Annotated in this window: 112 protein-coding genes, 1 tRNA gene and 2 pseudogenes (1 of these 115 running past the window's edge); 61 read left to right on the forward strand and 54 right to left on the reverse strand. The window is 63.1% G+C overall.

What is annotated here, in order from left to right; all coding sequences use genetic code 11:
• Nucleotides 1-118 precede the first annotated feature (118 nt).
• Nucleotides 119-1,378: an ABC transporter substrate-binding protein gene (locus NKJ35_RS15975; protein ID WP_352648349.1), complete on the reverse strand. Its 1,260-nt coding sequence runs from the start codon at nt 1,376-1,378 to the stop codon at nt 119-121.
• Nucleotides 1,379-1,380: 2 nt separating this feature from the next.
• Nucleotides 1,381-2,340, reverse strand: coding sequence for an N-acetylmuramic acid 6-phosphate etherase (locus NKJ35_RS15980; protein ID WP_352648351.1), 960 nt, complete (start codon nt 2,338-2,340; stop codon nt 1,381-1,383).
• A gap of 199 nt (nt 2,341-2,539) precedes the next feature.
• Between NKJ35_RS15980 and NKJ35_RS15985 the strand changes: the two genes are divergently transcribed.
• The 4 genes from NKJ35_RS15985 to nagA are packed head-to-tail and all read left to right on the forward strand — an operon-like array spanning nt 2,540 to nt 6,403.
• Complete coding sequence (locus tag NKJ35_RS15985; RefSeq protein ID WP_352476905.1) at nt 2,540-3,421, forward strand: glucosamine kinase nucleotide-binding domain-containing protein; 882 nt, start codon at nt 2,540-2,542, stop codon at nt 3,419-3,421.
• Nucleotides 3,418-4,200: a GntR family transcriptional regulator gene (locus NKJ35_RS15990; RefSeq protein ID WP_352507073.1), complete on the forward strand. Its 783-nt coding sequence runs from the start codon at nt 3,418-3,420 to the stop codon at nt 4,198-4,200. The genes NKJ35_RS15985 and NKJ35_RS15990 overlap by 4 nt, the downstream gene beginning before the upstream one ends.
• Nucleotides 4,197-5,228 carry an SIS domain-containing protein gene (locus tag NKJ35_RS15995; RefSeq protein ID WP_352648353.1) on the forward strand — a complete coding sequence of 344 codons (1,032 nt, stop codon included), beginning with the start codon at nt 4,197-4,199 and terminating at the stop codon, nt 5,226-5,228. Before NKJ35_RS15990 ends, NKJ35_RS15995 begins: the two co-directional genes overlap by 4 nt.
• Complete coding sequence (gene nagA, locus NKJ35_RS16000) at nt 5,225-6,403, forward strand: N-acetylglucosamine-6-phosphate deacetylase (protein ID WP_352648356.1); 1,179 nt, start codon at nt 5,225-5,227, stop codon at nt 6,401-6,403. Before NKJ35_RS15995 ends, nagA begins: the two co-directional genes overlap by 4 nt.
• Here the strand turns inward: nagA and NKJ35_RS16005 are convergent.
• From NKJ35_RS16005 to NKJ35_RS16015, 3 genes are all read right to left on the reverse strand, one after another.
• Nucleotides 6,400-7,923 (reverse strand): malonate--CoA ligase, encoded by a 1,524-nt coding sequence (locus tag NKJ35_RS16005; protein WP_352648357.1) that lies wholly within the window; start codon nt 7,921-7,923, stop codon nt 6,400-6,402. The genes nagA and NKJ35_RS16005 overlap by 4 nt on opposite strands.
• Nucleotides 7,924-7,963: 40 nt before the next feature.
• On the reverse strand, nt 7,964-8,641 hold the full coding sequence (gene rpe / locus NKJ35_RS16010) for a ribulose-phosphate 3-epimerase (protein WP_352648358.1): 678 nt from the start codon (nt 8,639-8,641) through the stop codon (nt 7,964-7,966).
• 180 nt (nt 8,642-8,821) lie between these two features.
• Complete coding sequence (locus NKJ35_RS16015; protein ID WP_352648360.1) at nt 8,822-9,013, reverse strand: hypothetical protein; 192 nt, start codon at nt 9,011-9,013, stop codon at nt 8,822-8,824.
• Between the two features lie 410 nt (nt 9,014-9,423).
• Here NKJ35_RS16015 and dnaK point away from each other — a divergent pair, with 410 nt between their 5' ends.
• The 3 genes from dnaK (at nt 9,424) to pmtA (ending at nt 13,400) form a co-directional block, all read left to right on the forward strand.
• Complete coding sequence (dnaK, locus tag NKJ35_RS16020) at nt 9,424-11,340, forward strand: molecular chaperone DnaK (protein ID WP_023679851.1); 1,917 nt, start codon at nt 9,424-9,426, stop codon at nt 11,338-11,340.
• A gap of 212 nt (nt 11,341-11,552) precedes the next feature.
• On the forward strand, nt 11,553-12,689 hold the full coding sequence (dnaJ, locus tag NKJ35_RS16025; RefSeq protein ID WP_254815727.1) for a molecular chaperone DnaJ: 1,137 nt from the start codon (nt 11,553-11,555) through the stop codon (nt 12,687-12,689).
• A gap of 111 nt (nt 12,690-12,800) precedes the next feature.
• The gene (gene pmtA / locus NKJ35_RS16030) at nt 12,801-13,400 is read left to right on the forward strand and encodes a phospholipid N-methyltransferase PmtA (RefSeq protein ID WP_254815726.1); all 600 of its coding nucleotides are present in this window, start codon (nt 12,801-12,803) and stop codon (nt 13,398-13,400) included.
• A 29-nt stretch (nt 13,401-13,429) separates the two neighbouring features.
• Here the strand turns inward: pmtA and NKJ35_RS16035 are convergent, their stop codons facing one another.
• On the reverse strand, nt 13,430-14,422 hold the full coding sequence (locus NKJ35_RS16035) for an alpha/beta hydrolase (protein WP_352648364.1): 993 nt from the start codon (nt 14,420-14,422) through the stop codon (nt 13,430-13,432).
• 129 nt (nt 14,423-14,551) lie between these two features.
• On the opposite strand from NKJ35_RS16035, the gene NKJ35_RS16040 reads away from it, so the two are divergent.
• From NKJ35_RS16040 to NKJ35_RS16050, 3 genes are read left to right on the forward strand one after another with little or no spacing between them, the layout of a single operon-like run.
• Nucleotides 14,552-15,148, forward strand: coding sequence for an NADPH-dependent FMN reductase (locus tag NKJ35_RS16040; protein WP_254815724.1), 597 nt, complete (start codon nt 14,552-14,554; stop codon nt 15,146-15,148).
• Nucleotides 15,145-15,858, forward strand: coding sequence for an orotidine-5'-phosphate decarboxylase (gene pyrF / locus NKJ35_RS16045; RefSeq protein WP_254815723.1), 714 nt, complete (start codon nt 15,145-15,147; stop codon nt 15,856-15,858). Before NKJ35_RS16040 ends, pyrF begins: the two co-directional genes overlap by 4 nt.
• A gap of 27 nt (nt 15,859-15,885) precedes the next feature.
• Nucleotides 15,886-16,173 (forward strand): DUF1330 domain-containing protein, encoded by a 288-nt coding sequence (locus NKJ35_RS16050; RefSeq protein WP_254815722.1) that lies wholly within the window; start codon nt 15,886-15,888, stop codon nt 16,171-16,173.
• Here NKJ35_RS16050 and NKJ35_RS16055 read toward each other — a convergent pair.
• The 6 genes from NKJ35_RS16055 to NKJ35_RS16080 form a co-directional block, all read right to left on the reverse strand.
• Nucleotides 16,170-17,228 (reverse strand): D-alanine--D-alanine ligase family protein, encoded by a 1,059-nt coding sequence (locus NKJ35_RS16055; RefSeq protein ID WP_352648367.1) that lies wholly within the window; start codon nt 17,226-17,228, stop codon nt 16,170-16,172. The two genes, NKJ35_RS16050 and NKJ35_RS16055, sit on opposite strands and share 4 nt — an antisense overlap.
• 206 nt (nt 17,229-17,434) lie before the next feature.
• Entirely contained in the window at nt 17,435-18,316 is an 882-nt protein-coding gene (locus NKJ35_RS16060; protein WP_352476893.1) for an SMP-30/gluconolactonase/LRE family protein, read from the reverse strand.
• Entirely contained in the window at nt 18,316-18,954 is a 639-nt protein-coding gene (locus tag NKJ35_RS16065; RefSeq protein WP_352476892.1) for a 2-dehydro-3-deoxy-6-phosphogalactonate aldolase, read from the reverse strand. The genes NKJ35_RS16060 and NKJ35_RS16065 overlap by 1 nt, the downstream gene beginning before the upstream one ends.
• On the reverse strand, nt 18,951-19,901 hold the full coding sequence (locus NKJ35_RS16070) for a 2-dehydro-3-deoxygalactonokinase (protein ID WP_352648601.1): 951 nt from the start codon (nt 19,899-19,901) through the stop codon (nt 18,951-18,953). The genes NKJ35_RS16065 and NKJ35_RS16070 overlap by 4 nt, the downstream gene beginning before the upstream one ends.
• On the reverse strand, nt 19,901-20,668 hold the full coding sequence (locus tag NKJ35_RS16075) for an SDR family NAD(P)-dependent oxidoreductase (protein WP_352648370.1): 768 nt from the start codon (nt 20,666-20,668) through the stop codon (nt 19,901-19,903). The genes NKJ35_RS16070 and NKJ35_RS16075 overlap by 1 nt, the downstream gene beginning before the upstream one ends.
• A gap of 132 nt (nt 20,669-20,800) precedes the next feature.
• Nucleotides 20,801-22,603, reverse strand: coding sequence for a GtrA family protein (locus NKJ35_RS16080; protein ID WP_352648372.1), 1,803 nt, complete (start codon nt 22,601-22,603; stop codon nt 20,801-20,803).
• A gap of 129 nt (nt 22,604-22,732) precedes the next feature.
• Here NKJ35_RS16080 and NKJ35_RS16085 point away from each other — a divergent pair, with 129 nt between their 5' ends.
• The 4 genes from NKJ35_RS16085 (at nt 22,733) to NKJ35_RS16100 (ending at nt 26,980) form a co-directional block, all read left to right on the forward strand.
• Nucleotides 22,733-23,740: a glycosyltransferase gene (locus NKJ35_RS16085; RefSeq protein WP_352648374.1), complete on the forward strand. Its 1,008-nt coding sequence runs from the start codon at nt 22,733-22,735 to the stop codon at nt 23,738-23,740.
• A gap of 8 nt (nt 23,741-23,748) precedes the next feature.
• Nucleotides 23,749-24,123 (forward strand): GtrA family protein, encoded by a 375-nt coding sequence (locus NKJ35_RS16090; RefSeq protein WP_352648375.1) that lies wholly within the window; start codon nt 23,749-23,751, stop codon nt 24,121-24,123.
• Between the two features lie 220 nt (nt 24,124-24,343).
• Complete coding sequence (gene gshB, locus NKJ35_RS16095) at nt 24,344-25,285, forward strand: glutathione synthase (RefSeq protein ID WP_352476888.1); 942 nt, start codon at nt 24,344-24,346, stop codon at nt 25,283-25,285.
• 162 nt (nt 25,286-25,447) lie between these two features.
• Nucleotides 25,448-26,980, forward strand: a complete 1,533-nt coding sequence (locus NKJ35_RS16100) for a YifB family Mg chelatase-like AAA ATPase (protein WP_352648603.1) — start codon at nt 25,448-25,450, stop codon at nt 26,978-26,980.
• 41 nt (nt 26,981-27,021) lie between these two features.
• On the opposite strand, the gene NKJ35_RS16105 is transcribed toward NKJ35_RS16100, so the two are convergent.
• From NKJ35_RS16105 to NKJ35_RS16140, 8 genes are all read right to left on the reverse strand, one after another.
• The gene (locus NKJ35_RS16105) at nt 27,022-28,116 is read right to left on the reverse strand and encodes a hypothetical protein (RefSeq protein ID WP_352648377.1); all 1,095 of its coding nucleotides are present in this window, start codon (nt 28,114-28,116) and stop codon (nt 27,022-27,024) included.
• Between the two features lie 157 nt (nt 28,117-28,273).
• A complete protein-coding gene (locus NKJ35_RS16110; RefSeq protein WP_352648379.1) occupies nt 28,274-30,448 on the reverse strand; it encodes a malate synthase G in 2,175 nt (724 codons plus the stop codon).
• Between the two features lie 254 nt (nt 30,449-30,702).
• Complete coding sequence (locus tag NKJ35_RS16115) at nt 30,703-32,730, reverse strand: hydantoinase/oxoprolinase N-terminal domain-containing protein (RefSeq protein WP_352648381.1); 2,028 nt, start codon at nt 32,728-32,730, stop codon at nt 30,703-30,705.
• Between the two features lie 160 nt (nt 32,731-32,890).
• Entirely contained in the window at nt 32,891-33,601 is a 711-nt protein-coding gene (locus NKJ35_RS16120) for a hypothetical protein (RefSeq protein ID WP_352648384.1), read from the reverse strand.
• 292 nt (nt 33,602-33,893) lie between these two features.
• Nucleotides 33,894-34,517, reverse strand: a complete 624-nt coding sequence (locus NKJ35_RS16125) for a CDGSH iron-sulfur domain-containing protein (RefSeq protein WP_352648386.1) — start codon at nt 34,515-34,517, stop codon at nt 33,894-33,896.
• Nucleotides 34,518-34,758: 241 nt separating this feature from the next.
• On the reverse strand, nt 34,759-35,130 hold the full coding sequence (locus NKJ35_RS16130; protein ID WP_352648388.1) for a hypothetical protein: 372 nt from the start codon (nt 35,128-35,130) through the stop codon (nt 34,759-34,761).
• Nucleotides 35,131-35,408: 278 nt separating this feature from the next.
• Nucleotides 35,409-35,921 (reverse strand): hypothetical protein, encoded by a 513-nt coding sequence (locus tag NKJ35_RS16135; protein ID WP_352648391.1) that lies wholly within the window; start codon nt 35,919-35,921, stop codon nt 35,409-35,411.
• A 170-nt stretch (nt 35,922-36,091) separates the two neighbouring features.
• Nucleotides 36,092-36,334, reverse strand: a complete 243-nt coding sequence (locus NKJ35_RS16140; protein WP_352648393.1) for a hypothetical protein — start codon at nt 36,332-36,334, stop codon at nt 36,092-36,094.
• 284 nt (nt 36,335-36,618) lie between these two features.
• On the opposite strand from NKJ35_RS16140, the gene NKJ35_RS16145 reads away from it, so the two are divergent.
• Together NKJ35_RS16145 and NKJ35_RS16150 are read left to right on the forward strand one after the other, a co-directional pair.
• A complete protein-coding gene (locus NKJ35_RS16145; RefSeq protein ID WP_352648395.1) occupies nt 36,619-37,089 on the forward strand; it encodes a hypothetical protein in 471 nt (156 codons plus the stop codon).
• Nucleotides 37,089-39,818 (forward strand): KGGVGR-motif variant AAA ATPase, encoded by a 2,730-nt coding sequence (locus tag NKJ35_RS16150; RefSeq protein WP_352648397.1) that lies wholly within the window; start codon nt 37,089-37,091, stop codon nt 39,816-39,818. The genes NKJ35_RS16145 and NKJ35_RS16150 overlap by 1 nt, the downstream gene beginning before the upstream one ends.
• A gap of 38 nt (nt 39,819-39,856) precedes the next feature.
• On the opposite strand, the gene lepA is transcribed toward NKJ35_RS16150, so the two are convergent.
• A complete protein-coding gene (gene lepA, locus NKJ35_RS16155; RefSeq protein ID WP_352648399.1) occupies nt 39,857-41,662 on the reverse strand; it encodes a translation elongation factor 4 in 1,806 nt (601 codons plus the stop codon).
• 158 nt (nt 41,663-41,820) lie between these two features.
• Here lepA and NKJ35_RS16160 point away from each other — a divergent pair, with 158 nt between their 5' ends.
• From NKJ35_RS16160 to msrA, 4 genes are all read left to right on the forward strand, one after another.
• A complete protein-coding gene (locus tag NKJ35_RS16160) occupies nt 41,821-42,885 on the forward strand; it encodes a TadE/TadG family type IV pilus assembly protein (RefSeq protein ID WP_352648402.1) in 1,065 nt (354 codons plus the stop codon).
• A 342-nt stretch (nt 42,886-43,227) separates the two neighbouring features.
• The gene (locus NKJ35_RS16165; protein WP_352648404.1) at nt 43,228-43,938 is read left to right on the forward strand and encodes a DUF1223 domain-containing protein; all 711 of its coding nucleotides are present in this window, start codon (nt 43,228-43,230) and stop codon (nt 43,936-43,938) included.
• A gap of 77 nt (nt 43,939-44,015) precedes the next feature.
• Nucleotides 44,016-44,351: a hypothetical protein gene (locus NKJ35_RS16170; RefSeq protein WP_254818045.1), complete on the forward strand. Its 336-nt coding sequence runs from the start codon at nt 44,016-44,018 to the stop codon at nt 44,349-44,351.
• 76 nt (nt 44,352-44,427) lie between these two features.
• Complete coding sequence (gene msrA, locus NKJ35_RS16175) at nt 44,428-45,156, forward strand: peptide-methionine (S)-S-oxide reductase MsrA (RefSeq protein ID WP_352648407.1); 729 nt, start codon at nt 44,428-44,430, stop codon at nt 45,154-45,156.
• A 228-nt stretch (nt 45,157-45,384) separates the two neighbouring features.
• On the opposite strand, the gene NKJ35_RS16180 is transcribed toward msrA, so the two are convergent.
• The 4 genes from NKJ35_RS16180 to NKJ35_RS16195 form a co-directional block, all read right to left on the reverse strand.
• The gene (locus NKJ35_RS16180; RefSeq protein WP_352648409.1) at nt 45,385-46,383 is read right to left on the reverse strand and encodes a mechanosensitive ion channel family protein; all 999 of its coding nucleotides are present in this window, start codon (nt 46,381-46,383) and stop codon (nt 45,385-45,387) included.
• A gap of 9 nt (nt 46,384-46,392) precedes the next feature.
• The gene (locus NKJ35_RS16185) at nt 46,393-47,934 is read right to left on the reverse strand and encodes a hypothetical protein (protein WP_352648412.1); all 1,542 of its coding nucleotides are present in this window, start codon (nt 47,932-47,934) and stop codon (nt 46,393-46,395) included.
• A gap of 102 nt (nt 47,935-48,036) precedes the next feature.
• On the reverse strand, nt 48,037-49,041 hold the full coding sequence (locus NKJ35_RS16190) for a cytochrome d ubiquinol oxidase subunit II (RefSeq protein WP_352648414.1): 1,005 nt from the start codon (nt 49,039-49,041) through the stop codon (nt 48,037-48,039).
• Complete coding sequence (locus NKJ35_RS16195) at nt 49,038-50,411, reverse strand: cytochrome ubiquinol oxidase subunit I (RefSeq protein ID WP_352648416.1); 1,374 nt, start codon at nt 50,409-50,411, stop codon at nt 49,038-49,040. Before NKJ35_RS16195 ends, NKJ35_RS16190 begins: the two co-directional genes overlap by 4 nt.
• A 263-nt stretch (nt 50,412-50,674) precedes the next feature.
• On the opposite strand from NKJ35_RS16195, the gene NKJ35_RS16200 reads away from it, so the two are divergent.
• From NKJ35_RS16200 to NKJ35_RS16215, 4 genes are all read left to right on the forward strand, one after another.
• The gene (locus tag NKJ35_RS16200) at nt 50,675-51,601 is read left to right on the forward strand and encodes an ABC transporter ATP-binding protein (protein ID WP_352648419.1); all 927 of its coding nucleotides are present in this window, start codon (nt 50,675-50,677) and stop codon (nt 51,599-51,601) included.
• Nucleotides 51,602-51,615: 14 nt separating this feature from the next.
• Nucleotides 51,616-52,377, forward strand: a complete 762-nt coding sequence (locus NKJ35_RS16205) for an ABC transporter permease (RefSeq protein WP_254818082.1) — start codon at nt 51,616-51,618, stop codon at nt 52,375-52,377.
• Nucleotides 52,378-52,513: 136 nt separating this feature from the next.
• On the forward strand, nt 52,514-53,002 hold the full coding sequence (locus NKJ35_RS16210; RefSeq protein WP_352648422.1) for a MarR family winged helix-turn-helix transcriptional regulator: 489 nt from the start codon (nt 52,514-52,516) through the stop codon (nt 53,000-53,002).
• Nucleotides 53,002-53,685 carry a GNAT family N-acetyltransferase gene (locus NKJ35_RS16215; protein ID WP_352648423.1) on the forward strand — a complete coding sequence of 228 codons (684 nt, stop codon included), beginning with the start codon at nt 53,002-53,004 and terminating at the stop codon, nt 53,683-53,685. The genes NKJ35_RS16210 and NKJ35_RS16215 overlap by 1 nt, the downstream gene beginning before the upstream one ends.
• Nucleotides 53,686-53,785: 100 nt before the next feature.
• Here the strand turns inward: NKJ35_RS16215 and NKJ35_RS16220 are convergent, their stop codons facing one another.
• Nucleotides 53,786-55,792: a PhoX family protein gene (locus NKJ35_RS16220; protein ID WP_352648425.1), complete on the reverse strand. Its 2,007-nt coding sequence runs from the start codon at nt 55,790-55,792 to the stop codon at nt 53,786-53,788.
• Nucleotides 55,793-55,994: 202 nt separating this feature from the next.
• Between NKJ35_RS16220 and NKJ35_RS16225 the strand changes: the two genes are divergently transcribed.
• The 4 genes from NKJ35_RS16225 (at nt 55,995) to NKJ35_RS16240 (ending at nt 59,526) form a co-directional block, all read left to right on the forward strand.
• A complete protein-coding gene (locus tag NKJ35_RS16225; protein WP_023679017.1) occupies nt 55,995-56,333 on the forward strand; it encodes a hypothetical protein in 339 nt (112 codons plus the stop codon).
• A gap of 14 nt (nt 56,334-56,347) precedes the next feature.
• Complete coding sequence (locus tag NKJ35_RS16230; protein WP_352476869.1) at nt 56,348-57,049, forward strand: phosphatase PAP2 family protein; 702 nt, start codon at nt 56,348-56,350, stop codon at nt 57,047-57,049.
• A 314-nt stretch (nt 57,050-57,363) separates the two neighbouring features.
• Nucleotides 57,364-57,633, forward strand: coding sequence for a helix-turn-helix domain-containing protein (locus tag NKJ35_RS16235; RefSeq protein ID WP_292656925.1), 270 nt, complete (start codon nt 57,364-57,366; stop codon nt 57,631-57,633).
• 180 nt (nt 57,634-57,813) lie between these two features.
• Entirely contained in the window at nt 57,814-59,526 is a 1,713-nt protein-coding gene (locus NKJ35_RS16240) for a SulP family inorganic anion transporter (protein ID WP_352648428.1), read from the forward strand.
• Between the two features lie 16 nt (nt 59,527-59,542).
• Here NKJ35_RS16240 and NKJ35_RS16245 read toward each other — a convergent pair whose 3' ends face one another.
• Entirely contained in the window at nt 59,543-60,403 is an 861-nt protein-coding gene (locus NKJ35_RS16245) for an SMP-30/gluconolactonase/LRE family protein (RefSeq protein WP_352648430.1), read from the reverse strand.
• A 115-nt stretch (nt 60,404-60,518) separates the two neighbouring features.
• On the opposite strand from NKJ35_RS16245, the gene NKJ35_RS16250 reads away from it, so the two are divergent.
• Nucleotides 60,519-61,319 (forward strand): helix-turn-helix domain-containing protein, encoded by an 801-nt coding sequence (locus NKJ35_RS16250; protein WP_352648432.1) that lies wholly within the window; start codon nt 60,519-60,521, stop codon nt 61,317-61,319.
• On the opposite strand, the pseudogene NKJ35_RS16255 reads toward NKJ35_RS16250, so the two are convergent.
• From NKJ35_RS16255 to NKJ35_RS16265, 3 genes and pseudogenes are all read right to left on the reverse strand, one after another.
• Nucleotides 61,316-61,501: pseudogene (locus NKJ35_RS16255) on the reverse strand (lipo-like protein); the annotation flags it as partial. The gene NKJ35_RS16250 and the pseudogene NKJ35_RS16255 overlap by 4 nt on opposite strands.
• Nucleotides 61,502-61,643: 142 nt before the next feature.
• A complete protein-coding gene (locus NKJ35_RS16260; protein WP_352648434.1) occupies nt 61,644-62,564 on the reverse strand; it encodes a CHAD domain-containing protein in 921 nt (306 codons plus the stop codon).
• Nucleotides 62,565-62,583: 19 nt separating this feature from the next.
• Nucleotides 62,584-63,057, reverse strand: a complete 474-nt coding sequence (locus tag NKJ35_RS16265; protein ID WP_254818029.1) for a CYTH domain-containing protein — start codon at nt 63,055-63,057, stop codon at nt 62,584-62,586.
• An 88-nt stretch (nt 63,058-63,145) separates the two neighbouring features.
• Between NKJ35_RS16265 and NKJ35_RS16270 the strand changes: the two genes are divergently transcribed.
• The 4 genes from NKJ35_RS16270 to NKJ35_RS16285 are packed head-to-tail and all read left to right on the forward strand — an operon-like array spanning nt 63,146 to nt 66,874.
• On the forward strand, nt 63,146-63,862 hold the full coding sequence (locus NKJ35_RS16270) for a CerR family C-terminal domain-containing protein (protein WP_352648605.1): 717 nt from the start codon (nt 63,146-63,148) through the stop codon (nt 63,860-63,862).
• The gene (locus NKJ35_RS16275; RefSeq protein ID WP_352648437.1) at nt 63,859-64,812 is read left to right on the forward strand and encodes an HlyD family secretion protein; all 954 of its coding nucleotides are present in this window, start codon (nt 63,859-63,861) and stop codon (nt 64,810-64,812) included. The genes NKJ35_RS16270 and NKJ35_RS16275 overlap by 4 nt, the downstream gene beginning before the upstream one ends.
• Nucleotides 64,809-65,729 carry an ABC transporter ATP-binding protein gene (locus tag NKJ35_RS16280; protein WP_352648439.1) on the forward strand — a complete coding sequence of 307 codons (921 nt, stop codon included), beginning with the start codon at nt 64,809-64,811 and terminating at the stop codon, nt 65,727-65,729. The genes NKJ35_RS16275 and NKJ35_RS16280 overlap by 4 nt, the downstream gene beginning before the upstream one ends.
• A gap of 8 nt (nt 65,730-65,737) precedes the next feature.
• Complete coding sequence (locus NKJ35_RS16285; protein ID WP_352648607.1) at nt 65,738-66,874, forward strand: ABC transporter permease; 1,137 nt, start codon at nt 65,738-65,740, stop codon at nt 66,872-66,874.
• A gap of 35 nt (nt 66,875-66,909) precedes the next feature.
• On the opposite strand, the gene NKJ35_RS16290 is transcribed toward NKJ35_RS16285, so the two are convergent.
• The 3 genes from NKJ35_RS16290 to NKJ35_RS16300 all read right to left on the reverse strand — a co-directional run bounded on the left by NKJ35_RS16290 (nt 66,910) and on the right by NKJ35_RS16300 (nt 69,153).
• A complete protein-coding gene (locus NKJ35_RS16290) occupies nt 66,910-67,563 on the reverse strand; it encodes a glutathione S-transferase family protein (RefSeq protein ID WP_254818026.1) in 654 nt (217 codons plus the stop codon).
• Nucleotides 67,564-67,655: 92 nt separating this feature from the next.
• On the reverse strand, nt 67,656-68,633 hold the full coding sequence (locus NKJ35_RS16295; RefSeq protein WP_352648443.1) for a threonine/serine dehydratase family protein: 978 nt from the start codon (nt 68,631-68,633) through the stop codon (nt 67,656-67,658).
• Nucleotides 68,634-68,835: 202 nt separating this feature from the next.
• Entirely contained in the window at nt 68,836-69,153 is a 318-nt protein-coding gene (locus NKJ35_RS16300) for a hypothetical protein (RefSeq protein ID WP_254818024.1), read from the reverse strand.
• 180 nt (nt 69,154-69,333) lie between these two features.
• Between NKJ35_RS16300 and mbfA the strand changes: the two genes are divergently transcribed.
• A complete protein-coding gene (mbfA, locus tag NKJ35_RS16305; RefSeq protein ID WP_352476817.1) occupies nt 69,334-70,317 on the forward strand; it encodes an iron exporter MbfA in 984 nt (327 codons plus the stop codon).
• 6 nt (nt 70,318-70,323) lie between these two features.
• On the opposite strand, the gene NKJ35_RS16310 is transcribed toward mbfA, so the two are convergent.
• The 3 genes from NKJ35_RS16310 to NKJ35_RS16320 form a co-directional block, all read right to left on the reverse strand.
• Nucleotides 70,324-70,668 (reverse strand): antibiotic biosynthesis monooxygenase family protein, encoded by a 345-nt coding sequence (locus tag NKJ35_RS16310; protein WP_254818022.1) that lies wholly within the window; start codon nt 70,666-70,668, stop codon nt 70,324-70,326.
• Complete coding sequence (locus tag NKJ35_RS16315) at nt 70,665-70,997, reverse strand: NIPSNAP family protein (RefSeq protein ID WP_352476818.1); 333 nt, start codon at nt 70,995-70,997, stop codon at nt 70,665-70,667. The genes NKJ35_RS16310 and NKJ35_RS16315 overlap by 4 nt, the downstream gene beginning before the upstream one ends.
• A gap of 97 nt (nt 70,998-71,094) precedes the next feature.
• Nucleotides 71,095-71,313, reverse strand: coding sequence for a DUF1127 domain-containing protein (locus NKJ35_RS16320; protein WP_352648446.1), 219 nt, complete (start codon nt 71,311-71,313; stop codon nt 71,095-71,097).
• A 68-nt stretch (nt 71,314-71,381) separates the two neighbouring features.
• Between NKJ35_RS16320 and NKJ35_RS16325 the strand changes: the two genes are divergently transcribed.
• On the forward strand, nt 71,382-72,056 hold the full coding sequence (locus NKJ35_RS16325; RefSeq protein WP_352476820.1) for an ArsR/SmtB family transcription factor: 675 nt from the start codon (nt 71,382-71,384) through the stop codon (nt 72,054-72,056).
• Nucleotides 72,057-72,180: 124 nt separating this feature from the next.
• Here NKJ35_RS16325 and ligD read toward each other — a convergent pair whose 3' ends face one another.
• The 3 genes from ligD to NKJ35_RS16340 all read right to left on the reverse strand — a co-directional run bounded on the left by ligD (nt 72,181) and on the right by NKJ35_RS16340 (nt 76,193).
• The gene (gene ligD / locus NKJ35_RS16330; protein ID WP_352648449.1) at nt 72,181-74,682 is read right to left on the reverse strand and encodes a DNA ligase D; all 2,502 of its coding nucleotides are present in this window, start codon (nt 74,680-74,682) and stop codon (nt 72,181-72,183) included.
• A 9-nt stretch (nt 74,683-74,691) separates the two neighbouring features.
• Nucleotides 74,692-75,543: a non-homologous end joining protein Ku gene (gene ku, locus NKJ35_RS16335; protein WP_352648451.1), complete on the reverse strand. Its 852-nt coding sequence runs from the start codon at nt 75,541-75,543 to the stop codon at nt 74,692-74,694.
• A gap of 143 nt (nt 75,544-75,686) precedes the next feature.
• Nucleotides 75,687-76,193, reverse strand: coding sequence for a YciE/YciF ferroxidase family protein (locus NKJ35_RS16340; RefSeq protein WP_254818016.1), 507 nt, complete (start codon nt 76,191-76,193; stop codon nt 75,687-75,689).
• A gap of 408 nt (nt 76,194-76,601) precedes the next feature.
• On the opposite strand from NKJ35_RS16340, the gene NKJ35_RS16345 reads away from it, so the two are divergent.
• The 3 genes and pseudogenes from NKJ35_RS16345 to NKJ35_RS16355 all read left to right on the forward strand — a co-directional run.
• A complete protein-coding gene (locus NKJ35_RS16345) occupies nt 76,602-76,748 on the forward strand; it encodes a hypothetical protein (RefSeq protein ID WP_254818015.1) in 147 nt (48 codons plus the stop codon).
• Between the two features lie 194 nt (nt 76,749-76,942).
• Nucleotides 76,943-77,386 carry a thiol-disulfide oxidoreductase DCC family protein gene (locus NKJ35_RS16350; protein WP_352648455.1) on the forward strand — a complete coding sequence of 148 codons (444 nt, stop codon included), beginning with the start codon at nt 76,943-76,945 and terminating at the stop codon, nt 77,384-77,386.
• A gap of 50 nt (nt 77,387-77,436) precedes the next feature.
• Nucleotides 77,437-79,032 (forward strand): annotated as a pseudogene (locus NKJ35_RS16355) (saccharopine dehydrogenase family protein); the annotation flags it as partial.
• A gap of 44 nt (nt 79,033-79,076) precedes the next feature.
• On the opposite strand, the gene NKJ35_RS16360 reads toward NKJ35_RS16355, so the two are convergent.
• The 3 genes from NKJ35_RS16360 to NKJ35_RS16370 all read right to left on the reverse strand — a co-directional run bounded on the left by NKJ35_RS16360 (nt 79,077) and on the right by NKJ35_RS16370 (nt 82,576).
• Nucleotides 79,077-79,460, reverse strand: a complete 384-nt coding sequence (locus NKJ35_RS16360; protein WP_352648457.1) for a DUF1850 domain-containing protein — start codon at nt 79,458-79,460, stop codon at nt 79,077-79,079.
• Nucleotides 79,457-81,553, reverse strand: coding sequence for a TRAP transporter permease (locus tag NKJ35_RS16365; RefSeq protein WP_352648459.1), 2,097 nt, complete (start codon nt 81,551-81,553; stop codon nt 79,457-79,459). The genes NKJ35_RS16360 and NKJ35_RS16365 overlap by 4 nt, the downstream gene beginning before the upstream one ends.
• 63 nt (nt 81,554-81,616) lie before the next feature.
• Nucleotides 81,617-82,576 (reverse strand): TAXI family TRAP transporter solute-binding subunit, encoded by a 960-nt coding sequence (locus NKJ35_RS16370; protein ID WP_254818012.1) that lies wholly within the window; start codon nt 82,574-82,576, stop codon nt 81,617-81,619.
• A gap of 237 nt (nt 82,577-82,813) precedes the next feature.
• On the opposite strand from NKJ35_RS16370, the gene NKJ35_RS16375 reads away from it, so the two are divergent.
• Nucleotides 82,814-83,182: a YciI family protein gene (locus NKJ35_RS16375; protein WP_352648462.1), complete on the forward strand. Its 369-nt coding sequence runs from the start codon at nt 82,814-82,816 to the stop codon at nt 83,180-83,182.
• A gap of 7 nt (nt 83,183-83,189) precedes the next feature.
• Complete coding sequence (locus NKJ35_RS16380; protein WP_352648464.1) at nt 83,190-84,446, forward strand: RNA polymerase sigma factor; 1,257 nt, start codon at nt 83,190-83,192, stop codon at nt 84,444-84,446.
• A gap of 15 nt (nt 84,447-84,461) precedes the next feature.
• On the opposite strand, the gene NKJ35_RS16385 is transcribed toward NKJ35_RS16380, so the two are convergent.
• The 6 genes from NKJ35_RS16385 to hrcA all read right to left on the reverse strand — a co-directional run bounded on the left by NKJ35_RS16385 (nt 84,462) and on the right by hrcA (nt 89,917).
• Nucleotides 84,462-85,085 (reverse strand): glutathione S-transferase family protein, encoded by a 624-nt coding sequence (locus NKJ35_RS16385; protein ID WP_352648466.1) that lies wholly within the window; start codon nt 85,083-85,085, stop codon nt 84,462-84,464.
• Between the two features lie 184 nt (nt 85,086-85,269).
• Entirely contained in the window at nt 85,270-86,250 is a 981-nt protein-coding gene (cysK, locus tag NKJ35_RS16390; RefSeq protein WP_352648468.1) for a cysteine synthase A, read from the reverse strand.
• A gap of 162 nt (nt 86,251-86,412) precedes the next feature.
• Nucleotides 86,413-87,030, reverse strand: coding sequence for a LysE family translocator (locus tag NKJ35_RS16395; protein ID WP_352648469.1), 618 nt, complete (start codon nt 87,028-87,030; stop codon nt 86,413-86,415).
• A gap of 87 nt (nt 87,031-87,117) precedes the next feature.
• The gene (locus NKJ35_RS16400) at nt 87,118-88,473 is read right to left on the reverse strand and encodes a PQQ-dependent sugar dehydrogenase (protein ID WP_352648471.1); all 1,356 of its coding nucleotides are present in this window, start codon (nt 88,471-88,473) and stop codon (nt 87,118-87,120) included.
• A 100-nt stretch (nt 88,474-88,573) separates the two neighbouring features.
• A complete protein-coding gene (locus NKJ35_RS16405; RefSeq protein WP_352648472.1) occupies nt 88,574-88,771 on the reverse strand; it encodes a hypothetical protein in 198 nt (65 codons plus the stop codon).
• Nucleotides 88,772-88,804: 33 nt separating this feature from the next.
• Nucleotides 88,805-89,917 carry a heat-inducible transcriptional repressor HrcA gene (gene hrcA / locus NKJ35_RS16410; protein WP_352648474.1) on the reverse strand — a complete coding sequence of 371 codons (1,113 nt, stop codon included), beginning with the start codon at nt 89,915-89,917 and terminating at the stop codon, nt 88,805-88,807.
• Between the two features lie 145 nt (nt 89,918-90,062).
• Here hrcA and rph point away from each other — a divergent pair, with 145 nt between their 5' ends.
• The 5 genes from rph to NKJ35_RS16435 are packed head-to-tail and all read left to right on the forward strand — an operon-like array spanning nt 90,063 to nt 93,387.
• Nucleotides 90,063-90,779, forward strand: coding sequence for a ribonuclease PH (gene rph, locus NKJ35_RS16415; protein WP_254818003.1), 717 nt, complete (start codon nt 90,063-90,065; stop codon nt 90,777-90,779).
• Between the two features lie 32 nt (nt 90,780-90,811).
• On the forward strand, nt 90,812-91,222 hold the full coding sequence (locus NKJ35_RS16420; protein WP_254818002.1) for a VOC family protein: 411 nt from the start codon (nt 90,812-90,814) through the stop codon (nt 91,220-91,222).
• Nucleotides 91,223-91,251: 29 nt separating this feature from the next.
• Nucleotides 91,252-91,899 carry an RdgB/HAM1 family non-canonical purine NTP pyrophosphatase gene (gene rdgB, locus NKJ35_RS16425; protein WP_352509499.1) on the forward strand — a complete coding sequence of 216 codons (648 nt, stop codon included), beginning with the start codon at nt 91,252-91,254 and terminating at the stop codon, nt 91,897-91,899.
• On the forward strand, nt 91,896-93,059 hold the full coding sequence (gene hemW / locus NKJ35_RS16430; RefSeq protein ID WP_352509494.1) for a radical SAM family heme chaperone HemW: 1,164 nt from the start codon (nt 91,896-91,898) through the stop codon (nt 93,057-93,059). Before rdgB ends, hemW begins: the two co-directional genes overlap by 4 nt.
• Nucleotides 93,060-93,063: 4 nt before the next feature.
• Nucleotides 93,064-93,387 carry a low molecular weight protein tyrosine phosphatase family protein gene (locus NKJ35_RS16435; protein WP_023678977.1) on the forward strand — a complete coding sequence of 108 codons (324 nt, stop codon included), beginning with the start codon at nt 93,064-93,066 and terminating at the stop codon, nt 93,385-93,387.
• A 70-nt stretch (nt 93,388-93,457) separates the two neighbouring features.
• Here NKJ35_RS16435 and NKJ35_RS16440 read toward each other — a convergent pair whose 3' ends face one another.
• On the reverse strand, nt 93,458-93,643 hold the full coding sequence (locus NKJ35_RS16440; RefSeq protein ID WP_023678976.1) for a hypothetical protein: 186 nt from the start codon (nt 93,641-93,643) through the stop codon (nt 93,458-93,460).
• Nucleotides 93,644-93,650: 7 nt separating this feature from the next.
• Nucleotides 93,651-93,836: a hypothetical protein gene (locus tag NKJ35_RS16445; protein ID WP_352509495.1), complete on the reverse strand. Its 186-nt coding sequence runs from the start codon at nt 93,834-93,836 to the stop codon at nt 93,651-93,653.
• A gap of 176 nt (nt 93,837-94,012) precedes the next feature.
• On the opposite strand from NKJ35_RS16445, the gene rsmI reads away from it, so the two are divergent.
• The 4 genes from rsmI to NKJ35_RS16465 all read left to right on the forward strand — a co-directional run bounded on the left by rsmI (nt 94,013) and on the right by NKJ35_RS16465 (nt 96,793).
• Nucleotides 94,013-94,939 (forward strand): 16S rRNA (cytidine(1402)-2'-O)-methyltransferase, encoded by a 927-nt coding sequence (gene rsmI, locus NKJ35_RS16450; protein WP_352648478.1) that lies wholly within the window; start codon nt 94,013-94,015, stop codon nt 94,937-94,939.
• Nucleotides 94,932-95,309, forward strand: a complete 378-nt coding sequence (locus NKJ35_RS16455) for a YraN family protein (RefSeq protein WP_352509712.1) — start codon at nt 94,932-94,934, stop codon at nt 95,307-95,309. The genes rsmI and NKJ35_RS16455 overlap by 8 nt, the downstream gene beginning before the upstream one ends.
• Before the next feature lie 192 nt (nt 95,310-95,501).
• Nucleotides 95,502-96,473: a complex I NDUFA9 subunit family protein gene (locus NKJ35_RS16460; protein ID WP_352509713.1), complete on the forward strand. Its 972-nt coding sequence runs from the start codon at nt 95,502-95,504 to the stop codon at nt 96,471-96,473.
• Nucleotides 96,474-96,556: 83 nt separating this feature from the next.
• A complete protein-coding gene (locus tag NKJ35_RS16465; protein WP_254817997.1) occupies nt 96,557-96,793 on the forward strand; it encodes a metallothionein in 237 nt (78 codons plus the stop codon).
• 138 nt (nt 96,794-96,931) lie between these two features.
• Here NKJ35_RS16465 and NKJ35_RS16470 read toward each other — a convergent pair whose 3' ends face one another.
• Nucleotides 96,932-97,537: an NAD(P)/FAD-dependent oxidoreductase gene (locus NKJ35_RS16470; protein WP_352509714.1), complete on the reverse strand. Its 606-nt coding sequence runs from the start codon at nt 97,535-97,537 to the stop codon at nt 96,932-96,934.
• 95 nt (nt 97,538-97,632) lie between these two features.
• The gene (locus tag NKJ35_RS16475) at nt 97,633-98,439 is read right to left on the reverse strand and encodes an undecaprenyl-diphosphate phosphatase (RefSeq protein ID WP_352648481.1); all 807 of its coding nucleotides are present in this window, start codon (nt 98,437-98,439) and stop codon (nt 97,633-97,635) included.
• Between the two features lie 161 nt (nt 98,440-98,600).
• Here NKJ35_RS16475 and NKJ35_RS16480 point away from each other — a divergent pair, with 161 nt between their 5' ends.
• The 10 genes from NKJ35_RS16480 (at nt 98,601) to NKJ35_RS16525 (ending at nt 109,085) form a co-directional block, all read left to right on the forward strand.
• Nucleotides 98,601-99,293, forward strand: a complete 693-nt coding sequence (locus NKJ35_RS16480; RefSeq protein ID WP_254817994.1) for a glutathione S-transferase family protein — start codon at nt 98,601-98,603, stop codon at nt 99,291-99,293.
• Nucleotides 99,274-100,434, forward strand: a complete 1,161-nt coding sequence (gene queG, locus NKJ35_RS16485) for a tRNA epoxyqueuosine(34) reductase QueG (protein ID WP_352509717.1) — start codon at nt 99,274-99,276, stop codon at nt 100,432-100,434. Before NKJ35_RS16480 ends, queG begins: the two co-directional genes overlap by 20 nt.
• Nucleotides 100,431-101,339, forward strand: a complete 909-nt coding sequence (locus tag NKJ35_RS16490) for an SDR family oxidoreductase (protein ID WP_352648482.1) — start codon at nt 100,431-100,433, stop codon at nt 101,337-101,339. Before queG ends, NKJ35_RS16490 begins: the two co-directional genes overlap by 4 nt.
• Before the next feature lie 65 nt (nt 101,340-101,404).
• Entirely contained in the window at nt 101,405-102,490 is a 1,086-nt protein-coding gene (mepA, locus tag NKJ35_RS16495) for a penicillin-insensitive murein endopeptidase (protein WP_352648484.1), read from the forward strand.
• Nucleotides 102,491-102,611: 121 nt separating this feature from the next.
• Nucleotides 102,612-103,637: a glucokinase gene (locus NKJ35_RS16500; RefSeq protein WP_352648486.1), complete on the forward strand. Its 1,026-nt coding sequence runs from the start codon at nt 102,612-102,614 to the stop codon at nt 103,635-103,637.
• A 119-nt stretch (nt 103,638-103,756) separates the two neighbouring features.
• Nucleotides 103,757-105,616: an ABC transporter ATP-binding protein gene (locus NKJ35_RS16505; RefSeq protein WP_352648489.1), complete on the forward strand. Its 1,860-nt coding sequence runs from the start codon at nt 103,757-103,759 to the stop codon at nt 105,614-105,616.
• A gap of 20 nt (nt 105,617-105,636) precedes the next feature.
• Nucleotides 105,637-106,461 carry a 4-hydroxy-tetrahydrodipicolinate reductase gene (dapB, locus tag NKJ35_RS16510; protein WP_352648610.1) on the forward strand — a complete coding sequence of 275 codons (825 nt, stop codon included), beginning with the start codon at nt 105,637-105,639 and terminating at the stop codon, nt 106,459-106,461.
• 75 nt (nt 106,462-106,536) lie between these two features.
• The gene (locus tag NKJ35_RS16515) at nt 106,537-107,157 is read left to right on the forward strand and encodes a 2,3-bisphosphoglycerate-dependent phosphoglycerate mutase (protein WP_352648491.1); all 621 of its coding nucleotides are present in this window, start codon (nt 106,537-106,539) and stop codon (nt 107,155-107,157) included.
• Between the two features lie 73 nt (nt 107,158-107,230).
• Nucleotides 107,231-107,315 (forward strand) — tRNA-Leu (locus tag NKJ35_RS16520).
• 75 nt (nt 107,316-107,390) lie between these two features.
• On the forward strand, nt 107,391-109,085 hold the full coding sequence (locus tag NKJ35_RS16525) for a site-specific integrase (RefSeq protein ID WP_352648493.1): 1,695 nt from the start codon (nt 107,391-107,393) through the stop codon (nt 109,083-109,085).
• A 126-nt stretch (nt 109,086-109,211) separates the two neighbouring features.
• Here the strand turns inward: NKJ35_RS16525 and NKJ35_RS16530 are convergent, their stop codons facing one another.
• Both NKJ35_RS16530 and NKJ35_RS16535 read right to left on the reverse strand, forming a co-directional pair.
• Nucleotides 109,212-110,063, reverse strand: a complete 852-nt coding sequence (locus NKJ35_RS16530) for an SDH family Clp fold serine proteinase (RefSeq protein ID WP_352648496.1) — start codon at nt 110,061-110,063, stop codon at nt 109,212-109,214.
• A 586-nt stretch (nt 110,064-110,649) separates the two neighbouring features.
• A complete protein-coding gene (locus NKJ35_RS16535; RefSeq protein WP_352648498.1) occupies nt 110,650-110,871 on the reverse strand; it encodes a DUF6471 domain-containing protein in 222 nt (73 codons plus the stop codon).
• Nucleotides 110,872-111,034: 163 nt separating this feature from the next.
• Between NKJ35_RS16535 and NKJ35_RS16540 the strand changes: the two genes are divergently transcribed.
• Together NKJ35_RS16540 and NKJ35_RS16545 are read left to right on the forward strand one after the other, a co-directional pair.
• Nucleotides 111,035-111,259: a hypothetical protein gene (locus tag NKJ35_RS16540; RefSeq protein ID WP_352648500.1), complete on the forward strand. Its 225-nt coding sequence runs from the start codon at nt 111,035-111,037 to the stop codon at nt 111,257-111,259.
• Between the two features lie 93 nt (nt 111,260-111,352).
• Nucleotides 111,353-111,377 carry the beginning of a hypothetical protein gene (locus tag NKJ35_RS16545; RefSeq protein ID WP_352648502.1) on the forward strand. Its footprint extends 695 nt past the window's final position, so only the first 25 of its 720 coding nucleotides appear in the window; the start codon lies at nt 111,353-111,355; its stop codon lies beyond the right edge, outside the window.

Consider the following 111,377-nt stretch of genomic DNA (forward strand, 5'->3'; position numbering starts at 1 on the left):
AGTCGCTCCTTCGCTCAACTGCCTCTCCAAAGAATCCTTTCTCAGCCTAAACTCAACCCCAAAATCGCCATATGCGATTCCCCTGCCCTCGAGGGGGAGACAACGCTTCGCCGCGCTCTTATTTCGCCGGCTTATACCAGCTGTCGAGGCCGTCCTGCAGCTTCTTGGCGGCAGCTTCCGGCGTGTCGGTGCCGTTGATGACGTTGGCCGATTCAACCCACGTCTCGTTTTCCAGGTTCGGCGTGCCGCGCGACAGGATCTGGTAGGTCGAGCGGATCGTCGACTTGCACTTGCCGCGCCAGGAGACGAATTCCTGGGCCAGCGGGTCTTCCATCTTCACCGGGGTGTTGTTCAGGCTGAAGAAGCCCGGCAGCGCGTTGGCGTAGATGGTGGCGAAATCCGGCGAGGCCACCCAGGACAGGAAGGTCTTGGCCGCATCCGCGTTCTTCGAGGCCGCATTGAGGCCCATGCCGATGTCGGTGTGGTCGGAGATGTAGCAGGTGTCGCCGGCCTTCTGCACCGGCGGCGGGAAGGCGCCCATCTTGAACTGCGCCTGCGTGTTGAACAGGCCGATCTCCCACGAGCCGGCCGGGTAGATGGCGGCGCGGCCGAGCGTGAACAGGTTCTGGCTGTCCGGATATGTCTGCGCCTCGAAGCCGTCGCCGAGATAGTCCTTCCACCTGGCCAGTTCCTTGAAGGGCTCGACCCATTGCGGATCGGTCAGCTTCTGCTCGCCCTTGATCAGCGCCAGGCGGCCTTCCTCGCCCTTCCAGTAGTTCGGGCCGATGTTCTGGTAGCCCATGGTCGCCGCTTCCCAGAGGTCCTTGGTGCCCATCGCCATCGGGATGTAGGTGCCGTCGGCCTTGATCTTGTCGAGCGCGGCGAAGAATTCGTCGCGCGTCTCCGGCACCTTGATGCCGAGCTTGTCGAAGGCGTCCTTGTTGTAGATGAAGCCATGGATGACGGAGGCCATCGGCACGCAGAAACTCGACTTGCCGTCGTCGGTCTGCCAGGCGGCCTTGGCGACGTCGGAGAAGTTCTCCATGCCGGGCAGGGTCGAGATGTCGGCGAGATTGCCCTTCTTGAAGAGCTCCAGCGACTTGTCGAACGGGCGGCAGGTGATCAGGTCGCCGGCCGAGCCGGCGGCGAGCTTGGCGCCGAGGGCGGCGTCATATTCGGTTGGCGCCGACGGCGCGAAGACCACCTTGATGCCCGGGTTCTTGGCTTCGAAGGCCGGGATCAGCTTGTCCTTCCAGATGGCAAGGTCGTCGCCGCGCCAGCTTTCGATGTTGAGCGTTACGTCGTCGGCATAAGCCACCCCGGCGGAGCCGAGAATGCCGGTGCCGAGAAGAAGTGCCGTCAGTAGCTTCGTTGTCATGCTCAGTCTCCCTGTTGACCTTTTTCAGGTTCGGTTTTGATGAGAACAGAGGCATGGCGCCCCTTGCTCCCCTCGATCGCGGAAAGGGCTGGCCGCAGCTTGTGGCCGGTCCCTTCCAGTATCTTCTCGGCCGCGTCGGCGCTGGTGGCGCCGGCGGCGAGCAGAATGGCGGTCTTGACGACGCCGCCGCTCTTTTCGAGCAGGCGCGCCGCCTCGTCCTTGTCGCGCCCGCTGACGGCGGCGACGATGCGTGCGGCGCGGTCGCGCAGCTTGATGTTGTCGGCCATGAGGTTGACCATGTAGCCGTCATGGACATGGCCGAGATGGATGGCGGCCAGCGTCGACAGCATGTTGAGCGCGATCTTCTGGGCGGTGCCGGCGCCCATGCGCGTCGAGCCGGCAATCAGCTCCGGCGGCGTTTCGAGCAGGATGGCGATGTCGGCCAGCCGCAGCAGCGGCGCATCCCGGTTGTTGGCGATGGCAATCGTCGCCGCACCGCGGCGCCTGGCTTCCTCGATCGCGCGGACAGCGTAAGGTGTCGAGCCGCTGGCCGAGACGGCGATCAGGCAATCGCTATTGCCGATGCCGGCGGCGGCGACCGCAGCCGAAGCTTCGTCAACGTCATCCTCAGGCCCGCCGGCCAGTGCCCTGAAAGCTTCGTCGCCGCCGGCGATCAGGATGGCGATGCGGTCGCGCTGGATACCGAAAGTGCCCGGCAGTTCCAGCGCATCGGCCAATGCCATCAGGCCCGAGCTGCCGGCGGCCGCATAGGCGAGCTTGCCGCCGCTTTTCAGTCTGCTTGCGATAATTTCGGCTGCCGCGGCAATGGCAGGAATGGCGCCGTGCACGGCCTTGGCGGCCTCGATCTGTGCGTTGGCCAAAGAGGAAAGGATGGCGTCCGGGGCCTGGATGTCCAGTCCCTCGGCATTGTGGTGAAGCGCTTCGGTGCGCGTTTCGGCCATCCGCTTTCCTCCAATCCAGAAAACAATACCAAAAAAATACCACTTGTCCACACGCATTAATGAAATCCCTACGTCGGGATGGGACCGCAGACGAAATCCGCTGATTTCTCAACAAACTAGGCCTTAACTTTTTTGAAATGGAAATTAACCCTTGGCTATTGGTATTTTATTGGTATTATCCGCCCCGAGGAGAAATCGCGTGAAATTCGTGCTCGGCATCGATGGCGGCGGCACCAGCTGCAGGGCGGCCCTTGCAACGGCCGACGGCAGCGTCCTCGGCCGCGCCAAAAGCGGCGCCGCCAACATCCGCACCGATCTCACCGGCGCCAGGACGAACATCGTCGACGCGGCGCAGCAGGCCTTTGTCGCCGCGGGCAGGGATCCCGCACTGATCCCGCAAACGCCGGCCGTTCTCGGCCTGGCCGGCGCCAATGTCGGCACCTATAGGCAGCAGCTCGAAGCGATCCTGCCGTTCCGCATCAGCCGTGTCGAGACCGACGCCGAAATCGCGCTGGAAGGTGCGGTCGGCTCCGGCGACGGCGCCATGGCCATCCTCGGCACCGGCACCGCCTATATGGCGCGCAGACAAGGCAAGTCGCGCGCCATCGGCGGCTGGGGGTTTCAGGTCGGCGACCAGGGCAGCGGCGCCCGCATCGGCCGCGACCTGCTCGAGCAGACGCTGCTCGCCTATGACGGCATCCGCGAAGGCTCGCCGCTGACGCAGGCCATGCTCGCCATCTTCCGCAACAATCCCGAGGATGTGGTCGAATTCACCACCAACGCCAAGCCCGGCGATTTCGGCGGCTTCGCGCCCAAGGTGTTCGAACACGCCGAAAAAGGCGACGTCGTCGCTATCTGGATCCTCGACAAGGCGGTCGCCGATGTCGAGGCAGCGCTTGGCGTGCTCGACCTGGGCGGCGACGATCCGCTCTGCCTGCTCGGCGGGCTAGCGCCGCTTTACGCGCCGCGCCTGTCGGCCCGCTACCGGGCGCTGCTGAAACCGCCGCTCGACGACGCGCTGGGCGGCGCGGTGCAGATGGCGGTTCGGATTTTCGCAAACACGGCGGAGACAGCGCGATGAGCGAGGCCGCCGACCAGATATTCACGGCGCTGAAACAATCGTCGCAGAGCGGCGCGCCGCTCTATCTGCAGCTGAGGAAGAGCATCGAGGATGCGGTCAAACGCGGGCTGATCGGACCGGGCGATGCGCTGCCTTCCGAGCGCGACATCGCCAGCAAGGCCGACATCTCGCGCGTCACCGTGCGCAAGGCGGTGCAGGACTTGGTCAAGGGCGGCATCCTCGTCCAGCGCCATGGTTCCGGCACCTTCGTAGCGCCGCGCATGGAGCGCGTCGAGCAGTCGCTGTCGATGCTGACCTCGTTTACCGAAGACATGGCGCGGCGCGGCATGGCGGTGCGTTCAGCCTGGCTCGACCGCGGCCTCTATCCGCCGTCGCCCGACGAGATGATGGTGCTCGGCCTGGCGTCGAACGAATTGGTGGCGCGCGTGGCGCGCCTGCGCATTGCCAACGACACGCCGCTGGCGATCGAGCGCGCCTCGCTATCGACAAGCGTGCTGCCCGATCCGGCGGCGATCGGTTCGTCGCTCTACGCGGCGCTGGAACAGACCGGCAACAGACCGGTGCGGGCGGTGCAGCGCATTTCCGCCACCAATCTCGGCGATGGCGATGCGCATCTGCTCGAAGTGCCGCCAGGCATTGCCGGGCTGCATATCGAGCGTATCTCCTATCTGGCGAGCGGCAAGGTGATCGAGTTCACCCGCTCCATCTACAGAGGCGACGCCTATGATTTTGTCGCCGAACTCCGGCTAAGCGGGCCGGGCGAAGAGGGCCGGTCATGAGCGCAACAATTACCCATATGCGGCGCGAGATCGACGAGATCCCGGAGGCCACCGCGCGCCTGCTCGACGGCTCGGCCGCGGTGCTGACCGAGGCCGGGCGCGGCATTCGCGAGCGCGACCCGAATTTCGTCGTCACCGTGGCGCGCGGTTCGTCCGACCATGCCGCGACCTTCATGAAATATGCCGTGGAGCTGACCGCCGGGCTGGCGGTTGCATCGGTCGGCCCGTCGATCGCCTCGATCTATGGCGCCAAGCTGAAGCTGGGCGGCTCGGCCTGCCTGGCGATCTCGCAGTCCGGCAAGAGCCCGGACATCGTTGCGATGGCGCAAGCAGCGAGGGCCGGCGGCTCGCTGACCGTCGCCATCACCAACACCGCCGATTCGCCGCTCGCGCGAGCCTCGGATTACGCCATCGACATCCTGGCCGGACCGGAGCTCAGCGTCGCGGCGACCAAGACCTTCGTCAATTCGGCGGTCGCCGGCCTCGCTTTGATGGCGCACAGCACCGGCGACGACAAATTGCTCGCCGCACTCGCCCGCCTGCCGGAGCATTTTCGCAAGGCGATCGCGTGCGACTGGATGGCGCTGGCTGCGGCACTCGAGACGCCGAAATCGCTGTTCATCCTTGGCCGTGGCCCGTCGGCGGCGATCGCCAACGAGGCGGCGCTGAAATTCAAGGAAACCTGCGCCATGCACGCGGAAGCCTATAGTGCCGCCGAGGTCATGCACGGCCCGCTGGCGCTGGTCGGCCCCGGCTTCCCGGTGCTGGCTCTGGCTGCTCGCGATGCGTCCGAACCGTCGGTGGCCGATGCCGCCGACAGCCTGGCCGGCAAGGGCGCCGCCGTCTTTGTGACGTCGAACAAGGCAAAGAGCGCACAGCCGCTGCCGCATGTCGCAACCGGTCATCCGCTGACCGATCCACTGACGCTGATCGTGTCGTTCTATGGTTTCGTCGAGGCTTTTGCCCGCCATCGCGGCCTCGACCCCGACACGCCGCCCAATCTGCGCAAGGTGACGGAAACGCTATGAGCGACCGTTTCGCCCTGACTGGCGCCCGGATTTTCGATGGCGACCACTGGCACGACAATGCGGCGCTTGTCGTGCGCGATGGCCTCGTCGAGGCCATCGTTGCCGCCGGCGCGATTCCATCAAATGTTGCGCGTATCGAGACCGGCGGCGGCATGCTGGCGCCTGGCTTCGTCGATCTGCAGGTCAATGGCGGCGGCGGCGTCATGCTCAACGACCATCCCGACGTTGCCTCGATCGAGACCATCTGCCGGGCGCACGCACCCTTCGGCACGACGGCGCTGTTGCCGACGCTGATCACCGACACGTCCGAGATCACCGCCGCGGCGGTTGCGGCCGGATCCGAGGCGGCACAACGGAAGGTGCCGGGGTTCCTGGGCCTGCATCTCGAAGGGCCGCATCTGTCGATCGCCCGCAAGGGCGCGCATGACCCGGCTTTGATCCGGCCGATGCTGGACTCCGACCAGGCGATGCTGATCGCCGCACGGAAAAACCTGCCCGTGCTGCTGACGACGGTGGCGCCCGAATCGGTCGAGCCCGGCCAGGTGTCGGCGCTCAGCAGGGCCAGCATTGTCGTCAGCATCGGCCATTCCGATACCGGCTATGCCACGGCCCGCGCCTTTGCCGAGGCCGGCGCAACGGTGGTCACCCATCTGTTCAACGCAATGAGCCAGATCGGCAATCGCGAGCCGGGGCTGGCGGGCGCGGCAATCGATGCCGGCACATTCTATGCCGGCATCATCGCCGACGGTATCCATGTCGATCCGGCCACCATGGCCATCGCCTTGCGTGCCAAGCAGGGGCCGGGCAAGATCCTGCTCGTCACCGACGCGATGGCGACGATCGGTACCGACATGACCTCGTTTACGCTGAACGGCCGCACCATCCACCGTAAGGATGGCAGGCTGACACTTGCCGACGGCACGCTGGCGGGCGCCGATCTCGACATGATTTCCGCGGTGCGCTTCGTGCACCGCGTCGTCGGTCTCGACCTCGACGAAGCCTTGCGCATGGCCTCGCTCTATCCGGCGCAAGTGATCGGCCAGTCGTGCCGGCTCGGGCGTTTCGCCAAAGGCACCGCCGCCAACATCGTTTCGCTGTCGGACGATCTGGACATTAAAAGCGTCTGGATCGACGGCGCCAAAGTTTTTGCAGCTAACGCTATCCCTCCGGCTTAGCCGGTTTTGGACGTATAGAGGTCCTTATAGGTCTCGCGCAGCAGGTTCTTCTGCACCTTGCCCATCGTGTTGCGCGGCAGTTCGTCGACGAAGATCACCCGTTTCGGATGCTTGTACCTGGCAAGGCGCCCAGCGATAGCCTCGATGATCCCCACGGCGCTGATGGTCGAGCCCGGCGCCCGCACCACGACCGCGGTGACGCCTTCGCCGAAATCCGGATGGGCAACGCCGATGACAGCGCTTTCGGCAACACCAGGCAGCGCGTCGATCTCGCTCTCGACTTCCTTCGGATAGATATTGTAGCCGCCCGAAATGATCAGGTCTTTGCCGCGACCGACGATGTGGACATAGCCGTCGGCATCGATCAGCCCGAGATCGCCGGTGATGAAGAAACCATCGTCACGGAATTCGGCCCTGGTCTTTTCCGGCATGCGCCAGTAGCCGCAAAAGACGTTCGGGCCCTTGACCTCGATCATGCCGACCTCGCCCCGGGCAAGTGTTTCGCCGCCGTCGGGATCGGCGATGCGCAGGGAGACGCCGGGCAAGGGGAAGCCAACCGTGCCGGCTCGCCGCTCGCCCTCATACGGGTTCGACGTGTTCATGTTGGTCTCGGTCATGCCGTAGCGCTCGAGAATGGCGTGGCCGGTGCGCTCTCGCCAGGCTCTGTGCGTCTCGGCCAAAAGCGGCGCCGAGCCAGAAATGAACAGGCGGATGATTTTCGCCGCCTGCCGGTTCAAACCGTCCTGCTGCAGCAGGCGGACGTAGAAGGTCGGCACGCCCATCAGGACGGTGGCGCGCGGCAGCAGCGAGACGATGCGGGCCGGGTCGAATTTGGTTTCGAACAGCATCGAGGCGCCGGCCATCAGGACGACGTTGGTGGCGACGAAAAGGCCGTGCGTGTGGAAAACCGGCAGCGCGTGAACCAGCACGTCTGCGGCAGTGAAGCGCCAGAGGTCGACGAGCACCCGCGCATTCGAGGCGAGGTTTTCGTGGCTGAGCATGGCGCCCTTCGAACGGCCGGTTGTGCCGGACGTGTAGAGGATCGCAGCAAGGTCGTCCGGTCCGCGCGCCACATCGTGGAAGTCCACGGCCGCCTCAGAGGCGCGATCGGTCAACGAACCCTCGCCCTTGCTGCCGAGTGTCGCGACCGCAGCGCCCGAGGCCCGCGCCAAGGCGCCGATTTCGCTCGCTCGCGCCGGGTCGCAGACGACCAGCCGCGGCTCGGCATCCCTGAAGAAATAGTCGAGCTCGGTCAGCGTGTAGGCGGTGTTGAGCGGCAGGAAGATCGCGCCGGCACGCAGGCAGGCGAGATAAAGGAAAATGGCCTCCGGGCTCTTCTCGACCTGAACGGCGACGCGGTCGCCTGCTTCGACGCCGAGCCGCGACAGCGCATGTGCCAGTTGAGCGGAGCGCGCCAGCATTTCGCCATAGCTGATCGAGCGCCCGTCCTCTGCCTCCATCAAAAGGCGTCCGGGCGCGGGCATCCGGGCACGGAAAGCATCGAACAGATGGTTGCTCATGAGTCCCCCCGAGCGGCTGACTCCGGCCGGACGGCGGCGGTCAGCCGGCCGCCTTGTCCGCCGCCGTCCTGATTGCCTCGATGTTTGCCCGGTAGGTTTCGACGCTGCCGCCCTTGAAGATGGCCGCACCGGCGACCAGCACGCTGGCGCCGGCGGCAGTGACCAGGGGCGCAGTTTCGGGCGAGATGCCGCCGTCGATCTCGATCCTGATCGGCCTGCCGCCGATCAGCGCCTTCACCCGCTTCACCTTGTCGACGATCGCCGGAATGAAGGCCTGGCCGCCGAACCCCGGATTGACCGTCATGATCAGGATCAGATCAAGCCGGTCAAGCACGTATTCGATCATCGTCTCCGGTGTCGCGGGGTTGAGTGACACACCGGCCTTCTTGCCAAGGTTTTTGACCGTTTGCAGCGACCGGTCGAGATGTGGTCCGGCTTCGGCGTGCACCGTGATGCCGTCGCAGCCGGCGTCGGCGAAGGCGGCCAGATAAGGATCGGCCGGGGCGATCATCAGATGGCAGTCGAAGAAGGCCTTGGTGCGGTTGCGGATCGCTTTGATCACCGGCGGCCCAAACGTGATGTTCGGGACGAAATGCCCGTCCATGACGTCGAGGTGGATCCAGTCGGCGCCGGCGGCGGCCGCCGCCTCGACCTCGTCGCCGAGCTTCGAGAAATCGGAAGCCAGCACCGATGGCGCGATCAGGGTTTTTTGAGCCATGTCCGCTTCCCGTTGTTGAGCCCGCCTTCGCCCTAATCGTCTCAACGCCGCTTGTCGACAGGAATCCGGCGTCGATATCGCATCTGCGCAGAAGGAGAGAAGCGGTGGCGAGCCACTTCTCTCCTGTGCAGACGTTTCCTCTCCTCCAGTGCAAGGACTTTCCAGAGCAAGGCCTGGATTTCAGTTCGGATGAAGCCGCGGTCTGGCCGTCCATGACAGGAAGAGCTTGCCGTTGCCTGGTTTCACCTTCTGCAGATCGGGCTTCTTCAGCCCAGCGGCGAGCGCCAAGATCGACAATCCGCTGGCAGCCTGGATGGCGCGGCGCAAACAGCCGCCACGAGAGCGCACGAACGCCCCGTGGTCGCAAGACATGGATCTCCCCCCACAGGTCATGGGAAGGCGAAGGTCGCGCTGAGCTCCTGCTGTTCCCTGAGACCATGGAGCCTCTGGATCTGTGGTCATGGGGCTTTCCTTCCGGGGCCGCACCGCGCGGCACCTGAGCGTCTGTCGCGGGGCGAGGCGGAAAGGTTCATGGGCCAGGGGCCGGCCGGCTGGATCACCGCCGGAAAATACGGGCCTGCCGGTCCCGGATCCGATCAACCGCGATGAATGGTGAACGCCTTGCGCAGAATGCTTGCGCGCCACGCAGCCTGTTCTTATATACGCGCCAAGCCGTCCAGCGCCGAATGCCGGTTGCCGGAGCGGAATTTCTTGTGAACAGGGGCTTTCATCGGAACGCCTGTACGGGTCCTGAGAGCCTGCTTAGCGGAGAGATTAGAACAATGGCAAAAGTAATCGGTATCGATCTGGGAACAACCAACTCCTGTGTCGCCATCATGGATGGCAAGGAATCCAAGGTCATCGAGAATGCGGAAGGCGCCCGCACGACCCCTTCCATCGTCGCCATCAACAGCGACGGCGAGCGCCTCGTCGGCCAGCCGGCCAAGCGCCAGGCGGTCACCAATCCTGAAAACACCATTTTCGCGGTCAAGCGCCTGATCGGCCGCCGCTACGACGATCCGGTGACGGAGAAGGACAAGAAGCTTGTCCCCTACAAGATCGTCAAGGGCGACAATGGCGACGCCTGGGTCGAGGCCGGCGGCAAGAAGCAGTCGCCCAGCCAGATCTCGGCGATGATCCTGCAGAAGATGAAGGAAACGGCGGAGGCCTATCTCGGCGAGAAGGTCGAGAAGGCGGTCATCACCGTTCCGGCCTATTTCAACGACGCCCAGCGCCAGGCGACCAAGGATGCCGGCAAGATCGCCGGCCTCGAAGTGCTGCGCATCATCAACGAGCCGACGGCGGCCGCACTTGCCTATGGACTGGACAAGAAGGAAGGCAAGACGATTGCCGTCTATGACCTTGGCGGCGGCACGTTCGACATTTCGGTGCTCGAAATCGGCGACGGCGTGTTCGAGGTGAAGTCGACCAATGGCGACACCTTCCTCGGCGGCGAGGATTTCGACATGCGCCTGGTCGAATATCTGGCGGCCGAGTTCAAGAAGGAACAGGGCATCGACCTGCGGAACGACAAGCTCGCCCTGCAGCGCCTCAAGGAAGCGGCTGAAAAGGCCAAGATCGAGCTGTCCTCCACCACGCAGACCGAAATCAACCTGCCCTTCATCACCGCCGATGCCACCGGCCCCAAGCACCTGACGCTGAAGCTGACGCGGGCGAAGTTCGAGAGCCTGGTCGAGGATCTCGTCCAGCGCACGATCGATCCCTGCAAGGCGGCGCTCAAGGATGCCGGCCTGAAGGCCGGCGAAATCGACGAAGTCGTCCTGGTCGGCGGCATGACCCGCATGCCCAAGATCCAGGAGATCGTGAAGCAGTTCTTCGGCAAGGAGCCGCACAAGGGCGTCAACCCGGATGAAGTCGTCGCATTGGGCGCCGCCATCCAGGCCGGCGTGCTGCAGGGCGACGTCAAGGACGTGCTGTTGCTCGACGTGACGCCGCTGTCGCTCGGCATCGAGACGCTGGGCGGCGTGTTCACGCGGCTGATCGAACGCAACACGACGATCCCGACGAAGAAGAGCCAGGTGTTCTCCACGGCCGAGGATTCACAGTCGGCGGTAACCATCCGCGTCTTCCAGGGCGAGCGTGAAATGGCCGCCGACAACAAGGCGCTCGGCCAGTTCGATCTGGTCGGCATCCCGCCTGCGCCGCGCGGCGTGCCGCAGATCGAGGTCACCTTCGACATCGACGCCAACGGCATCGTCAACGTCTCGGCCAAGGACAAGGGCACCGGCAAGGAGCACCAGATACGCATCCAGGCGTCTGGCGGCCTTTCGGACGCCGACATCGAGAAGATGGTCAAGGACGCCGAGGCCAATGCCGAAGCGGACAAGAAGCGGCGCGCGCTGGTCGAGGCCCGCAACCAGGCCGAGGCGCTGGTGCATTCCTCGGAGAAGTCGCTGAAGGAATATGGCGAGAAGGTTTCCGAGGCCGACCGCACGGCGATTGCCGATGCGATCGCGGCGCTGAAGACCGCTGCCGAAGGCGACGATGTGACCGAGATCGAGGCCAAGACGCAGACGCTCGCCGAAGTCTCGATGAAACTCGGCCAGGCCATGTACGAGGCTTCGCAGAAGGAAGCCGCCGAGGCCGACGCCAAGGCTGACGCCGCCAAGGACAGCGACGTCGTCGATGCCGATTTCGAGGAAATCGACGAGGACGACGAGAAGAAGAAGTCGGCCTGAACCGCCTGACGGTACAGGTAAGCAAAAAGCCCGGCGCGCAGCCGGGCTTTTTTGCAACCCTTTGCCAGAAAAACGCGGAGCTCCCCGAAAAAATGCGGACAAAGCCTCGTAGACACTGGCATCGCGGCTCCATCACACCTAAATCGGAACAGCGTGCCGGCAAACGACGCAACGATGCTTCAAGACGTTGACTATCCGGACTGCGGGAAAACATGAAAGCTGATTTTTACGAAACGCTGGGCGTGCAAAAGGGCGCCGACGAGAAGGAGCTCAAGAGCGCTTTCCGCAAGTTGGCCATGCAGTTCCATCCCGACCGCAACCCAGGCGACCATGCCTGCGAGCACAAGTTCAAGGAAATCAACGAAGCCTACGAAACGCTGAAGGACCCGCAAAAGCGTGCCGCCTATGATCGCTTCGGCCACGCGGCCTTCGAGCACGGCGGCATGAATGGCGGGGCGCAGGGCTTTGGCGCCGGCGGCTTCGCCGACATTTTCGAAGACATTTTCGGCGACATGATGGGCGGGCGCCAGCGCCGCTCGTCCGGCGGCCGCGAGCGCGGCGCCGACCTGCGCTATAATATGGAAATCACGCTGGAGGAGGCATTTTCCGGCAAGACCGCGCAGATTCGCGTGCCGGCCTCGATCTCCTGCTCGGAATGCTCCGGCAGCGGCGCCAAGCCCGGCACCCAGCCCGTCACCTGTTCGATGTGCAACGGCCACGGCAAGGTGCGCGCCACGCAAGGCTTCTTCTCGATCGAGCGCACCTGCCCGCAATGCCAGGGGCGCGGCCAGACCATCAAGGATCCGTGCCCGAAATGCGCCGGCCAGGGCCGTGTCACCGAGGAGCGCTCGCTGTCGGTAAACATCCCTGCCGGCATCGAGGACGGCACCCGCATCCGGCTGGCCAATGAGGGTGAGGCCGGCCTACGCGGCGGCCCGTCCGGCGATCTCTACATCTTCCTCGCGGTCAAGCCGCACGAATTCTTCCAGCGCGACGGCGCCGATCTTTATTGCAAGGTGCCGATCTCGATGACAACGGCAGCGCTTGGCGGCTCGTTCGAAGTGACGACACTGGACGGTACCCAGACGAAGGTGAAGGTGCCGGAAGGCACCCAGAACGGTCGCCAGTTCCGCCTCAAGGGCAAGGGCATGCCGGTGCTGCGCCAGCCCAATATTGGCGACCTCTACATCCAGACCGTGGTTGAGACGCCGCAGAACCTTTCGCGCCGCCAGCGCGAATTGCTGGAAGAATTCGAGCAGCTTTCCTCAAAGGACAATTCGCCTCAGTCGAGCGGATTTTTCGCCCGCATGAAGGACTTTTTCGAAACGTTCGGCGAGCACCGAAGCTGATCCCTGGAAAACGCTTCCCGAGCGTCATCAACACCTTATCCTGGGATTCGCCTTGTCTTGCACCTCGTAGCTGTTAAGTAGCATGCGAGGGAGCGTTGAGGAGGACTTTCGATGACGCGTAGTCCCGGACTGCGAAAGACGCTGGCGGAAAAGTTCGACGACGAGTTGAAGTTCTTCAAGGGCTGGATCGACAAGCCGAAGGCGGTCGGTTCGATCGTCCCGACCAGTTCCGTCACCGCGCGCAAGATGGCCTCGATCGTCGATCCGACATCCGGCCTGCCGGTGCTTGAGGTCGGACCCGGTACAGGCGTCATCACACGCGCCATTCTCGCCCAGGGCATAAAGCCTGAAAATCTCTATGCGGTCGAATATTCCACTGATTTCGTGCGCCATCTGCGCCAGCTTTATCCAGGCGTCAACGTCATCGAGGGCGACGCCTTCAATCTCGACGCAACGCTCGGCGACAGGCGCGACCTGATCTTCGATTCTGTGATATCGGGCGTGCCGCTGCTCAATTTCCCGGTCGCCCAGCGCATCGCCTATGTCGAGAGCCTGCTCGACCGTATCCCGGCGGGCCGGCCGATCGTGCAACTGACTTACGGGCCGCTGTCGCCGATCCCGCCCGGCCGCGGCGACTATACGGTCGAGCATTTCCATTTCGTCATCCGCAACATTCCGCCGACGCAGCTTTGGATCTATCGACGCGGCTGAACGCATGTCGGAGTTCCGGATGCCGGTCATTACGGCCGGTTGGCCAATCGGGCCAGGAATGCCGTCAGCCTTTCGAACGCCTGCTCTCCCGCCTTGCCGTCGAGATCGAACTGATATTCATGCGGCAGGGCCGGACTGTAGTCGTCCGGAAAGAACAGCGTGTCGACCGCGACGCCTTGCGCCGTGATCGCGCGCGCGATCTGACGCGACTGCGGCGCCAGCGGGTCGGCATTGCCGACCGAGACGAATGCCGGCGGAAATTGCGGCGTCAGGTGCCTGTCGATTGAAAATTCGGCAATGCGCGGGTCATCGTCCAGCCGCTTCACGCCGAGATACGACCACATGACGGTCCTGTTGAAGCCGGCGAAAGGCCCTTCGGGCGAGATCATCGCGGGATCGTAAATGCCGCAGAACAGTGCAACGCCTTTCAATTGCGCGCGCTCTATGCCCGGATCAACGTCCATCGTGGCGGCATAGGCGGGATTGCTGATCGTGGCAGCCAGTTGAGCGACAATCTGCGAGCCGGCGGAGTCGCCGGCAAGGAAAAGCGTGTTGCGATCGATGTGGTAGCGGCCGGCATTGCCGGAAAGAAAGGCAAGCGCCTTGTTGGCCTGGAGGACTGGCGTCGGATAGCGGGCGCCGGGGGCGACGGAATAGCCGACCGAGACAGTGACGTAGCCCCGCCCGGCCAGTATTTTCATATATGCCGAGATGTCGGCCTTGTTTCCGGCAACGAAGCCGCCGCCATGCACCCAGACCACCGTCGGCAACGCCTTTGCCTGAGCGTCCGCGGGAAAGAAGACGTCAAGGGTCTCGTCCGGGTCCTCGCCATAGCGCTCGTCGCGCAGTTCGCCGACATTGGCGGGCACGTGCTTTTCAAGCGCGCGGTTCTTTGCCACTGCATCCTTGTGAAAAGCGTAACGGATCAGAAGGACCGAAGGCCACGGGCTGAGGACGAAAGCGGCGTAGCCGGCGGCAGCAGCCACGGCGAGAGCGACAAGACCATAGCCTACCCATTTCAATCCCACGAGGTCCGCCCCTATCCGCTGGCGCCGGTCGCCAAAGCGGCCAGCGCTAAATGCGTGTCGCAATCTCGGCTATTGATTCATCCCACGCATCGCCTATAGCTGCCGCCACAGCAAGGGATTGCGATGCCGATCACCCCGAAAATTCTCGTCGTCGCCGGTTCGGTGCGCAGCGGCGCCTATAGCGGCAGGACTGCCGACGTGGCGCAGAAGGAACTTGCCATGCAGGGCGCGGAGGTGACCCGCATCTCGCTCGCCGACTACCCGTTGCCGATCCTCGACCAGGATCTGGAAAAGGACGAAGGCATTCCCGAAAACGCCGTCAGGCTCGGCCGGATGATCGCCGCCCATGACGGCCTGCTGATCGCGACGCCCGAATACAACGGCTCCATTCCGCCGCTGCTCAAGAACACCATCGACTGGGTGAGCCAACTGCGCAAGGATGGGGGCCGGACGTTCAGGCCGCTTGCCGGCAAGGTCGCCGGCCTGTGCTCGTCTTCCAGCGGACCCTTTGCAGGGATACGCTGCATCAACCATCTGCGCGCTGTGCTGGTGCGCTGCCGGATGGAGGTGGTAACACCGGAGTGTTCGGTGCCGGAGGGCGGTAGCGCCTTCGACGACGAAGGCAACTTCCGGGACGAAAGACTACGCCAATCGATGGAGCACCTATGCCGAACGCTGATCGAAACCTCGCGCATGCTGTCGACGCGGATCGAGGCATGATCCCGGACGCCGCGCGTGCCGACACAATTCAGGAAAGGCTGATCGTCGGCCTCGACCTGCCGACGCTGAGGGAAGCCGAGAAGGCGGTGCGCGAGCTCGACGGGATCGTCTCCTTCTACAAGATCGGCTACCAGCTCGCCTTTGCCGGCGGGCTCGACTTCGCCCGCGAGCTGGCCAGCGGCGGCACCAGGATCTTTCTCGACATGAAGCTGCTCGACATCGATAACACCGTTGCCAAGGGGGTCGACAACATCGTCAGGATGGGCATGAGCATGCTGACCATCCACGCCTATCCGAAGACGATGAAGGCGGCGGTCGAGGCTGCCAGGGGCAGCGACCTTTGCCTGCTCGGGGTTACCGTGCTGACCTCGATGGACGAGCAAGACGTGATCGACGCCGGCTATGAGTATGACCCGCATACGCTGGTGCTGAGGCGCTCCGAGCAGGCGCTGCATGCCGGCATGGGCGGCATCGTCTGTTCGGCCGAGGAAGCGGAGGCGGTACGCCGCATCGTCGGCCCCGATCTGGCGGTAGTGACGCCGGGAATCCGACCGAAGGGCAGCGACCATGGCGACCAGAAACGCGTGGTGACGCCGGCGCAGGCGATCCGCAACGGCTCCAGCCATCTCGTCGTTGGCCGGCCGATCGTCGGCGCCACCGACAGGCGGGCGGCGGCGGAAGCCATTCTCGATGAAATGCGCTCGGCCTGATGCCAGGAATTAACCCGGAGAAATACCATGCCCAAGGGATACTGGATCGCTCGCGTCGATGTGCGCGATGCGGAAGGCTACAAAGACTATGTCGCAGCCGCCAAGCTGGCCTTCGACCGCTTCGGCGCCAAGTTCCTGGCGCGCGGCGGCGCGCATGAGAAGGCAGAGGGACCGGGCCGCGACCGCAACGTGATCATCGAATTTCCGTCGCTTGCGGTGGCGCATGACTGCTACCACTCGCCCGAATACCAGCGCGCCGTCGCGATCCGCCAGAAGGTGGCCGATGGCGAAATCGTCCTGGTCGAGGGGATTTAGGCGCGAAGCCGGTTCGCCGCTGCCTCCGCCATCGCATCGGCGAGGCTCAGGCCCCATTGCTTGCGACAGTAATCGCGAAAATCGAAGCAAGGCAGGCCCGGGCAGACCTCGAACTCGATGACATGCACGCTGTCGTCGGCTTCGACCCGGAAGTCGATGGAAAAGACGTCCCGCAGGCCAAGCCCGACCATCATGCTTTCGGCGATGCGACGGATTCTTGCATCGGCTCGAGGCTGGCTGGCGCCAACGGGAAGCAGCAACGGCTCGGCGTAATTTCCCGTGGCTTTGGCCGCTTCGCCGGTATTGCCGTAAAGCGCCAAGCTGTCCTGCATGGTTTGGAAATCGCCGCCCGAATCGACAAAGGCGACGCCGAGCGCCTCAATGCCGGTATCCGGCTTCAGGCCGAGAAAGCTGGCCCGCACATTGCGTCCGGGGACATAGGGCTGGACGACGACATCGTCGCGATAGGCGGCGAATACGCGCCGGCTAAGCTTTAGCGCGTGGCCGAGATCGTGACAGCGCGAATCCGGCCAGATGCCGATCTTGGCGCCGAGCCGGTTCGGCTTGACGAACCAGCCGGCCGGCGAGGCCGGCGGCGCGACCAGCCACGCGCCGTCACGGGCAAGGCCCGCCTGCGGCACCGGCAGGCCAAGCGCGCCGAGCACGGCGCCGGACCGGAACTTGTCTTGGCAGAGCGCGAACAACGCATCGTCGGCGCCGATCGCGTCGAAGCCATTCAGCCGTGCCAGAGCCGGTGCCGCGCCGCCGCGGAAATAGGCAATGCCGTCGGTCAACGTCCAGACAAGCGAGGTCTTCGGAACTTCGCCGGCGAGAACGCTTGCGGCGTCGTCGAGCGCCACCGGCGCAAACGACAAGCCGCGCGTTTGGCAAGCGGCGGCAAGTGCGTCGAATTCAGCGGCGATGTCGGTCGATTGCGCCAGGTAGGAGGCGATTTCGGCGGCACGCTCCGGCACATGATTGTCGGTGACCAGCCGATCGAAGCAGGCCTGTTCCGGCTCGTAGACAAGGATCAGCTTCGGCTTGCGGCTTGACATGACTGAACGATTTCCCGGCAGCACGATTGCTAGAGCAATTCCAGGAAAAGTGTGAAACGGTTTTCCGTCCGGAATTGCTTCAAACAAAGAGATAGAGCGGTTCAGCGTTCCCGCGAAACGATGAACCGTTCTAGCATCGCACGGCGAGCGCATTCGGCTTTCGCGGAATCGACGTCAGCCGGGTGCCCGCACGACAGCAACTGCTCTCAGGCAATCAACACGCGCGGCTCGAAGCGACCATTGACCGGAATGTCGAGCATAAACGTCATGCCGGCTTGCGGGTCGAGCAGGCGCTGCTTCTCGCTCTTGCCCGACCAGGCGGAGGTGACCGCGAGCCGGTCGGCATTCCCGCCGACAAAAGCCGGACAGGACGGTTGCGTGACCGGCATCGCCACCGAACGGACAAGTTTGCCGTCGGGCCCATAGGCTTCGACGACGCTGCCGCCCCAGCAGGCGTTCCACAATATGCCGTCGCGGTCGAGCACCGAACCATCGATATAGCCCTTGGCCGAACGGTGGTCGACGAAGACCTTCGGTTCGCCAACCGGCAGGCCGGTCGCCGGATCGCAGCCGACGCGCATCAACAGCCCGGTGCTGGTGTCGGTGTAATAGGCGATGGTCCCATCTTCGGAAAAGCAGATCGAATTGGGCACCGTGATATCCGCATAGAGCCGGCGCAGCTCGCCCTTGAAGAACCAGTAGATCGAACCGGCGGCCTTCTCCTCGCCCTTGCCCATGGTGCCGACCCAGAGGGCGCCGCAAGGGTGAACGCGTGAATCGTTCGAGCGGGTGAGCGGATTGTCGGCCTCGATCGGCGTGTGCAGCGTCAGCTTGCCGGTCGCGACGTCGCGGACATGCAGGCCGGTTTCCGTGGCGATCAGCTGACGCCGGTCGTCGATGACGGCAATCGCACTGGCCATCTGGTGGAGCTCGTGGATCTTGACCGCACCGCCGGACAAACGCTTTTCCAGGAGCTGGCCGTTGACGATGTCGAACCAGTAGAGCGTGTCGGTGGCGGGGTCATAGCTTGGTCCCTCGCCGAGTTGGCAGACGTGGTCGGAAAAAACCGAAACGATGGTCTCGCTCATCATGCCACTCCAAACGCCGCGTCCCAGGCCTGAACTGCGGCTTTCGCCCGTGCTGCCACTTCGTCGACGCTCATTCCCGGCTTGAACAGGCTGGAGCCAAGACCGAAGACGCTGACGCCGGCTGCCTTGTAGCCGGCAAAATCCTTGTCTGAAACGCCGCCGACGGCGCCGACCAGCACATTGGCCGGCAGCACCGCGCGCATCGCCGAAATGCCTGCCGCGCCAAGCACGCTCGCCGGGAAGAATTTCAGTGCCGAAGCACCGAGCCGGATGGCCTGGAATGCCTCGGTTGGCGTGAACACGCCGGGCATCGTCACCATACCGTACTGCATGGCAGGGCCCATGACCTCGGCATCGATATTGGGGCTGACCAGCAGCCGCCCGCCGGCTTTGTGCAGACCGTCGACATCGGCGGCGGTGAGCACCGTGCCGGCGCCGACCAGAGCTGTCGGAGGAAGCGCTTCGACAATGCTGGCGATGGAGGCAAAGGGCTCGGGCGAGTTGAGCGGCACCTCGATCGCTTCAATGCCGGCGCCGAAGATCGCCTGGCCGATCGCCACCGCCTCGCCTGGCTTCAGGCCGCGCAGGATCGCGACCAGACCCCGCTCGAGCTTTGGAAAAGGTGCGGTTTCGGTCATGCGACAACTCCATTTTTGGCGATCATGCCATTTTCGCGCGCGGCTTCGGCAAGGCCGGCACGCACCGCCTCGTCGGCGTCGACGGCCCTGAAAGCGAGCCCGGCAAGGCCGAGCGCCTCGGCATAGAGGGTGCCGAGTGCGCCCGACGCGATCAGCACGACGGGCACAGCGCTTGCTCCATAACGGCGATTTGCCGAAGCGATCTCGCCGCCGATCAGCAGGCCGGACAGGCAGGCGGCGGCATCTTCGGGCTTCAGGTCCTGCAACAGGCTAGCAGCGCGGATCGAGAACAAACTTGAAACGACGTCACCGCCTTCGGCCAACGCCTTCAGGCACCAGTCCCGAAAAAACGGACTTTCGGCGGCAACCGGCTGCGGCGGCTCGCCCAGCGAATGGCGCAGGATCGAGTGCGCGGCGAGCACCGAAAACAGCTCGCCGGTCGGCCAGGTGCCGAACCCGGCAACGGAGCCGTCCTCGACCAGCACCCATTTCGAATGGGTGCCGGGCATGCAGACGAGGTGACGTCCCTTTGCCGGCAAACCGGCTCCGGCAAGCTGCGTTTCCTCACCGCGCATGACGTCAGGTGCATCGGCGAGGCGCTGGGCAAGGCCGGGCACGATGCGGATATCGCGGCGCTGGCCGGGAATGCGGGCAGCTTCGGCCAGGATAGCGCCGATTGGCGTGGGAACGCTGACATAGGGCGCCTCCAGCCAGCCCTGGCGCGAGCCGGCCATGCCGCAAATGATGACCGGCAGGTTTTCGGGTGCGCCCATGGCGGCCAGATGCCCTTCGAGAATGGACGAAAACCCTTTAGCCTGAGCGGTGATCAGTCCGTCATCGCCGCGCCGCTCGGAGAGAACGTCGCCGGTGCCGTCGAGCAGCCATACCCTCATGCGGGTGGTGCCCCAGTCGACGGCCGCGACGGAAGCTGCCTTGCTCGGTGAGATCACAGGAACCCCCCGTCGACGATCAGCATCTGCGCGGTCAGCATGCGTGAAGCATCCGACGCCAGGAACAGCACGGTGCCGACAATGTCTTCCGGCTGCATCACACGCTTGATGCACTGCTTGGCGACGTGAGCGGCGAGCGCCTGTTCGGTGACCCAGAGCTTTCTCTGCCGCTCGGTGATTACCCAGCCGGGCGCGATCGCGTTGACGCGAATGCCGTCGGCACCGAGCTTGCCGGCGAGACCCTTGGTAAGGCCGACGATCCCGGCCTTGGCGGCGGTATAGGCCGGCATATCGGGATGGTTGATGAGAAACGAGGTCGAGGTGAAATTGATTATCGAGCCGCCGCCGGCCCGCTTCATGCCCGGCGCCACCGCCTGCGCGCTGAAGAAATGCGGGCGCAGGTTGATGGCATGGTTGTTGTCCCAGAACTCGACCGTGACGTCTTCGACGGCATGACGGTCATCCTGAGCGGCATTGTTGACCAGCACGGTCACGTTGCCATGCGCCTCGGCGGCTTTGGCGATCGATACCCGCAATGCCTCGATGTCGCGTATGTCGGTCTTGAGATAGAACGGCCGCCGGCCGAGCTCCTTGTCTAACCGATCGGCCAGCGCCAGGCTCGGACGGTCGGCGATATCGATGAAGGCGACCTTTGCCCCCTGGCGGACAAAACCTTCGGTCAAGGCAGCACCAATGCCGGAGCCGCCGCCGGTGATCAGCACCGAAGCGCCTTCGAGGTCGGCAAAGCGTGCCGATGGCATCATGAAATTCTCTCCCGGTCCAATGATCTCGGTCGGCCGGCGCGCATCCTATCCAGCCGTGTCGGGCGGGCAAGGGCGAAAGAGTGGATTGACGCGACTTATGTCCGACAAAAGGCCGCACGCGCCGCCGATCGATCAGCCGCCCAGCCGGACGCGGTACAATTCGACGGCGGCTCCGCTGGTCCCGGCAACCGGCGCAAGCCATTCCGGCACGCTGCCGCGCATCAGCCCGGCAAGAAAGCCCGTCGGCGCCTTGGCTGCGAGGAGCTTGCTTTCGGCGCTGCCGGGGCACAGCGCGACGAGGCCGACGTTATGATCCGCCAAGACCGTCCTGGCATCGGCATCGGACCCAAGGAAGGCATCGAGCGCCAGCAGGTTGCCGGCGACGTTGCGATGATAAGGCCCGGCGAAGACGCGATGTCCGGAATAGGCCAGGATAGGCGATCCGAGATTGGAAATTGCCAGCACGGTGGTGCCGGGCAGGCGGCCGAGTGCCGCAAAGGAGGCCTTGCGCTGGCAAGCGACATCGGTGTCGTCGCCATTATCCGCCGTGGTGTTGCTGTTTTCGAAGGCCACCGAGGTCGCCGCGGCAGCCCCAGTCCAGACCGCATTCACCGAAACCAGCCAGACGGCAGCCATGCGCAGCGCCACACCGCGCGACGCGCTGGCCTCGGCCCGTTGACGCCATTTGGCAATCCAGGCGGCAAGCGGGATGACAGCGAAGGCGATCGAGAATGTCGAACCGCGCACCTGCCAGGCGCTGACGATGAATGCCACGACAAGCAGCGCGCCGACAAGGCTGTCCTGCCGTCGCCAGCCGCCACGGCCAAGGCGAAGCGCCATCAGCACGAGCGCAATCAGCGGCGTGGCATAGCGCGCCACCACCCCGGCCGGATCTTCAGCGAGCAGCTTTAACAGCGACTGCGCCTCGTCGATGTGATCAAGCCACAGCTCCTTGAGGCGCGGATCGAGGTTGGCGTAGGGCGCTGCCAGGCATTGTGGGAACAACAAGACGACGACAGCGCTCAATAGCATGGCGAGCAGGCCAAGTGAGGCGATGCGCCGTTGGCGCGTGCGGCCCGCCGACTCGGTCGACGCTATGGTTGCAAGACCGGTTCCGGCAATCGCTGCGACGACGAACTGCACGGCCGAGAAGGCGTCGCATTGCGCCTGACCCCAGGCGGACCACGGAATGGTGACGACAAAGACGAGGGCGGAGACGCCGGCAAAGCCGAGGCCGAAATCCCTGGCGATCAGCCTCTCGCCATTGACGTCGAGGGCAAACAGCATGGCGACATAGGCGCCGATGGTGGCAACGTAGGGCGCGGTTTCCATACCGATGGCCAGCATCAATCCGGCGCATAGGCCGGAGAGCAATGCCGCCGCCTTGCGCAACGGCGCTTCAAGCAACAAGCTCAGGCTGGCCATGCTCAGCATCAGCTGGATATTGTGGTGATCGAGCGCGCCAGGCGAAAAAATGCCGAGGAAATGCAGTGCGGCAGCGCCAACGACGACAGCCGGCAGCACAGCGCCGCACCCGGCAAAGCTGCGCGCGGCGCGAGCCGTGAAAAATACGGTCAGGCAGAAGAGCAGCGCCGGCCACAGGACCTGCGCAACATTCTCGGCAAAGGCCGCGCCGCCGGTCAGGGCCGATACGGCGATGATGATGGTGGCGATCGGCGCATCGACCAGCCGCGACCAATGCATGACGAAGCCGCCTTGCAGGCCCATCCTGTACTGGTGGAGATCGAACCAGCTTTGGCCGGCGAGCATGTCGCGAACTTCGACGAGGCGCAGCAGATTGTCGTTGTCGCCGCCGGCATTGGTCAGTGCCGGGAAGCCGGCAAAGGCATTGACGGCAAGCGCCAGCACCGTGGCAAGCAGCGCCAGCGCGATATCGGACCTCCAAATGGAGGCGCCATCGTCGGCTGTGCTCATATCAGGACCTTTGGAAGGAATACGGGGCGGCTTAAACCTAGCCTTAACAGCTTCAATAAATAGTAAAGCCGCCCGAGCGAGGCCGGCGTTTGAGCGGTCAGGGGCCTCACAGGGCATCCGGAGACGAAAATGCCACAAGACGTGCGCCATGAGCCGAGCATCGCCGTGCTGCTGCCTTGCTACAATGAGGAGCTGACGATCGGCGAAGTGGTGCGGCGCTTTCGCGAAACGCTGCCTGCCGCCGCGATCTATGTCTACGACAACAATTCGCGCGACCTGACGGCGCTCCGAGCCCGCGCCGCCGGCGCCATCGTGGTGCGCGAGCCGCGCCAAGGCAAAGGCAATGTCGTGCGCCGCATGTTCGCCGACATCGAGGCCGACATCTACCTGATGGCCGACGGCGACGGCACCTATACGCCGGAGGACGCGCCGCAACTGATCAACACGCTGCTGACCGAGCGCTCCGACATGGCGGTGGGCACCAGGCGCGGCGTCACCGACGATGGCGGCAGGACCGGTCATGCCTTCGGCAACCGCATCTTCAACAGCCTCTACAAGCGGCTGTTCGGCTCCGACTTCACCGATATCTTCTCCGGCTACCGCGCCTTCACTCGGCGCTTCGTCAAGAGCTTTCCCGCGGTTTCCGGCGGCTTCGAGATCGAGACCGAAATGTCGGTGCACGCCTCGCAACTCAAACTGCCGGTCAGTGAGATCGGGCTCGACTATGGCCGACGGCCGGAAGGCTCCTCGTCGAAGCTATCGACCTTTCGCGACGGCGCGAAGATCCTGTGGATGTTCGCCATGCTGATGAAGGAGACCCAGCCGCTGCGTTTCTTCGGCGCTTTTTCGGTGTTCTTCCTGGCATCAAGCCTGTTTCTGATGGCGCCGGTGCTGATCGAGTTCGCCGAAACCGGGCTTGTGCCGCGCATGCCGACGTGGGTGCTGTCGGTCGGGCTGCTGCTGCTGTCGATGCTGGCGGCGGTGACCGGGGTAATCCTCGATTCGGTGTCGCGCGGCCGGGCCGAGCAGAAGCGTATCTTCTATCTGTCGATGCCTTCCGGCCGCGTCGAACGCGAACGCGCAAGTGCGCTTGCGACTTTGAAGACCGGACCGCGCAAGACCCCGCGGGCGGCTTAGAGCCCTAAATGGGACGCCTCGCCCGCTTCATTGTCGCCGGCGGCATCGGCTTCGTCGCCGACGCGGCGGCGCTTTGGCTGGTGTTGGCGATAGCGCCGCTTGGCCCCTTCGCGGCTCGCATCATCTCGATCGGTTTTGCCCTGTCCGTCACCTGGCTGATCAACCGCCATCTGACCTTCTCGCCTTCCAGCCGCGGCGTCGCGCAAGAGGGCGCACGCTATGGCGGCGTCGGCATTGCCACCAGCCTCGTCAATTATCTCGTCTATTGCGCCATGCTGTTCGCGCTGCCGATGGTGCCGCCGCTCGTCGCCCTTGCGGTCGCCTCACTGGTTACCACGGCGCTGTCCTTCCTCGGCTATTCCAGGCTGGTCTTCGACCGCTGAACGCATATCGCATTGGGGTCTGCGCCAAGCGAAGCGCAGCCTCATCATGACCTTGGCCGATTGGCAGAGGCCGCCGATTTCCTTATATCGCTGTCGTCGATGCATCGGCCCGAAAAATCGCAATCGATTTTCGGAAAGCACGATGCATGGATTCAAGAATGTTGGAGCGTATGTGCGTCCAGGTGGACGCACGTCGCTCCAAGTGCGCCGGAGAGCACCCATGCCCCTGAAAGTCGCCGTCCAGATGGACCACATCTCCACCGTGTCGATTGCCGGCGACACGTCGTTTGCGCTGTCGCTGGAAGCGCAGCGGCGCGGGCACCAGTTGTTCCACTACACGCCCAACCGGCTGTCGCTGCGCGACGGCAAGGTGTTTGCCCGTATCGAGGCGATGCAGGTCCGCGACGAGAAGGGCAACCATTATTCGCTGGGCGAAGAAGTCCGCACCGACCTATCGGAGATGGACGTCATCCTTTTGCGGCAGGATCCGCCCTTCGACATGAACTACATCACCACCACGCATATCCTCGAGCGCATCCATCCGAAGACGCTGGTGGTCAACGACCCGGCCTGGGTGCGCAACAGCCCGGAAAAGATCTTCGTCACGGAATTTCCCGACCTGATGCCGGACACGCTGATCACCAAGGATCCGCTCGAGGTCGCCGCCTTCCGCAAGGAGTTCGGCGATATCATCGTCAAGCCGCTCTACGGCAATGGCGGCGCCGGCATCTTCCACCTGCATGAGGCCGACCGCAACCTCGCCTCGCTGCTCGAAATGTTCGGCCAGATGTTCCGCGAACCCTACATCGTGCAGCGCTACCTCAAGGAGGTGCGGGCTGGCGACAAGCGCATCATCCTGATCGACGGCGAGCCTGTCGGCGCCATCAACCGCGTGCCGGCCGAGCACGATTCGCGCTCCAACATGCATGTCGGCGGCCGCGCCGAAAAGACCGAGCTGACGGAACGCGAACGCGAGATCTGCGCCCGCATCGGCCCCTCGCTGAAGGAGCGCGGCTTCATCCTCGTCGGCATCGACGTCATCGGCGACTACATGACCGAGATCAACGTGACCTCACCGACCGGCATACGCGAAGTGCAGCGCTTCGGCGGCGCCGACATCGCCAGCCTGTTCTGGAATGCGGTGGAGGAGAAGCGCAGCTAGCCTCGCTTCGCGAGCGGCCGCGTTGCAAACCATCGCAGCCGTTGCGTTCAGCCGTTCCCCAAATGTTCTTGCCTTCGCCGGAAATCTGTGGTTGTCTCCGGTGACGCCGTTCGCGGCATGATCGCAAAGGCTTGGGGCAAAAGCCGCATCCGGGGTGAAGACATGGTGGCGCGGGTTCGCACGGTTGCTTTCCAAGGCATCGAGGCCGTGCCGGTCGACGTGCAGGTGATGATCGCGCCGGGCAAGGTCAACATGCACATCGTCGGGCTGGCCGACAAGGCTGTAGCCGAAAGCCGCGAGCGGGTGCAGGCAGCACTTCATGCATCCGGCCTGTCGATGCCGTCGAAGAAGGTCACCGTCAATCTGGCACCCGCCGACCTGCCGAAGGAAGGCAGCCACTACGATTTGCCAATCGCGCTCGGGCTGATGGCGGCGCTCGGTGCCATTCCGGGCGACATGCTGGCCGGCTATGTCGTGCTTGGCGAATTGTCGCTCGACGGAACCATTGCCGCGGTGGCCGGCGCGCTGCCGGCGGCGATCGGCGCCAATGCCGAAGGCAAGGGCCTGATCTGCCCGTTCGCCTGCGGGCCGGAAGCCGCCTGGGCCGGCAAGGATTTCGACATATTGGCGCCGCGCAGCCTGATTGCCATCGCCAATCATTTTCGCGGCACGCAGGTTCTGTCACGGCCGGAAGCCGGCATCCATGCCGCGGCGCGCGACCTGCCCGACCTTGCCGACATCAAGGGCCAGGAGACCGCCAAGCGGGCGCTGGAGGTGGCGGCCGCCGGCGGCCACAATCTTTTGATGGTCGGGCCGCCGGGGTCGGGAAAGTCGATGCTGGCGCAGCGGCTGCCGTCGATCCTGCCGCCGCTGGCGCCCAGGGAATTGCTCGAAGTCTCGATGATCGCCTCGGTGGCCGGCGAGCTCGGGGAAGGAAAGCTCACCGACCGGCGGCCGTTCCGCGCCCCACATCATTCGGCCTCGATGGCGGCGATGGTCGGTGGCGGGTTGCGCGTGCGGCCGGGCGAGGCCTCGCTCGCCCATCACGGCGTGCTGTTCCTCGACGAGTTTCCGGAATTTTCACCGCAGGCGCTCGATGCGTTGCGCCAGCCGCTCGAGACCGGCGACTGCATGATCGCGCGCGCCAATCATCGCGTCACCTATCCGGCGCGCATCCAGCTGGTCGCGGCGATGAACCCGTGCCGCTGCGGCATGGCCGGCGAGCCGGGCTATCGCTGCCTGCGCGGCGACCGCTGCCGCACCGACTACCAGGCGCGCATTTCCGGCCCGCTGCTCGATCGCATCGATCTCAGGATCGAGGTGCCGGCGGTCTCGGCCACCGATCTGATCCGGCCGGACCGGGCGGAGAAGAGCGCAGCTGTGGCACTACGCGTCGCCCGCGCCCGTACGATCCAGCGTGAGCGTTTCGAACGGCTCGGCGCGACCTCCGCCACCACCAACGCGCATTGCTCGCCGTCAGTCATCGAGGAGATCGCCATGCCGGATGCCGCCGGCCTGTCGCTGCTGAGGGATGCCAGCGAAAAGCTCGGCTTTTCCGCACGAGCCTACCACCGCGTCTTGAAGGTGGCGCGGACACTGGCCGATCTCGAGGCCAGCGAGACGGTCGGCCGCATCCATCTGGCCGAAGCGATTTCCTACCGCATGAGTTCGGAGCGGATGGCGCAGGCGGCGTAGGAGCGTCCCGTCCTACGGCCGAATACAAAGAAGAGTTCTGGTCAATTCCCGATGCGGATTCCGATCTCTTTCGCTTCGAGGTCAACTAGTAAACTATTCGTTTCAAAATATCGTATGCCAATGATGTTGTGGCCGATCGTTGGAGAGAATTCCAACTCGGATCCGTATGACGTGTCGAACTTCCACTCCCCCAACATCGCGATTTTTACCGCCACTCTGGTCCCGACATCCATGGATCCGCTTGAATCTTTTGGCGGGTTGTCCGCTATTACGATTGTGGAGTTTCCCGTATCGTAAAGCGTCGGCCGGCAACTTGTTTTTTCGTTCAATAGGATACATGAACCTATGGTTGGAAAGTTATAGCTATCGCTAGCTGTTTTCCATTTTTCCGCATTGAACTCGCTTTTCACGCTGTCCGATATTCCAATGTGAAGTGCCTTGACCGCCGGGCAATTCGCATCCTCATTCGAGCAAGCTCTCCAATCGGTCCCTATCGGGGAAAGATAATATCCCTTTCGCAAGCCATTTCTGGGACTCACAGCGTCCATCGGCGATTTCAGCATTTGATCTGGTCCCCCGCCTCCAATAGGGGAAATGCCAAAAACGCCCTTTGGCCAGAGCCGACCGCCGACAACTTCACCTGTGCTGCGTCTAACTTTTTTGTATCGAATAAGGAAGGGGATGGAATCCTCAGTAGAAACGGAAGCGGCTCGTGAGCCGAAAGTCACTCGAGCCAAGGCAACATTTCCGTACTCGTCATAGGTTCCGTAATTCACGACGGCTTTTTGGGTGGTGACGGTTATCCCATCTAGTTCCAGATCTTTCGTGATTTTTATACCTTCGACGGAACACAGCTTCCTCGGAAGCACAGAAGCACAGTCGATCGTCATGCCACTGGATCCGGTATCCAATAAGAGTGGTTGATTTATTTTTCGGTTACCGATGGACAGCACCTTAACATACAACATCCGGATATTGGGTGGATTTCCCGGGTATTCCAATTTTATAAGAGGAACAGCTAACGGCACCTCTTCTGCAGCTTGGATCGCCAGCGAGTTGAGCAGCAGGGCCCCCCAAATAACTAATATCGATACCAAGAATTTCCTGACGTTTAGTTCAGACTTGTTTTTGCTCATTCGTCCCCCTCCCGCGAAATCCGCCCGCACGCTATCTGCGGAGCAAATCGTAATAGCCAGTCAAGGCCAGCCTCCACCCTACAGTGCATCGTGAAAACATTTAATGCTTGGCGATCCGCAAGCGTTTATAGCCCGACTGTTATAGGTTTTACAGGTTTCATCCCACGCCCTGCTGCGCCTTCAATTCCAACCTCCGCGCGTGCAGCACTGGCTCGGTGTAACCGTTGGGCTGGACGCGGCCTTTGAAGACGAGATCGCAGGCGGCGAGGAAGGCGATGGACTTGTCGAATTCCGGCGCCATCGGCCGGTAGAGCGAATCGCCTTGGTTCTGGCGATCGACGATAGCCGCCATGCGCTTCATCGTCTCCATGACCTGCTCGGGCGTGCAGACGCGGTGATGCAGCCAGTTGGCGATGTGCTGAGAGGAGATGCGCAGCGTGGCGCGGTCCTCCATCAGGCCGACGTCGTTTATATCTGGTACTTTCGAGCAGCCGACGCCCTGGTCGATCCAGCGCACGACATAGCCCAGAATGCCTTGCGCGTTGTTGTCGAGCTCCTTCTGGATGTCTTCAGGCGACCAGTTCGGCCGCCTTGCTACCGGCACCGACAGGATGTCGTCGAGCCTGGCCTTGGGCCGACTTTTCAGCGCCTTCTGGACGGCGTGGACGTCGACCTTGTGGTAGTGCGTGGCGTGCAGCGTCGCCGCCGTCGGCGACGGCACCCAGGCGGTGTTGGCGCCGGCCTTGGGGTGCGCGATCTTCTCGGCCAGCATTGCCGCCATCAGGTCGGGCATCGCCCACATGCCCTTGCCTATCTGGGCGTGGCCGGCCAACCCGCATTCCAGCCCGGTATCGACGTTCCAGGCTTCGTAGGCGGCAATCCAGGCGGCCTGTTTCATGTCGCCCTTGCGGATCATCGGGCCGGCTTCCATCGAGGTGTGGATCTCGTCGCCAGTGCGGTCGAGGAAGCCGGTGTTGATGAAGACGACGCGGTCTTTGGCGGCGCGGATCGCCTCCTTGAGGTTGACGGTGGTGCGCCGCTCCTCGTCCATGATGCCCATCTTGATGGTGTTCCTGGCCATGCCGAGCAGCGCTTCGGCGCGGTCGAAAATCTCGACGGCGAAGGCAACTTCCTCCGGCCCGTGCATCTTGGGTTTTACGATGTACATCGAGCCCGCGCGAGAATTGGCGCGGCGCCCGTTCGGGCCGATGTCGTGCAGCGCGATCAGCGCCGTCAGCGCCGCATCCATGATGCCTTCCGGCACCTCGTTGCCGTCGCGGTCCGATATCGCCGGATTGGTCATGAGGTGGCCGACATTCCTGACCAGCATCAGCGAGCGGCCGGGCAAGGTCAGCGTGCCGCCATCCGGCGCAGTATAGGTGCGGTCGGGGTTGAGCCTGCGGACAAAGCTCTTGCCGGCCTTGGTGATCCCTTCCGCCAAGTCGCCCTTCATCAGGCCGAGCCAGTTGCGGTAGACCAGCACCTTGTCCTGCGCATCCACCGCGGCGACCGAATCCTCGCAGTCCTGAATGGTGGTCAGCGCCGATTCCAGCACGACATCGGCAATGCCGGCCGGATCGGTGCGGCCGATCTGGTTGTTGTGGTCGACAACGATTTCGATGTGCAGGCCGTTCTTGACCAGCAGGACGGCTTCGGGATTGGCGGCATCGCCGCGATAGCCGGCAAACTGCTTGAGGTCGGCAAGCGTGGTGGCGCCGGCACCCTCGCCCAGCCGCAACATGCCGTTGGCGACCGAAAGCCCGTTCACCCCAGCCCATTTGCCTGTGGTGAGCGGCACCGCCTCGTCGAAGAAGCTTTTCACCCAGGCGACGACCTTGGCGCCGCGCGCCGGATTGAATTTGTTGCCTCGCTCGGCACCGTCCGTCTCCGGAATGGCATCGGTGCCGTAGAGCGCATCGTACAGCGAACCCCAGCGCGCATTGGCGGCGTTCAGCGCATAACGCGCGTTCATTACCGGCACCACCAGCTGCGGCCCGGCGACCGAAGCGATTTCCGGGTCGACATTTTCGGTGGTCACGCTGAACGCCGGCCCCTCGGGCAGGAGATAGCCGATCTCGCGGAGGAACGTCTTGTAGGCCTCCATGTCGACGGGGGCGCCATTGTCGCGGTACCAGCGGTCGAGCTTGTCCTGCATGGCGTCGCGCTTTTCGAGCAGCGCCCGATTCTTTGGCGAGAGATCATGGACGATGGCCGAAAAACCGTTCCAGAATGCCTCCGCCTCGATGCCGGTGCCCGGCAGCGCCTCGTTCACGACGAAATCATGAAGCTCGCGGGCAATCCGCAATCCGGCGATCTCGACGCGATCGGTCATCAGGGCTTCTCCAGACGAAAGGCTAGGCCGGGCCTTTGACATGTCAGGGTGACAGGGTCAATTCGGCTTAGGTGAAGGTAGGGCGTTTTCGCTGCCGATCTCCCCCCTCGAGGGGGAGATGGGCGCGAAGCGGCCAGAGGGGTCGGTTCGACCGGGCTCGGCCTCCTGCGGCAGAAGGAAGTCGCGCTTCATGCGAGGCGACCCCCTCTGTCGCCTTCGGCGACATCTCCCCCTCGAGGGGGGAGATTACGCGCTCACACCGCAATCCTTGGCCGTCCCGACGCCACCGCCACGACATGCGCCTCGATGAACATGCGCTGGCCCTCGACGGTCGAGACGCGGAACTCGCTGGCGATTTCGATCTCGGCGTTGTCGGTGCCGGCGTCCTTCGCCCGTCCGGCGGCAATCGCGCGCACATCTTTCTCCGCCGCGGCGATCGCCGCCGCCTCGTCGTTGAAGTCCCGCACGCTTTCGCCTGAGGCGACGCGGAACAGGCCTTCCTTGGGCTGACTGACCCGCGCCTCGGCCGAGACCCGTACCTGGCCGACGACGGCGCCGAGCGCGTTGGCGACATCGGTATCCTCCGGCACGACGCAGTCGTTGCCGACCAGCTCGGCTAGGCCGGCATAGTGCAGTGGCGCCGAGGCGCCGAGGCCGATCACCGGACGGTCGAGCGCGACGCTGAGGCGGGCGATGCCTGGATGGGCGTCGACGGCACGCTGGACCAGGGCATGGGCGACGGTCGCCGCGCCATCCAGCCCATCCTCGGCGAAGGCGGTCTCGAGGATAACTTCGGCCGACAGGCGGGTCAGCGCGGTCAGCACCCGTTCCGAGATCGCCTCCGGCGAGGCGGCGATGAACTGGCCTCGGCCGTCACGCCTGCGCGCGAACAGTTCGGCGCCGAGACGCGCCGCGGCCGCATCCCAATTGGCCTGCCTGCCCAGCACATGCGCGGCATCCGACGGCGTGAAGCCTACGACATGCACCAGCCCGCGCGACACCAGCCGGTTCAGAGTGGCGTTCTGGGCATTCGAGGTCAGCAATCTGTCGAGAGCCCGCGGCACGGCACCGATCAGCTCGTAAAGCCGGGCCTCTGCGCCGGTCAGTCCGGCTGCGAGCCGCTCCGGCACGCCAGTGCGAACCGCCAGGCGGCCATCCATGCGGCCGGGGTTGGGGGCCCGCAGCTGGCGTTCGAGCTCTGATGTAACCGCTTCGCCATGCATCATGCCGGCCAGCGCCAGCGGCACCAGGCGGCGCGGCCCGAGCAGGATTCTCGGATTGAGCGCGCCGTCTTCCAGCGCCACCTCGGAATCGCCACCCAGCCCAAAAGTGCGCATGGCGACGGCCTCGACCATGGTGCGGAAACCGCCGACGGTGGCGCCTTCCGGATCGAGCCGCGGCCGGCCCTTGTCCAGCACGGCGACGTCGGTGGTGGTGCCGCCGATGTCGGAGACCACCGCATCGTCGAGGCCGGTCATGTGGCGGGCGCCGACGAGGCTGGCGGCCGGGCCGGACAGGATGGTCTCGATCGGCCGCTGACGGGCAAAGGCGGCCGAGACCAAAGCGCCGTCGCCGCGCACCACCATCAGCGGGGCGGCGATGTTGCGCGCGGCCAAAAAGCCTTCGGTTGCCGCGACCAGCCGGTCGATCATCGAGATCAGCCTGGCGTTGAGCAATGTCGTCAGCGCCCGGCGCGGGCCGCCGAGCTTGGCCGACAGCTCGTGGCTGGCGGTGACCGGCAGGCCGGTCCTGTCGCGGATCAGGTTCCGCGCGCTTAGCTCGTGCGCCGGATTGCGGGTGGCGAAATAGGCGCAGACGGCAAAGCCGGACACCGACTTTTCCAGTTCCGGCAAAGCTGCCTCGAGCCCGGACAGATCGAGCCTCGCGGCATTGCCGTGCACATCGTGGCCGCCGGGGCAGAACACCACGGGATCGGTGCCAAGTGCGGCCTTCAGCCCGTCGCGGGCGAGGTCGCCCTCGGCAAAGCCGATCATCACCAGCGCCACGCGGCCGCCCTGGCCCTCGACCAGCGCATTGGTGGCTAGCGTCGTCGACATCGACACCAGTTTTATCGCAGTCGGGTCGGTGCCGGCCATTTCGAGCACCGCATCGACCGCGCCGGAGATGCCGACCGCCAGATCGTGCCGTGTCGTCAGCGCCTTGGCCTTTGCCAGCACTTTGCCGCTTGGGCCGCCGGCCTCCGACCACAGCACCGCGTCGGTGTAGGTGCCGCCGGTGTCGATGCCGAGGAAGAGGGGTGGCGATTTGGTCTTGGCGGTCATATTTGGGTCCGGAGAATTCGTCTCCGCCCCTTAGCGGATACCGGCGGATCGATAAAGCCGTGATGGCTGGGCCAAGATGGGAGTTCGATCTCCCCCCTCGTGGGGGAGATTGGCAGCTTGGCCGCCTACCCCACAAGAAAGGCTTGTTGGCCAAATAGGGCTACGCCCGGTTGCCCGGCGAGCCTTCGAGCGGCCTGCCGACAGAAGCGGTGGGCCGTTCGCGGCAGAAATACAAGATCGTCAGCATCACCGCGACAAGCAGGATGGCGTAGTAGATCGAGACGCGGGCATAGACCTCCGCCTTTTCCACCGGGAACGTGCGACCCTCGATGGCGGCGCGCGCCACCATCGAGGCAACCAGCGCGTCGCGGGAGAAGATCAGGTTTATTGCGGTCAATGGCAGGACCGAGGCGAACAGCAGGGCATTGCAGAGCTTCGCCCTGAGCTCGAAGCGCAGCAGCATCACGCCACACCAACTGTAAAGGGTGCTGTAGAGCGCAACGGCCGCTGTCTTCAGCGGCGTGTCCTCCACCATGAACAGGAACGGCGCGCCGTCGTCTGGTCCGGTGAGGCGCAGCAGGGCCCAGATCCCGGACAGCACACCCATCGTGCCGAGCAACAGATTGGCCCATTGGCGCTGGCCGGCGGGCTGCTCCGTCTGCGCATAGGACAGCAGCCATTCGCCCAGCGAGACGTTTGCCACCCTTACAAGGCTGAGCAGGATCAGCGAAAGGACCTGCCGGGCCGCCCATGACGCCGGCTGGCCAAGAACGGTCTCGGCAATGCCGAGCTGGTCGGCCAGGACGACGGCCGTGTTCACCCAGGCGTAATCGATACAGAGGCTGAGAAACAGCAAGACATATTTGCGCACTTTGAAATCCCCCAAGCCCGACGACCGCCATTCCGGCATATGCACGCACCGGTAGCAAAGATCTAACATCAACCGGGCGCAGTTGTCGAAGGCCGAGATTGGCGGCGAGCGCTGGGCCGCGACGCCTAATCTCCTTGAGGGGGAGATGTCGCCGAAGGCGACAGAGGGGGTCGGTACGTCCTGACGCGACCCCCAATAGTGGACAGAGGATGCCGGCGCTCCACGCGAGACGACCCCCCTCTGTCCTGCCGGACATCTCCCCCACGAGGGGGGAGATTGGCAGCTTTGCCGCCTACCCCACAAACCCCACCTTCTTGTGGCTGCCATCGCAGAACGGCTTGTTGGCGGAATGGCCGCAGCGGCAGAGGAAGGCGCGTTGGGTGCGATCGACCGTGTGGCCGGTGCCGGTGACGATTTCGACATTGCCCTCCAGCTTGAGCGGGCCGTTGGTCGTCGGTGTGACGGTCAGCGGGCCATTGCGCGCCTCCAGCGCCGGCGGATCCTTCAGCGGCGGCTCGCCCGTGGCGGTGAAGCCTGCCTTGGTGTGGCTGCCGTCGCAGAACGGCTTGTTTTCCGAAGCGCCGCAGCGGCACAGCGTGGCGCGGAAGAACGTCTCGCCGCCAAGCACGATCTCGGCGTGCAGCGCCAGCGGACCGTTTTCCCTGATGCGCACGGTGTTGACCACCGGCGGCTTCTCCTGGGGGCCGCCATCCTTGCGGACATAGGTGATGGCGCCGGACGGGCAGGCTTCGGCGAGCGCCACGACCTTCTCGACGCTGGCCGCCTCGGGGTGGATCCACTGGCCGGGCGCATTGGGCACGAAGACACGCGGATCGCCAAGCACGCAATTGCGCGAATGGATGCAGCGGCGCCCGGAAAAGCCGATATCGATTTTTTCGCCTTCGACCACTGCCATGGGTGCATCTCCTTGCTGAAGGCGTCACGCTATGGCGGCGGCCGGGACGGCGTCAAGCTGCCTGAGAGGCTGGGCGCCTGATCTCCCCCCTGGAGGGGGAGATGTCGCCGAAGGCGACAGAGGGGGTCGTTGCGCGTGGAGCGCCGGCATCATCTGTCCGCGATGGGACGTCGCATCAGGACGTACCGACCCCCTCTGGCCTGCCGGCCATCTCCCCCTCAAGGGGGGGAGATTTGCCACGTCACGGCACCAGATCGATTTCCTCGGTCTCGCCGCCGCTGCAGGTGTAGCAGCAATCGTCGCACTTTTCCGTGTTGCCGGGGCCGACACCCCAATAGGTGCTGTCGTCGCCATCGACCCAGGCGCCATAGCAGATCGATTCGCCGTCATTGCAGGACAGCGGGATCGACTTGGTCTCGCCGTCGTTGAGATAATAATCCTGATTGTTGCCCGGCCAGACATGGTCGCGGTCCTGGCTGTAGAGTTCGACGCGCATGGCGTTCGGATGGCTGTTCTTGATCTCGAAGGTGACATCGCCGGCATGCGCGACGGGCGCAAACAAGGCGGCAAGGCAAAGCGCCGCGGCAGCGCGGCGCACGGAAGCGTAGAACATTGGATATTCCCCCCGGAATGAAACGGCCTGCCCGGCCGCGAGGGGGAACATGGCATGGCGGCGGGATGGGTGGAAGGGGGTGCGCCAATTGCACATCGCGAAAGGCGCAGCGTTGCCAAGCAAGACCCCTCTCCGGTTGCTTCGCAAACCACCTCTCCCCACTTGTGGGGCGAGGAAATGCCAATCGCCGAAGCCTCACAAGACCTGGGTTCCTCGCCTCCACGAAGTGGGGGAGAGGTGGCCGCGAAGCGGCTGGAGAGGGGGCGGTCCGACCGGGCTCAACGCCCGGGCTTCAGCAGCGTCCAGATCCAGCCGATGAATGTGAGCACCAGAAAGGGATATCCGACAGCAGGCAGCGGCGCCGAGGTCGGCAGCAAAGGCGCACCCCACAAGATCAGGCCGGCCGACGCAACAAACAGCAAGGCGGCCACGACAGCCGTGAGCCGCATCCACAGCGCGAAGGTTTTCGGCGCGCTGACCATGACCAGCGCCGCCGCCCAAAGCGAGATACCGCCGACATAGGAGGGTAGGCTGGCCTCAAGCCCGGCCGCATTGCCGGCCAGCAGCAGGCTCTCGCCGGCGAGAAAGGTCAGAAATCCGGCCGCCACGCAGTCATTGCCCTGGCGCTGATATTTCATCGTCAGCAGCGCGGTCGCCACCACGAGCGCCGCGCCGTCGATCGTCCAGAGTGTTTCGCGGAGGGACGCGCTCTCGACGAAGGTGCCGGCGAGCCCGAAGGCGCCGCCGATGGCGAGGCCTATCGCGGCGATGGTATCCAAGGTGGAACGCATTGAGATCTCCTCCCAAAGCCGCCTAAGGATACTTCAGGACGAGTACTCCCAAAAGGTGGGCTTATGCGGGCCGAAATCAACTATATCGTGAATGGTCTGATCGCAGGGAAGATTTTCCGGCAGCGCTGTCGCGGATTTCGAGCGGCCCGATATTGGACGAGATTGAGACCTTAAAGCGGCGAGAGACGATAGGACTCCGCCCGGCAACTCGGCTGGCCTTTGAGCGGCCTTCCGACAGCAGTGCCCTGCCGCTCCCGGCAAAAATACAAGATCGCCAGCATCACCGCGACAAGCAGAATGGCGTAGTAGATCGACAGGCGGGCATAGACCGCCGCTTTTTCCGCCGTGAAGGGTCGGCCCTGGCTGTCTGCGCGCGCCTGGATCGAGGCAACCAGCGCATCATGGGAAAACAATTGGTTTATTCCGGCCAATGGCCAGGTCGATGCGAACAGCGGGGCGTTGGGATCAGGAACGGTCCAAGCGTGGGAAAGACCTTCCCGAAGGCGCCATTGCGGATTCGGCAGGCGCAACATGGGCCGAAGTGAAGCGGAAAGAGGCGATTAAGTCGAGTGAGGTGTTTGGCTCTTGGGAACTCGCGTTCTGTTCGTGTATCGTGCACCGGTGGCATTAAGCCCGAGTCGGCACCGCTAGGCGCTTTTCTGAAAACATCGTAAAATTACAGAAGCAATAACGTCATATGCTGAAAGTACTTCAAGACGAGCACCGTAGGAACTTTCGCGATTTGCTCAGCACTGCATCCGCGGTACGCCGGGCAAAGGTGCGCGGAGAGATCCCGGCTTTGGGTCCTGCACACCTTCTGCATTTTTATGCCGCCGAGGTTGGCTTAAAATATCTTCTCAATAAGACAGCAAAAATACCATTTCGACATGAGACAACAAAAAAAGCCGAAGATGTTGAAGGCTTCAGTCATGGGATCGCAAAAATGATCGCGCGCCTAAAAGTGCCGGCGGCGAGGGTGCCTGCGCCGCCTAAGGCAGATTATAGGTGCGTGCCAGGGTTCAACGACGGTTCCGGAGGCCAACGCTTCTTGTTGTGCGATGCACATCAGGCTTGGAGGTACGGGTTAGTAATCGAGGCGACCGATGAAATTGATCTCACTGGCTACATTGAACAGGTCACTAAATACCTCGAAGGGGAAATTGCCTAATGAATGTACGTGATTCCTTGCGAGTCGCCGAACTGATCTCATGGGTAGATGTAGCCAGGAGGCTGTCTAGTATTGATGCGATCGGCGGTCCTTTGTCACCACCTAGCGGATTGATTTCAACATCGGCTTACTGGAGCGGCCTTGACGTTGTCATAACTCGGGACGCCGACGAAGATGCAATACGTTCGTGGCTTAAAGGCGTTTTTGGCAGTTGGCTAAATACGACGGATGAGCGGACGATGCACCTTGAGTTGTCGGCGCCACGGGGAATGGAGACCCTTCCGGTGGTAATCGTTCGAAGCGAGGAGACAACGCCAGCAAAAAGAATCTATGGGCCTAATGCTGCTCTTGACGGTGAGAGATATTTTGACGTCGAGTTTCCGGCACGAGGCGACAAAAAAGGACCACCGGTCTTTGCTTTTCACAGTGTCAAAGGAGGTGTTGGAAGGACAACGACAGCCTTAGCTTTCTCGCTTGAGGTAGCAAATGAGAATTCTGGACCAGTTCTGCTAGTGGATGCCGATTTCGAAGCCCCTGGTATAAGCTTTCTACTTCAAAGCCGAAAATCGGGATTCACGATATCCTTGGAAGATTTGCTAGCACTAGCTCACGCAGATCGAACCGACGGATTTCAAGCCACGTTGGACTTCGTCAGTAGGAGAATGATCGATCAACTTGTAAACGGCGTATACGTTTTACCCGTTAAACGCCTGCTAGATGATCTTTCAGGTTTTGCTATCCGGCCCGAAAATCTCCAAGCAGCTCGTAGCGACGATCCCTTCGTTGTACCAGATTTGGTGCGAGAACTAGCAAGCCGCCTTGGCTGCCGAGCTGCTGTGGTAGACTTGCGAGCGGGCCTTGTTGACGTGTCTCTTCAGTTTCTCGCCGATCCGTCTGTGGAACGGGTTTTCGTTTCGAGCACCTCTGGTCAGTCCGTTGCAGCGCTAATAAGCATGATGCGAACACTTGGAATGGTTGAAGAGCAGACCGGAGTTCGCGGACGTCAGCCTTTTGTATTGTTCAACCAACTCCCAATATCGCGGTTTGGAGATTTCAAGTATCGTGGCGATCTTGCAGGGCGCCTTACATTGAGCGCAGCCGAAGAATTTCCGTCATTCGACGACGACGATGACACAGAGGCAAGTCCAGTGGCAGTCGGGTTTATCCCGCACTTGGCTGAACTAATAGCGATGTCGGGAGAGTGGGACCCTTTTGTGAGAGAGCTGACTACTTCGAGCTTCATACCTCAATTAAAGGGTGAGATGGCCGATTGGGCAGGGTGGGAGGCGCTTAGTGGTTCGGAACCACAGCAAACCGTCCCGGTTGCGCCACCATTCGAGGCGGACAAACGTTGCCGGCAGCTGGAAGAATTCGCCTCAAAGCTAACTTTTGCGGAAACTGCTAGCGATCTTGCAACCCCGCTTGTCACGCCGCCACTTGAGCGGCTTGCAACGGATTTCTTGAGCCAACCGCCTGTTGTCCTCGTTGAGGGAGCCAAAGGAACTGGCAAGACTCTGACGGCAAGATTTTTCCTGGAGCGCGGCAGCTGGAACGCCTCAGTTGCTGCTCTTCAAACTACAAATAAAAGCTCGTTCGAGGGTCCTTTCATCCCCACATTCGGATCTTTGACCAGCGATAAGATCACATCGCTTGTCGGCGAGAGAAGAACCCGGGCCAGTGCCGTGCTGTCGGGGGGAAAACCCGCGACGCTCTCCGAAACTACGCAAGCCATTCGAGAGCAGCTTACCAAAGTACCGCAAAGCGACTGGCTGGGCTTTTGGCTTTCGCAGATTGCAAATTCGGCAGGATTTATTGGGGACACCGCTTGGCCAGACTTCCTAGCTGCAGCCAAGTTGGCGGCGGTAAGACCTGTCGTGCTCGTAGAGGGGCTGGAAGAGGTGCTAACCGACCCATTCAATCGAGCGAATGAGGCGGCAGCACTTGCTTCTTTGCTCTTGGATGTGCCCTTGCGCCTTCGAGAAGAAGCCGGGCGACCGATTGGATACATAGCATTTGTCCGCGCTGATATGATCCAGGCGGCTATCGCCCAAAACGCCGGACAGCTTCGTGCTGTTTTTTCGAACTATGCGCTGACTTGGCGAGACATTGATATTAAGGAACTAGTCGTTTGGCTTGTTAGCAATAGTGGTGCGATCCCTGGGCTTTGGTCGAGCGATTGGCGTCTCTCCCACTCATCACCAGAGCTACAGGAGAATGATCTTCGACGCATATGGGGTGTCAAGCTAGGTAAAGATGACAGCCGCGAAGCACGGACAACTGAGTGGGTTATTTCTGTACTTACAGACCTTACTGGTCGGCTAACTGCAAGAGACCTTGTTCGATTTGTAGGAGAGGCGGCAAAATACTCTCGAGGCCATGGCCTAGATGACCGATTGCTGGCGCCTTCCGCTTTAAAGGCCGCTGTTGAATTTACAAGTGAGAAAAAGGTCGAGGAGTATCCCAAAGAGGTTACTCAACTAGAGGCTATATTCGAAAAATTTAGAAAAGCTCCCGGTTTTGTTACACCTTTTTCGCGCATCGAGGCTCAAGGTCTGGGCTTGTCGGATGGAGATTTGGAGAATTTGGAAAAGTATGGCGTTGCGTACCAGGAAGAAGGACGGTTTGAAGTTCCAGAGCTATTCAGAATAGGCCTTCAAATGCGCAGAGGTGGCGCGCGTCCAAACATTATCAGTCTGACACGACGGGCGCGCGAACGAGCGCGCGCTTGATAAACAAGTTGTTGTCAGTAAGAATGACTCATAGCCCCTCAATCGCCCATCTTCAGCGCCTGGATAAACGCCTCCTGCGGGATATCCACCTTGCCGAACTGGCGCATCCGCTTCTTGCCCTCTTTCTGCTTGTCGAGCAGCTTACGTTTTCGTGAGACGTCGCCGCCGTAGCACTTGGCGGTGACGTCCTTGCGCAGCGCCGAGATGGTCTCGCGGGCGATGACCTTGCCGCCGATCGCCGCCTGGATCGGGATCTTGAACAGGTGGTGCGGGATCAGCTCCTTCAGCTTCTCGCACATCTGGCGGCCGCGCTTTTCCGCCGCCGTGCGGTGGACCAGCATCGACAGCGCGTCGACCGGCTCTTCGTTGACCAGGATCGACATCTTCACCAGGTCGCCCTCGCGATAGTCGGTGAGGTGATAGTCGAACGAGGCGTAGCCCTTGGAGATCGACTTCAGCCGGTCATAGAAGTCGAAGACCACCTCGTTGAGCGGCAGGTCGTAGATCAGCATGGCGCGTTTGCCGACATAGGACAGGTCCGCCTGGATGCCGCGCCTATCCTGGCATAGTTTCAGGATGCCGCCGAGATAGTCGTCGGGGGTGAGGATGGTGGCGCGGATCCACGGCTCCTCGATGGCCTGGATCTTGACCACGTCGGGCATGTCGGCCGGGTTGTGCAGTTCCTTGACCGTGCCATCGTTCAACAGCAGGCGGTAGACGACGCTAGGTGCGGTGGCGATGAGGTCGAGATTGAACTCGCGCTCCAGCCGCTCCTGGATGATTTCGAGATGCAGCAGGCCGAGGAAGCCGCAGCGATAGCCGAAGCCGAGCGCGGCGCTGGTTTCCATTTCGAAGGAGAAGGAGGCGTCGTTGAGGCGCAGTTTGCCGACAGCGGCGCGCAGGTCTTCGAAATCGGCGGCGTCGACCGGGAACAGGCCGCAGAACACCACCGGCTGCGCCGGCTTGAAGCCGGGCAGGGCTTGTGCCGTCGGGCGCTTGTCCTCGGTGATGGTGTCGCCGACGCGGGTATCGGCAACCTCCTTGATCGAGCCGGTGAAGAAACCGAACTCGCCGGGGCCGAGCTCGTCGACATTGATGCGGGCGGGCGTGAAGACGCCGGTGCGCTCGACCAGGTATCTGGCGCCGGTGCCCATCATGCGGATGGTCTGGCCCTTCTTCAGCACGCCGTCGATGATGCGCACCAGCACGATGACGCCGAGATAGGCGTCGTACCAGGAGTCGACCAGCATCGCCTTCAGCGGAGCCGCGATGTCGCCCTCGCGCGGCGGCGGCAAATCATTGACGATGGCTTCGAGCACGTCGGGAATGCCGAGCCCGGTCTTGGCCGAGATCAGCACGGCGTTGGAGGCGTCGATGCCGATCACCTCCTCGACCTGCTCGCGGATGCGCTCGGGCTCGGCGGCGGGCAGGTCGACCTTGTTCAGCACCACGACGATCTCGTGGTTGTTGTCGATGGCCTGGTAGACATTGGCCAGCGTCTGCGCCTCGACGCCTTGCGAGGCGTCGACGACCAGCAGCGAACCTTCGCAGGCGGCGAGCGAGCGCGACACTTCATAGGCGAAGTCGACATGGCCGGGCGTGTCGATCAGGTTGAGGACATAATCCTGTCCATTGTTGGCGCGGTATTTCAGCCGCACCGTCTGCGCCTTGATGGTGATGCCGCGCTCGCGCTCGATGTCCATCGAGTCCAGCACCTGCTCCTTCATGTCGCGCAGCTCCAGCCCGCCGGTCGACTGGATCAGCCGGTCGGCAAGCGTGGATTTGCCATGGTCGATATGGGCAACGATGGAGAAGTTGCGGATGTTTTTGATCGGCGTGGTCATGCGGCGCGCTTTAGCAGGGGCACGCTACATCGGCAAGCGGCGGGGCGCGGGTGCGGCGGCGGGGCGGCAAAGTCGTTAAACTTTGATCCATGAGATTAGAGCATAGTTCGCGCCCGGCGTGATAGCCCACCGGTCTATCGCCGTTCGGGGGGATCGGAATGCGGTTGTCAGCACGCAAATTTCTCAAATCGGTGAGCGGCTCGTTCGCGCCATTGCTCGCCATCCTGCTTATCCCGATGGTTGCCGCATTGGGTTTTTCCATCGACTATACCTCTGCGGTTTCGACCAGGGCATCGATGCAGAACGCCCTCGATGCAGCGTCGCTGTCGATCACGACGCTTGCGACGGACACCTCATTGGCGGACCGTCAGGTAAAACTGCAGGAGGTATACCTGGCCAATGGCGGGCAAGGCACGGCCAAGCTCGACAGCTTCGTCGTCGCCACCGACGGCGCCGCCAGCATCAAGGCTTCGGCCGGCTTTGCCATGCCGACGAATTTCATGCAGATCGCCAGGATCAACACGGTGCAGGTCGGCGTTGCGTCGGCAGTGACAAAGCGGCCGGCGCTGGTGCAAGCCACGTTCAAGGTGACCAAGGTCTCGGGCTGGTGGGGCAAGACAATGACGCTCTACGGCACCAAATTCGGGGACACGGTGGCCAACAAGCTGATGAAGATCACCTACACATACAACGGTTATGGCGATCCGAAAGGCTATGGCACGGCGACCGTCTCCACCATCAACGGAGCGACGATCACTACGGTCCAGCAGCAGGTGTGTACGACCACCACGGTGCTCAGCTTTTATGGGCTGCCAAGCACCACGATCACCCAGACCGCTTCCAACGGCAAGAAATATGCAACCACCTGCGTCAACACCATGTATCCCGCGACCGGTGCCGGCGCGGTGATCGACGTCAGCCAGATGGACCAGCTCTACCTGCAGATGGATGTGCCGTCAGGCAATCCAACGGTGCTCAAATCGAACGATCCGGCGACATCGAACCGCCTCTACGCGGACGGCGTCGAGATCGCCAGTGGCCAAACGGTCGATATCTTTACACTGGTGCCGTGCGGCCAGACCAGCACACAAGCGTGGGAAGACGGGGGATCGTCGGTGCCGACATCTCCGACCATCACCGATTCCAACGCCGACTTTTTCTACACAGTAACCGGCAAGTGCGCCTTCAATCAGCGGGCATCGGAAACGCTGTTGACACAATAGGACGCCGCAGCTGAGTGCGAGGGCATATCGGCCCGCTTAGGCTGCCCGTCCATCACACCGCCGCCCGGGCACACCGGGTGGCGTGTTGGTTGCGAGCGACCGTCTTCCCTTCGCCCCCTGTGGGAGAAGGCGGCCGAGCGAAGCTCGGTCGGATGAGGGGTGTTCCAGGGAACGCCGACGCCTCATTGCTTCCAGCACCCCTCAACCCTCTCGGCGCTTCGCGCCGATTCACCTTCTCCCACAAGAGGAAGGGAGAGCTGCGAACGATCACGAAGCGGTGATGCTGTAACGAACCGTGTTTCGGCGGCGAAGTGTGGACATGGACCGCACAGGAGAACAGCGATGACCGGATCGAAACGCAGCACAGCCCTGATGGGGCTCGCCGCCGCACTGTTTTCGGCAACTGTGCTGTCGGCAACCGGCGCGGCCGCCGGCCAGACGCAGACCGTCGTCGAGCTGTTCACCAGCCAGGGCTGCTCGTCCTGCCCGCCGGCCAACGCCAATCTGATCAAGGTCAAGGACCGGCCCGGCGTGCTGGCGCTGTCCTTCAACGTCACCTACTGGGACTATCTCGGCTGGAAGGACACATTCGGCAAAGAAGAATTCACGCAGCGCCAGGTCCGCTATGAACCGTCGCTTGGCCGTTCCGGCCCGTTCACGCCGCAAGTGGTGGTCAACGGCAGGGCCGATGCGGTCGGCGCCAGGCCGGGCGAGATCGAGCAGCTGATTGCGAGCGGCGGCCACGCCGACGGACCTTCGCTGTCGCTCGCCGGCGGGACGGTCAGCATCGGCGCCGGTCCGGTGCCCGGCGGCAAGGCCGACGTCTGGCTGGTGCGTTACGGCAAGGGCGTCGTCGAGGTGCCGGTGGCGCGCGGAGAAAACACCGGCCGCACGCTGCCGCACGCCAATGTCGTGCATTCGCTGACCAGGCTGGGCAGTTGGACCGGCGACGCCACCGCGCTGCCGCTGCCGGCGACGACGGGCGGCCTTAGCACGGCGGTGCTGGTGCAGGTGCCGGGCGGCGGGCCGATCCTTGCTGCCGCTACGAATTAGAAACCCGCGCGAAATTCCCCAACGCGCAGCGGCGCCGCCGCATGCCGTCAACCCCTGCCAAACCCAAGGAGATCATCATGACCAATCGTTTGACCAATCGCCCGACCCTGGCGGCACTCGCCTTCGCACTTTGCTCGGCGGCGCTGTTCGCAGGAGGCGCGGCGCGGGCCGAAGATGCGATGAAGCCGGCGATGGCGACAAACGCCATGAAGCCGGCAACGGGCGCCATGAAGCCGGCAACGGACGCAATGAAGCCGGCCGGCGCCATGGCGGCTGACGCGATGGCCACGACCGCGATGAAGGCGACACATCCGATGAAGGCCGACTGCATGAACAAGGCCGACGCCGAGACGGACGCCATGAAGAAGGCGGAGGCGACCAAGGCCTGCGATGCCATGGCTCCGGCCAAATAGGCGATGCGCACAGCAATGTGAGAGCCCGGCGGACCTATCCGTCGTATAATCCACACCACATCATGGGAGATCAGACATGACCGCAGCCGTGAAACGATCGTCGATTTTCGCAAAAGCAGCAGCTGCCGCGCTCATCCTTACGGCCGCCGCCGCCGTATTCTGGCAGATCCCGGCAGTCTCGGCCGAAGACGCGGTGGTGATCCCGCCGCCGGCAATGGACGAGAAGGCCACCGCCGGCACCGAAAAGGCGGTCTTCGCCGGCGGCTGCTTCTGGGGTGTGCAAGGCGTGTTCCAGCACGTCAAGGGCGTCACCAGCGCCGTTTCCGGCTATGCCGGCGGCGACAAGGACACGGCCGTCTATGAAATGGTCGGCACCAGCCGGACGGGCCATGCCGAATCCGTCGAGATCACCTACGAGCCGTCCAAGGTTACTTACGGCCAGCTACTGCAGGTGTATTTCTCGGTGGCGCACAATCCGACGCAACTGAACTACCAGGGGCCGGACAGCGGCACACAGTACCGTTCGACGATCTTTGCCGAAAACGACACGCAGAAAATGATCGCCGAAAGCTATATCGCCCAGCTCGACAAGGCCAAGGTGTTTCCTAAGCCGATCGTGACGACGCTGGAGACCGGCAAGAGCTTCTATCCGGCCGAGGACTACCACCAGGACTTTCTGACCCTCAACCCGACCTATCCCTATATCGTCTACAACGATTTGCCCAAGGTCGAGAATCTGAAGCGGCTGTTCCCCAACCTCTACAGCGAAAAGCCGGTGCTGGTGCTGGCCGCCAACAAGAGCTGAGCTTTTGCGCCGGCGGGCGCGACGGAGAATAAGCGTCGGCGATCCTTCGCACCCCCCTCTGTCCTGCCGGACATCTCCCCCGCAAGGGGGGAGATCGGCTATCACCTCGACCTTCACCAAATCTCCAACGTTCAGGACGAGCGGAGCGCTGAAACTGCTAATCTCCCCCCTTGCGGGGGAGATGGCCGGCAGGCCAGAGGGGGGTGCTGTCCCGCCAACGTCTCGAAACTACCTCCCCTTCTTCCAGGGCAGGCTCCAGCGCACCTTCTCCAGCGTCGCCTTTACCTCGGCCGAGTCCGGGTCGGGCTCTGTCTCGCGATAATGCGCCGAGCCCTCAGGCGGGTAGGCAAGCGTGTTGTTGAGGGCGAATTTGTCGATCTGGCTGAAGTCGGGGAAAGGCAGATTTTGCGCCTCGCGCCAATCGCCGACTCTTTTCTCCGCGGCGATGCGTTTTTCGTCGTCGACCGGAAGGTCGGTGGCTCTGTATTCCAGTGACGGAGGGAAGGCGAACTGCGCGCCGGCATCATCCATGATGTTGATCATGGACAACAGGATGTCCTCGCGGACGGCTTGAAAATCGGCCACGTCGGCGGTTTTGATATAAGTGAACACGTCGATATCGAGCGAATAGGCGCCGAAGCCGGCAAAGCGCACGCGGCACGGCTCATCGATAACGCGCGGATGGGCAATCAGCAGCTTGCGCAGCTCGGCCAGGACGTAACGCAGCTGATCGGGCGTCGTTTCGTAGCGCAGCTGCAGCGTCGTCGCGAACCGGGTGCGGTCGCGATGGGCGTAGTTCTCGATCTGCATGCCGGCGAAATCCGAGTTCGGCACCGAGATGATCGTGCGGTCGAGCGACCTGATGCGCGTCGAGCGCATGCCGATATGCTCGATCGTGCCGGACTGGTCGCCGAACTTGCAGAAATCGCCGACGCTTACCGGCCGGTCGGCATAGAGCGTCAGGCCGGAGAGGAAGTTCTGCAGCGTCGGCTGCGCCGCCAGCGCCACCGCCAGACCGCCGATGCCGAGACCGGCGATGACGCCTTCGTAGGGGATGGCGAGCACTTCGGCCAACAGCAGGAAGGCGATGACCAGCACGGCGACGCGCGCCACACCGGTGGACAGCGAAATCAGCGTGTCGTGATAGCCGGGCACTTGCCAAAGTCCGCGATAGTGTTCGGCGACCTTGCCGATCAGGTGCCAGACCACCGGCACGGCGCCGATCACGATCAGGCTCTAGGCGATTGCCTTGACCGGGGCGGCGACCACTTGCGGCAGACCGAGCGGGCGCAGCGTCAACAGCAGGAAGACGCCAAGCACGATCGAGCGCACCGCCCATTCGACGATGCGGAAGAAGGCCGGGCTGTCCGTCCTTCGGACAAACAAGGAAATCAGCGAATTGGCGATGAAGCCGAAGACGATGCCGGCCAGTGCGGCAAGGCCGAGCATCCACCATTGCCAGTGCTCCATCGGGCCGGCGCGGGTGAGCAGGCCAGGGCTGATCTCGCGGGCGAGGCCACGGGCGATGAAGAACGGGTCGGTGCTGGCGAAGGCGGCGAATTCCGGCGCCACCGGCACGTCTTCGACGTCGGCGTAGAGCGCGCGGATGTGGGCGAGCGTCTCGGGCGTGAACTGCCAGATCTTGCGCTTGCCGGTGCCGTCGGGGTCAGTCTCGACCGGGCCGATGACGATATTGCCGGCGGGATGCTCGAAATAGACGAAGGGGGTGTTGCTCTTCGGATCGTCGGGGATCTCCTGCCAATAGACATAGCCGATGCGGTCGATGACCTTTTTGAGATAGCGCTCAAGCAGGAACGCCTCGTCGCCACGCACCGCCTGACTGTAGTTGCGCAGGTCGAGCGCCGCCTGGGCCGGGTCGCCGGCTTCGGTGAGGCCGCTCAACAGTACCTTGAACGTGTCGCGCGGCGAGGCGAGCCTGCTCGGATCGTCGACCATGTCGATGGCTTCGCCACGCGCTTCCTGGAATTCGGCGAGCTTGGCCTGAAGCTGGCCAAGTGGCGGCCCGACGATGAACCAGTCGCCATTCTTGCGGCGAAAAGTGACGGCGAAGGAGACCCTGGTGCCGTATTGCGGCAGCGTCGCCGTCACCTCGTCGCTGGAAATAATGTCATGCGGCAGGCTCCACAGACGGAACGTCGCGTTGTCGATGACGGTGAACAGCAGCTTGGTGTAATCGGGCATGTTGAGGCCGCCGCGGTCGGCCTCGGTGACCTCGACGAGACCCGCCGCCAGACCGGCAAGACCCATGCCGCCGCCGGTGGCGCGCGGCACGTTGTCGGCGCCGCTCTCGTTCATCGTCTGCAGGAACGAGCGCATGGTGCTCATCGGGCTCGACTGGTCGACACGCACGTCCTCGACGGCGCTGACGCGCACACCTGTCCACCATTCGGCGGTGGCGGCATCGAAGCGGCCCATGAAGCTGCCGCCGTCAGGCGATTGGACGAAGGTGAAGGCGCCCTGGCGGTCGCCTTCGAACCAGTGGCCGACAAGCTTGTCGCCTTCGGCCTTGGCCTCGATACGGCCGTTATAAAGCGGGTACACGCCCTTAACGTCGGCGCCGGTCTGCTCGAACTTGATCTGGGCGCCGCCGCCGCGCCATTTCGTGTCCCACACGCCGGTCCAGTTGGCCGCGTCCTGCGCATGCGCCTGCGGCATGGCCGGCAGCAGGCCGGCAAGCGCGAGTGCGCCGATCAGCGCGACCGTCCGGATCAGCAAAAGCAGCAGCCGATCCTGTCCTGCCGCAAAAAAGGGGGTCATTGCATCGCCCTTCTTGATGCCGGCGATTCTGCTCGGCCGGCCAGAGAAGGTTATTCCGCTTGAAGATGAATATTCTGTTTCAGGCGGCGACGGCGATGCCGGTCAGTCATAGGTCAGATCCGTCGCCTTGCCGGCGAACACCCGGTAGGCAAAGAACGAATAGAAGATGATGATCGGCAGCACGACGACCGTGCCGACCAGGATGACGGCCAGGCTTTCGGGTGCCGAAGCAGCCTGCCAGATGGTCAGCCGGTCGGGCACCACGAAGGGGTAGAAAGACCAGGCGAGGCCGGCAAAGCCGAGCGTGAAGATCGCGGCCAATGTCAGGAACGGGAGCAGCGCGTGGCGGTCGCCGGGTTTCGGCAGATGGAAGGTCTGGCGCCACAGCCACAGGAACAGCACTGCCGACAGGATCGGCAGCGGCGACAGATAGAGCATGGCCGGCCAGACGAACCATTTGTCGAAGATGCGCGCGCTGGCAGAGGGCGTGGCCAGCGATACCGCGACCATGCCGAGCGCGGTCAGCACCAGCGCCGTGCGCAGCCACAGCACCGCCTTCTTCTGCAGGTCGCCTTCCGTCTTATAGATGACCCAGGCCGCGCCCATCGCCGCGTAGGCCGCGGCAAGGCAGAGCGCCACCAGCGCGCCGAACGCCATGCCGCCAGGGCCGACGTCGAGGCCGAGCACATAGACGCCGAGCATATAGCCTTGCGCCAGCGAAGCGATGACCGAGCCGAGGAAGAAGATGCGGTTCCAGCGGTGCTTCCTGCCGGCCGGCACCTTGGCGCGGAAATCGAAGGCGACGCCGCGCAGGATCAAGCCGACCAGCAGCACGAAAACCGGAGTGTAGAGCGCGGTCAGGATGGTGCCGTGCGCCAGCGGGAAGGCGACCAGCAGCAGGCCGACCGCCAGCACCAGCCAGGTCTCGTTGGCGTCCCAGAACGGGCCGATGGCGGCGATCATCGTATCCTGTTCGGTGCCTTCGGCTGCGGCGAACAGGATGCCGATGCCGAGATCGAAGCCGTCGAGGATGACGTAGATCAGGATGGCGAGGCCCATCAGGCCGGCGAAGATCAGAGGCAGCAGGGTCGGCCAGTCGACGCTCATGGTGTTTCTCCTGGTTGCGCAACCGGCTGCGACAGCGGCCTGTTTATGACACCCGGCAGCGGCGAGGTGTCTCCATCCTTCGCCGCCTTCAATGCCAGATGCACCAACACGCTGAGATAGGCGATCAGCAGCAGCACGTAGAGGCTGAGATAGACCGCGAGCGACAGCGCGACATGGCTGCCGGCGACCGGCCCGACAGCATCGGCGGTACGCAGCACGCCGGTGACCAGCCAGGGCTGGCGGCCGATCTCGGTGGTGTACCAGCCGGCCAGCGTCGCCAGCCAGCCGGACAGCGCCATCGGCACCATGACGAGCGCCAGCGGCTTGGGCAGGCTGTGGCGGCGCTTGAGGAAAAAGGCGGCCGACCAGGAGACGGCGAGCATCATGAGGCCGGTGCCGACCATGATGCGAAAGCCCCAGAATACCGGAAACACCGGGGGGTGGTTGCCGGCATAATCGTTCAGCCCCGGCACGACGCCGCCGGCGCTGTGCCTGAGGATGAGGCTGGCGCCGTCGGGGATGGTGAGCTCGAACCTGTTCTCGCTCGCCGCTTCATCGGGAAGAGCAAACAGCACCAGCGGCACGTTGGGACCGGTGCTCCAGTTGGCCTCCATGGCGGCGATCTTCTGCGGCTGGTGTTCGAGCGTGTTGAGGCCGTGCTGGTCGCCGGCGAAGATCTGGATCGGGATCAGGATCGCGGCGGTGAAGACGCCGGTGCGCAGCGCCTTCCACATCGATTCCGAACGATCGCCGTAGAGATAGCGCAGCGCCGACAGGCCGGCGATCAGGAACGAGACGGTCAGCCCCGAAGCAAGCAGCATATGGACGAGCCGGTAGGGCATGGACGGATTGAAGACAACGGCCCACCAGTCGGTGGCGTGCGCTACACCATCGCGCATCTCGAAGCCGGCCGGCGTCTGCATCCACGAATTGAGTGCTATGATCCAGAAGGCGGACAAGGTGGTGCCGCCGGCCACCAGCACCGTCGCCAGCGTATGGACGCGGTTCGAGACGCGGCGGAAGCCGAACAGCATGATGCCGAGGAACGCCGCCTCAAGGAAAAAGGCGGTCAGGATCTCGTAGGCCAGCAGCGGGCCGGCAATGTTGCCGACCGTCTCCATATAGCCCGGCCAGTTGGTGCCGAACTGAAAACTCATGGTGACGCCGGAAACCACGCCCATGGCGAAGGACAGCGCGAATACCTTAACCCAGGTGAAATAAGCGCGCATCCAGGCGGAATCGTTTGTCGCGTTGTAGCGGAGCTTGAAGAACAGCAGCACCCAGCCGAGCGCGATGGTGATCGCCGGGAACAGGATGTGGAACGAGATGTTCGCGCCGAACTGTATGCGCGACAGGATGAGCGGGTCCATGGCGGCTCCGGCTGCTGCTTGTTTGTACAAGGATAGGCTTCATGCGCGGGACGGTCAAAGCGGCGTCCCGCCGCGAGGCGGAACGCCGCAGTGCCGGTGAATCTGCTTCTGCGCGGAATTTGGCTGGACGATCGGGCAGGTGTCGCCTATTCCGGCGAACCTCGATGTCCAGAACTGTCAGGAGCGGCATTGACATCCGGATTTGCGAACCGACATTCAGCGGATTAAATCAACAACTCTGTTTCAAGCAGCCGTTTTCAGCCATGCAGCCGATCATCTCGATTTCCGGGGTCACCAAGACCTACGCCACCGGCTTCAAGGCGCTGAAGGAGATCAATCTCGATATAGTGCGCGGCGAGATCTTTGCGCTGCTCGGGCCGAACGGAGCCGGCAAGACGACCCTGATCTCGATCGTCTGCGGCATCGTCAACCGTTCGTCGGGTTCCGTCACCGTCGATGGCCATGACATCAACCGCGACTACCGCGCGGCGCGCAGCCTGATCGGGCTGGTACCGCAGGAACTGACCATCGACGCCTTCGAGAGCGTGTGGGCGACGGTCAATTATAGCCGCGGCCTGTTCGGCAAACCGGCGGACAAGGCGTTCATCGAAAAGGTGCTGCGCGACCTGTCGCTCTGGGACAAGAAGGACGCCAAGGCAATCACGCTGTCCGGCGGCATGAAGCGCCGGCTGATGATCGCCAAGGCGTTGTCGCACGAGCCGCGCATCCTGTTCCTCGACGAACCGACGGCAGGCGTCGATGTCGAGCTGCGCCAGGACATGTGGGCGATGGTGCGCCGGCTGCGCGAAGACGGCGTCACCATCATCCTGACCACACACTACATCGAAGAAGCGGAGGCGATGGCCGACCGCGTCGGCGTCATCAACCGCGGCGAGATCGTGCTGGTCGAGGACAAGGCCGAGCTGATGCGCAAGCTCGGCCGCAAGCGGCTTGTGCTGGAACTGCGCAGCCCCCTGGCCACCGTTCCCGACGCCCTTTCGCGCTACGCGCTGGAGCTTTCGCCGGATGGCGGGCAGCTGACCTATACTTATGACAACCAGAGCGAACGGCCGGGCGTCGCCTCGTTGATCCGCGAGCTCGAGGCGGCCGGCATCCAGTTCCGCGACATCGATACGGAAAACAGCTCGCTTGAGGAGATCTTCGTCAATCTGGTGAGGAAACAGGCATGAACCCGCGCGCGGTCATGAATCTTCATGCGGTATGGGCGATCTATCGGGTGGAGATGGCGCGCGCCCTTCGCACGGTGCTGCAGAGCATTGTTTCGCCGGTCATTTCGACGTCGCTCTATTTCGTCGTCTTCGGCTCGGCCATCGGCTCGCGCATCACCGAGATCGACGGCATCAGCTACGGCGCCTTCATCGTGCCGGGGCTGATCATGCTGTCGCTGCTGACGCAGTCGATCTCCAACGCTTCTTTCGCTATCTATTTTCCGAAATTCGTCGGCTCGATCTACGAATTGCTGTCGGCGCCTGTGTCCTATCTGGAGATCGTCATCGCCTATGTCGGGGGTGCGGCGACAAAGTCGATCGTGCTTGGCCTGATCATCCTGGCGACGGCCTCGCTGTTCGTGCCGCTTCATATCGAGCATCCGGTCTGGATGCTCGCCTTCCTGGTGCTGACGGCGGTGACCTTCAGCCTGTTCGGCTTCATCATCGGCATCTGGGCGAAGAGCTTCGAGCAGCTGCAGCTGGTGCCGCTGCTGATCATCACGCCGCTGACCTTCCTCGGCGGCAGCTTCTATTCGATCAACATGCTGCCGGGCATCTGGCGCACGGTGACGCTGTTCAACCCGGTCGTCTACCTGGTCAGTGGCTTCCGCTGGAGTTTTTACGGCAAGTCCGACGTTTCGGTCGGCGTCAGCCTCGGCATGACGGTTGTTTTTCTGCTCGTCTGCATAGCAATCGTCGCCTGGATCTTCAGGACCGGCTACCGGCTCCGCAACTGAGCGACTGGCCTGCCAGGCAAAGCAGCCTTATCGGTCAACGGAAACAGCGCTGAGTGCAGCCCTTGCGACGACAGCCCCTTGATCTTCATGTCTTGTTATATATCATGTTATTGTTTTTCGCGAGACGGATTGGCATATGGAAGACGTCGTACGATCGCTTGGTTTCTTGTGCCTCGGCAGCAGGATGAAGCGTATAGGCGAGCAACTGCAGGCGGAGGCGCAGCGCCTGCTCGACCGGCTGGATGTTCCGGTTCAGGCGAGCCAATACCCACTGCTGGCCGCGCTCGACAGGCTGGGCCCGCTGCCTGTCGGGGAACTGGCGCAATCGCTTGGCATCGCGCAGCCGGGTGTAACGCGAAGCGTCTCGCTTCTGGCCGGATTGGGATTGCTCGAGGTTAGTCAGTCGACCGATGACCAGCGGCGCAGGATTGTCGCCCTCACACGGGACGGCCGGCGGCTGGTCGATGTCGCAAAGCGTGACGTCTGGCCTTGCATCGAGAACGCCGTTGCGGATTTGTGCGCGGATCTTTCGGGGCCGCTTCTTGAGCAGCTGACCGCCATCGAGGACGGCCTCGCTGCGGCCCCTCTCGACCGTCGAGTGAAAAATCCGGAGGGCGCTGCGTGATGAGACACCTGCTCGACCGGCCTATCTGGAGCGCGCTTCAGACGCGACATCGGGCGTTCGCGCAAGGCAATGACCTCGCCAGGCGATACCGGCCGTCGATTGTTCCTTTCGCAGCCACTGGCGCCGACGACGCCGAAAGCCTGCGGGCGCTCGAACAGCTTGTCTCCGCGGGCGAGAGTGTCATCCTGCTTCAGTCGGACGCCATTGCTCTGCCCGCGGGGCTTTCCGCGACTTCGACCGCAGCCGGGGTTCAAATGATTGCCGAGCGGCCGTTGCAAACCGTGTCTGACAAACGTGTGCAACGTCTGACCCGAGACGATGCCGATGAGATGCTCGCCCTGGCATTGCTCACCAAGCCTGGCCCATTCACGCTCGAAGCCCTGAGCCTGGGCGATTTTTGGGGCGTGAAAATCAAGGGCAGACTTGTGGCAATGGCCGGCGAGCGCATGAAGCAACCTGGCTATACCGAACTCAGCGGGGTGTGCTCAAATCCGGAATTTCGCGGCGGTGGCCTGGGCAAGCTGCTGTCCCTGTTCGTGGCAAACCGGATAGTGGCGCGCGGCGAAATTCCCTATCTCCACGCCTATGCCAGCAACGCCACGGCCATCAGACTATACGAGTCCATTGGCTTCAGGTTGCGAAGCACAATGAATGTGGCCGTGGTTAGCGCACCGAATGATTAGTCGGCGCATGATGCGCAGCATGGATGCATCCCATATCAGGAAAGGAAGGATTTCGCATCCACCGAAATCCTTCCTCGAGACTGCAAGGCCTTCCCGCGTCTCAGACCGCGATCTTGCCGCCGCCTTGCCTGGTGATGGCAACGACCGCCGGGCGCACCGGCATGTCCGGCTTGAAGTCAGGCCAGCGGGTCGACAAATCCTCATAATAGGAGGGACGCCCAAAAGCCTCCCAGTCCTCGCCACCGTCGCCTGGATGCTGGACGGCAACGAAAGCAGTCTGGTCGTCCGGCGCAAACAGGGGACCACACATTTCGGCGCCGATCGGCACACGGAAGAACAGCTTTGAGGTCGCCCGCGCCGGGCCTTCCGTGTCGACCGCCCACAGGCCGTCGGTGCGGCCTGTGGCCTTCGGGCCCTGGCCGTCGGTAGCAACCCAGAGGCGGCCGGCCGAATCGACCGCGCAATTGTCCGGCATGCCGAACCAGCCATTGGCAGTGGTTGCGGTGGAGAAGGTGGCGCCGATTTCGGCCACGGCGGGATCGCCGCATTTCAGCAGGATTTCCCACTTGCCCTTGGTCGCAGCGAAATCACCGCCATCCTCGACGATCTCAATGATATGGCCAAAGGCGTTTTCGGCGCGCGGATTGGCGGCGTCGACCTGGTCGGCCTTGCGCTTCGAATTGTTGGTCAGCATGACATAGACCTTGCCATTGGCGGCATTGGGCTGGATGTCTTCCGGGCGGTCCATCTTGGTGGCGCCAAGCAGGTCGGCGGCACGGCGCGTCTCGATCAGCACGTCGGCCTGGCTGGCAAAGCCGTTTGCCGCTGTCAGCGGTCCCTGGCCGAAGACGATCGGCAGCCATTCGATTGAACCGTCCTCGGCGAACTTGGCGACATGCAAGGTGCCGTCGTCGAGCAAATTCATGTTGGCGGCGCGATCGTCCGGATTGAACTTGCCTGTGGTGACGAACTTATAGACATAGTCGAAGCGCTCGTCGTCGCCGAGGTAGAAGGCGACACGGCCATCCTTGGCGACGATCGATTCTGCGCCCTCATGCTTGAAGCGGCCCATGGCGGTGCGCTTCCTCGGCACCGACGTCGGATCCTGAACGTCGACCTCGACGATCCAGCCGAAGCGGTTCGGCTCGTTCGGCTCCTTGCCGATATCGAAACGGTCATGATGCGCCGCCCATTCATAGGCGCCTTCGGGAATGCCGAGGCGCTTGTAGTTGGCCGCCTCGTTATGGCCCTGCGGCAGCTCGCCCGAGAAATAGCCGTGGATGTTCTCCTCGGCCATGACATAGGTGCCCCACGGCGTGACGCCGCCGGCGCAGTTGTTGAGGGTGCCGATGACCTTCGTACCGCTCGGGTCGGCGCTGGTCTTGACGCGGTCGTGGCCGGCGACGGGGCCAGACAGTGCCATCTCGGTATTGGAGGTGATGCGGCGGTTGAGCTTGCCGTCGCGCACGACCTGCCATTTGCCGGCTTCTTTGCGGATCTCGACAATGGTGCCGCCATGCGCGGCCATCTCGACATCGACTTGCTCCTTGCTGAGGGGCGCCTGCTTGGCTTTGCCATCGACGATGGTGACGAGGCCCGGGAACATCAGATGCGGATTGGTGTATTCGTGGTTGACGACCAGCAGGCCATGCTCGGCCGAGCCGCCGATCGGGATATAACCGACATAGTCGTTGTTGTAGCCGAATTGTCTGGCCTGGGCTTCCGCCGACTGTTTTGTCGGATCGAATTCCGGCGAATCGGCGAACAGCGGATCGCCCCAGCGCAGCAGCACGTCGGCGTCATAGCCAGGTGCGACGTGATGCTTGTCGTCGATGCCGGCCTCGAGCTCGTCGAAAGCGAAGGCGGAGCCTTCGGCGGCGCGGGCGTTGTCGGCGGCGATCAGCGCCAGCGGGCTGACGGTAGCGGCTATGGCCGAGACGGCAAGCGAGCCCTTGAGGAAGCCGCGGCGCGAGAACCGCGCGGCGATGATCTCACCCATGGTGCGGTTGTCGGTGGGATTGGCTCCTGGCCCATCGTTTTCCTCGAGCAGGCTGGTGCGGAAATGGGCGTCAGGGGTGCGATGTTCGGTCGAGCGCTGTTCAGTCATGGGGGCCTGCCTCTGGCTGGATGGATTGCTGGAGCGTGTTGCCTGGCCAATCCGGTATTACCGGCAGGTCACAGTTTGATGACATGCCGGCTAATTGCCACCTGCGATTTCGTATCCAACATCAGCCCCGCTTGACCGCGACCGGCGCTTCGGAAACAAGAGCTGCGGCAGGCGCGTAGGGACCGCATCGGGAGGAACAAAAGTGAGTTTCTGGGGACTTGGGCAGCTCTGCGTTTCGACGGTGATCTTTCTGCTGGCGGCCATGGCCGCAAAACAGTGGGGGCTGGCGCCGAGCCTCGGCAAGATCGTGCTGACGTTGGCGCTCTATTCGCTGGGCAATCTGATCATGCTGAGGCTGATCCGTGAATTCGGCATGTCGGTGTCGTTCAGCCTGTCGGCGGTGATCCAGCTGGTGTCGGTGAATGTGGTGGCGCTGGTCTTCTTCGGCGAGCGCGTCAATGCCTTGCAGGCAACCGGCATTGTGCTTGCCATCGCAGCTGTGGCGCTGATCACGCTCGGGCCCTATCTGCAAAGGCTGTAGCTGCGATCGGGCCGATGAAGAAGATTGCAAGCAGACTGCGCAACTGGCTGGAGTTCCCGGTTCTGCTGGCCGGGCTGGTCATTGCCGGCGGGCTGTGGGGGTTCGAAGAACTGATGGAGCTGGCGCGGGCGACCACGCCGCATGCCTTCGACACCGAAATCCTGCTTGCCTTCCGCAAGGCCGGCCAGCCCGACAATCCGATCGGACCGGCGTGGCTGGAAGGAGCGATGCGCGACGTCACCAGCCTCGGCAGCGCCAGCGTACTGGTGCTGATCACGGCAGCAATGATCGTCTATCTGCTCCTTATCCGCAGGCCAGGCGCGGCGCTTCTCATGTTCGTCGCGGTGGCGGGCGGCCAGCTCCTGTCAAGCGTGCTGAAATTCGATATCGACCGGCCGCGCCCGGATCTGGTCTCGCATCTCGCCGATGTGGCATCGCTTTCGTTTCCGAGCGGCCACGCCATGCTGTCGGCGGTGACGTATTTGACGCTGGGCAGCATGGCGGCACGGTTTTTGCCCGGGCGCACAACGAAGATCTATGTGCTCGTGCTGGCGGTGCTGACGACGGTGGTGGTCGGCATCAGCCGCATCTATCTCGGCGTCCACTGGCCGTCCGACGTGCTGGCCGGCTGGTGCGCCGGCTTTGCCTGGGCGATGCTGTGCTGGCTGGCGGCACGATTGCTGCAGCGATGGCTAGGGCGGGCCGACGGCACCTGACGTCGGCCGGACTACTTCAAATCAGCCTGTTGATCAGGCCATGTCCGCAGCCTGCCAGCAGGAAAACCATCGACAGCAAGACTGTCGAGGTCGCCAACGCTTTGAATGTCTTCACCTGCTCATCCCTTTTAAGGTCGTACCTGTGAAATCGGTACCGCAATGGATGTCCCGCCTAACGATGTCGAGGTTTGTAGCATGCCAGCGCACCGGCTGGCAAAGACTGTTGCATGTTTCACATAGGCAAGATGATGTTTGACCCATCATTATGAAGGTATTATACGTGATACTGCAGAACTCAGACGGGGTTTTGACCGATGATCACTGCCGCGCAGATGCGTGCCGCGAGGGCGCTGGCCGGCATCGATCAGAAGACCCTCGCCGAGCGCGCCGGGGTTTCGCTTCCAACCATTCAGCGCATGGAAGCGAGCGACGGCGTGGTCCGGGGCGTGGTCGATACGCTGATGAAGGTCATCCAGGCCCTTGAAGAGGCCGGGGTCGAGCTGATCGGCGAGAACCAGGCGAGCGAGCGTGGCGGCAGGGGCGTTCGCCTCAAGCCTGTCACGCCGCAGAACCCGCAAGGCTGACGCTACTGCCGCATCGCCGAAAATCAAATTCGATTTTCGGATAGTCCGATGCGCGGGTCAAAAGTGTTGGGGCGTATCTGTGCGCCTATTTGGACGCACGCCGCTCCAAGTCGCGACGGCGACCGCCGACAGTCCTGCCGACGATCCCGCCGCTCCTTGGTTTCATGCGGAAGGCACTCGATGGATCAGACGCAGCGGGCAGTGCATCAACCGGCGCGGCCGACATTTTCCGAACTGTTCACCCCGAAGCTGGTGACGGTGCTGCGCGAGGGCTACACGCTCACGCATTTCAAGGCGGATGCCATCGCCGGGCTGACTGTCGCCATCGTTGCGCTGCCGTTGTCGATGGCAATTGCCATTGCTTCAGGCGTGACGCCGGAGCGCGGGCTCTACACCTCGATCATTGGCGGCTTCCTGGTCTCGGCGCTTGGCGGCAGCCGTTTCCAGATCGGCGGCCCGGCCGGCGCCTTCATTGTGCTTGTGGCGGCGACGGTGGCGCGGGTTGGCGTCGACGGCTTGCTGCTGGCGACGATGATGGCCGGCGTGTTCCTGCTTGCCATCGGCTATCTCAGACTTGGCACCTACATCAAATTCATCCCCTACCCGGTGACCGTCGGCTTCACCGCCGGCATCGCTGTCATCATCTTCTCCGGCCAGATCGTCGAACTGTTCGGGCTGAAGCTCGCCGGCAAGGAGCCAGGGCCGCTGGTGCCGAAGCTGATGGCCATCGGCGAAGCGGCCGGAACAATCAACCTCGCCGCAACTGCGGTGGCGGCACTGACCATCATCACCATTGCGACGTTGAGGCGGTTTCGGCCGAAGTGGCCGGCTATGCTGATTGCCATCGGACTGGCATCCCTCGTCGTCGCATTGCTCGCCATGCCGGCCGAGACGATCGGCACGCGCTTCGGCGGCATCCCGCGCAGCCTGCAATGGCCGGCCTTCCCGCCGCTCAGCCTCGACAGGATAATCGACGTGCTGCCGGACGCCATCGCCTTTGCGCTGCTCGGGGCGATCGAATCGCTGCTGTCGGCCGTCGTCGCCGACGGCATGACCGGAAGGCGGCATCGCTCCAATTGCGAGTTGGTGGCGCAAGGCTTCGCCAATATCGCCTCCGCCTTGTTCGGCGGCATATGCACCACTGGCACCATTGCCCGCACCGCGACCAATGTACGGGCCGGCGCGCATGGACCGGTCTCAGGCATGATGCACTCGGCCATTCTGCTTGCTCTGATGCTGGTGGCGGCACCGCTGGCCAGCTATATCCCGCTTGCAGCACTTGCCGGCGTGCTGGCGGTGGTGTGCTGGAACATGTTCGAGAAACAGGCCTTCGCCACCTTGCTGCGCGCCTCGCGCGGCGATGCGCTGGTACTGATGGCGACGTTCCTGATCGTCATCTTACGCGACCTGACCGAAGGCATCGTCGTCGGCTTCGCGCTAGGCTCGATCCTGTTCATCGACCGCATGGCCAAGAGCATCGCGGTGGAGGCGGACCATCAATCCTTGGTGCAGGAAGACGTCGCCGACCGAGCCAGCGCTTATGATTCCAGCGAGGCGAGCGATGCCGACACCGTGGTCTACCGGATATCGGGCGCCTTTTTCTTCGGCGCCGCCTCGACCGTCGGCACGGTGCTGGACCGCATCGCCGACCAGCGCAAGAACTTCATCCTCGACTGTTCGGCGGTGCCGTTCTTCGATTCGACGGCGGCCAATGTCATCGAGGGCGCGGCCCACAAGGCCAAGCGCGCCGGCGTTCGCTTTATTATCTCAGGCGCTTCACCGCAGACACGCCGCATGCTGATCAACCACGGTGTCAAGCGGCCGCTGGTGACTTATGCCGCATCGATCACGGATGCGCGGGCGCAGCTGAAGAAAGCCGCGCCTCTCGCCTGAGCTGGCAACTGCCGGCTTAGTCGAGGCCCAACGCTGAGACCTCGCCCTCGTTCATTAGCGGCACGAAGATTGTCGACTTGCCATCTGTGCCGATATCGGCGCTGCCCGGCTTGAACGTCGCAACCACTTGCGGCGTACCGCCGGCTTTGTAGCGGTAGAGCGTGCCCGTCATATAGGCAGTGGCGTAGATGCTGCCGCCGATGGCAACGACGCCATCGAGGTTGGCAAAGTTTTCCGCGCCAGCCAGAGGCGAAACGGCCTTGGTGGCGAGATCGACCGAGAGCAGGCCGCCCGGCTCCGCGGTGCTGAAGTCGGGCTTGATGCCCTTGCCCCACGAAGCGACGATCAGCCGGCCGCCATCTGCGAAGATGCCATTCGGCGAAGCGAGCGCCGCATCCTTGATGAACAGTTCGAGCCGGTCGCCGTCGATGCGATAGATCGTATCGGCAAGCATATCCGTGACGTAGACCTTGCCGGATGCATCAGCGGTCATGTCGTTGAGAAAGACAGCGTTCGGCACGTCGATCGTCGACGCTAGCTTGCCGCTTTGGAGATCGACGACGCGCACATGGGCGATGTCGGCGACGTAGAGTTTGCCGCCGGCAATCGCCATGCCCTTGGGCGCGTCCATGCCGTCGGTCCAGTGTTGCGTGACCAGCTTGCCGTCCATCGACAGAATCGACAGATAGCCGTTGCCGTCGGCTTCGCCGGGATTGCCGACGATGTTCGAGATGATAACGCGCTGGCCGGCGGCGTCGAACAGCGCCGATTCAGGTTGCTCGAGGCCGCCGGCGCGCCAGAGTTCAGCGGCCTGAACTGCCGGCGCAGTCGCGATGCCGACGATGGCGAGAAGTATCGGTGTGAAGAGGCTTTTCATGGCTAGTCTCCTGTAATGGGCTGGCGGAGAGCTAGGCCTTTCGATACTTTTCGGGAAGATCTATCGGGACTAGTACCGAAGGTTGATACCAAATCGTGCAAAAGAGGTGCATCCCATGAACGGCCTGATCTTCGACGCGCTGAAGCGGACGCTGAAGGCCAAGGGCGTGACCTACCGCGTCCTTGCCGAGCGAATGGGCGTTTCTGAGCCGACGGTGAAGCGCATTTTCCACGAGCGCAACTGCAAGCTCGACCGGCTGATGGAGATCTGCGCTACCGCCGGCGTGGAGTTGGAGAACGTGCTCGGCTCTATGAACAGAGGACCAGGACCTGCCAACCACATCGCGCCGGAGATCGAGCGCAAGCTCGCCGGCCGGCCGGCACTGCTGTTCATCTTCGTCATGCTTTCGGAAAAATTTACGCCCGAAGGCATCATGCGCTCACAGGGGTTGAGCGAGGCTTCGATGTTCCTCTATCTGCGCGACCTCGAGGAGTTGGGGCTGGTCGCGCTCGGTCGCGGCCTGTCGGCCAGGCTGCTGGTCGAGACGCCAATCCAGTGGAATTTCGACGGGCCATTGCGGCCACTGTTCGAGGTGACCAACAAGAACTTCATCGGCTGGGCCATCACGCATCTGGAGCGCGAGGCGACATTCGTCAGCTTCTCCAGGCGGATGCGGCCCGAGACGGCGGAAATGGTCAGGCGGGAGGCGGAGGAACTGGCCGAGCGCGCCAAATTGCTTGCGCATCACGATCAGCACACGACGCCGGAAGACGGGTTGATCGGCTACAAATGGACCTTCGCTTTCGGCGCGACGCCATTCCCGGCGATCATGCCGATCGGACCGCATCCGCGCGACGCCGGCGCGCGGACACCCGGCCGGGCCGCCGCAACAGCACGACGGCCGCTACCGGCCTAGCCGCCACTCTGACCCCTTGTCTCGGCATTGGCAACCCTGGGGTTGTCGTCCCAAATCATCTGCCGGTAGTCGAAACCATATTCGAGGGTCGGCTTGACGATGCGGAAATAGGGCGACAGGTCGAAGTCGCGCGGCGTGTCGAGCGAGTGATGGCGGACGTGCAGGATTTCCCTGCGCGAATAGCGTCTCACGGCGTGTAAGGCTCGTAGCCGGACGATTCCTCCTGCAGTCGGCCGGCAAGCCGGCCAAGTCGGTCCAGAAGCGTGTCGCCGGGCTCGGTCATGCCAGACGGCGATTGTCACAGGGCGGCAAATTACACCATGATCAGCCCACGCCAGGCGCGCCGGCGTCTTCGTGCGATACCGCTGTGAGATCGTCGCGCACCTTGCGGGCAAGCTTCCTTGTCGAGCGCTTCGGACGGTCGCCGAAAAGCTCGGCCGCCTCGGCGAGGCAGGTTTTTTTCAGGCTCTTTTCCGAGCGCTTCAGCAGCTTGGCAAGCAACCGCGTGTCCTCAGGGGGACCGAGCGGCTGGTCCTCGGCATCGAGAAGCGCGCGCATGACGAACACGTCGTGCAGTTCGCCGAGCCGCTCGCCCAATTCATCGACGGCCTTGCGCCGGGCCTTGATCGGCGTCGGCCACAGCCGGCCGAGCAGCGACAGGTGCATGCCATGCGTCTTGGCCGCCTTGCGCAGGTCGTGAAAGTCATCGGCTTCGCCGCGCGAAGCCGCCTTGTCCAGCGCTTTCCTGGCGCGGCGCAAAGTGGCGCGCGCGCCTTCGGCGAGCACGTCGGCAGCCTGCTCCGGCTGGTCGGGCAGAGCGAGCTTGTCGATCCGGCCGACACCTTCCTCGCAAGCGGCGATCGCCGCGCCTATCGCAGCATCGAGGCCTGCTCCGCCATGCAGTTCATGCTGGCGCGCGACGAGCCGGTCGCGAACGGCATCGAGGCCACCGCCGGCACTTTGCTCGGGAAAGCTTGCCGCTAGCCGGTCGATTGTTTCCACCAGTGCGGTTGCCTCGCGCGGGCCGGCAAGCAGGGCCGCCACCTGGCGGTAGCATTCATTCTCAGTCACGCAGAATGTTTCGTCTCCGGAACGGACAAGGCGCAGCAAGGCGCGGACGTTCTTCAGCCGTTTGCGACAGTTGTGCAGCCCCTGCTCGGGCCTGTCACGCGCGGCGTCCAGATGGACAAGCGCCTTGCCGATCTCCTCGGCGAGGATGCGCCTGACCTCGCCGGTCAGCGACATGTGCGGACGATACGAAAGCTCATGCGACGATCTCCGCAATCCCCCCAAGGGCGAGCGACGCGTTGTAAAATCTCGGCTCGCCGGTGACTTCGCGGCCGAGCCAATCTGGCAGCATTTCGTCCGGTACATCCTCCGGCGTCTCGAGCTCGGCGATCACCAACCCCGCAAGCGTCCCCCCGAAGACATCGACTTCGTAGAGATAGCCGCGGTGTCTAACATGATGGCGTGTCTTCTCGATGACATGTCCGATGGCAAAGGCCTGCATCTCCTGCGCCTCCGCCAAAGGCACCGGATATTCGAATTCATCGCGCTGGCGTGCCTGGCTGCCGAACTTGAGCGTCAGCTTGGCGGCGGCATCATTGCTGATGCGCACACGCACCGTACGGCTGGGTTCGGCGACAAGGTAGAATTGACGGATATGAATGTCCGCCTCGACCATTGCCCGCCATTCCTCACCTGAGACCAGGAATTTACGCTCGATTTCCTTGCCCATGGCCACGCACTAGAGCGCGCACGGCCAGAGTTGGCAAGCCGCTTGATCGCAGTTGACTTTAATCATTCGATTGATTAAATTGTCGATGATGATCAAATCGCCCAGCGCCAGCAGCCTTCCTCATGAGGCGCCCAAGACCGCCGCAGACATGACGCGGACGGCACTCGTGCGCGCGGCGCTGAAGCTGTTCGGACGCCAGGGTTTCGACGGCACGTCGACGCGCCAGATCGCGGCTGAGGCCAAGGCCAATATCGGCTCGATCGCCTATCATTTCGGCGGCAAGGAAGGGCTCCGCAACGCGGCGGCCGACTACATCGTCGACACCATCCAGACCGTTGCCGGCCAGGCGATCGGCAATCTGCAGGCGCCGGTCGCGGCATTGGCGGACACCGAGGCCGCGCGGGCACATTTAGCCGGCGCACTGGAGCGCATGGTCGCCTTCATCGCGGCAAGGCCGGAAGCAGGCGAGATTGTACAGTTCGTCCTGCGCGAGCTGTCGCATCCTACCGCGGCCCTCGACCGTATCTATGACGGCGTGTTCGAACCGGCGCATCGCCGGCTCTGCCTCATCTGGGAACAGGCGACGGGCGAGCCGGCCGAGAGCGAGCGCACAAAACTCACCGTATTCACGCTGATCGGCCAGGTCGTCTATTTCCGCATCGGCCGCGAGGCGGTTATGCGCCGGATGGGCTGGCGCAAGATCGGCGATGATGAGGCCGGCAAGATCGCGGCAACAATAACCGACAATCTCAGCGCGATTTTAGCTCGGCGCGATTTGGCTGTCCGGAAGGATCGTGGATCATGAGCCTGCTCTGTTCTTTGCCGCTTGCCGCCCAGCTTTTCAGCGCCTGCGCGCCGGCAGCACCGCTCGCCGTCGGCTACGTCGAGGGCGACTACGTCCTGCTCGCGCCGATCGAGGTGGCGCAGGTCGAGACGATTGCGGTCAAGCGCGGCGACCGCGTCACGCCCGGCACGCCGGTGGTGACGTTGGAAAACGCCGACGCCAAGATCGCCATCGCACAAGCCGAGGCGGCCCTTGCGCAGGCCCAGGCGCAACTTGCCGACCTGCAGGTCGGCAAGCGGCCGGAAGAGATTGCGGTGCTCAAGGCGCAGGTCGACATGGCCAAGGCGCAAGCCGCCGACGCCAAACGCCGTTACATCCGCGCCAGCGATCTGTTCAAACGCGGCACCGGCACGCAGGCCGACTACGACACGGCTTCCGCGACGCTGGAGACGGCCAACGCGCAGGTCGGCCAGGCGGAGGCCAATCTCGCCGTCGGCGGGCTGCCGGCACGGCCCGAGACGATCAAGGCTGCCGACAATCAGGTCAGGCAGGCGCAGTCGGCGCTGGAGCAAGCGCAATGGCGGCTGTCGAAGCGCGTGCTGACGGCACCCTCGCCCGGCCGGGTCAACGATGTCATCCGCTATCCAGGCGACACGGCCGGGCCGACCGCGCCGGTCATCTCCATACTGCCGGATGGCGCGGTGAAGCTCAGCGTCTATGTGCCGGAAAGCGCGTTCTCCTCGGTCGATGTCGGCACGCTGCTCAATGTCCATTGCGACGGTTGCGGAGCGGGCGTGAAGGCTCGCGTCAGCTACGTGTCACCGGATCCGGAATTCACGCCGCCGGTGATCTACTCGCTCGAGACCCGGCAAAAGCTGGTCTATCTGGTCGAAGCGCGGCCGGAGGGCGACGCCAGCGCATTGCAGCCCGGGCAGATCGTCGACGTCGACCTGGCGGACATCGGAAAATGAACGTCATCGACGTGCATGGCCTGGTCAAGCGCTTCGGTGACAAGACCGTCGTCGACCATGTGACGATGACGGTGGCCGAGGGCGAGATCGTCGGCTTCCTCGGGCCGAACGGCTCAGGCAAGACGACGACCATCCGCATCATGTGCGGCTTGCTGACGCCGGATGAGGGCGAAGGCACGGTTCTGGGCTTCGACATTCGCACCGACAGCCTGCGGATCAAGCGCGAAGTCGGCTACATGACACAGAGATTCTCGTTCTACGAAGACCTCACGATCGGCGAGAATCTCGAATTCGTGGCACGGCTTTACCGGCTGAAGCCGCTCGACGGGCATGTGGCTAAGACGCTTGAGGAGCTCGGCCTGACATCGCGCAAGAACCAGCTGGCCGGTACGCTGTCCGGCGGCTGGAAGCAGCGGCTGGCGCTGGCCGCCTGCATCATGCACAAGCCGAAACTACTGCTGCTCGACGAGCCGACGGCGGGCGTCGACCCGAAGGCCAGACGCGAATTCTGGGACGAGATCCACCGGCTGGCGAGCGGCGGCCTGACCGTGCTGGTCTCCACCCATTACATGGACGAAGCCGAGCGCTGCCACCGCATCAGCTACATCTCCTACGGCAAGATGCTGGCCACTGGGACGGTCGAGGACGTGGTGAGGAATGCCGGGCTGACCACCTTCGTCCTGCAAGGGCCACGGCTCGATCAGGTCGCGGCCGCACTTCATGGCCGCGACGGCGTCGACCAGGTGGCGCCGTTCGGGGCGACGCTGCATGTCGTCGGTTCCGACAGGAAGGCGCTTCAGGCAGCGCTCGCCGATGTCGAGAAGGAGCACAAGGGCGTCACGGTGTCGCCCGGCGAGACCAGCCTGGAGGATGTGTTCATCCAGTTCATGTCCGGTTCGAAGGACAACATGGGATGAAGAACGGGATAAACAGCATCTTTTCCTTCGCCAGGCTAGGCGCGCTGCTGATCAAGGAGTTCATCCAGATGCGGCGCGACCGCATCACCTTCGCCATGATGCTCGGCGTGCCGCTGATGCAGCTGGTGCTGTTCGGCTATGCCATCAACAACGATCCGAAGAGCCTGCCGGCAGCGCTGGTGGCGATGAGCAGCGATCCTTACACGCGGGCCATGGTTGCGGCGCTGCAGACCACCGGCTATTACCGCTTCGACCATGTTGCGCAAAGTGCCGCCGAAGCCGAATTCCTGATGGCGCGCGGCGATGTCGCCTTCGTCGTCACCATTCCCGCCGATTTTGCCCGACGGGTCGAGCGCGGCGACAGCCCGCAGATCCTGATCGAGGCGGATGCAACCGACCCGGCCGTCGCCAGCGGCGCCATCTCGACGCTCGGCACCGTCGCCAACCAGGCGCTGCTCAGGGCACGCGGCATGCAGGAGACGGCGGCCGAAGCTGCCCGGGGCCAGCTCCAGGTGGTGGTGCACCGGCGCTACAATCCGGAAGCCGTCTCGCAGTACAACATCGTGCCCGGTCTGCTCGGCGTCATCCTGCAGATGACGATGGTGATGATGACCTCGATCGCGCTGACGCGCGAGACCGAGCGCGGCACGATGGAGAACCTTCTGGCGATGCCGTCCAGCCCGCTCGAGATCATGCTGGGCAAGGTGCTGCCCTATCTGGCGGTAGGCGCCGTGCAGGTGGTGGTGGTGCTGGCGGCCTCGAAGCTTCTGTTTGCCATACCCTTCACCGGATCTATGTCGCTGCTGTTGACGGCGGTCCTGATCTTCGTCTTGGCGCTGGTGCTGCTCGGCTACACGATTTCGACGATCGCCCGCACGCAGATGCAGGCCCTGCAGCTCACCTTCTTTTTCTTCCTGCCGTCGATCATGCTGTCCGGCTTCATGTTCCCCTATCGCGGCATGCCGGACTGGGCGCAAGTTTTCGGCGAAGTGCTGCCGCTGACGCATTTCCTGCGCATTATCCGCGCGGTGATGCTGAAGGGCGCCGAGCTGCCGGCAGTGGCAACGGAGATCGGCTGGCTGGTGGTGTTCGTGGCGCTGTTCGCCGGCATTGCGCTGGTGCGGTTCCGCCGGACGCTGGATTAGGGTCGACGCAATCAGCTTGCGCAAATGATCGAGAATCACACGGCCTTGGCCTGGCCCGGGACCGGTGTCAATTCAGGTGCATTGAGCCCTTCGAAGGGATCGCGCCAAGCATCGATTTCTTCAAGCTGCCGATACCAGCGGCCGACAGAGGGATAATCATCGAGAGGCAATCGGGCGACGTCGTTGAAGGGCAGAAACGTCGCCATTCGAAAGTCGGCGTAGGAAACCGAATTTCCGACCAGCCATTCTCGCTGGGAAAGCTCAGCATCAAGTATTGCAGCGGCGGTACTGAAGTCCCTCAGGCCCTCCTCAACCCGTGCCTGATCGATCGGGCCGAGCCCATAGCGCTGTTTGGTCCCGCGTTCGAAATGAACTACATCGCAGGCTCTTGCGAAGTTCTCTTTGCCCCAACTCAGCCATCGGATCATCTCCGGCTCGTCGTCGCCGGCGCGCCAGAAATGCGAATGCGTGTCGCGTGAAAGCCGGCAGGCTATGGCATCGGCCTCCCAGAGGCTTTTTCCCAAGTCCACAAGGATGGGCAATGAAAGATTTGGATTGAGCGGCCGAAAGCGCTCGGCCTGCCCCGGAGCGAAGGGGGAGGCGAATTCAAACTCGACCTTGGCATTGAGATAACGTGCCACGGCGACCGCGAGGCGAGGATTGGGATTGCGGCTGAAGAACAGTTTCATTGATCTCAGTCCTTGAATGGGACCGGTTCGACCGGACGCAACGGAGGCTCGAGCGCCTCGAACCGGCACATGACCTGCAACTGGTTGCTATCTTAGCTGGCAGCAATGATCTCGGCATAGGTGCTGAAATCGACATTGCCGCCGGACAGCACCACGGCCACGCATTTCCCGGTAAGGTCGATCTCGCCTGACGACAGCGCGGCCAAACCGACGCAGCCGCCAGGTTCGACCACCAGCTTCAGGCAAGCCATCGCGTCGCGCATCGCCTGGGCCACCGCCCGGTCGGAAACGGCGATGGCGCCGGCAAGGTTCTTGCGGTTGATCTCGAAAGTGATGGCACCCGGCTCGGCGACGAGAAGGGCATCGCAGATCGAGGTCTGGCCGGGCGCGTTCGACACCCTGGCGCCTTGGATCAGCGAGCGGCGTGTGTCGTCGAAATGCTCGGGTTCCACGGCCCAGACGGCGGTGTCCGGCGAGGCGTCCTTGACCGCGATCGAAATGCCGCTGCTCAACCCGCCGCCGCCGCAGGGAACCACTACCGCATCGAGGCTGACGCCAAGCGCTTTTGCTTGGCGCATCAATTCGAGGCCGATCGTGCCCTGGCCGGCGATGATGGCCGGATCGTCGTAGGGCGGCACCAGGACCATGCCCTTTTCCACGTAAGAACGGACAACGGCAGTGCGATCGCCACGGACCCGGTCGAAGGTGATCACTTCGGCGCCCATCTTCCTGACATTGCCGACTTTCATCGCCGGCGCATCGGCAGGCATGGCGATGATGGCCTTGACGCCGAACATCGCCGCTGCGGCGGCAACGCCTTGCGCGTGATTACCCGACGAGAAGGCGACGATGCCGCGGGCGCGTTCTTCCGCCGAGAGCGAGGAGAGCTTGTTATATGCACCGCGGAACTTGAACGAGCCGGTGCGCTGCAACGTCTCCGGCTTGAACAGGATCCTGGCGCCGAAGCGCTTGTTCAACTCCGGCGATTCGATCAGCGGCGTTTCGACGATCAGTCCGGACAATCGCGCTGCTGCGCTGTGAATATCGGCGATGCCGGGAGGGATGGTCATGGCTGGGGTCCTGCAAGAAATGAGACCGCCTATGGTGCACGGAAAGGGAGGCCGCGCACCAATGAAAAAATGTGACCGTTACAATTCGACTTGGAGGCAGGAGTGGGGCGTGACTGTCACCCACCGCCGCCTCCACCCTCCGCTATGCATTCGTCACTTCAATCGACAAATCGTTGCCTGACCCGGCATTGCCGGCCGCTCCTCATCCCAACAGCGTCTTTTGCCGTTTGGGGCCGCCCATCTTGCGCCAGGTGTTGAAGCGATGGGTGGCAGCAGCGAAGGAGATCTTCATCTGCTGAGCAACCGAATAGCGCGACTTACCCTCGTCGAACAGGCGATAGCAGCACTCGACGCCCTCCTCGGTCAACTTGCCGTCGGGAGCTTTGTTGTGCGGATTGGCGGGATCGAATTTTTCGACCTGCTGCTCGACCAGCCCTTTCAGGCGCTGCAAGTCCGCCTCGATGTTAGCGATCAGGTCGAGAACCGGCTTGGGGTCAAACGGCTGCTGTTGCTCCGGCATCTGCGGGTTCCTTTCTCTTGGTTCAGATTCGATTATATAGGTGAACGTTCGCCGATAGCAAACGGTGCCTCGTTCGGTTTCGACGTCGATACTTTTGAGCAGATGAATGGAGCGGGCGCGATTGACCGAGGATGTGCGAAGCTCTAGTTTAGAACTATTCTAAACTGGGGTGAATTTCTCATGCTTTCCCGCGTTTTCGGCTTCGGCCGCCGTCCGTTTGAATCTCTCTCGGAGCAGGAGATCCTGGCGCTCGCAATCTCCTCCGAGGAGGATGACGGGCGCATCTATCGCGCCTATGCCGACGGGCTGGCGGAAAGCTTTCCGCAATCGGCCAAAGTGTTCGAGGAGATGGCGGAGGAAGAGGACGGCCATCGCGACGCGCTGATCGAGCTTTACCGCAAGCGTTTCGGCGAGCGCATACCGCTGATCCGGCGCGAGCATGTGAAGGGTTATTACGAGCGCAAGCCGGACTGGCTGGTGAGGCCGCTCGGTATCGATCATGTGCGCAGCCAAGCCGAGGCCATGGAGCGGCAGGCCTACCTGTTCTATATCGAGGCGGCCAAACGCACAGGCGATGCCTCGACGAGAAAGTTGCTCGACGATCTGGCGGTGGCCGAACAGGGCCACGAGACACTGGCGCAGCGGCTGGAGCAAAAGCATATATCGGGCGCGGTCAAGGACGAAGAGGCGGCAGCCGAGCAACGTCAGTTCATCCTGACTTACGTGCAGCCCGGGCTGGCCGGGCTGATGGATGGCTCGGTGTCGACGCTGGCGCCGATCTTTGCCGCGGCCTTTGCCACACACGACACGTTCCAGACCTTTCTGGTCGGGCTTGCCGCCTCGATCGGCGCCGGTATCTCGATGGGATTCACCGAAGTGGCCTCCGACGACGGCAAGCTATCCGGCCGCGGCTCGCCGGTAAAACGCGGGCTGACCGTCGGCGTCATGACGACGCTGGGCGGGCTCGGGCACGCGCTGCCCTATCTCATCCCGCTTTTCTGGACGGCGACGATCGTCGCCGCGATCGTGGTGTTCTTCGAACTTTGGACGATCGCCTTCGTACAGAACCGCTACATGCAGACGCCATTCTGGCGCGCCGCCTTCCAGGTGGTGCTGGGCGGCGCGCTGGTGTTTGCGGCAGGGGTGCTGATCGGGAATGCATAGCAGTCGCTACCCATTCACCGCCCGGCTGTCTGCTGGCGCCTCGGCGCGTTCGGTCAGGCCGTAGTCGCGCATGACATGGGCGATGCGCAAACGGTAGCCGGCAAAGATGCCGCCGCGCCCAGCCCTCTGCGCCTGCCGATGTTCCTGCGTGTTGCGCCAGGCCTTCACCGCATCCTCGTCGCGCCAGAAGGACAGCGACAGGATGCGGTTCGGATCGGCAAGGCTCTGGAAGCGCTCGATCGACAGGAAACCGTCGATGCCGTCGAGCAGTGGGCGCAGATCGGCGGCGATGCCGAGATAGGCATCGCGCATGCCCGCCGCCGGCTCGACCTCGAAGATGACGGCGATCATGGCTTCACCAAAGAAGCATGTGGCCCGGACGCCAGCTTGAGGAAGACGCGGTCCTCCTTCAGGATAAATTTTTCCCGCCGGGCGAACTCGTAATTCGCCTTGCCGGCGGGATCGGCGGCGAGCCGGGCGCGGTAGGCTTCGTAGGCCGCAAGACTGTCGATGTTATAGGCGGCATAAGCCGTAGTGGCCGAGCCTTCGTGCGGCGCGAAATAGCCGATCAGATCGGCGCCGCAGCGCGGGATCGCCTGCCCCCAATTGCGTGCATATTCCTCGAACGCCGCCTTGCCGAACGGATCGATCTCGTAGCGGATGAAGCAGGTGATGGTCATTTTCGCCTCCTTGGCGGTGGATGTTTTCTGGCGGTCACAGTTCGAGCCGGGTCGAAACGTTCCGAAGATCGATATGCCAGGCAAATTCGCTGAACGGTCAGGTTTGCCAGAAGGATTTCGCGCATTCGCGGCGGACGTCTTCGGGTGTCAGGCCAAGGTCACGCAGCAGATGATCGTCGATCTCGGCGAGGTCGAGACGCTGCAAATGACGGTCGTACCACCGCTTCAGGAGCCGCAGCCGCCGCAGGCGGCGCAAGACAATGAACGGGAACGGCCGGCGAGCAGGCACGGCGCCGAGAATGGTCCTTGCAGGCATTGTCGTCTCCTTGATTTGCATCGAGATTAATGCTTGTCTGACGAGGATGCTTCGATGAGGAACGAACCATGCGCGAAGGACCTGACATAGCCCGCATTGCCAGCCTGGTGGGCGATCCGGCGCGGGCAAACATGCTGTCCGCACTGATGGGCGGCACGGCACTGACGGCGAGTGAACTGGCACTCGAGGCCGGCGTGTCGCTTCCGACAGCGAGTTCCCATCTGTCGAAGCTGATGGAAGGCGGGCTGCTGACGCTGGCAAGCCAGGGACGGCATCGCTACTACGGCCTCGCCGGCCCGCAGGTAGCAGGCATGATTGAGGCGATCACCGGTGTTGCCGCCGCGGTCGGGCCGCAACGAGTGCGGCCTGGCCCACGCGACGCCGCCATGCGCGTGGCGCGGGTCTGCTACGACCACCTAGCCGGCGACCAGGCGGTGGCGATGCTGGACCGTCTCGTCGCCCGACAAGTGCTCCTGCGCAATGATGAGGAGATCCGGCTTGGGCCGTCGGCCGCCTCGCATTTCGCCGCGATCGGCATCGATGTCGAGGGCAAGGCGCGGCGACCGGTGTGCCGGGCCTGCCTCGACTGGAGCGTGCGGCGTTCGCACCTCGCCGGCACGCTGGGCGCCGCCATTCTCGATAAGATCCTCGCCGAGAAATGGGCGCGGCGCGAGAAGGACAGCCGTGCGGTGATCTTCTCGCCGACAGGCAAGCAGGCATTCGAGAAGACGTTTCTCGCCTGATGGCTCGCTTCGACGCACCAGAACGGCCCGTCGTCTCCACGGAAACGCCGAACCGCTCTATCTTTTTTGTTTTGACGCAATTCCGGACGGAAAATCGTTCCACGCACTTTTTCCTGGAATTGCTCTAGCCGCGCTTGAGCGGCTTGGCCTGCTTGAAAAAATCCTCCCAGGGATCGGCTTGCCCAAGCCGCTTCAGCGTCGTCTTGTCGCCGATCGGAAAGGCGTTCGGCGGCAATCCGGCCTCGATTTCCGCCCAGGTCACCGGCATTGATACCGTGGCGCCTTTCTTGGCGCGCGACGAATAGGGCGCGACCGTGGTCGCGCCACGGCCATTGCGCAGATAATCGACGAATATCCTGCCGGTGCGCGCCTTCTTCGACAACGTCGCCGTGTAGCGGTCGGGTGCGGCTTGCTCGAGCGCTCGGGCGAACTCATGGGCGAAGCCTTTGACCTCGTCCCAGTCCGCCGACGGCTTCAGCGGGACGAGGACATGATAGCCCTTGCCGCCCGAGGTCTTGACGAAATTAGGCAGGGACAGTTCGTCGAGCCGGCTGCGGATATCGAGCGCCGCGGCAAGCACCGCCTTCACGTCGACACCCTCGTCGGGATCGAGATCGAAGATGATCTGGTCTGGTTTTTCCAGCTCGTCCGTGGTCGAGCCCCAGATGTGGATCTCGACGACGCCAAGTTGAACAAGGGCCACGACACCGTCGAAATCGCGGATGAACAATATCTCCTCGCCGTCGGTGGGATCCTTCATCACGGCGATCTTGTCGTGCATGCCGGCCGAGGCATGCTTCTGGAAGAACCGTTGGCCGCCAACACCGTCCGGCGCCCGCACGAGGCTGAGCGGCCGGTTGATGACGAATTGCTTCATGCGCGGCCAGACCAGCGCGTAGTGATCGACCAGATCCTGCTTCGATACGTCCTCCTCGGGCCACAGAAGCTTGTCGGGGCGGGACAGCGTAACCGAGGTTTTCGCGGTGGCCGCGGGTTTGGCGGGCTTTGGCTTCGACTCTGCCGGGGCTGAGCGTGCTTTCGGTTTCTCCTGCACGACTTCCTCCGCCGGCTTGTCCTCGCGCAATCCCTGGAACGACGCGTGGCGTATTATACGGTCCGACGTCCAACTGCGAAACTCCACTTCGCCGACAAGTTCGGGCTTGACCCAGACCAGCCCCTTGCCCCTTGGCACCGCCCTGTCGAAGGGCGAGGTTGTCGTCTTCAGCGCATCAAGCCTCTTCTTCAGCTCGTTGGTGCTTTTGGCCGTGAAGCCGGTGCCGACGCGGCCGGCATAGCGCAGCTTGCCGCCCTCGTGATAGCCGACCAGCAGCGAGCGCAGGCCGCGCCCGGTCTTGTCCGACGGCATGTAGCCGCCGATGACGAATTCCTGGCGCGCCGTACATTTCGACTTCACCCAGGACGGGACACGGCCGCTGCGGTAGGGCGCGTCGGCGCGCTTGGAGACGACGCCTTCGAGCCCCAGCCGGCAAGCATGCTCCAGCATGATCTTGCCGGGTTCGGCAAAGTGGTCGCTGAAGCGCACGGCCCGATCCTCGGTCTGTCCGGCGAGCAAAGTGCGCAGCCTTTCCTTGCGCTCGACCAGCGGTTCGGAACGGATATCCTCACCGTTAAGACGCAGCAGGTCGAAAACGTAGTAGATGAAACGATCCGTGCGGCCCGCCGACAGATCTTGCTGCAGCAGCGAGAATGACGACACGCCATTATCCGCCAGCACGACGATTTCGCCGTCGATGATAGCATCGGTGCATTTCAGGCCGCCAAGTGCCGCGACAATTGCGCCACCGAATTTGTCGGTCCAGTCGAGGCCGGCGCGTGTCAAAAGCCGAACCTCGGTGCCGGCAAGCTGCGCCTGCATGCGATAGCCGTCGAACTTCACCTCATGCAGCCAGTCCTTGCCGGGCGGGGCGTCCCGCTCCAGCGTTGCGAGCGCCGGTTCGATGAATTCGAGCCGCCTTGCGGCGACGGCCTTCGCTTTGCTGGCGGCCGGCCTGTCGGACTGCCAGACGCTTGGCTTCTTGCCGTCGGCGGTCTTGCCTTCGCCGACCTCCTCGATGGTCAGGCCGGATTTCACCGATTGCGGCGCCTCCTGCAAAATGTCCTCGCCCGGACGCGCGGCGGCATCGTCGGATTTGATCAGCAACCAGTTGTCGCGCCGTTCGCCCGGACGCGGCTTCAGCCGTACCAGATGCCAGGCGCCATGCAATTTGTGGCCATGCAGTTCGAAACTGATATGGCCTTTCTTCATCGCCTTTGCCGGGTCGCCATCGGGAACCCAAGTTCCCTCGTCCCAGACAATGACCGAGCCGCCGCCATATTGGTCCTTCGGGATAGTGCCTTCAAACGGCGCATAGTCGATCGGGTGGTCCTCGACATGCACGGCGAGCCGCTTTTCGTGCGGGTCGAGGCTCGGGCCCCGCGTCACTGCCCAGCTCCACAGCACGCCGCCATGCTCGAGACGAAGGTCGTAGTGGAGCCTGGTGGCGGCATGCTTGTGGATGACGAAGATGCCACCTGGCTCGGCTTTCTTGCCGCGCGAAACCTTGCCGGCCGGTTCGGTGGTCTTCTTGAAATTGCGCTTGGCGTGATACTGCTCGAGGCTGACCATGGTCTGATCCTAAGCAGATTCGCGCCGAGCGGCTTTGGACTTGGCGCCCTTTGCCGGGCGTCCGGTCTTTGCCGGCCCACCGGCTTCCGACGAAAGGCTCTTCTTCAGTGCATCGAAGAGATTGACGACGTTGGAGGGCCGTGGTTCCGCCTTTGTCTTCGGTGCCTTCCTGCCGGCCTTCTTGGCGCGGACCAGCTCGATCAGGGCGTTTTCGTATTTGTCCTCGAATTCGGAAGGATCGAACTTCGCCTGTTTCTCATCGACGATGTGTTCGGCCAGCCTGATCATTTCGGCGTCGGTCTTCACCGGCTTGATGTCGCCGAACACCACCTCGGGCCTGCGAACCGTATCGCCATAGCGCAGGGTCGTCAGCAGCAGACCCTTGCCCAACGGCTCGATGACCACCGGACGTTCGCGGCGATAGAGCACGATACGGGCCAGCCCCGCCGTCTTCCTGGCGGCCATGGCGTCGCGGATGACGGCGAAGGCCTCTTCCGAGACCTCGTCCGCAGGCGTCACATAATAGGGCGTATCGAGATAGATCTGCTGGATCGAGGATTTTTCGATGAAACCATCGAGGCTCATCGTGTGCGAGGATTCGATCTGCACGGCTTCGATCTCCTCCTCCTCGATTTGGACGAAGTCGCCGTCGCCGATCTCGTAGCCCTTGATCTCGTCCCCTTCATCGAGCGGCTTGCCGTTTGCCGAATCGACATAGACGCGCTTGACGGTATTGCCGGTCTTGCGGTTGAGCACGCGGAACGAGACTTTCTCCGCCTGGGTCACGACATTGGTCAGTTCGACGGCGCAAGTGACCAGCGAAAGCTTGAGATATCCTCTCCAGGCGGGGCGCGGCGCCATGACAAACTCCCTGCGCGACAAGGTTCAACCGATAACGGCGTTCAACCGAGAACGGCCAAAGCCCGTTCCGGTTCCGGCGGCGCAAAAGGCAAGTCCGGGCTTTCGGCCCGGCCTTGCCTTGAACTCAATTCTCTATCGCTGCCCTACTCGGCGGCTTGCAGGTTGATCTTGCTTTCCGCTATCTCGGTAAGCTTACGGTCGGTCGCCTGTTCCTCCTTGAGATTGTTGGCCAGCACATTGGCGCAGTCGCTGCGGCCCAGTTGCTTGGCCCAGGCAATCAAGGTGCCGTAACGTGTCATCTCATAATGCTCGACCGCCTGGGCCGAGGCGATCAGCGCAGCGTCGAGGACCTCCTTGTCGGCGATGTCGCCGCTGATGTCGTCGGCCTCTTCGAGAATGCCGTCGATGGCCGGGCAGTCGACCTGCTTGGCCTTCACGCCGTGCAGTTCGAACACCTGCTCGACACGCTGGATATGACCCTTGGTCTGGGCGAGATGTTTCTCAAAGCCGGCTTTCAGCTGCGGATCACTCGCCTTGTCGATCATCTTCGGCAGCGATTTCTCGATCTGTTTTTCAGCGTAATAGATGTCGCGCAGCGTGTGCACGAACAGGTCATCGAGTGTTTTGATATCCTTCGAAAAGAAGCCCATGGCCTTTGCCTTTCTATTGCTCTTGCAGTTTCGGATTTTTGGCTGCGGCCCAACCCGAGCACCACAGCCTGCGGAACCGGTTCGTCCCGGCACTGGGAAATCAACGTGCGGCTGACGGGCGGGTTCCTGGTTTTCCGGCCGCGTGCACGGAAATTTCGCGGTCCAGCAAAAAGCTGAAACAAAACCGCGCCTCAGCGACATTCAGGCGAAACATATGTGATGCAAAAGTCACACTGGGCGAAATGCCGACGGACTGCATGGAAACACCGCGAATCAGCCGCATTCCAGCCATGAACGAAGGCATTTTCGACCAGAGATTAACATCGCGTTCACCGACTATTCACGCCTGGACGCTATGATCCCCGCAATTCGGAAGGGACATCCGAAACGGGACAGGGACCGAGTAAAATGAGCTTCTGGAATCACATCGCCGGCTATGCTGCCGCCATCCGCGAATTCGTCGCACCGACCTATCGGCCCGAGCGCTATTACATGCGCGGCCCAGGCCCCGCCTGCGCGCGCCGTGGCAACACACTTGGGATCAGCGTGCACTGATGATGAGCATGGAGAGCCGTCACGACAGCCGGATATGCCGGCCCGACGCCGACAATCGGTCAACGACCTATCGCGCCGAGCGCCCTGCGCTGACCGACAGACGGCGTGCGACAATGCCAAGCCTTCAGCAGTCCGGGCTTTGATCCAGCCGCCGGCAGGTCTAGTGTCGCCTGACACCAGCTGCGGGGCGTCACGTGATCGTCAAGCCGAACCATTCTCCTGAGCCGCCAGAATTCGAATCACGTCGCCCGTTGATCGTGTTCGACGGTATTTGCGTGTTGTGCTCGGGCTTTGTGCGCATGGTGGTGAAGCTCGACCGCAAGGGCCGCTTCCATTTCGCAACGGCGCAGTCGCCCTTCGGCGAGATGCTGTTCAAGAAATCCGGGCTGCGAACGGATCGCTACGAGACCAATCTCGTCATCGTCGATGGCGCCGCTTTCACCCGCCTGGACAGTTTCGTTGCCGTCATGGCCGAACTCGGCTGGCCGTGGCGGGCAGCGCGGATCCTGCTGCTGTTGCCGCGCCCGCTTCGCGACTGGCTCTACGACCGCATCGCAAAGAACCGCTACGCTCTGTTCGGCAAGAAGGACAATTGTGAAATCCCTTCCGCCGAGGTGAGGGCAAGGTTGATCGGCTAGGCTCACCGCCGTGGCCGGGAGCGGCGCGGGGCATTTTGGGGGAACTGCGGATGAAGGTTCTTGTCGTCGGCGGCTATGGCACCTTTGGCGGTCGCACCGTCGAGCTTTTGGAGGGCGAACCGCGTCTGATCCTCTTCGTCGCCGGGCGCTCGCTTGCCAAGGCTGACGCTTATTGCAACAGGCGTGCGCCGACAGCAGCCCGGCTGCAGCCGGCCCTGTTCGACCGTGACGGCGATCTCGCCGCGCAACTCGCTGCATTTGAGCCTGATATTGTAGTCGACGCGAGCGGCCCGTTCCAGGCCTATGGCGAGGGACGCTATCGCCTGATCGAGGCCTGCATCGCCCGGCGCATCAACTATCTCGATCTAGCTGACGGCTCGGATTTCGTCGCCGGCGTCTCTGCGTTCGACGAGGCGGCGCGAAATGCAGGGGTTTTCGTGCTGTCCGGCGTCTCGAGCTTTCCGGTGCTGACGGCCGCGGTTGTGCGCCGCCTGTCGTCGGACCTGACGCGGGTCGACGGCATTCGCGGCGGCATCGCGCCGTCGCCCTTTGCCGGTGTCGGCGGAAACGTCATTCACGCTATCGCCGGTTATGCCGGTCAGCCGGTGCGGCTTGTTCGCAATGGCCGTCCGGAACAAGGCCGTCCGTTCACCGAACAACTGCGCTACACCATCGCGCCGCCGGGCCGGCTGCCGCTTCGATACACGCTGTTTTCGCTTGTCGACGTTCCCGACCTGCGCGCCTTGGCCGAGCTTTGGCCGGAGGCGAGGACCATCTGGATGGGAGCCGGGCCGGTACCCGAGTTGCTGCACCGCGCCCTGATCTGCCTCGCCTGGCTGGTGCGAGCCGGATTGACCGGTTCGCTTTTGCCGCTGGCGCCGCTGATGCATCAGGCAACGAACCGGCTGCGCTGGGGCGAGCATCGCGGCGGCATGTTCGTCGAGGTGGAGGGATCTGACCGGGCGGGCGCCATCGTCAAGCGCTCGTGGCATCTCTTGGCCGAGGGCAATGATGGGCCGCTGATCCCGTCGATGGCGGTCGAAGCGCTGGTCCGCAAAGCGCTGGCCGGACATCAGCCCGCGCCGGGCGCACGGGCGGCGGTCCGCGATTTGGAGCTCCGGGATTATGAAGCGCTGTTCGCCGGCAAGACAATCTACACCGGGTTCAGGAATGAGCCCGCTGACAGGGACAAGTCGCTTTATGCCGTCTTGCTCGGCGACGCCTGGCATGGCCTGCCCCGGGAAATCCGCGCCATGCACGATTGCACAACGATGGCGGCAGGCCGCGCGCGCGTCGAACGCGGGCGCAATGTTCTTGGCCGGCTAATGGCCCGGATGGTCGGCTTCCCCGGGGCAAGCGAGGACATCCCGGTTCACGTCCGCTTCGACACCGACAAGGAGAGCGAGACCTGGACGCGGACATTCGGCAAGCACAGTTTTTCTAGCCTGCAGTTTGCAGGCCGGGGTCGATCGCAGCGCCTGCTGTGCGAACGCTTCGGCCCGCTGACCTTCGCGATGGCGCTGGTTGCCGAGGACGGCCGGCTGGCGCTGGTCTTGCGCCGCTGGAGCTTTTTTGGCCTGCCGCTGCCGATGTGGCTCGGTCCACGCTCGACTTCCTACGAAACGGTGGAGGATGGCCGCTTCCGCTTCCACGTCGAGATCTCGCATCCACTTGCCGGCATGATCGCCTGCTACCGCGGCTGGCTGGAGCCCTCCGGCCCGCACGGCTCCAGCGAGATCGTGTCGCCTGCCAGCTTAGCCAGTTCGCGGCAGTCCTGCGCCGTGCACAGCGTCCAACCCAGACCCGTAGCGCCCGAGGCGGCGAGCACGAGGCGCCGCTGTGGCCCGACCTTGGGCGCATAGACCCACCAGCCGTTTCTCAGCACCGAGCCTTGCGGCGGCTCCATCCCGGCGCCCGATCCCTTGATGCGGGCCTCGACCAGCTGCAGGCCGGACGGCAGCACCTTCCAGTCTTCCTGCCACTGGGTCTTCTCCACCGAATGCACCCAGGAGAGCGTGAAGGCAGCGACCGCGAGCGTCACCGTCTTGCCGGCCGCGACGATGCAGAGGCTCATGCCGAGTTGGCCGGCGAAGCCTGCCGCGCGCGCCAGCAGTGCCAGCCGATCCAGGCAAGGGACAGCGCCCAGCCCGCCTCGTCGGTAAGCGGCAGCGCCGCAACCAGCAGCACACCGGCGGCGAAGGCGATGAGGCGTTCCCACCAGGCCATGCGCCGGGCCAGAAATCCGACGGCAGCGGCGCCCCACAGGACGATGCCCATGCAGGCTTTGATGACGATATAGGCGACCTCGGCGGGATAGCCGAACTGGGCGGCGATCGGGCCGGGATCCTGCAGCATCAGCGCCGGGGTATAGACCGCCATGAACGGCACAACGAAGCCGGCAATGGCAAGCTTGGTGGCCTGGATGCCGATCTTGAGGCCGCTTTCCTTGGCCATGGGTGCGGCGGCGAAGGCGGCCAGCGCCACAGGCGGGGTGAGATCGGCCATGATGCCGAAATAGAAGACGAACATATGGCTGACCACCAACGGCACGCCGAGCGACAGCAGCGCCGGCCCGGCCAGCGACGAAGTGATGATATAGTTGGGTATGGTCGGTATGCCCATGCCGAGCACCAGGCAGGTGAGCATGGTCAAAAGCAGCGACAGGAACAGATTGTTCTCGCCGATCGAGATGATCCAGCCGATGAAGGTCGAGGCGATGCCGGTAAGCGTCAACGTGCCGATGACGATGCCGACAATGGCGCAGGCAATGCCGACCGGCAGCGCGTTCTTTGCTCCCTCCGCAAGGGAATCGATGCATATGCGCAGCGTCTCGCGCCCGCCCTTGAACGTGAGGCAGGCGACGACCAGCACGGCGATGACCAGGCTGAGGATGTCGACGCCGAATTTCATGAAGGAAGCCGCGGCAAGCCCGAGCGCCAGCCAGAAGACGATGCGGAAGGCGAGCGGCCCGATCGATGCTGCCAGCGGCGTGCCGAGGATGAGCACGATGGTCAACGCGAGGCCCATGGTGCCGGCGAACACCGGTGTGTAGCCGGCAAACAGCAGGTAGATCAGTGCTGCGAGCGGCAGTACCAGCGGCCAGTGCTGTCTCACCGCATCCCACGGATTGGGCAGGTCGGCCTTGGCCATGCCGTGCAGTCCGGCCTTCCCGGCTTCTAGGTGCACCTGCCAGAAACAGGCGCCGAAATAGAGCAGCGCCGGAATGATTGCCGCCTTGACCACCGCGGCATAGGGGATGTTCAGGGTCTCGGCCATGATAAAGGCAACCGCTCCCATCACCGGCGGCATGATCTGGCCGCCCATCGACGAGGTCGCCTCGACGGCGCCGGCGAAAGCCGAGCGGAAGCCGAAGCGCTTCATCAGCGGGATGGTGAACTGGCCGCTGGCCACCACATTGGCGACGCCGGAGCCGGAAATGGTGCCCATCAGCGCCGAGGACAGCACACAGACCTGCGCCGGGCCGCCGCGCCATGAGCCGACCAGGCCAAGCGCAAAATCGTTGAACAGCGCGATCATGCCGGCGCGTTCAAGAAAGGCGGCGAAGACGACGAAGATGAAGATGTAGGCGGCCGAAACATAGATCGGCGTGCCGTAGATGCCTTCGGTGCCATAGGCGAAGGTGTCGACGAGCTGGGCGAAATCATAGCCGCGATGGATGAAAGGCGGCGGCAGATGATTGCCGGCAAATGCGTAGGCGAGAAAGATGAAGGCAATGACGGCGAGCGGCAGCCCCATCAATCGCCGCGCCGCCTCGAAGACCAGCACGACCAGCACCGCGCCGACGATCAGGTCAGGCGTGGTGAGAAAGCCGGAGCGGCGGATGAGGTCGGCATAGAACACCCAATTGTACAGACCGGTGGCGAAGCCAAGCACGCCGAGCGTCCAGAACACTGCTTTCGCCGGGACGCTTTTGGCGCGCAGATTGGCGATTAGGGCAAAGCCGAGCAGCAGCAGGAAGCCGACATGCATGGCGCGTACGACCTGGCTCGGCAGGCTGCCATAGGCGGCGATGTAGATCTGGAAGATGGAGAAGGCGATGGCGATAAAAAAAGCCGCCTTGCCGGCGATGCCTTCGCCGAACCCCGGCGGCAATCCTTCGACAGGAGCTTCCGCTGTGGGGGAAAGAACGGTCGGGGTTGCGGTCATTGGCGGGGTTCCTGGCGGGGCGCTCTCCTGCCCGAGGGAGGGTGCGGAGCGAGCCGAGGCTCCTTACTTCACCAATCCCTTTTCCTTGTAATACCTCTCGGCGCCTGGATGCAGCGGCACCGGCATGCCGTCGAGCGCCTTGGCGGGGTCGATCGCCTTGGCAGCGGCGTGGGCAGCGGTGAGCTGGTCGAGATGCTCGAACAGCAATTTGGTCATCTGGTAGGCGGTCTCGTCAGGGACATCGGCACTGGTGATCAGGAAATTGCCGACGGCGGCGGTCGCGACATCCTCGGTCTGGCCCTCATAGGTGCCCTTGGGGATGACCACGGAAAGATAGGGCGAGCCGATCTTGGCGACGTCCTCCGCCGGCACGGCAACGATGTTTACCGGCACCGAGGTGGCGAGGTCACGGATCGATGCGACCCCAAGGCCCGCCGACTGCAGCGTGGCGTCGAGCTGGCGGTTCTTGATCAACTCTACGGACTCGGCAAAGGGCAGATATTCGATCCGCCCGAGGTCTTCGTATTTCAGCCCGGCAGCGGCGAAAATGGTGCGGGCGTTGAGCTCGGTGCCTGAGGCCGGCGCGCCGACCGAAAGGCTCTTGCCCTTGAGATCGGCGAGCGTCTTGATGCCGGATTCCTTGCTGGCGACGATCTGGATATAATTGGGATAGATGGCCGCAATGCCGCGCAGCTTGTCGAGCTTGCCTGGGAAGCCTGCTTCGGTATTGCCTTCGGCGGCCAGCTTGACGGAATCGCCGAGTGCAAAGGCGATCTCGCCCTTGCCCTGCTGCAGCAGGTTGAGGTTTTCGACCGACGCTTTCGTCGCCTGCACCTGGGTGCGCGCGCCTTCGATGCCCTTGCCGTAGATTTCCGACAGCGCCACGCCGAGCGGATAGTAGACGCCCGACGTGCCGCCGGTCAGCACGTTGATGAATTCCTGTGCCTTGACCGATACCGCGCCAAGGCCAAGCGACAGCGCTATGGCGCCGGCGGCAACGAACTTCGTCCTGAAATTGAGCATTCGGTTTCCTCCCTGAAGTATCTGCCGCACTCTCCTCGTCAGCGCGATCCGGGACGAGTTTAGAGAGCGGACGGGAAATGCCAACCCGCAATTGTCGCCATTAGACGAACGGTTGAGCTTGCGTGAAATGCCATGGGAGCCGAAAGATTTTTGCAGCGCCTGTCGAAATCGGGCGAGGCCGCGCGACATACGTTCGGCCCGCAACGGAGCGGCCTTCGAGAAAAACGGGAGAAGACCATGCGATACATGCTTTTGATCTATGCGAACGAAGCCGCGATGGCGGCCGCGCCGACGGAGAAGACCTACGAAATCAGCGCAGCCTATGGAGCCTATACCGAGGCGTTGAAGAAATCCGGAGCGTGGCTGGCCGGCGACCGGTTGAAGCCGACCCAGACCGCCACCACGGTGCGGATGGCCAACGGCAAGACCAATGTGCTCGACGGTCCCTATGCCGACACCAAGGAGCAGCTCGCCGGCTTCTACATGATCGAGGCTGAGGACGCCGACGCAGCAATTGCCTGGGCGGCTCGCTGCCCGGGTGCCAGCACCGGCACGATCGAGGTGCGGCCGATCTGGGAAATGACCGAGTACCCATCCCAGAAGTGACCGTGTGATGGACAGTCGTCCGGAGATCGCGCGGGCGGCGGCGGAAGCGGCCGCCCGGCAAAGCTACGGCAAGCTGGTCGCGTATCTCGCCGCGCGCACACGCGACGTGGCCGCTGCCGAGGACGCCTTGGCAGATGCCTTTGCAGCGGCGCTCGAGCGTTGGCCACAGGCGGGCGTGCCCGACAAGCCGGACGCCTGGCTGCTGGCGGTGGCACGCAAGCGCCGCGTCGACGCGGTCAGACGGCGACTGACAAGCGAGGCGGCCCGCGACCACCTTAGGCTGATCGCCGAGGAGATGGAGGCACGCATGGTCGACGAAGACCTGCCGGACGAGCGGCTCCGGCTGATGTTTGCCTGCGCCCATCCGGCGATCGAGGCCGGCGTCCGCGCGCCGCTGATCCTGCAGACGGTCTTGGGCTTCGACGCAGCGACGATCGCCTCGGCTTTCCTTGTCTCGCCAGCCACGATGAGCCAGCGCCTGGTGCGCGCCAAGACACGAATTCGCGAGACAGGCATTCCGTTCCGCGTGCCGGAGCGGGCCGAACTCGGCGAGCGGCTGGGCACCGTTCTGGAAGCAATCTACGCGGCGTTTGCCGAAGGCTGGTCCGACCCGGCCGGCACCGAAACGCGGCGCCGCAACCTCGCGACCGAAGCCATCTGGCTCGGCCGTCTGATGGCCACGCTGATGCCGGACGAGCCGGAGGCGCTCGGCCTTTTGGCGCTGATGCTGTTCGCCGAAGCGCGGCGCGCGGCGCGGCGCAATGCGGCGGGCGATTATGTGCCGCTGGCCGAGCAGGATCTTGCACTGTGGGACGATACACTGATCGATGAAGCGGAGACGCTGCTTGGGCGCGCCGCGGCCAAGGGCGTTGTCGGCCGCTACCAGCTTGAGGCCGCCGTGCAGTCCGCCCATGCGACAAGACGGCTGACCGGCGGCACCGACTGGGTCGCGATCAAGGAGCTCTATGACGCGCTGTCGGTGATTGCCGGCTCGCCGGTGGTTTCGATCAACCGTGCGGTGGCCATTGCCGAGGCCGAAGGTGCCTCGGCAGGATTGGGCGCCCTTGATCAACTCAGCGGCGATAAGCGGCTGTATGACTATCAACCTTACTGGGCCGCCCGCGCGGGCCTGCTGGCCAGGGTCGGCAAAGTTCCGCAGGCGAGCGAGGCCTATGACCGGGCTATCGGCCTCGAACGCGATCCAGCCGTGCGCCGGTTCCTGCAGGAACGACGGGCCGCGCTCGGCCGCGCGGAAAAAGACTGAGACAAGGCGGAGTGCTCAGGCCGGCCACATGTCGTGGGAAGCATTCAGCCTCTTCATCACCCGATGTTCCCGCAAATTGGCCCACAGGCGTTCGATGTTCGGCCAAGCGGTTGGAACCTTCGCGACCTCCGGATGCCAGGCCACCAACATGACGAGATAGATGTCGGCCAGCGAGAGTTGGTCGCCGGCCAGCCAGTCGCGGCCGTCGAGAGCGGCATCGAGAATGGCGAAGCTGCGATCCATTTCCGAGACCGCCGCCTGTTTGAGGGCGTCCACGCCGCCGGCGTCGGCCGTGTAGCGATGTGCGTAGAAGAACCGCAGGTTGGCTGGATAGATGACCGACGACATGAAAACCATCCAGCGCAGGAAATCCGCACGGTCAGGCGAACTTGCCGCGGGCGCCAGTCCTGCTTCCGGGTGGCGCTCGGCCAGCAGGATGCAGATCGCCGCGGATTCGGTCATCGAGCGTCCGTCCGGCAAGATCAGCACCGGCACCTGGTTCAAGGGGCTGATGTCAAGAAAGGCCTGATCGAGGCGGCCCTTCGGAACGTCGACCTGGTGGAAAGGCACGCCCGCCAAAGCGAGCGCCGCCTCGACGACAAAGCCGCCGGTATTGGCACGCGTATAGAGCTTGTACATGAAGTCCTCCACCTGCCGGGCAGCGACGATTTGATACGGAAGTGACCCGCCGCTCAAACGAACGACGCCCGCCACAGGTGGTTTTTCAGCGGTCCACGCCGAAGCGTCGATACAGAACGTTTGATGCCGGAGGGGCAGCGCAAAGGATCGCTACGAACCGGTCAAAAACTCTCGTGTCCAGACTCTAAGTCCCCAATCCCTCGAACAGGATAGTCGAGAGATAGCGCTCGGCGAAGGAGGGGATGACGACGACGAGGGTCTTGCCCTTGTTCTCGGGCCGCGAGCCGACGACGATCGCCGCTTGCAGGGCGGCACCCGACGAGATGCCGACCGGCACACCTTCGAGCCGAGCGACGAGCCGTGCATTGGCAACCGAATCCTCGTTCGAGACCTTGATGATCTCGTCGTAGATCGTCGTGTCGAGGATTTTTGGCGCGAAGCCGGCGCCAATGCCCTGGATCTTGTGCGGGCCTGGCTGGCCGCCCGACAGCACCGGCGAGGCTTCCGGTTCGACGGCGACGACATGCACCGAGGGCTTGCGCTTCTTCAGCACCTGGCCGACGCCGGTGATGGTGCCGCCGGTCCCGATGCCGGCAACGAAGATATCGACTTCGCCATGGGTGTCGTTCCAGATTTCCTCGGCCGTGGTGCGGCGATGGATTTCCGGATTGGCGGGGTTTTCGAATTGCTGCGGAATGACGGCGTCGGGCAGTGTTGCCGCCAGCTCGTCCGCCTTGGCGATGGCGCCCTTCATGCCTTTCGGCCCTTCGGTCAGCACCAGCTCGGCACCGAGCAGCGCCAGCATCTTGCGGCGTTCGACGGACATGGTTTCCGGCATGGTCAGAATCAGCTTGTAGCCCTTGGCGGCGGCGGCAAAGGCGAGCGCGATGCCGGTATTGCCCGAGGTCGGCTCGATCAGCGTGGTCTTGCCGGGCGTAATCCTGCCCGAAGCCTCCAATGCCTCGATCATCGAGACGCCGATGCGGTCCTTGACCGAGGCGATCGGGTTGAAGAATTCGAGCTTGGCCAGCAGATTGGCGACGACACCCTTCTCCCTGGCGAATTTATCCAACCGCACCAGCGGCGTGTCGCCGATCGTCTCGGTGATCGAATTGTAGATGCGGCCGCGGCCGGGCACGTGTGTGTGGGTGGCGGGCTTGTTCATTGATTTTCCTCCCAGAGGTCAAGCGGCAAGAGCCGGGCGGGCATAGGATAGTGCCATCCACCGCGCAAGATAGGCTCGTTCGAAAAATATCCGAGTGACGTTCGTGCTGAATACCGGCAGCTTGCAAGGCGTGACAATCGTTGGGCGGATCGGCGAAGAGATCTACTGGCGGGCGGCAATTGCCGCCGCCGCACCGACCATGAAGCCGGCGGCGGTGCGGTTGAGTGCCCTCAGCGCCCGCGGCGACTTCAGGAACCAGCGCGCCTTGGCCGCCAGCGCCAGATAGGGCACCAGCACCACGAGCAGAACGATGATAGTGAGCGCGACCAGGATGCCGTAATCGGCCAGCGTGATCATCTTCAGATCGACGATGGTCGGGGTGATGGCGAGATAGAAAATCATCGTCTTCGGATTGCCGAGTGTGACGGCGAGACCGGCTACAAAGCTGGATGCCAAGCCGCCTTTGCCTTTCTTCGCCTCTACCGTTTCGGGCGTGATGCCGCTCGTCCAGAAACGCCAGCCAAGAAAAGCGAGGTAGGCGACGCCCAGCCATTTGATGGCTAGGAAGACCATGCCGAACGTCTGTGCGACGAAAGCCAGGCCGAGCACCACGGCAGTTAAATAGGTCAGGTCGCCGAGCATCAGCCCGAACGACATGGCCAGCGACGAGCGGAAGCCGGAACCCAGCGCACGCGCAACAAGCGCGGTGACGCCTGGGCCGGGGATGGCTGCGGCGATGCCGAGGGCGGCGCTATAGGCGAGGAACCCGGTGAGCGTCATGGTTCGCGCTTGTCGCACAATGTTGAAGTTGGGTGAATTCCCTCGGGCCGAATTCGATTGCGCCAGCGCAGCAGGCGACGCCGCCGTTCAGGAGCGGCCGTCTTCGTAGGTAACGCGCCAGATGGTGCCGTTACCGTCCTCGGTGACGATCAGGGAGCCGTCCTTGGCCATGGCGACACCGACCGGGCGGCCCCAGACGGCGTCGTTCGAGATGACGAAGCCGGTCATGAAGTCCTCATACTCGCCGGTCGGCTTGCCATCCCTGAATTTGAGCCTCACCACCTTGTAGCCGGTCCTGGCGCCACGGTTCCACGAACCATGCATGGTGACGAAAGCATCACCCCGGTAATCCGCCGGAAAGTTCTTGCCGTCGTAGAAGGCTATGTTCATCGGCGCCGAATGGGCCTGCATCAACACGTCGGGGACAGTGGACTTGCCGGCGAGGTCTGGCCGCTCGCCCTGATGGCGCGGATCCTCGTGATTTCCGATGTAGTACCAAGGCCAACCATAGAACGCACCGTCCTTGACCGCTGTTGCAAACTCGAACGGCACATTGTCGCCGAGCTCGTCGCGCTCGTTGACGACGCACCACAACGCGCCGCTGGCGGGCTGCACCGTCATGCCCGTACAGTTGCGCAGGCCGGTGGCGACAGTTCGGGGATTTTTCCCGTCCGGGTCAAAGGCGAGCACATCGGCACGGCCTTCCTCGGGGCCCCAGGCCGCCCCGAGCGGCTTTGATTTCGCCCAGGCGTCAAGGCCGCCATCCGGCTGCTTGTCCATGTCCTCGGCGACATTCGAGTCCGAGCCAACCGATAAAAAAAGCGTCTTGCCGTCAAGCGAGAAGGCGATGTCGCGGGTCGAGTGACCGCCCGACGGGATTTTGGCGACAATGGTTTCTGGTTTACCGGACGCCTTCAGGTCACCGTCGCGATAGGGGAAGCGGACGATGCTGTCGCTGTTTGCGACATAGACCCATTGCGGCTTGCCGCCTGGCGGATAGAAGGCGATGCCGTATGGATAGTTGAGGCCTTGGGCGAAAATCGCTTTCTCGATGGGTTTGGCGCGGCCCTCGGCCAGACGGTAGACGCGTATTTGGTCGGCATGGCCGTTTGCGATGAACAGGTCGCCGTTCGGAGCGACGCGAACGACGCGCGGATTATAGAGTCCGGAGGCGATCATTTCGGCCGAAAAGCCCGGCGGCAATTCTGGCTCGGCGCTTTCGGGCCGTTCCGCCACGCCGCCGCCGTTCGAAGCGGATTGAGCGGGGTCGGCTGCCGGCATGTCTTGCGGCCCGATCAGGCGGCGGACGCCAGGCCTGTCGGCGTGCCAATCGCCAAAAGCGGCTTCGCCTTTGAGCACCTTTTGATCCGCCTGCTGGGCGGCTGCCGGTGTCGCGACAAGGAGGGCAGCGGCAACGGCCGCAAAGCCGCCAGATCGGATCATTAACGTCCTCCGAGGTTTGCCTCGAAGAGGGCAAACGGGATCAGGCATTGGTCGTTCCAAGCGGTGGTCCAGCACACGAGGATTTGAAGCCGAACCCCGTTCAGTTGCCAGAGGCGTAGAAGTCGTCGTCGAGTCGCTTTTCCAGCGCGACCAGATCGGCCGGCAGCGGCAGGCCCATGGCCCGCATCTCTTGCAGCTTCTCACGCAACTGCTCTTGCACCTCGTGGTGATCCTCAGGCTGATTGACCATTTCCTCGAGCAGCAGGCTGATCTGGGCCTTGAACGATTCCAGCGCCATTCTTTTTCTCCTTGCGGCAGGCCGCGGCGGCTCCTAGCGCAGCATGCGCGAAATCAGCTGCGCGGTATAGTCGACCATCGGTACTATGCGCGCATAATTCAGCCGCGTCGGCCCGATGACGCCGAGCGCACCGACGACGCGCGCGTCCTTGTCGCGATAGGGTGCCACCACCAGCGAGGAGCCCGACAGCGAAAACAGCTTGTTTTCCGAACCGATGAATATGCGCACCCCCGGGCCTTCCTCGGCGAGGTCGAGGAGCTGGATCAGTCCATCCTGCGTCTCCAGATCCTCGAACAGATGCCGCAGCAATTCTATGTCGGCCTGGGCGGTGACGTTTTCCAGGAGATTGGCGCGGCCGCGCACGATAAGCCGCCCAGGCACCCCGCTTTCGGCGCCTGCCCAGACCGCCAGGCCCTTCTCGACCAGATCCTGCGACAGCGTGTCGAGGGCTGCCCTGGTCTCTTCCTTGATGCGGGCGATCTCGACCCGGGCCTCGGCCAGGGTGCGGCCGCGGATATGGGCGTTGAGGAAGTTGGAGGCTTCGTGCAATTGCGAGACGGTGATGCCGGCGGGCAGATCGATGACGCGATTTTCGACGTCGCCGTTCTGCGAGACCAGCACGGCCAGCGCCTTGGTCGGCTCGAGCTGGATGAATTCGATGTGCTTCAGCGCCGCCTCATTTTTGGCGGCGAGCACGAGGCCGGCGCCGCGCGACATGCCGGACAGCATCTGGCTGGCCTCGGTCAGCATATGCTCCAGCGTCGCGCCCGAGCCGGAGGCGCGCACCTGCGCCTCGATGGTGCGGCGCTCCTCGTCGGAGAGGTCGCCGAGTTCCATGAATGCATCGACGAAGAAGCGCAAGCCGGCCTGGGTCGGCAGCCGGCCAGCCGAGATGTGCGGCGCGTAGATCAGGCCGAGATGCTCGAGGTCGCTCATCACGTTGCGGATGGTGGCCGGCGACAGCGATGACGGCAGGATGCGCGACAGGCTGCGCGAACCGACCGGCTCGCCATCCTTCAAATAGGAATCGACGATGCGCCGGAAGATGTCGCGCGAACGCATATCGAGCGATTGAAGCGCGGGCGGTTGAAGTGCCGGCGACGAGAGCAATGGCGACTGCGAACCGGGATCGACTACCTTGGTCATTCGAGCCAGAAACCTCCGGTCCGAAGATATAGACTTCCGCGGCGTCGGCGCAACCGGTCCATTTTCCTTTGCGCCTCACGCCCCGTGCGGCTACAAGCCGGCCAAGATTCCCCGGCCAAGATTCCGAAGAAAGAAAGAAGCCTGAATGCGCCCTTCCAAACGCCAATTCGACGAAATGCGCCCCATCTCCTTCGAGCGCGGCGTCTCCAAGCATGCGGAAGGCTCGTGCCTGGTGAAGTTCGGCGACACGCATGTGCTGTGTACGGCCAGCCTGGAGGAAAAGGTGCCGGGCTGGATGCGCAACTCCGGCAAGGGCTGGGTGACGGCGGAATACGGCATGCTGCCGCGTTCGACCGGCGAGCGCATGCGCCGCGAGGCTTCGGCCGGCAAACAAGGCGGCCGCACGCTGGAGATCCAGCGGCTGATCGGCCGCTCCCTGCGCGCCGTGGTCGATCTGCAGGCGCTCGGTGAGCAGCAGATCACCGTCGACTGCGACGTGATCCAGGCCGACGGCGGCACGCGCACCGCTTCGATCACCGGCGGCTGGGTGGCGCTCTACGACTGCCTGCGCTGGATGGAAGCCCGCCAGATGGCGAGCCTGGGCAAGGTGCTTAAGGATCACGTCGCGGCGATCTCCTGCGGCATCCATGATGGCCAGCCGGTCATCGATCTCGACTATATCGAGGATTCCTCGGCCGGCACCGACGCCAATTTCGTCATGACCGGCAAGGGCGGCATCGTCGAGATCCAGGGCACAGCCGAGGGCGAGCCGTTCTCGGAAGAGCAGTTCGCGGCGCTGATGGGGCTCGCCAAGAAAGGCATTCAGCGCCTGGTCAGCTTGCAGCAGATGGCGGTGGCTTAGCTGCGGTCAATATTGGAGAGATTGGCGATCCTGTGACTCCTTCCGCAATCCTGGAATCAGCACTCTACGTGACGGACCTTGCTGCCGCGGAACGGTTCTATTCGGGCGTCCTCGGGCTCGATCTGCTCGGTAAGGTCGATGGCAGGCATCTCTTCTTCCGCTGCGGCGACGGCGTGCTGCTTATCTTCAATGCCGAGGCGACCAAAGTGCCGCCGCGGGCCGACGCCAAGCTGCCCGTGCCGCCGCATGGCACGGTCGGCGAGGGCCATCTTTGCTTCGCCGCAAGCGCGGATGAAATCCCACGCTGGAAAGCGCATCTTGAGGCGAAGAAAATCGCCATCGAAAGTGAGTTCGAATGGCCTCAGGGCGGTCGCTCGATCTATATTCGCGACCCCTCGGGCAATTCGATCGAATTCGCCGAGCCAAGAATTTGGGGCATCTGATGCATTCGCCGCCTGTTCATTCACCAACTATTCATTCGCTTGATGGGCATAAGATCGTCGTCGCAAGCCACAATGCCGGCAAATTGCGCGAATTCACCGATCTGATGGCGCCATTCGGCATAGAAGCGAAGTCCGCAAAGGAATACGGCTTGCCGGAGCCGGACGAGACTGGCACCACTTTCGAGCAGAACGCCTTCATAAAGGCCTTGGCCGCCGCCAAGGCAACTGGATTGCCGGCGCTGTCGGACGATTCCGGCCTGTGTGTCGATGCGCTCGACGGCGCACCCGGCGTCTACACCGCCAACTGGGCCGAGACGCCGGACGGCTCCCGCGACTTCGGCATGGCCATGCAGCGCACGGAAGTGGCCTTGCAAGAAGTTGGCGCGATCACGCCTGCCCAGCGCAAGGGCCGCTTTGTCGCGGTCATCTGCCTTGCCTTCCCTGATGGCCAGGCGGAATATTTTCGCGGTGAGGTCGAGGGCACGCTGGTATGGCCGCCGCGCGGCGAGCTCGGCTTCGGCTACGATCCGGTGTTCTTGCCCGATGGGTTCGAAAAGACCTTCGGCGAGATGAGCGCGGAGGAAAAGCATGGCTGGAAGCCCGGCCAGCCAACCGCATTGTCGCACCGTGCCCGTGCCTTCCAGAAATTCGCCCAAGCCCGATTGGCCGGCGCATGACCATGCTGCTCGACCGCAGCCCCGGTTTCGGCGTCTACGTCCACTGGCCATTCTGCGCGGCCAAATGCCCCTATTGCGACTTCAACAGCCATGTCCGCCACCAGCCGGTCGACCAGGAGCGTTTTGCCCGCGCCTTCGAGACCGAGCTGGCGACGATGCGCGGCCGCACCGGGCCGCGCGAGGTGACCAGTATCTTTCTTGGCGGCGGCACGCCATCGCTGATGAAGCCGCAGACCGTGGCGGCGGTGCTGGATGCAGTGGCGAAGAACTGGACGGTGCCCGGTGGCATCGAGGTGACGCTGGAGGCCAATCCCTCCTCGGTCGAGGCCGAGCGCTTTCGCGGCTATCGCGCGGCCGGCGTCAACCGGGTGTCGCTTGGCGTGCAGGCGCTGAACGACAAGGATCTGCGCTTCCTCGGCCGTTTGCACAATGTCGATGAGGCTCTGCATGCGATCAGCCTGGCGCGCGAGATATTCCCACGGCTGTCGTTCGACCTGATCTACGCGCGACCTGGTCAGACGCCGGAAGCGTGGCAGGCGGAGCTCGAGCAGGCGATCGGCCACGCCGCAGACCATCTGTCGCTCTATCAGCTGACCATCGAGGAAGGCACGCCGTTCCATGCACTGCATGCGGCAAGGAAATTCATCATTCCAGACAATGAGCTTGCCGCCGATCTCTACGCGTTGACACAGGAGATCACCGCCGCGCACGGACTGCCGGCCTACGAGATTTCCAACCACGCCAGGCCCGGCGCCGAAAGCCGGCACAATCTCACCTACTGGCGTTATGGCGAATATGTCGGCGTCGGTCCCGGCGCGCATGGCCGGTTCGTCGAAAATGGCCGCCGCGTGGTGACGATCGCCGAGAAAATGCCGGAGACCTGGGCCAATCTGGTCGAGGCCAAGGGCCATGGCGTTACCGGCGGCGAAATCCTGACGCGCTCGGAAGAGGCCGACGAGTTCCTGCTGATGGGGCTGAGGCTGGCGGAAGGCATCGACCTTTCCCGCTACGAGGCATTTTCAGGGCGCGGCCTGTCGACGGCACGGCTGTCGGTGCTGCAGGACGAAGGCCTGGTGGCACCGATCGGCAATGCCCGCCTGCGCGCCACGCCGGCCGGCATGATCGTGCTCGATGCGGTCGTGGCGGATTTGGCCAGATAGCACGTTGAAGAACGTTCTCTTCATCTGCAGCCAGAATCGCTTGCGCAGCCCGACGGCGGAGCAGGTGTTTTCCAAGCGGCGGGACATCGAGGTCGCTTCGGCCGGCACTAATCACGATGCCGACATTCCGTTGACGCATGAACTCGTCGCCTGGGCCGACATCATCTTCGTGATGGAAAAAACGCACCGCGCCAAACTGCAGCAGAAATTCAAGACAAGCCTGAAAAAGGCTCGAGTAATCTGCCTCGATATTCCCGACGACTATGCATTCATGGACCCGGCTCTGGTGGGCCTGCTGGAGGCGCGTGTCTCGAAGTATCTGGGTTGAATGATAGATCGCGGAGCATTCGCAACCGCGCTTCGAGAACTGTCTCGACCGATCGCTAAGGTTTGCGGGGTCAAGCCTCGTGCTTGTGGCGGTGTTTGGCGCGATCTTTTTCGCTGGTCTCTCCGGAACGGGCCGGCTTGATCTCGCTTTTGTCGCGTGAGGCATGGTGCTGGTCGTCTGTGGAATGTGACGCTGCGCCATCGCGGGCGCTTTTTGTTTCGAGGCGGGTGATGAAAATGTCGAAGCGATTGGGCATCGTCCGGTCAGTGCTCCGTCGTGCTGTCGGTTTCGGTTGCGGGCTTGCTCTCTGCCGATCTCTGACGCGCAAGCGGCTTCTTGGCTCTGCCATCTGCGGCTTCGGCAGGCAGGCTCTTGTCGCATGGCGCGGCGAAGCGTTTGCGGCCGGCATAGTAGGGTTCGAAAACGTCCTGTATGGTCAGGCTGTTCATCCTGCTCCTCCCGAGATCAGGTGTAAAATTCGCCGGCAACGGTTTCGTTCCCTACTATGGCGAAGGCATGGCGGCTGGTTCACGTCGGCATCCCTTTTGGAACCCGGGCCTTTGCAACCCAGGCTTTTGCAACCAAGCGTGAGCCGTGCCAAACAGGGTCGAACGGAGTTGTGCAGGTGACCGGCGAATCGGCCAAACGCAGTTATGTGGTCGGGCAGACCGAAATCGCCGCCCGGCCGCTCGAGCCGGCGCTCTACCTGGTGGCGACGCCTATCGGCAATCTCGCCGACATCACGCTGCGCGCGCTGGAAACGCTCGCCGCCGCCGATATCGTCGCTTGCGAGGACACACGTGTCAGCCGCGTGCTGCTCGACCGCTACGGCATCCGCCGCCGCACCACCGCCTACCACGAGCACAATGCCGGCGAGGCCGGACCGAAGCTGATCGCGGCGCTGCTGGCCGGCCAAAGCGTAGCGCTGAACTCGGATGCCGGCACGCCGCTCATCTCCGACCCCGGCTACCGGCTGGTCGGTGAGGCGCTGGAACGCGGCATTCGTGTCGTGCCGATCCCCGGCCCGTCAGCAGCACTTGCCGCTTTGACGGCATCCGGCCTGCCCTCGGACGCGTTTCTGTTTGCCGGCTTCCTGCCGGTGAAGACCGGGCAGCGGCTGACGCGGCTGGAAGCGCTGAAGGCGGTGCCGGCAACGTTGATCTTCTTCGAATCGCCGCGCCGGCTGGCCGAGACGCTCAGTGCCATGGTCGAGGTGCTGGGCGGTGCCCGCAAGGCGGCGATCGGCCGCGAGCTGACCAAGACTTTCGAGGAGATGCGGACCGGCACCCTGCAATCGCTCGCCGGCCATTATGCGGGAGCCGATACGCCCAAGGGTGAAATCGTCATCTGCGTCGGCCCGGCCGATGCGGTCGCTGATGAGCCAGAAGACATCGACCGGCTGCTGCTTTCGCTCGCCGCCGAAATGCCGGCCTCCAAGGCAGCGGCGGAAGCCGCCAAGATGACGGGTGGCCAGAAGCAGACGCTCTATCGTCGGCTGCTCGACCTCAAGAATGCTGGAAGAGACGGGGCCGGCGGAGACGGCGATGGCTGAACGGCCAAGCGCCAGCCGGCAAAAGGCCTACCGGCGCGGCTATCACGGCGAATGGCTGGCGGCGGCGGCGCTGATGCTGAAAGGCTACCGAATTCTTGCCCGCCGCCACCGCACCAGGTTCGGCGAGATCGACCTGATCGCGCGGCGTGGCGATCTGGTGCTGATCGTCGAGGTCAAGGCGCGCCGCACGCTGATGGAGGCAATGGAAGCCGTCGGTCGCGAATCGGAGCACCGCATCGAAGGCGCCGCCGATTTCTGGCTGTCGCGCCAATCCGACTACGGAAAATTATCGGTGCGCTTCGACATGGTGGCGGTGCTGCCGTGGCGTTGGCCGGTGCATGTCGAGAATGTGTTTTACGGGCGAAACTAGGCCATTCTCGAAGTGGGGCCGTTTTGCTGCGCCTGCGGTTCAGATCATGGTTTGCCGATCTGTCAAGCATCCGCCCAGCGCTGACCGGAACAAAAGCGTTCCTGCGTTGTTCCTCAATCGTCCTGATGTTCGACGGGCTGGTTCAAATGCCGGCCAGGGCAGTCCTCGTGACAGCTAGGCGAGGACAAAGGGATGGCGAGGCAAATGGATCCCGACGATCTCAACCCGGAACGGATCGTCACCGTGTTCGGCGGAACTGGCTTTCTCGGGCGCAGGATCGTGAAGCGACTCCTCGAAAGAGGTTTCACGGTGCGCGCCGCATCTCGCCATCCGGCTCGCGTGGCCCTGGTCTTCTCCTCGATTACGAGGATGCCCGAAGCAGTCGAGGCGGATATAACGGATGCGTCCTCGATCGGGTCGGCCATTACCGGATCGCGGGCGGTCGTGAATGCCGTCAGTCTTTACGTCGAGCAGGGCGTCCAGACCTTTGAACGCGTGCATGTAAAGGCCGCGGTCGATCTCGCTGCCGCGTCGCGCGACCGCGCGATCGACCAGTTCGTCCAGATTTCGGGGATCGGCTCCGATCCTCAATCGGATTCGAATTACATAAGGGCGCGTGGGCGCGGAGAAGGTGCCGTGGAAAGCGCATTTCCCGGCGCTTTCATTGTGCGTCCCGCCGTCATGACAGGACCTGACGACGCTTTCCTGACAACCATTGTGAGGCTGATACGCCTCCTGCCGGTCTATCCGCTGTTCGGCGATGGAGGCACACGGCTTCAGCCGGTCCATGTGGCAGACGTCGCAGAAGCAGTGAGCCGGCTGATCGACGGGCGAACCCACAAGGGTTCATCCATATTCGAATTCGGTGGCCCGCGCATCTACACCTATAAGGAACTGCTTCGGGAGATCGCCCGACAGCTCGGTACGCACGTCCAGCTGATGCCGGTGCCGTTTGCGGTATGGAACGCCTTGGCTGGCGTCGCGGAACTCCTCCCGGCTGCCCCCATAACGCGCAACCAGGTCGATCTCATGCGTCAGGACAATGTGGCAGCAATCGACGTGCCTGGCCTGAAGGAACTCGACATCGAGCCGCGGGGTATCGACGAGGTGATCCGTGCGATCGAACAGCGTCGTGGCACAGGCTCGCGGTCGTCTCCGCCTTAGGACGACCCCCTGATCCTGGCGGGAACCTATCGCCGCGCGACAGGTTGGTCGAGCTTGAGGCCAGTGAAAGAAGGAAAAGAACTATGGCCAGATGCGATCAATGCGGGAATGACTACGATAAGGCTTTCAACGTGACGATGGCCGACGAGACCTACACATTCGACAGCTTCGAATGCGCGGTCCAGAAACTTGCTCCGACGTGTCCGCATTGCGGATGCCGGATCATCGGACATGGCGTCGAACAGGATGACATCATCTACTGCTGCGCACATTGCGCCGCGGAAGAAGGCGCGAGCGCGCTGACCGATCGTGCGCCTTGACGCACCTCCTTTTGGCGTCTCCAGGTCGACCATTCCGAACGGCTGTGCCGGCTCGGTCCGCTAGGCAGCGTACGTCGTCTTGATCGCGCCAGAGCTGTCATGTTCTTGCACGTTCAAGAACCGCGTTCGACGGCTCGTTTAGACGCCGTTCCGTGGCAAGTCGGCTCGCGCTTGGACAAGTCGCTCCACGACGGCGGCCGCCTCCTCTGGAATGGCCGGTATGGTGCCCGACTTCCGCGTCGATCCGAAATCGAGGCCGGCGAAAAACAGACCTGGAACAGCGCCGACGCCATCCTCGTGGACGGGCTGGCCGGCTGCATCGAGCGCGCCGGGAAGCCGAACCCATGAGAAATCGCCGGTGAAGCCCGTGCACCAGATCACTGATCTGATGCCGCTCGCCGTCCAGTCGAGGGAGCGGATCGGAGGATCGGGCAAGCGCGGTTCAATCGTCTCGGCCGGATCATCCTCGGCCAGTTGCGCATCGAGGCCGGCGCGCTCGATGTACTCGTCAACCAGGCGCTTCGCGCCCCAGGGCTCGGGGCCGTCGTAGGAATCACCGGGTAAGATGGAGCGAATGGTCGGCGAGTTCAGTCGAAACGAGTTCCATCGCTGCGTTCGCCACGTTTCGCCAATCCGGCCTCGATCGAGTACACGGTGGTCGCGGGCCCGCCGTTTCAAGAAGTAGCTGACGCCGAGTCCCGCCGGACCGGCGCCAATAACGAGGGCGTCAAGAACTTCGCTCACGCATTCCCCCTGCCAACCATACGTCCACAAGATCGTATGGCTCGGCTTCAGGCAAGAATAGAGTTCCGGCTGGGATTTGCGCTATCCGCGCCGGCTCACCCCCAGATTGCCAGCCCCGTCAGCCCGACGATGCCGATGACCAGCCGCCACCAGCCGAACAGCGCGTAGCCATGGCGCGAGACGTAGTCGAGCAGGAAGCGCACGACGATTAGCGCGGTGACGAAGGCGGCAACGAAGCCGACCGCGATGATGGGCAAGTCGGCGCTGCTTAGTACATTGCGGTTCTTGAACAGGTCGAAGGCGAAGGCGCCGACCATCGTCGGGATGGCAAGGAAGAAAGAGAATTCCGCCGCCGCCCGCTTGTCGACGCCGAGCAGCAGCGCGCCGACGATGGTCGAGCCCGAGCGCGACGTGCCGGGGATTAGCGACAAGCACTGGAACAGCCCGATCTGCAGATAAAGCCTGGTCGGAAACCGCTCGACATCGTGGTAATACGGCTTCGGCGTCATGCGATCGACCAGCAGCAGGATGACACCGCCGATGATCAGCATGATGCAGATCAGCCGCGGCGATTCGAACAGCACCGTCTTGATGAAGTCATGCGCCAGTGCGCCGATAATGGCCGCCGGCAGGAATGCGATGAGAATGCCAAGGACGAAATGCCGCGTCAGCCGATCGTAGGGCAGCTCGAGCAGCATCTTCCAGAGACGGCGGAAATAGACGCTGAGGATCGCCAATATGGCGCCGAGCTGGATCAGGATCTCGAAGGCTTTGCCGGTCGAATGAAAGCCGAGAAAATGGCCGGCGAGCAGGATATGACCGGTCGAAGACACCGGAATAAACTCGGTCAGGCCCTCGAGCATGCCGAGCAGCAGCGCTTCGACTACGGTTTGGCTTTCCATGGCAACCTCGGCGTTGGAGGGCGGGCTTGAGAAAACGGTTTGCTTGTCACGGCGCGGAACTCCCCCTATAGGTCGCAGCACCCTGACAGCCCCTGAATCGGGCGGCCAAGACTTACCGGCGCAGCCGGCGATTTGCCAGTGCGCTCTATTATCGCGGGACCATGCTGACGCTTTTCCACCATCCGATGTTCGCCAGCTGCCGCTTCGTCCGCCTCGCCTTTGGCGAGTATGCCGAGGAACTGGCGCTGATCGAAGAAAAGCCGTGGACGCGGCGCAAGGAGTTCCTGGCACTGAACCCGGCCGGCACGCTGCCGATCCTGCTTGCCGAGGGCGACGTGCCGATCGTCGGCGCGATGGTCATCGCCGAATATCTCGACGAGACGCGCGGCGTACTCAAGCGCGACAAGCGGCTGTTCGCCGAGGATCCGATGGAGCGCGCCGAAATCCGCCGGCTGACCGACTGGTACCTCAACAAGGCGGAAAGCGAGGTTACCCGGCATCTGGTGCGCGAGCGCGTCCTGAAGCCGGTCATGCCGGAAACGGCAGGCGGCGGGTCGCCCGATTCGGCGGCGATCCGCGCCGCCCGCGCCAATATCCGCCAGCACATGAAATACACCAACTGGCTGGCCGGCACCCGTCATTGGCTGGCCGGCAACAAGGTCACCTATGCCGATCTTGCGGCGGCGGCGGCACTGTCGGTGCTCGACTATCTCGGCGAGATCGACTGGCGCGAACACAGCGCCGCGCGCGAATGGTATACAAGGGTGAAATCACGGCCTTCGTTCCGGCCGCTTCTGTCCGACCGGGTGCGCGGCCTGTCGCCGGTGTCACATTATGCGGATCTCGATTTCTGATACGGCAAAGCTGCGCGCGCTCATCGACCGCGAGGCGCGGAACGCCGGCTTCGACGCCGTTGCCGTCACCACGCCCGATGCGATCCCGCAGGCGCCGGAACGGCTGGCCGAGTTCGTTGCCGACGGCTTTCACGGCTCGATGGGCTGGATTGCCGAAACGCTCGAGCGGCGAGGCAAACCGACGACGCTTTGGCCAGAGGTCCGCTCGATCGTCGTGCTGGCGATGAATTACGGCCCCGACCACGACCCACGCGAGGTGCTGGCGAAGCGCGACCGCGGCGCGATCTCGGCCTATGCGCAGAACCGCGACTATCATGACGTGATGAAAGGCCGGCTGAAGGAGATCGCCGGCAAGATCGTGGCGCGCGCCGGCGGTGACGTGAAAGTGTTTGTCGACACCGCACCGGTGATGGAAAAGCCGCTGGCCGAGGCGGCCGGCCTCGGCTGGCAAGGCAAGCACACCAACCTGGTTAGCCGCGCGCATGGCTCCTGGCTGTTCCTCGGCACCATCTTCACGACGGCCGAGCTGGTGCCGGACGCGCCTGAGGACGATCATTGCGGCTCCTGCCGGGCCTGCCTCGACGCCTGCCCGACCGATGCCTTTCCGGCGCCTTACCGGCTCGATGCGCGGCGCTGCATTTCATACCTCACCATCGAGAACAAAGGACCGATCCCGCATGAGTTCCGGGAAAAGATCGGCAATCGCATCTATGGCTGCGACGACTGCCTGGCCGCCTGCCCGTGGAACAAGTTCGCCCAAGCCGCTTCGGAGGCAAAGCTTGCCGCCCGCGCGGACTTGCGCGAACCGCCGATCGCCGAGCTGCTGCGTCTCGACGACACTGCCTTCCGAACGCTCTTTTCGGGCTCGCCGATCAAGCGCATCGGCCGCGACCGTTTTATCCGCAACGTGCTGATAGCGGCCGGCAATTCCCAGGACTCGTCGCTGGCCGGCGCCGTTCGCGCGCTGCTCGACGACGCCTCGCCCCTGGTTCGCGGAGCCGCGGTATGGGCGCTGTCGCGGCTGGTGCCGGGTCGGGAGTTTGCCGAACGTGCCGCAGCCGCGTTGCAGGCAGAAGATAACGAGGCGGTGAGAGGCGAATGGCTTCTGCCCCTGCCAAAGCCGATCGAGGCGCATACATGACAAAAAAGCAGATTTTCGTCTTCGGCGCCGGTTATTCAGGCAAGGCCTTCGCCCGCGCCAACAGGGATGCCGACACAACGATCTTCGGTACAACACGGTCGCTGGAAAAATTCCCGGCGCTGCGGCAAGCCGGTATCGTGCCGCTGCGATTCGATGGCAGGCTGACCTCCGAAATCGGCGATGCCCTTGGGAAGACAACCCATCTCGTCGTCTCGGTCGCGCCGGACGAGGCCGGCGACCCGGTGCTGGGCGCGGCCCGCGAGGAGATCGCGGCCAACATGCCGGAGCTCGAATGGATCGCCTATCTCTCCACCGTCGGCGTCTATGGCGACCATGGCGGCAATTGGGTGGACGAGGCCGCCGAATGCCGGCCAGTATCGAAGCGATCAGCGATGAGGGTTGCCGCCGAGCAGCATTGGGTGAAACTGGGCCACGACGTCGGCCGACCGGTGGCGATCCTGCGACTTTCCGGCATTTATGGGCCAGGCCGCAACGCCTTGGTCAATCTGGAAAACGGCACCGCCCGGCGGTTGGTCAAGCCGGGCCAGGTGTTCAACCGCATCCATTGCGACGACATTGCCGGCACGCTCTGGCATCTAGCTGAAGGCAATCGCGGCGGCATCTTCAACATCACCGACGACCTGCCGGCGCCGCCGCAGGACGTCGTCGCCTATGCCGCCCAATTGATGGGCATCGAGCCGCCGCCCGAAATTCCGTTCGAGACCGCCCAACTTTCGCCCATGGCGCGGTCTTTCTATGGCGAGAACAAGCGTGTCGCCAACGCGGCGATCAAGGCGGCCGGTTATGGCTTTCGCTTTCCCGACTATCGCTCGGCGCTCGATGCCATGTGGGCGAGCGGCGACTGGCGCGACGGTGAGGCGCGCAGCCCGATGAAACGGTCCTGATCGATACGTTGCGCGGGCTATGGTATGATGCGGTTCAAATCGCGGAGGGGTCCAGCTTGGGGAAAATGTTGAAGCGAGCCTTGCCCGGCAAAACGCTGCCGCTGACGGCAGCACTGGCCGTCGCCAGCTTGGCGGCGCTTGCAACGCAGCCAGGGAGCGCCGAGCAACGGGCAAAGGACCTGTTCGGCGCCAAAAAACTGCCGGCACTCGCAGCAGCGCAATCGATCGGCTTCTATTCCAAAGGCTGTTTTTCCGGCGGCGTCGCCCTGCCCCTGGACGGCCGGCACTGGGAGGTGATGCGACCGTCGCGCAATCGCCGCTGGGGCCATCCGGCAATGATCGCGCTGATCGAGAAGCTGTCGCGCGATGCCGCCGCCGATGGCTGGCCGGGCCTGTTGATCGGCGACATCTCGCAACCGCGCGGCGGTCCGATGCTGACCGGCCATGCCTCGCACCAGATCGGCCTCGACGCCGACATCTGGCTGACGCCGATGCCCGACCGCAAGCTCTCGGCCGAAGAGCGCGAAAACATCAGCGCTACCTTGATGGTCGACGAAAAGACCCATCTCGTGAAGGACGGGCTGTGGACGCCGATGCATACGCGGCTGTTGAGGCGCGCCGCGAGCTATCCCGAAGTCGAGCGCATCCTGGTCAATCCCGGGATCAAGAAGAAGCTCTGCGACACGGTCAAAGGCGACCGTAGCTGGTTGCGCAAGGTCAGGCCGTTCTGGGGCCACGACTACCACTTCCACATTCGCATCAGCTGCCAGCCTGGGTCACCCGACTGCAAGGCGCAGGAAGCGACGGCGCCGGGCGATGGCTGCGACCAGGCGCTGGCCTGGTGGTTCACCGAGGAGCCGTGGCGTCCCAACAAGAACCCGGACAAGCCGAAGGCACGCGACGTGATGACGATGGCGAACCTGCCCAGGCAATGCCAGTTCGTGCTCGACGCGCCGGCTCCGCCCTCGGCGGAAGCAGTCACCTACTATGGCGACGGCGTGCCGGTTGCGGCCGCACCCGCTCCCGCGGCAGAGCCTTCGCCGCCGCCGACGCTCGCAGCCGGCGCGGCAGCGCTTCCGGCCTCGGTGAACGCCTTTATGGCGACGCCCGAGTTCGGCATTCCGCTGCCGCGGCCACGACCGGGGCACTGATGCGGGCAGCGTGTTCGCTGTCTGCATCCGTGCATCTCCACTTCGAAAACCGATTTCCCTTTTTGCGGTCATGCGCTAGTCAACGAGAGAACGGCGATACGCGTCGGGAACGGACGAGAGCATGCCAGGCGTAAGCGACGACGACACTCTGTTGCGATTTCCGATCCTGATCGGCGACATAGGCGGCACCAATGCGCGCTTCTCGATCGTACTTGACGCGAATTCCGAGGCCGGCGAGCCGACCATCGTTCAAACCGCCAACTTCAATACGATCGACGAGGCGATCCAGTCGGCCGTGCTCGACCGTTCGTCGGTCCGGCCGAATTCAGCTGTGCTGGCGGTGGCCGGCCCTGTCGAGAGTGACGAGATCCCCCTCACCAATTGCCCATGGATCGTCAAGCCGAGACAGATGTTCGCCAGTCTCGGTCTCGGCGACGTCGTGGTGCTCAACGACTTCGAGGCGCAGGCGCTGGCTGTCGTCGCGCTCGGCGAAGAGCACATGGAAAAGATCGGCGGCGACGAGCCGGAACCGAATTCCGGGCGGGTGGTGCTCGGCCCGGGAACCGGGCTCGGCGTCGCCGGGCTGGTTTATGCGCTGCATCACTGGATACCGGTGCCCGGCGAGGGTGGCCATATGGATATCGGGCCGCGCTCGTCGCGTGATTTCGAGGTGTTTCCGCATATCGAGAAGCTCGAGGGTCGCATCTCCGGCGAACAGATCCTCTCAGGACGCGGCCTGGTAAACGCCTACCGGGCGGTGGCCAAAGCGGACGGCAAGCCGTCGCCCTTCACCACGCCTGCCGAGATCACCGCCGCGGCGCTGGCAAGGAACGATCCCGTGGCCGAAGAGGCGCTGTCGATCTTCGTCACCTGCCTGGGGCGCACCGCCGGCGACCTCGCTCTGGTGTTCATGAGCCGGGGGGGTGTTTTCCTCACCGGCGGCATCGCGCAAAAAATCCTGCCGGCGCTTCGGACCGGCAGTTTCCGCGCTGCCTTCGAGGACAAGGCGCCGCACAGCGCCCTGATGCGCAGCATGCCGGTCTACGTCATCACCCATCCGCTGGCAGCGCTTTTAGGGCTGGCCGCCTATGCCAGAAATCCGTCGCTGTTCGGCGTGCAGACGGCGGGGCGACGCTGGCGGGTTTAGGACACAAGCTGCGCCGCGACGAAGTTTCGCCGTCCCCGGCCATAGGCAAGCCGCCATTGGGGCGTTAAGAGGTTGCCGAATTGCAGCCCGGCCGAACCGAAACCACAAAGCGCTCAAACGTGACACTTCCAGCACCAACCAAAGGGAAAGTCCGTCCCAGCGAGATCGTGGCTGTTATCCGCCGCATCATCGCCGAGAACAGCCGCGATTATCGCTGGTACTATGCTCTTGCCGTGCTGTGCCTGGTGACGATCGCGGCGACGACCGCCTTCACAGCCTGGATCATGAAGGATGTCATCGATCAGATATTCTACCAACGGCGCGGCGATCTTATCGCGCTGATCAGCGTGTCGATCCTGGCCGCCTTCATGCTACGCGGGCTGGCCAGCTACGGCCAGGCAGTGACGCTGGCCAAAATCGGCAACAATCTGGTGGCGCGCTATCAACGCCGCATCTTCGACCACCTGATGAAGCTCGGCGTCGGCTTCTTCAACGACACCCGCTCGGGCCGGCTCGCCGCGCAGATCAACGAGAACGTCAACGGCATCCGCGATCTCCTGTCGATGACGCTAACATCGCTGGCGCGCGATGCGGTATCGCTTGTCGCGCTGGTCGGCGTCATGATCTGGCAGGACCCGATGCTCTCCGCGATGTCGCTGCTGATCGGCCCGCCTTTGATCTACAGTGTCACCTATCTGATGCGCCGGGTGCGTCGCATCACCCGTGAATCGGTGCAGATCAACTCGCGGCTGATCGGCGCCATGCAGGAAGCAACGCAGGGCATCGCCATCGTCAAGGCCTTCACCCTGGAAGAAGAGCTGTCGCGCCGCATCGGCGGCCTCGTCGCCGGCGCCGAGCAGCGGGCAAACAAGATCGCCCGCGTCTCGGAACGGCTGACGCCGATCTCCGAAATGCTGGCCGGCTTCGCCGTAGCCGGCGTCATCGCCTATTCCGGCTACCGGGCGACCGTCGGCGGCCAGCCGCCGGGCGCGGTGTTTGCCTTCATCACCGCCCTGCTGCTTGCCTATGACCCCGCCAGGCGGCTGGCGCGCATGCAGGTCGGCATGGAAAAGTCGCTGGTCAATGCGCGCATGATCTACGAGCTTCTCGACCTCGAGCCGCAGCAGGGTGACGTGCCGGGAGCCGCCGAGGCGAAATTCACCTCTGGCGAAGTGCGCTTCAACAACGTGTCCTTTCGCTATGTCGAAGAAGCGCCGGTCCTGCAGGATTTGAGCTTTGTCGCCGCCGCCGGCAAGGTGACCGCCATCGTCGGCGCCTCGGGCGCCGGCAAGACGACGCTGGTTGCGCTGCTGCAGCGCTTCTACGACGTCGAGTCGGGCAGCATCGAAATCGACGGCCAGGACATTTCAAAGGTCACCAAGCATTCGCTGCGCGGCTCGATCGCCTATGTTTCGCAGCAGCCCTATCTGTTCGAAGGCACGATCCGCGACAACATCCGCTACGGACGTCTGAGCGCCACCGACGCGGAGATTGAACGCGCCGCGCAACAGGCCGCAGCCGACGATTTTATCCGCCAGCAGCCGCAAGGCTACGACACGCCGGTCGGCGAGAACGGCGTGACGCTGTCGGGCGGCCAGCGCCAGCGTGTATCGATTGCACGCGCCATCGTTCGGCAGGCGCCGATCCTGCTGCTCGATGAAGCCACCTCGGCGCTCGACAACGAGGCCGAGGCCCGCGTCCAGGAAGCGCTGACCCATGTCATGGAAGGGCGCACCACCATCGTCATCGCGCACCGGCTGTCGACGGTGGTTAATGCCGACCACATCATCGTGCTGGAGCAGGGCCGGCTGGTCGAACAGGGCACGCATGCCTCGTTGATGGCCGACCCGCACAGCGTCTATGCGCGGTTCCACCGGGTGCAGGGCAGGAAAGGGCTGGGGCTTGTCGATGACGCCAAGCCAATCCAGACTGCGGCGCAAAATGGTCGCGCGAAAAAGGCGGCCGGGAGACATTCATGAGCGACACGCCGACCGTCAACATCAATGAAACGGGGGAAATGGGCCTGGTGGTGGTGGGCGCGGCCGGCCGCATGGGCCAGGCGCTGATCCGCGCCATCCACGCGATACCGGGCGCCCGCGTCGCCGGCGCCATCGAGCGGGCCGGTTCGCCCCATATCGGCAAGGATGCCGGCGAGCTGGCCGGCGTCGGCAGGCTCGAGGTGGCGATCGGCGACGATCCGCTGCCGGCCTTCGCCAAGGCCGACGGCGTGCTCGACTTCACCACGCCGGCGGCGACCGTCGAATTCGCCGGCTATGCCGCGCAGGCGCGCATCGCCCATATCATCGGCACAACCGGCTGCTCGGCCGAAGACAATGCCAGGATCGCGGCGGCGGCGCGCCACGCGACGATAGTCAAGTCAGGCAATATGAGCCTCGGCGTCAATCTGCTGGCAGTGCTGGTTGAGCAGGCGGCGCGCGCGCTCGACGCCGACGATTTCGACATCGAGATCCTGGAAATGCACCACCGGCACAAGGTCGATGCGCCGTCGGGCACGGCGCTGCTGCTCGGCGAAGCCGCCGCTGCCGGGCGCGGGGTAGCACTTGCCGGCAACGATGTTCGCGTGCGCGACGGCCATACCGGCGTGCGCAAGAGCGGCTCGATCGGTTTCGCCAGCTTGCGCGGCGGCTCGGTGGTCGGCGACCACAGTGTGGTGCTGGCCGGTACCGGCGAGCGCATCACGCTCGCCCACCACGCCGAAGACAGGGCGATCTTTGCCCGTGGCGCGGTCAGGGCAGCCCTGTGGGCCCGCGGCCGCAAGCCGGGCCTCTATTCGATGCGGGACGTACTCGGCCTGACAAGCTGATCCACAGACTTGGCTGATCCACAGACTTGGCTGATCCACAAGATTGGCCGATTCACAAAATTTGAAGGAGCAAATATGTCGAGAACCCTCGTGCTCGTGCGCCACGGCCAGAGCGAATGGAACCTGAAGAACCTGTTTACCGGCTGGCGCGACGTCGACCTGACCGAACTGGGTCATGCCGAGGCCAAGGCGGCCGGCGCCAAGCTCAGGGCGCGCGGCATGAAATTCGACATCGCCTTCACGTCGTCGCTGATCCGGGCGCAGAAGACCTGCCAGCATATTCTCGACGCCGTTGGCCAGAGCGAGCTCGAGACCATCCGCGACCAGGCGCTGAACGAGCGCGACTATGGCGATCTCTCCGGCCTCAACAAGGATGATGCGCGCAAGAAATGGGGCGAGGAGCAGGTGCATATATGGCGCCGCTCCTACGACGTGGCGCCGCCCGGCGGTGAAAGCCTGAAAGACACCGGCGCGCGCGTCTGGCCCTATTACCTGCACGATCTGCAGCCGCATGTGCTGCGCGGCGGCACGGTGCTGGTGGCGGCACACGGCAATTCGCTGCGCGCGCTGATCATGGCGCTGGACGGCAAATCGGGCGAGGAGATCGTCAAGCTCGAGCTCGGCACCGGCGTGCCGATCATCTACACGCTCAACGCCGATTCGACGGTGGCATCGAAGGAAGTGCTGGAGCATTGAGTCGGAGAAGCAACGCGGCTTTCAAAAAAGCGCGTTGACACTCATCCCTCGCCCGCTTAATGAGCGCGCACCAGCCCAGATGGCGGAATTGGTAGACGCGCACGGTTCAGGTCCGTGTTCCGCAAGGAGTGGAGGTTCGAGTCCTCTTCTGGGCACCAATCCCTTTGTAAGCTCTTGATTTCCTGGAAACCCTAGGGTTCCGGGTCATCGACTGCTACACAAAGGTGCTGCACATGGCCTTGCGAATGACGTCACCAACTACGAGACCTCACTCGGCCAATCGTTATCTCGTTCGGCGGGTGCCGACTGACATTTTGAAGGTTGCCCGCAACGAGCGGGTCATATTGCACTTTCCAAAGAGCAAGTTTGATCCTGCGCTGTTCATTCAACCCAAGCTAGGCAACGTCGTCAGCTTTTCGCTAGGGACGAGCGACAAACTAGTCGCGAAGGTCCGTACTAGCATAGCGGTGACCCAGCTTGAACGAGCTTACGAAGCCCTGCGGGTCGGTCCAACAACCCTATCTCAACGACAGATTGTAGCACTGTCAGGAGAGATCTATCGGCTGTACGTCGAGGCGTTTCAAGAGAACCCCGGCACACCGAAAGACTGGGCATCATTCAAGGCGCTAAATCGAGCAGCGCGCGAAGGCCGATTGGATAATCTTCCATCCATTGGATTTTCGTTTCCCGACGAAAACGATATTGCGGCGTCCGTTTTTGGAGAGGATCTTAGCGAAGGCGTGAACGCGCTGCAGCCCTCGAACAATCCGGCCGCGATCGAGGGGCGGTTTGGCGGGCTCGTTTCTTGGGTCTTAGGGATTCATGCCATCATCGTGGAGTCAGAGACCCGAAACAAGCTGCTGATAGCAGTTCATCAGGCGGTAACTGACGCTGCCTTTGCGCTTAAGCGAAATGCGGATGGTGACTATTCACCGGACCCGAAAGCGGCCCGTTTTCCTGCTTTCGTCCAAACGGGTCTGGTTTCTCTGCAGAGCTTGTTCGAGAAATGGGCTTCGGAACGCTCGCCGGCGGCCAGTACGCGAACGACCTGGCGTACGGTAATCAAATCGTTGCAAACCCACGTTGGCCATGAGGACGCGCGCCGCATTAGAGACATCGATCTGGTTTCTTGGAAGGATGAGCTGGTGGCCGAGGGCTTAGCGGCCAAGACTATTAACGGCTCGTACCTGGCGGCTGTGAACGTCCTTTACCGTTTCGCGATTGACAACAAACTTCTCAGTCAAAATCCGGCTGCTGGCGTTGGTGTCGCGACGACTAAGAAGGCGGGCACTAGAATGCTACCTTATTCGACCGAAGAGGTAGGTCGGCTTCTTTTCGTGGCGGAGCAGACCGCAACACCTCCAAGGCGTTGGCTGATCTGGCTTGCGGCCACTAGTGGCGCTCGGATAGGCGAGATAGCTCAGCTATGGGGCAACTCAATCGGCCGGGAAGACGGCATAGATGTTATGCGCATAAGGCCCGCTCCCGACGGAGGGTCACTAAAGAACGAAAACTCCGAGCGTACGGTTCCAATCCATTCCGCCGTGATCGCGGCGGGCTTCCTAGCGTTCGTCAAGCAGCGAGGTGATGGACCGCTTTTCTATAAGCGATCTTCCGGCAAGCCGGCAAAGACCCATGCTTCAAAAGGCGTCACGAACCATCTTGCATCATGGATCCGCGAGCAAGGTTTTGACGATCGGCGTAAGGCGCCGAACCACGCTCTTCGCCATTGGTGGAAATCACAAGCTGTTGATGCCGAAATTCTGGACAGCGTAGCCAACCATATCCAGGGTCATGCTGCCAAGTCCGAGGCCGGTAACTATCGCCACTTCGGCATCGAACCACTCGCGAAAGCAGTTGAGAAAATTCTGCTTCCCAAACCAACGCAAAGGGTCGTCACTTCCGGCGAGGAAACCATCGAAGTGTAGGCAAGAAGGCTGCTACGAGCCTTTGCGCGAAGCGAGAAGCTGTTTTCGGACTTCCCTCAAGCTGATGACCCCCTAGGGGGTCGCCGTTAGTCTCTGCCAAGGCGAAGAGGTGGCGAGGCGTCTATATTACACAACCTTCGGGGGGGCTCCAATCGCTGTACTCCGGGCACGTCCTTCAAATATCTTCAGGTAGTTATCGCGACGAACATCAAAATCGTACATCGAATAGAGGAGCCAAATCCGTTCCCATAGCTCATCGCCAGGCGGAAGGTATTGGATTTTCAGGTTCAATTGAGCCGCTTCCCGATGATCTATCACCGACCCGTGGGAGAAATATGTATCCCGACTACCCAACGCCTGCGCAACTCGTTCGACCTCGCCCGGCGCGCTGCCCTGCAGCATGCCATTTCGCAGGAGACTCTCGGCGAGCTTCTTGGTCTGCTTCATCGCAAGCAGCGCAAGGCTATGGAGGGGGAAGTTCGACTGGGCCACGACGGGATCAGATAAGACCGTGCAGGGAATGCCATTCAAATGTGGGTCAATCGGACCGAGTTCGGATGGCGCGCCCATAATGATTGATTTTGCTGCAAGGCAAAGAAGAGTCCCGTTGCTCTTCGCCGCATTGGCTACGATGGCACGATAGTCCACCAATCTGTTCTGCAGGAGCGTCACCAGGGCTTCGGTCGAATCTGTCTTCCCTCCGTTGGTCTCAATCAAAAGGTCAACCGGGTCACCAGTGTTGACGTCGCTGAGTAGCTCCATCAGGTATACTGGGTCGGCGTCGTCAATGCCGGCCTCATCACGGAAGCGATTTGCAAAATAAACGATAAGGCGTCTACCTGTCAGCTCCTCGATATCTCGAATGAGCACCTGCCGAAGATATCGGTCTTTTTGTCCAACCCAATAGAGAGGCGACTGCGTCGGAAGCCCGTTTCCTCGCGGAAATGGCAGTTCAACCAGCGGCGCTTTGGCCACCACGCGGCTACTTTCGCTCGCTGCTCTTGCTCGGAGCCGGATCGGGAGCGCTGTGGATTGCTTTTTTCATGAGGTCATAATCCGGCTTAGGGGCCGGTCGAGACAGTACGACATGAGAATTAACTGGCCTTCCAACAGAGCGAGTCTTCGTCAAATCGTTGACTTTGGTGGCGGCGATGCTTGTCCAGTCCATAGCTTCTCTCTCCAAATCGGCCAATTTCCATTCGAATCCGTTGTTGACTCCGTGTCAACAGGGCATCGAATCATTGGTGATTGGATGTTTAATGCGCATCTATGATCTCCGTTGCGGAGAATGCGAAGAAGCGCTGCTCCGTACTGGAGCGACTGTTTGTTGTCAAACTTAGTCGGCAAGATCACGACTACTTGCGCCAGCCCGAGCACGCTGATCCTGCGGGTATGGTACCGGCCAGTCAGTCAGGGCACGATAAGCAGTGTCGATCATGAAGGCGCGGCCCGCCGTCCGTCTCACAAGGGAAAGCAACTTCGCCAGGTGCGCTCAGATGCGGTTAGGAAACCTTTGACAAGCAAGCCTCGAAAGACGGCTGCCTTGCCCGATGCTTCCGGCCTATCAGTCGAGGCGCAATCGTTGCGAACCAATGGCTTTGAGGCACTGGGCAAGAAAAACTGCACTGAATCGACCCCGTGCCAGCTTGTTGCGAATATTGGCTTCCTTCTCTTGGATTCCCAGCGCTGCCAATTTTTCAGCAAGCTGAGCGTAGGTCACTCCCTTCATCTTCAGTTCTGCCTTCAACAGATTGCTGATCAGGTTTTCCCAGTCTGTCGTCGACATCCAATCCTCCGAAATAAATCTTCACCTGCGTATTGAACGAGGTGCCCGCCGCCTTATGTATCGTACACAGTGTTAAAATACTGAATTCGATATATAGATATCATCTCTATCGTCTCTTACCTGAGCTTCGGCGGCGCTGAAAGCCAAACGCGGGAATTACAAAATGAAAATCGACCCAACAACGGCGAACGCGCTGAACGATCTTTTGCGTGAACTCGCTTCGGAGATAGACCTTCACTATGACGACGCCGTTTTTCACGCGATCGGACCCACGATCGACGTGATGAAACGTGCCGCCAAATTGGTGACAGACGCCGGCTACACAGCTCCGGATTCATACCACCACATTGTTCAGCGTTTCGAACGCAATGCTCCTTCGAACACATAGTGTTCTCTCACCAACAAATCCACGCCCGAAGCTGCGGCGCTCGAAAGCGAGCCCCGTGGCTGCTCGCCTTGTCGCATTCCAAGGACTTTCAAAATGTCTAATAGATTCGACCCCACAG

The organism is Mesorhizobium sp. M0136 (genome assembly GCF_040322515.1).
GTDB lineage: Bacteria > Pseudomonadota > Alphaproteobacteria > Rhizobiales > Rhizobiaceae > Mesorhizobium.

Bases quoted from the DNA above. Each gene is read 5' to 3' on its own strand.
- NKJ35_RS15975 (WP_352648349.1), bottom strand. From the start codon at position 1,378: ATGACAACGAAGCTACTGACGGCACTTCTTCTCGGCACCGGCATTCTC.
- NKJ35_RS15980 (WP_352648351.1), bottom strand. From the start codon at position 2,340: ATGGCCGAAACGCGCACCGAAGCGCTTCACCACAATGCCGAGGGACTG.
- NKJ35_RS15990 (WP_352507073.1), top strand. From the start codon at position 3,418: ATGAGCGAGGCCGCCGACCAGATATTCACGGCGCTGAAACAATCGTCG.
- NKJ35_RS15995 (WP_352648353.1), top strand. From the start codon at position 4,197: ATGAGCGCAACAATTACCCATATGCGGCGCGAGATCGACGAGATCCCG.
- nagA (WP_352648356.1), top strand. From the start codon at position 5,225: ATGAGCGACCGTTTCGCCCTGACTGGCGCCCGGATTTTCGATGGCGAC.
- NKJ35_RS16005 (WP_352648357.1), bottom strand. From the start codon at position 7,923: ATGAGCAACCATCTGTTCGATGCTTTCCGTGCCCGGATGCCCGCGCCC.
- rpe (WP_352648358.1), bottom strand. From the start codon at position 8,641: ATGGCTCAAAAAACCCTGATCGCGCCATCGGTGCTGGCTTCCGATTTC.
- NKJ35_RS16015 (WP_352648360.1), bottom strand. From the start codon at position 9,013: ATGTCTTGCGACCACGGGGCGTTCGTGCGCTCTCGTGGCGGCTGTTTG.
- dnaK (WP_023679851.1), top strand. From the start codon at position 9,424: ATGGCAAAAGTAATCGGTATCGATCTGGGAACAACCAACTCCTGTGTC.
- dnaJ (WP_254815727.1), top strand. From the start codon at position 11,553: ATGAAAGCTGATTTTTACGAAACGCTGGGCGTGCAAAAGGGCGCCGAC.
- pmtA (WP_254815726.1), top strand. From the start codon at position 12,801: ATGACGCGTAGTCCCGGACTGCGAAAGACGCTGGCGGAAAAGTTCGAC.
- NKJ35_RS16040 (WP_254815724.1), top strand. From the start codon at position 14,552: ATGCCGATCACCCCGAAAATTCTCGTCGTCGCCGGTTCGGTGCGCAGC.
- pyrF (WP_254815723.1), top strand. From the start codon at position 15,145: ATGATCCCGGACGCCGCGCGTGCCGACACAATTCAGGAAAGGCTGATC.
- NKJ35_RS16050 (WP_254815722.1), top strand. From the start codon at position 15,886: ATGCCCAAGGGATACTGGATCGCTCGCGTCGATGTGCGCGATGCGGAA.
- NKJ35_RS16055 (WP_352648367.1), bottom strand. From the start codon at position 17,228: ATGTCAAGCCGCAAGCCGAAGCTGATCCTTGTCTACGAGCCGGAACAG.
- NKJ35_RS16060 (WP_352476893.1), bottom strand. From the start codon at position 18,316: ATGAGCGAGACCATCGTTTCGGTTTTTTCCGACCACGTCTGCCAACTC.
- NKJ35_RS16065 (WP_352476892.1), bottom strand. From the start codon at position 18,954: ATGACCGAAACCGCACCTTTTCCAAAGCTCGAGCGGGGTCTGGTCGCG.
- NKJ35_RS16075 (WP_352648370.1), bottom strand. From the start codon at position 20,668: ATGATGCCATCGGCACGCTTTGCCGACCTCGAAGGCGCTTCGGTGCTG.
- NKJ35_RS16080 (WP_352648372.1), bottom strand. From the start codon at position 22,603: ATGAGCACAGCCGACGATGGCGCCTCCATTTGGAGGTCCGATATCGCG.
- NKJ35_RS16085 (WP_352648374.1), top strand. From the start codon at position 22,733: ATGCCACAAGACGTGCGCCATGAGCCGAGCATCGCCGTGCTGCTGCCT.
- NKJ35_RS16090 (WP_352648375.1), top strand. From the start codon at position 23,749: ATGGGACGCCTCGCCCGCTTCATTGTCGCCGGCGGCATCGGCTTCGTC.
- gshB (WP_352476888.1), top strand. From the start codon at position 24,344: ATGCCCCTGAAAGTCGCCGTCCAGATGGACCACATCTCCACCGTGTCG.
- NKJ35_RS16100 (WP_352648603.1), top strand. From the start codon at position 25,448: ATGGTGGCGCGGGTTCGCACGGTTGCTTTCCAAGGCATCGAGGCCGTG.
- NKJ35_RS16105 (WP_352648377.1), bottom strand. From the start codon at position 28,116: ATGAGCAAAAACAAGTCTGAACTAAACGTCAGGAAATTCTTGGTATCG.
- NKJ35_RS16110 (WP_352648379.1), bottom strand. From the start codon at position 30,448: ATGACCGATCGCGTCGAGATCGCCGGATTGCGGATTGCCCGCGAGCTT.
- NKJ35_RS16115 (WP_352648381.1), bottom strand. From the start codon at position 32,730: ATGACCGCCAAGACCAAATCGCCACCCCTCTTCCTCGGCATCGACACC.
- NKJ35_RS16125 (WP_352648386.1), bottom strand. From the start codon at position 34,517: ATGGCAGTGGTCGAAGGCGAAAAAATCGATATCGGCTTTTCCGGGCGC.
- NKJ35_RS16130 (WP_352648388.1), bottom strand. From the start codon at position 35,130: ATGTTCTACGCTTCCGTGCGCCGCGCTGCCGCGGCGCTTTGCCTTGCC.
- NKJ35_RS16135 (WP_352648391.1), bottom strand. From the start codon at position 35,921: ATGCGTTCCACCTTGGATACCATCGCCGCGATAGGCCTCGCCATCGGC.
- NKJ35_RS16145 (WP_352648395.1), top strand. From the start codon at position 36,619: ATGCTGAAAGTACTTCAAGACGAGCACCGTAGGAACTTTCGCGATTTG.
- NKJ35_RS16150 (WP_352648397.1), top strand. From the start codon at position 37,089: ATGAATGTACGTGATTCCTTGCGAGTCGCCGAACTGATCTCATGGGTA.
- lepA (WP_352648399.1), bottom strand. From the start codon at position 41,662: ATGACCACGCCGATCAAAAACATCCGCAACTTCTCCATCGTTGCCCAT.
- NKJ35_RS16160 (WP_352648402.1), top strand. From the start codon at position 41,821: ATGCGGTTGTCAGCACGCAAATTTCTCAAATCGGTGAGCGGCTCGTTC.
- NKJ35_RS16165 (WP_352648404.1), top strand. From the start codon at position 43,228: ATGACCGGATCGAAACGCAGCACAGCCCTGATGGGGCTCGCCGCCGCA.
- NKJ35_RS16170 (WP_254818045.1), top strand. From the start codon at position 44,016: ATGACCAATCGTTTGACCAATCGCCCGACCCTGGCGGCACTCGCCTTC.
- msrA (WP_352648407.1), top strand. From the start codon at position 44,428: ATGACCGCAGCCGTGAAACGATCGTCGATTTTCGCAAAAGCAGCAGCT.
- NKJ35_RS16185 (WP_352648412.1), bottom strand. From the start codon at position 47,934: ATGACCCCCTTTTTTGCGGCAGGACAGGATCGGCTGCTGCTTTTGCTG.
- NKJ35_RS16190 (WP_352648414.1), bottom strand. From the start codon at position 49,041: ATGAGCGTCGACTGGCCGACCCTGCTGCCTCTGATCTTCGCCGGCCTG.
- NKJ35_RS16195 (WP_352648416.1), bottom strand. From the start codon at position 50,411: ATGGACCCGCTCATCCTGTCGCGCATACAGTTCGGCGCGAACATCTCG.
- NKJ35_RS16200 (WP_352648419.1), top strand. From the start codon at position 50,675: ATGCAGCCGATCATCTCGATTTCCGGGGTCACCAAGACCTACGCCACC.
- NKJ35_RS16205 (WP_254818082.1), top strand. From the start codon at position 51,616: ATGAATCTTCATGCGGTATGGGCGATCTATCGGGTGGAGATGGCGCGC.
- NKJ35_RS16210 (WP_352648422.1), top strand. From the start codon at position 52,514: ATGGAAGACGTCGTACGATCGCTTGGTTTCTTGTGCCTCGGCAGCAGG.
- NKJ35_RS16215 (WP_352648423.1), top strand. From the start codon at position 53,002: ATGAGACACCTGCTCGACCGGCCTATCTGGAGCGCGCTTCAGACGCGA.
- NKJ35_RS16220 (WP_352648425.1), bottom strand. From the start codon at position 55,792: ATGACTGAACAGCGCTCGACCGAACATCGCACCCCTGACGCCCATTTC.
- NKJ35_RS16230 (WP_352476869.1), top strand. From the start codon at position 56,348: ATGAAGAAGATTGCAAGCAGACTGCGCAACTGGCTGGAGTTCCCGGTT.
- NKJ35_RS16235 (WP_292656925.1), top strand. From the start codon at position 57,364: ATGATCACTGCCGCGCAGATGCGTGCCGCGAGGGCGCTGGCCGGCATC.
- NKJ35_RS16240 (WP_352648428.1), top strand. From the start codon at position 57,814: ATGGATCAGACGCAGCGGGCAGTGCATCAACCGGCGCGGCCGACATTT.
- NKJ35_RS16245 (WP_352648430.1), bottom strand. From the start codon at position 60,403: ATGAAAAGCCTCTTCACACCGATACTTCTCGCCATCGTCGGCATCGCG.
- NKJ35_RS16250 (WP_352648432.1), top strand. From the start codon at position 60,519: ATGAACGGCCTGATCTTCGACGCGCTGAAGCGGACGCTGAAGGCCAAG.
- NKJ35_RS16260 (WP_352648434.1), bottom strand. From the start codon at position 62,564: ATGTCGCTGACCGGCGAGGTCAGGCGCATCCTCGCCGAGGAGATCGGC.
- NKJ35_RS16265 (WP_254818029.1), bottom strand. From the start codon at position 63,057: ATGGGCAAGGAAATCGAGCGTAAATTCCTGGTCTCAGGTGAGGAATGG.
- NKJ35_RS16270 (WP_352648605.1), top strand. From the start codon at position 63,146: ATGATCAAATCGCCCAGCGCCAGCAGCCTTCCTCATGAGGCGCCCAAG.
- NKJ35_RS16275 (WP_352648437.1), top strand. From the start codon at position 63,859: ATGAGCCTGCTCTGTTCTTTGCCGCTTGCCGCCCAGCTTTTCAGCGCC.
- NKJ35_RS16280 (WP_352648439.1), top strand. From the start codon at position 64,809: ATGAACGTCATCGACGTGCATGGCCTGGTCAAGCGCTTCGGTGACAAG.
- NKJ35_RS16290 (WP_254818026.1), bottom strand. From the start codon at position 67,563: ATGAAACTGTTCTTCAGCCGCAATCCCAATCCTCGCCTCGCGGTCGCC.
- NKJ35_RS16295 (WP_352648443.1), bottom strand. From the start codon at position 68,633: ATGACCATCCCTCCCGGCATCGCCGATATTCACAGCGCAGCAGCGCGA.
- NKJ35_RS16300 (WP_254818024.1), bottom strand. From the start codon at position 69,153: ATGCCGGAGCAACAGCAGCCGTTTGACCCCAAGCCGGTTCTCGACCTG.
- mbfA (WP_352476817.1), top strand. From the start codon at position 69,334: ATGCTTTCCCGCGTTTTCGGCTTCGGCCGCCGTCCGTTTGAATCTCTC.
- NKJ35_RS16310 (WP_254818022.1), bottom strand. From the start codon at position 70,668: ATGATCGCCGTCATCTTCGAGGTCGAGCCGGCGGCGGGCATGCGCGAT.
- NKJ35_RS16315 (WP_352476818.1), bottom strand. From the start codon at position 70,997: ATGACCATCACCTGCTTCATCCGCTACGAGATCGATCCGTTCGGCAAG.
- NKJ35_RS16320 (WP_352648446.1), bottom strand. From the start codon at position 71,313: ATGCCTGCAAGGACCATTCTCGGCGCCGTGCCTGCTCGCCGGCCGTTC.
- NKJ35_RS16325 (WP_352476820.1), top strand. From the start codon at position 71,382: ATGCGCGAAGGACCTGACATAGCCCGCATTGCCAGCCTGGTGGGCGAT.
- ligD (WP_352648449.1), bottom strand. From the start codon at position 74,682: ATGGTCAGCCTCGAGCAGTATCACGCCAAGCGCAATTTCAAGAAGACC.
- ku (WP_352648451.1), bottom strand. From the start codon at position 75,543: ATGGCGCCGCGCCCCGCCTGGAGAGGATATCTCAAGCTTTCGCTGGTC.
- NKJ35_RS16340 (WP_254818016.1), bottom strand. From the start codon at position 76,193: ATGGGCTTCTTTTCGAAGGATATCAAAACACTCGATGACCTGTTCGTG.
- NKJ35_RS16345 (WP_254818015.1), top strand. From the start codon at position 76,602: ATGAGCTTCTGGAATCACATCGCCGGCTATGCTGCCGCCATCCGCGAA.
- NKJ35_RS16360 (WP_352648457.1), bottom strand. From the start codon at position 79,460: ATGAGCCTCTGCATCGTCGCGGCCGGCAAGACGGTGACGCTCGCGGTC.
- NKJ35_RS16365 (WP_352648459.1), bottom strand. From the start codon at position 81,553: ATGACCGCAACCCCGACCGTTCTTTCCCCCACAGCGGAAGCTCCTGTC.
- NKJ35_RS16370 (WP_254818012.1), bottom strand. From the start codon at position 82,576: ATGCTCAATTTCAGGACGAAGTTCGTTGCCGCCGGCGCCATAGCGCTG.
- NKJ35_RS16375 (WP_352648462.1), top strand. From the start codon at position 82,814: ATGCGATACATGCTTTTGATCTATGCGAACGAAGCCGCGATGGCGGCC.
- NKJ35_RS16380 (WP_352648464.1), top strand. From the start codon at position 83,190: ATGGACAGTCGTCCGGAGATCGCGCGGGCGGCGGCGGAAGCGGCCGCC.
- NKJ35_RS16385 (WP_352648466.1), bottom strand. From the start codon at position 85,085: ATGTACAAGCTCTATACGCGTGCCAATACCGGCGGCTTTGTCGTCGAG.
- cysK (WP_352648468.1), bottom strand. From the start codon at position 86,250: ATGAACAAGCCCGCCACCCACACACACGTGCCCGGCCGCGGCCGCATC.
- NKJ35_RS16395 (WP_352648469.1), bottom strand. From the start codon at position 87,030: ATGACGCTCACCGGGTTCCTCGCCTATAGCGCCGCCCTCGGCATCGCC.
- NKJ35_RS16400 (WP_352648471.1), bottom strand. From the start codon at position 88,473: ATGATCCGATCTGGCGGCTTTGCGGCCGTTGCCGCTGCCCTCCTTGTC.
- NKJ35_RS16405 (WP_352648472.1), bottom strand. From the start codon at position 88,771: ATGGCGCTGGAATCGTTCAAGGCCCAGATCAGCCTGCTGCTCGAGGAA.
- hrcA (WP_352648474.1), bottom strand. From the start codon at position 89,917: ATGACCAAGGTAGTCGATCCCGGTTCGCAGTCGCCATTGCTCTCGTCG.
- rph (WP_254818003.1), top strand. From the start codon at position 90,063: ATGCGCCCTTCCAAACGCCAATTCGACGAAATGCGCCCCATCTCCTTC.
- hemW (WP_352509494.1), top strand. From the start codon at position 91,896: ATGACCATGCTGCTCGACCGCAGCCCCGGTTTCGGCGTCTACGTCCAC.
- NKJ35_RS16440 (WP_023678976.1), bottom strand. From the start codon at position 93,643: ATGCCCAATCGCTTCGACATTTTCATCACCCGCCTCGAAACAAAAAGC.
- NKJ35_RS16445 (WP_352509495.1), bottom strand. From the start codon at position 93,836: ATGAACAGCCTGACCATACAGGACGTTTTCGAACCCTACTATGCCGGC.
- NKJ35_RS16455 (WP_352509712.1), top strand. From the start codon at position 94,932: ATGGCTGAACGGCCAAGCGCCAGCCGGCAAAAGGCCTACCGGCGCGGC.
- NKJ35_RS16460 (WP_352509713.1), top strand. From the start codon at position 95,502: ATGGCGAGGCAAATGGATCCCGACGATCTCAACCCGGAACGGATCGTC.
- NKJ35_RS16465 (WP_254817997.1), top strand. From the start codon at position 96,557: ATGGCCAGATGCGATCAATGCGGGAATGACTACGATAAGGCTTTCAAC.
- NKJ35_RS16475 (WP_352648481.1), bottom strand. From the start codon at position 98,439: ATGGAAAGCCAAACCGTAGTCGAAGCGCTGCTGCTCGGCATGCTCGAG.
- NKJ35_RS16480 (WP_254817994.1), top strand. From the start codon at position 98,601: ATGCTGACGCTTTTCCACCATCCGATGTTCGCCAGCTGCCGCTTCGTC.
- queG (WP_352509717.1), top strand. From the start codon at position 99,274: ATGCGGATCTCGATTTCTGATACGGCAAAGCTGCGCGCGCTCATCGAC.
- NKJ35_RS16490 (WP_352648482.1), top strand. From the start codon at position 100,431: ATGACAAAAAAGCAGATTTTCGTCTTCGGCGCCGGTTATTCAGGCAAG.
- mepA (WP_352648484.1), top strand. From the start codon at position 101,405: ATGTTGAAGCGAGCCTTGCCCGGCAAAACGCTGCCGCTGACGGCAGCA.
- NKJ35_RS16500 (WP_352648486.1), top strand. From the start codon at position 102,612: ATGCCAGGCGTAAGCGACGACGACACTCTGTTGCGATTTCCGATCCTG.
- NKJ35_RS16515 (WP_352648491.1), top strand. From the start codon at position 106,537: ATGTCGAGAACCCTCGTGCTCGTGCGCCACGGCCAGAGCGAATGGAAC.
- NKJ35_RS16525 (WP_352648493.1), top strand. From the start codon at position 107,391: ATGGCCTTGCGAATGACGTCACCAACTACGAGACCTCACTCGGCCAAT.
- NKJ35_RS16535 (WP_352648498.1), bottom strand. From the start codon at position 110,871: ATGTCGACGACAGACTGGGAAAACCTGATCAGCAATCTGTTGAAGGCA.
- NKJ35_RS16540 (WP_352648500.1), top strand. From the start codon at position 111,035: ATGAAAATCGACCCAACAACGGCGAACGCGCTGAACGATCTTTTGCGT.